Origin of the sequence: Pseudomonas alkylphenolica, assembly GCF_004025535.1 — a bacterium.
Classification (GTDB): Bacteria; Pseudomonadota; Gammaproteobacteria; order Pseudomonadales; family Pseudomonadaceae; genus Aquipseudomonas; species Aquipseudomonas alkylphenolica_A.
The window spans coordinates 1-115,343 of sequence record NZ_QJRG01000047.1; the positions used below are offsets into that span (position 1 = coordinate 1).

General features: G+C 60.7%; 99 protein-coding genes, 5 tRNA genes, 2 pseudogenes and 1 riboswitch (1 of these 107 running past the window's edge). Of the genes and pseudogenes, 75 read left to right on the forward strand and 31 right to left on the reverse strand.

All coding sequences use genetic code 11. The annotated features are described in order from the left end of the window. Window positions 1–6,479, forward strand: a 6,479-nt coding sequence (locus DM813_RS15350; RefSeq protein ID WP_206617395.1) for an Ig-like domain-containing protein, incomplete at its 5' end; no start/stop codon positions are given. 50 nt (window positions 6,480–6,529) lie between these two features. Here the strand turns inward: DM813_RS15350 and DM813_RS15355 are convergent. Both DM813_RS15355 and DM813_RS15360 read right to left on the reverse strand, forming a co-directional pair. Further along, window positions 6,530–6,934, reverse strand: a complete 405-nt coding sequence (locus DM813_RS15355; protein WP_164897272.1) for a YbaN family protein — start codon at window positions 6,932–6,934, stop codon at window positions 6,530–6,532. Next, complete coding sequence (locus tag DM813_RS15360) at window positions 6,906–7,499, reverse strand: YecA family protein (protein ID WP_128324251.1); 594 nt, start codon at window positions 7,497–7,499, stop codon at window positions 6,906–6,908. The genes DM813_RS15355 and DM813_RS15360 overlap by 29 nt, the downstream gene beginning before the upstream one ends. Window positions 7,500–7,745: 246 nt before the next feature. Between DM813_RS15360 and recQ the strand changes: the two genes are divergently transcribed. Continuing rightward, the gene (gene recQ / locus DM813_RS15365) at window positions 7,746–9,881 is read left to right on the forward strand and encodes a DNA helicase RecQ (RefSeq protein WP_128324252.1); all 2,136 of its coding nucleotides are present in this window, start codon (window positions 7,746–7,748) and stop codon (window positions 9,879–9,881) included. Between the two features lie 117 nt (window positions 9,882–9,998). Further along, entirely contained in the window at window positions 9,999–10,433 is a 435-nt protein-coding gene (locus DM813_RS15370) for a MarR family transcriptional regulator (RefSeq protein ID WP_128324253.1), read from the forward strand. 6 nt (window positions 10,434–10,439) lie between these two features. Here DM813_RS15370 and DM813_RS15375 read toward each other — a convergent pair whose 3' ends face one another. Next, window positions 10,440–12,629 (reverse strand): patatin-like phospholipase family protein, encoded by a 2,190-nt coding sequence (locus DM813_RS15375; protein ID WP_128324254.1) that lies wholly within the window; start codon window positions 12,627–12,629, stop codon window positions 10,440–10,442. A gap of 69 nt (window positions 12,630–12,698) precedes the next feature. Between DM813_RS15375 and DM813_RS15380 the strand changes: the two genes are divergently transcribed. After that, complete coding sequence (locus DM813_RS15380) at window positions 12,699–12,983, forward strand: SelT/SelW/SelH family protein (protein WP_128324255.1); 285 nt, start codon at window positions 12,699–12,701, stop codon at window positions 12,981–12,983. 3 nt (window positions 12,984–12,986) lie between these two features. Here DM813_RS15380 and DM813_RS15385 read toward each other — a convergent pair whose 3' ends face one another. The 4 genes from DM813_RS15385 to DM813_RS15400 form a co-directional block, all read right to left on the reverse strand. After that, window positions 12,987–13,871, reverse strand: coding sequence for a DMT family transporter (locus tag DM813_RS15385; protein WP_128324256.1), 885 nt, complete (start codon window positions 13,869–13,871; stop codon window positions 12,987–12,989). A gap of 77 nt (window positions 13,872–13,948) precedes the next feature. Next, a complete protein-coding gene (locus DM813_RS15390; RefSeq protein ID WP_128324257.1) occupies window positions 13,949–14,713 on the reverse strand; it encodes a helix-turn-helix transcriptional regulator in 765 nt (254 codons plus the stop codon). 109 nt (window positions 14,714–14,822) lie between these two features. Then, window positions 14,823–15,416, reverse strand: a complete 594-nt coding sequence (locus tag DM813_RS15395) for an HD domain-containing protein (protein WP_128324258.1) — start codon at window positions 15,414–15,416, stop codon at window positions 14,823–14,825. A 97-nt stretch (window positions 15,417–15,513) separates the two neighbouring features. Then, window positions 15,514–15,825 (reverse strand): DUF962 domain-containing protein, encoded by a 312-nt coding sequence (locus DM813_RS15400; RefSeq protein ID WP_128324259.1) that lies wholly within the window; start codon window positions 15,823–15,825, stop codon window positions 15,514–15,516. Window positions 15,826–15,987: 162 nt separating this feature from the next. On the opposite strand from DM813_RS15400, the gene DM813_RS15405 reads away from it, so the two are divergent. Beyond that, window positions 15,988–17,079: an AraC family transcriptional regulator gene (locus DM813_RS15405; RefSeq protein ID WP_128324260.1), complete on the forward strand. Its 1,092-nt coding sequence runs from the start codon at window positions 15,988–15,990 to the stop codon at window positions 17,077–17,079. Here DM813_RS15405 and DM813_RS15410 read toward each other — a convergent pair. Next, the gene (locus DM813_RS15410; RefSeq protein ID WP_128324261.1) at window positions 17,036–18,490 is read right to left on the reverse strand and encodes a TrkH family potassium uptake protein; all 1,455 of its coding nucleotides are present in this window, start codon (window positions 18,488–18,490) and stop codon (window positions 17,036–17,038) included. The genes DM813_RS15405 and DM813_RS15410 overlap by 44 nt on opposite strands. 100 nt (window positions 18,491–18,590) lie before the next feature. Here DM813_RS15410 and DM813_RS15415 point away from each other — a divergent pair, with 100 nt between their 5' ends. Continuing rightward, window positions 18,591–19,148 carry an NAD(P)H nitroreductase gene (locus DM813_RS15415; RefSeq protein ID WP_128324262.1) on the forward strand — a complete coding sequence of 186 codons (558 nt, stop codon included), beginning with the start codon at window positions 18,591–18,593 and terminating at the stop codon, window positions 19,146–19,148. 90 nt (window positions 19,149–19,238) lie between these two features. Here the strand turns inward: DM813_RS15415 and DM813_RS15420 are convergent, their stop codons facing one another. The 6 genes from DM813_RS15420 to DM813_RS15445 form a co-directional block, all read right to left on the reverse strand. Then, on the reverse strand, window positions 19,239–20,573 hold the full coding sequence (locus DM813_RS15420; protein WP_128324263.1) for a sensor histidine kinase: 1,335 nt from the start codon (window positions 20,571–20,573) through the stop codon (window positions 19,239–19,241). Window positions 20,574–20,639: 66 nt separating this feature from the next. Continuing rightward, window positions 20,640–21,053: a Spy/CpxP family protein refolding chaperone gene (locus tag DM813_RS15425; protein ID WP_128324264.1), complete on the reverse strand. Its 414-nt coding sequence runs from the start codon at window positions 21,051–21,053 to the stop codon at window positions 20,640–20,642. 119 nt (window positions 21,054–21,172) lie between these two features. After that, window positions 21,173–21,850 (reverse strand): response regulator transcription factor, encoded by a 678-nt coding sequence (locus DM813_RS15430; protein ID WP_128324265.1) that lies wholly within the window; start codon window positions 21,848–21,850, stop codon window positions 21,173–21,175. Window positions 21,851–21,857: 7 nt separating this feature from the next. Then, a complete protein-coding gene (locus DM813_RS15435; protein WP_128324266.1) occupies window positions 21,858–22,262 on the reverse strand; it encodes a translation initiation factor 2 in 405 nt (134 codons plus the stop codon). A gap of 118 nt (window positions 22,263–22,380) precedes the next feature. Further along, on the reverse strand, window positions 22,381–22,680 hold the full coding sequence (locus DM813_RS15440; RefSeq protein WP_128324267.1) for a YciI family protein: 300 nt from the start codon (window positions 22,678–22,680) through the stop codon (window positions 22,381–22,383). 1 nt (window position 22,681) lies between these two features. Then, on the reverse strand, window positions 22,682–23,290 hold the full coding sequence (locus DM813_RS15445) for a septation protein A (protein WP_206617396.1): 609 nt from the start codon (window positions 23,288–23,290) through the stop codon (window positions 22,682–22,684). A gap of 66 nt (window positions 23,291–23,356) precedes the next feature. Here DM813_RS15445 and DM813_RS15450 point away from each other — a divergent pair, with 66 nt between their 5' ends. From DM813_RS15450 to arfB, 7 genes and pseudogenes are all read left to right on the forward strand, one after another. Further along, window positions 23,357–24,220 (forward strand): PHP domain-containing protein, encoded by an 864-nt coding sequence (locus tag DM813_RS15450; protein WP_128324269.1) that lies wholly within the window; start codon window positions 23,357–23,359, stop codon window positions 24,218–24,220. A 13-nt stretch (window positions 24,221–24,233) separates the two neighbouring features. Then, window positions 24,234–24,863, forward strand: coding sequence for an L-threonylcarbamoyladenylate synthase (locus DM813_RS15455; RefSeq protein WP_128324270.1), 630 nt, complete (start codon window positions 24,234–24,236; stop codon window positions 24,861–24,863). A gap of 128 nt (window positions 24,864–24,991) precedes the next feature. Continuing rightward, the gene (locus DM813_RS15460; RefSeq protein ID WP_164897273.1) at window positions 24,992–25,690 is read left to right on the forward strand and encodes a segregation and condensation protein A; all 699 of its coding nucleotides are present in this window, start codon (window positions 24,992–24,994) and stop codon (window positions 25,688–25,690) included. A 14-nt stretch (window positions 25,691–25,704) separates the two neighbouring features. Beyond that, window positions 25,705–26,469, forward strand: a pseudogene (gene scpB / locus DM813_RS15465) (SMC-Scp complex subunit ScpB); the annotation flags it as partial. Between the two features lie 164 nt (window positions 26,470–26,633). Continuing rightward, window positions 26,634–27,642 (forward strand): annotated as a pseudogene (rluB, locus tag DM813_RS15470) (23S rRNA pseudouridine(2605) synthase RluB); the annotation flags it as partial. Window positions 27,643–28,444: 802 nt separating this feature from the next. Beyond that, a complete protein-coding gene (locus DM813_RS15475) occupies window positions 28,445–29,866 on the forward strand; it encodes an amino acid permease (RefSeq protein WP_128324273.1) in 1,422 nt (473 codons plus the stop codon). Between the two features lie 87 nt (window positions 29,867–29,953). Next, complete coding sequence (gene arfB, locus DM813_RS15480) at window positions 29,954–30,367, forward strand: alternative ribosome rescue aminoacyl-tRNA hydrolase ArfB (RefSeq protein WP_128324274.1); 414 nt, start codon at window positions 29,954–29,956, stop codon at window positions 30,365–30,367. Between the two features lie 2 nt (window positions 30,368–30,369). On the opposite strand, the gene DM813_RS15485 is transcribed toward arfB, so the two are convergent. The 5 genes from DM813_RS15485 to phhA form a co-directional block, all read right to left on the reverse strand. Beyond that, a complete protein-coding gene (locus tag DM813_RS15485) occupies window positions 30,370–31,563 on the reverse strand; it encodes an MFS transporter (protein WP_128324275.1) in 1,194 nt (397 codons plus the stop codon). A 99-nt stretch (window positions 31,564–31,662) separates the two neighbouring features. Next, the gene (locus DM813_RS28800) at window positions 31,663–31,791 is read right to left on the reverse strand and encodes a hypothetical protein (RefSeq protein WP_269670195.1); all 129 of its coding nucleotides are present in this window, start codon (window positions 31,789–31,791) and stop codon (window positions 31,663–31,665) included. Between the two features lie 164 nt (window positions 31,792–31,955). Next, window positions 31,956–33,149, reverse strand: a complete 1,194-nt coding sequence (locus DM813_RS15490) for an amino acid aminotransferase (RefSeq protein ID WP_128324276.1) — start codon at window positions 33,147–33,149, stop codon at window positions 31,956–31,958. Then, window positions 33,149–33,505, reverse strand: a complete 357-nt coding sequence (locus DM813_RS15495; RefSeq protein WP_036994257.1) for a 4a-hydroxytetrahydrobiopterin dehydratase — start codon at window positions 33,503–33,505, stop codon at window positions 33,149–33,151. The genes DM813_RS15490 and DM813_RS15495 overlap by 1 nt, the downstream gene beginning before the upstream one ends. Window positions 33,506–33,546: 41 nt before the next feature. Next, window positions 33,547–34,335 carry a phenylalanine 4-monooxygenase gene (gene phhA / locus DM813_RS15500; RefSeq protein WP_128324277.1) on the reverse strand — a complete coding sequence of 263 codons (789 nt, stop codon included), beginning with the start codon at window positions 34,333–34,335 and terminating at the stop codon, window positions 33,547–33,549. Between the two features lie 292 nt (window positions 34,336–34,627). Between phhA and DM813_RS15505 the strand changes: the two genes are divergently transcribed. Then, on the forward strand, window positions 34,628–36,187 hold the full coding sequence (locus DM813_RS15505) for a sigma-54-dependent transcriptional regulator (protein ID WP_128324278.1): 1,560 nt from the start codon (window positions 34,628–34,630) through the stop codon (window positions 36,185–36,187). Between the two features lie 112 nt (window positions 36,188–36,299). Here DM813_RS15505 and DM813_RS15510 read toward each other — a convergent pair whose 3' ends face one another. After that, a complete protein-coding gene (locus tag DM813_RS15510) occupies window positions 36,300–36,560 on the reverse strand; it encodes a DUF2790 domain-containing protein (protein ID WP_128324279.1) in 261 nt (86 codons plus the stop codon). A gap of 405 nt (window positions 36,561–36,965) precedes the next feature. Between DM813_RS15510 and acs the strand changes: the two genes are divergently transcribed. The 13 genes from acs to astE all read left to right on the forward strand — a co-directional run bounded on the left by acs (window position 36,966) and on the right by astE (window position 51,484). Beyond that, a complete protein-coding gene (acs, locus tag DM813_RS15515; RefSeq protein ID WP_128324280.1) occupies window positions 36,966–38,927 on the forward strand; it encodes an acetate--CoA ligase in 1,962 nt (653 codons plus the stop codon). Window positions 38,928–39,408: 481 nt separating this feature from the next. Then, window positions 39,409–40,194, forward strand: coding sequence for an ABC transporter substrate-binding protein (locus tag DM813_RS15520; protein WP_128324281.1), 786 nt, complete (start codon window positions 39,409–39,411; stop codon window positions 40,192–40,194). Between the two features lie 90 nt (window positions 40,195–40,284). Beyond that, window positions 40,285–40,974 (forward strand): ABC transporter permease, encoded by a 690-nt coding sequence (locus DM813_RS15525; protein WP_128324282.1) that lies wholly within the window; start codon window positions 40,285–40,287, stop codon window positions 40,972–40,974. Continuing rightward, window positions 40,971–41,669, forward strand: coding sequence for an ABC transporter permease (locus DM813_RS15530; RefSeq protein ID WP_128324283.1), 699 nt, complete (start codon window positions 40,971–40,973; stop codon window positions 41,667–41,669). The genes DM813_RS15525 and DM813_RS15530 overlap by 4 nt, the downstream gene beginning before the upstream one ends. A 66-nt stretch (window positions 41,670–41,735) precedes the next feature. Continuing rightward, window positions 41,736–42,500, forward strand: a complete 765-nt coding sequence (locus tag DM813_RS15535) for an ABC transporter ATP-binding protein (RefSeq protein WP_128324284.1) — start codon at window positions 41,736–41,738, stop codon at window positions 42,498–42,500. Between the two features lie 98 nt (window positions 42,501–42,598). Then, a complete protein-coding gene (gene argR / locus DM813_RS15540) occupies window positions 42,599–43,579 on the forward strand; it encodes a transcriptional regulator ArgR (RefSeq protein WP_128324285.1) in 981 nt (326 codons plus the stop codon). 270 nt (window positions 43,580–43,849) lie between these two features. Next, complete coding sequence (locus tag DM813_RS15545) at window positions 43,850–45,070, forward strand: aspartate aminotransferase family protein (protein ID WP_128324286.1); 1,221 nt, start codon at window positions 43,850–43,852, stop codon at window positions 45,068–45,070. A 133-nt stretch (window positions 45,071–45,203) separates the two neighbouring features. After that, on the forward strand, window positions 45,204–46,223 hold the full coding sequence (aruF, locus tag DM813_RS15550; protein WP_128324287.1) for an arginine/ornithine succinyltransferase subunit alpha: 1,020 nt from the start codon (window positions 45,204–45,206) through the stop codon (window positions 46,221–46,223). A 75-nt stretch (window positions 46,224–46,298) separates the two neighbouring features. Then, window positions 46,299–47,324, forward strand: a complete 1,026-nt coding sequence (astA, locus tag DM813_RS15555; protein ID WP_128324288.1) for an arginine N-succinyltransferase — start codon at window positions 46,299–46,301, stop codon at window positions 47,322–47,324. Continuing rightward, window positions 47,321–48,787, forward strand: a complete 1,467-nt coding sequence (gene astD / locus DM813_RS15560; protein ID WP_206617412.1) for a succinylglutamate-semialdehyde dehydrogenase — start codon at window positions 47,321–47,323, stop codon at window positions 48,785–48,787. Before astA ends, astD begins: the two co-directional genes overlap by 4 nt. A 24-nt stretch (window positions 48,788–48,811) precedes the next feature. Beyond that, window positions 48,812–50,161 (forward strand): N-succinylarginine dihydrolase, encoded by a 1,350-nt coding sequence (gene astB, locus DM813_RS15565; protein ID WP_128324290.1) that lies wholly within the window; start codon window positions 48,812–48,814, stop codon window positions 50,159–50,161. A 14-nt stretch (window positions 50,162–50,175) separates the two neighbouring features. Further along, window positions 50,176–50,466, forward strand: coding sequence for a topoisomerase II (locus DM813_RS15570; protein WP_028944689.1), 291 nt, complete (start codon window positions 50,176–50,178; stop codon window positions 50,464–50,466). A 10-nt stretch (window positions 50,467–50,476) separates the two neighbouring features. Further along, on the forward strand, window positions 50,477–51,484 hold the full coding sequence (astE, locus tag DM813_RS15575; RefSeq protein ID WP_128324291.1) for a succinylglutamate desuccinylase: 1,008 nt from the start codon (window positions 50,477–50,479) through the stop codon (window positions 51,482–51,484). A gap of 47 nt (window positions 51,485–51,531) precedes the next feature. Here the strand turns inward: astE and DM813_RS15580 are convergent, their stop codons facing one another. Beyond that, a complete protein-coding gene (locus tag DM813_RS15580; protein ID WP_128324292.1) occupies window positions 51,532–52,038 on the reverse strand; it encodes a 6,7-dimethyl-8-ribityllumazine synthase in 507 nt (168 codons plus the stop codon). Window positions 52,039–52,131: 93 nt separating this feature from the next. Further along, window positions 52,132–52,283: riboswitch (FMN riboswitch) on the reverse strand. A 294-nt stretch (window positions 52,284–52,577) separates the two neighbouring features. Here DM813_RS15580 and alaS point away from each other — a divergent pair. From alaS to mgtE, 8 genes are all read left to right on the forward strand, one after another. Next, window positions 52,578–55,196 carry an alanine--tRNA ligase gene (gene alaS / locus DM813_RS15585; protein WP_128324293.1) on the forward strand — a complete coding sequence of 873 codons (2,619 nt, stop codon included), beginning with the start codon at window positions 52,578–52,580 and terminating at the stop codon, window positions 55,194–55,196. Window positions 55,197–55,284: 88 nt separating this feature from the next. Next, window positions 55,285–56,520: an aspartate kinase gene (locus tag DM813_RS15590; RefSeq protein ID WP_128324294.1), complete on the forward strand. Its 1,236-nt coding sequence runs from the start codon at window positions 55,285–55,287 to the stop codon at window positions 56,518–56,520. Window positions 56,521–56,704: 184 nt separating this feature from the next. Next, complete coding sequence (gene csrA / locus DM813_RS15595) at window positions 56,705–56,893, forward strand: carbon storage regulator CsrA (protein ID WP_010226667.1); 189 nt, start codon at window positions 56,705–56,707, stop codon at window positions 56,891–56,893. 72 nt (window positions 56,894–56,965) lie between these two features. Then, window positions 56,966–57,056 (forward strand) — tRNA-Ser (locus DM813_RS15600). A 108-nt stretch (window positions 57,057–57,164) separates the two neighbouring features. Next, window positions 57,165–57,241: transfer RNA gene (locus tag DM813_RS15605), tRNA-Arg, on the forward strand. A 77-nt stretch (window positions 57,242–57,318) separates the two neighbouring features. Next, window positions 57,319–57,395 (forward strand) — tRNA-Arg (locus DM813_RS15610). Window positions 57,396–57,470: 75 nt separating this feature from the next. Then, window positions 57,471–57,547 (forward strand) — tRNA-Arg (locus DM813_RS15615). Window positions 57,548–57,878: 331 nt separating this feature from the next. Next, entirely contained in the window at window positions 57,879–59,321 is a 1,443-nt protein-coding gene (gene mgtE / locus DM813_RS15620; protein ID WP_128324295.1) for a magnesium transporter, read from the forward strand. Window positions 59,322–59,387: 66 nt separating this feature from the next. Here the strand turns inward: mgtE and DM813_RS15625 are convergent, their stop codons facing one another. Beyond that, window positions 59,388–59,714 (reverse strand): Arc family DNA-binding protein, encoded by a 327-nt coding sequence (locus DM813_RS15625; protein WP_128324296.1) that lies wholly within the window; start codon window positions 59,712–59,714, stop codon window positions 59,388–59,390. Window positions 59,715–60,056: 342 nt separating this feature from the next. Between DM813_RS15625 and phnN the strand changes: the two genes are divergently transcribed. Continuing rightward, a complete protein-coding gene (phnN, locus tag DM813_RS15635; protein ID WP_128324298.1) occupies window positions 60,057–60,653 on the forward strand; it encodes a phosphonate metabolism protein/1,5-bisphosphokinase (PRPP-forming) PhnN in 597 nt (198 codons plus the stop codon). Window positions 60,654–60,656: 3 nt separating this feature from the next. On the opposite strand, the gene DM813_RS15640 is transcribed toward phnN, so the two are convergent. Next, window positions 60,657–60,878 (reverse strand): hypothetical protein, encoded by a 222-nt coding sequence (locus DM813_RS15640; RefSeq protein ID WP_128324299.1) that lies wholly within the window; start codon window positions 60,876–60,878, stop codon window positions 60,657–60,659. A gap of 304 nt (window positions 60,879–61,182) precedes the next feature. On the opposite strand from DM813_RS15640, the gene DM813_RS15645 reads away from it, so the two are divergent. Both DM813_RS15645 and DM813_RS15650 read left to right on the forward strand, forming a co-directional pair. After that, window positions 61,183–61,259, forward strand: a tRNA-Arg gene (locus DM813_RS15645). Window positions 61,260–61,463: 204 nt separating this feature from the next. Next, window positions 61,464–62,477 carry a sensor domain-containing diguanylate cyclase gene (locus tag DM813_RS15650; RefSeq protein ID WP_128324300.1) on the forward strand — a complete coding sequence of 338 codons (1,014 nt, stop codon included), beginning with the start codon at window positions 61,464–61,466 and terminating at the stop codon, window positions 62,475–62,477. Between the two features lie 56 nt (window positions 62,478–62,533). On the opposite strand, the gene lpdA is transcribed toward DM813_RS15650, so the two are convergent. Genes lpdA through DM813_RS15670 form a run of 4 tightly spaced genes read right to left on the reverse strand, consistent with a single transcriptional unit; the run spans window position 62,534 to window position 67,525 of the window. Beyond that, window positions 62,534–63,919 (reverse strand): dihydrolipoyl dehydrogenase, encoded by a 1,386-nt coding sequence (gene lpdA, locus DM813_RS15655; RefSeq protein ID WP_128324301.1) that lies wholly within the window; start codon window positions 63,917–63,919, stop codon window positions 62,534–62,536. Between the two features lie 2 nt (window positions 63,920–63,921). Continuing rightward, window positions 63,922–65,232 (reverse strand): dihydrolipoamide acetyltransferase family protein, encoded by a 1,311-nt coding sequence (locus tag DM813_RS15660; RefSeq protein ID WP_128324302.1) that lies wholly within the window; start codon window positions 65,230–65,232, stop codon window positions 63,922–63,924. Then, window positions 65,233–66,291, reverse strand: a complete 1,059-nt coding sequence (locus DM813_RS15665; protein WP_128324303.1) for an alpha-ketoacid dehydrogenase subunit beta — start codon at window positions 66,289–66,291, stop codon at window positions 65,233–65,235. A 1-nt stretch (window position 66,292) separates the two neighbouring features. Beyond that, a complete protein-coding gene (locus tag DM813_RS15670) occupies window positions 66,293–67,525 on the reverse strand; it encodes a 3-methyl-2-oxobutanoate dehydrogenase (2-methylpropanoyl-transferring) subunit alpha (protein WP_128324304.1) in 1,233 nt (410 codons plus the stop codon). Between the two features lie 202 nt (window positions 67,526–67,727). On the opposite strand from DM813_RS15670, the gene bkdR reads away from it, so the two are divergent. From bkdR to DM813_RS15685, 3 genes are all read left to right on the forward strand, one after another. Continuing rightward, the gene (gene bkdR / locus DM813_RS15675) at window positions 67,728–68,213 is read left to right on the forward strand and encodes a Bkd operon transcriptional regulator BkdR (RefSeq protein WP_128324305.1); all 486 of its coding nucleotides are present in this window, start codon (window positions 67,728–67,730) and stop codon (window positions 68,211–68,213) included. 228 nt (window positions 68,214–68,441) lie between these two features. After that, window positions 68,442–69,683, forward strand: coding sequence for a glutamine synthetase family protein (locus tag DM813_RS15680; RefSeq protein WP_206617413.1), 1,242 nt, complete (start codon window positions 68,442–68,444; stop codon window positions 69,681–69,683). Between the two features lie 171 nt (window positions 69,684–69,854). After that, entirely contained in the window at window positions 69,855–71,207 is a 1,353-nt protein-coding gene (locus tag DM813_RS15685) for an MFS transporter (RefSeq protein WP_128324307.1), read from the forward strand. Between the two features lie 73 nt (window positions 71,208–71,280). On the opposite strand, the gene DM813_RS15690 is transcribed toward DM813_RS15685, so the two are convergent. The 4 genes from DM813_RS15690 to flgA form a co-directional block, all read right to left on the reverse strand. Beyond that, a complete protein-coding gene (locus DM813_RS15690; RefSeq protein ID WP_128324308.1) occupies window positions 71,281–72,024 on the reverse strand; it encodes a flagellar brake protein in 744 nt (247 codons plus the stop codon). Window positions 72,025–72,104: 80 nt separating this feature from the next. Next, complete coding sequence (locus tag DM813_RS15695; protein ID WP_128324309.1) at window positions 72,105–72,572, reverse strand: flagella synthesis protein FlgN; 468 nt, start codon at window positions 72,570–72,572, stop codon at window positions 72,105–72,107. 45 nt (window positions 72,573–72,617) lie between these two features. Beyond that, on the reverse strand, window positions 72,618–72,932 hold the full coding sequence (flgM, locus tag DM813_RS15700; protein WP_128324310.1) for a flagellar biosynthesis anti-sigma factor FlgM: 315 nt from the start codon (window positions 72,930–72,932) through the stop codon (window positions 72,618–72,620). A 167-nt stretch (window positions 72,933–73,099) separates the two neighbouring features. Further along, complete coding sequence (flgA, locus tag DM813_RS15705) at window positions 73,100–73,852, reverse strand: flagellar basal body P-ring formation chaperone FlgA (protein ID WP_128324311.1); 753 nt, start codon at window positions 73,850–73,852, stop codon at window positions 73,100–73,102. 69 nt (window positions 73,853–73,921) lie between these two features. On the opposite strand from flgA, the gene DM813_RS15710 reads away from it, so the two are divergent. From DM813_RS15710 to fliG, 34 genes are all read left to right on the forward strand, one after another. After that, a complete protein-coding gene (locus DM813_RS15710; RefSeq protein ID WP_128324312.1) occupies window positions 73,922–74,851 on the forward strand; it encodes a chemotaxis protein CheV in 930 nt (309 codons plus the stop codon). Between the two features lie 51 nt (window positions 74,852–74,902). Continuing rightward, complete coding sequence (cheR, locus tag DM813_RS15715; protein ID WP_128324313.1) at window positions 74,903–75,730, forward strand: protein-glutamate O-methyltransferase CheR; 828 nt, start codon at window positions 74,903–74,905, stop codon at window positions 75,728–75,730. 247 nt (window positions 75,731–75,977) lie between these two features. Further along, window positions 75,978–76,385: a flagellar basal body rod protein FlgB gene (flgB, locus tag DM813_RS15720; RefSeq protein ID WP_128324314.1), complete on the forward strand. Its 408-nt coding sequence runs from the start codon at window positions 75,978–75,980 to the stop codon at window positions 76,383–76,385. Window positions 76,386–76,388: 3 nt separating this feature from the next. Then, on the forward strand, window positions 76,389–76,832 hold the full coding sequence (gene flgC / locus DM813_RS15725) for a flagellar basal body rod protein FlgC (protein ID WP_128324315.1): 444 nt from the start codon (window positions 76,389–76,391) through the stop codon (window positions 76,830–76,832). 15 nt (window positions 76,833–76,847) lie between these two features. After that, entirely contained in the window at window positions 76,848–77,576 is a 729-nt protein-coding gene (gene flgD / locus DM813_RS15730) for a flagellar hook assembly protein FlgD (protein WP_128324316.1), read from the forward strand. Window positions 77,577–77,606: 30 nt separating this feature from the next. Beyond that, the gene (flgE, locus tag DM813_RS15735) at window positions 77,607–78,932 is read left to right on the forward strand and encodes a flagellar hook protein FlgE (RefSeq protein WP_128324317.1); all 1,326 of its coding nucleotides are present in this window, start codon (window positions 77,607–77,609) and stop codon (window positions 78,930–78,932) included. A gap of 72 nt (window positions 78,933–79,004) precedes the next feature. Then, window positions 79,005–79,193: a hypothetical protein gene (locus tag DM813_RS15740; RefSeq protein ID WP_128324318.1), complete on the forward strand. Its 189-nt coding sequence runs from the start codon at window positions 79,005–79,007 to the stop codon at window positions 79,191–79,193. Window positions 79,194–79,383: 190 nt separating this feature from the next. Further along, the gene (gene flgF, locus DM813_RS15745; RefSeq protein WP_128324319.1) at window positions 79,384–80,124 is read left to right on the forward strand and encodes a flagellar basal-body rod protein FlgF; all 741 of its coding nucleotides are present in this window, start codon (window positions 79,384–79,386) and stop codon (window positions 80,122–80,124) included. Between the two features lie 45 nt (window positions 80,125–80,169). After that, the gene (gene flgG / locus DM813_RS15750) at window positions 80,170–80,955 is read left to right on the forward strand and encodes a flagellar basal-body rod protein FlgG (protein ID WP_128324320.1); all 786 of its coding nucleotides are present in this window, start codon (window positions 80,170–80,172) and stop codon (window positions 80,953–80,955) included. Window positions 80,956–81,009: 54 nt separating this feature from the next. After that, the gene (gene flgH, locus DM813_RS15755; RefSeq protein ID WP_128324321.1) at window positions 81,010–81,705 is read left to right on the forward strand and encodes a flagellar basal body L-ring protein FlgH; all 696 of its coding nucleotides are present in this window, start codon (window positions 81,010–81,012) and stop codon (window positions 81,703–81,705) included. Window positions 81,706–81,717: 12 nt separating this feature from the next. Beyond that, window positions 81,718–82,827 carry a flagellar basal body P-ring protein FlgI gene (locus DM813_RS15760; protein WP_128324322.1) on the forward strand — a complete coding sequence of 370 codons (1,110 nt, stop codon included), beginning with the start codon at window positions 81,718–81,720 and terminating at the stop codon, window positions 82,825–82,827. A 10-nt stretch (window positions 82,828–82,837) separates the two neighbouring features. Further along, window positions 82,838–84,040, forward strand: coding sequence for a flagellar assembly peptidoglycan hydrolase FlgJ (gene flgJ / locus DM813_RS15765; RefSeq protein WP_128324323.1), 1,203 nt, complete (start codon window positions 82,838–82,840; stop codon window positions 84,038–84,040). Between the two features lie 10 nt (window positions 84,041–84,050). Next, the gene (gene flgK, locus DM813_RS15770) at window positions 84,051–86,096 is read left to right on the forward strand and encodes a flagellar hook-associated protein FlgK (protein ID WP_128324324.1); all 2,046 of its coding nucleotides are present in this window, start codon (window positions 84,051–84,053) and stop codon (window positions 86,094–86,096) included. A gap of 13 nt (window positions 86,097–86,109) precedes the next feature. After that, the gene (locus DM813_RS15775) at window positions 86,110–87,675 is read left to right on the forward strand and encodes a flagellar hook-associated protein 3 (RefSeq protein ID WP_128324325.1); all 1,566 of its coding nucleotides are present in this window, start codon (window positions 86,110–86,112) and stop codon (window positions 87,673–87,675) included. Between the two features lie 82 nt (window positions 87,676–87,757). Further along, window positions 87,758–91,324 (forward strand): glycosyltransferase, encoded by a 3,567-nt coding sequence (locus DM813_RS15780; protein WP_128324326.1) that lies wholly within the window; start codon window positions 87,758–87,760, stop codon window positions 91,322–91,324. A 54-nt stretch (window positions 91,325–91,378) separates the two neighbouring features. Next, on the forward strand, window positions 91,379–94,117 hold the full coding sequence (locus tag DM813_RS15785) for a glycosyltransferase family 2 protein (RefSeq protein ID WP_128324327.1): 2,739 nt from the start codon (window positions 91,379–91,381) through the stop codon (window positions 94,115–94,117). Between the two features lie 109 nt (window positions 94,118–94,226). Further along, on the forward strand, window positions 94,227–94,925 hold the full coding sequence (locus DM813_RS15790) for a WbqC family protein (protein ID WP_128324328.1): 699 nt from the start codon (window positions 94,227–94,229) through the stop codon (window positions 94,923–94,925). Continuing rightward, entirely contained in the window at window positions 94,922–95,557 is a 636-nt protein-coding gene (locus tag DM813_RS15795; protein ID WP_128324329.1) for a class I SAM-dependent methyltransferase, read from the forward strand. Before DM813_RS15790 ends, DM813_RS15795 begins: the two co-directional genes overlap by 4 nt. 36 nt (window positions 95,558–95,593) lie before the next feature. Beyond that, window positions 95,594–96,361, forward strand: a complete 768-nt coding sequence (locus DM813_RS15800) for a hypothetical protein (RefSeq protein ID WP_128324330.1) — start codon at window positions 95,594–95,596, stop codon at window positions 96,359–96,361. 10 nt (window positions 96,362–96,371) lie between these two features. Further along, the gene (locus tag DM813_RS15805) at window positions 96,372–97,751 is read left to right on the forward strand and encodes an NAD(P)/FAD-dependent oxidoreductase (protein WP_128324331.1); all 1,380 of its coding nucleotides are present in this window, start codon (window positions 96,372–96,374) and stop codon (window positions 97,749–97,751) included. A 24-nt stretch (window positions 97,752–97,775) separates the two neighbouring features. Next, the gene (gene rffA / locus DM813_RS15810; RefSeq protein WP_128324332.1) at window positions 97,776–98,930 is read left to right on the forward strand and encodes a dTDP-4-amino-4,6-dideoxygalactose transaminase; all 1,155 of its coding nucleotides are present in this window, start codon (window positions 97,776–97,778) and stop codon (window positions 98,928–98,930) included. 90 nt (window positions 98,931–99,020) lie between these two features. Then, window positions 99,021–102,521: a glycosyltransferase gene (locus DM813_RS15815; protein WP_206617397.1), complete on the forward strand. Its 3,501-nt coding sequence runs from the start codon at window positions 99,021–99,023 to the stop codon at window positions 102,519–102,521. A 349-nt stretch (window positions 102,522–102,870) separates the two neighbouring features. Then, window positions 102,871–103,806: a ketoacyl-ACP synthase III gene (locus tag DM813_RS15820; protein ID WP_128324334.1), complete on the forward strand. Its 936-nt coding sequence runs from the start codon at window positions 102,871–102,873 to the stop codon at window positions 103,804–103,806. 251 nt (window positions 103,807–104,057) lie between these two features. Continuing rightward, window positions 104,058–104,918 carry a flagellin domain-containing protein gene (locus DM813_RS15825; protein WP_128324335.1) on the forward strand — a complete coding sequence of 287 codons (861 nt, stop codon included), beginning with the start codon at window positions 104,058–104,060 and terminating at the stop codon, window positions 104,916–104,918. 72 nt (window positions 104,919–104,990) lie between these two features. After that, complete coding sequence (locus DM813_RS15830) at window positions 104,991–105,347, forward strand: flagellar protein FlaG (RefSeq protein WP_128324336.1); 357 nt, start codon at window positions 104,991–104,993, stop codon at window positions 105,345–105,347. Window positions 105,348–105,427: 80 nt separating this feature from the next. Next, window positions 105,428–106,831, forward strand: a complete 1,404-nt coding sequence (gene fliD, locus DM813_RS15835) for a flagellar filament capping protein FliD (protein ID WP_128324337.1) — start codon at window positions 105,428–105,430, stop codon at window positions 106,829–106,831. A gap of 129 nt (window positions 106,832–106,960) precedes the next feature. Then, the gene (fliS, locus tag DM813_RS15840; protein WP_128324338.1) at window positions 106,961–107,356 is read left to right on the forward strand and encodes a flagellar export chaperone FliS; all 396 of its coding nucleotides are present in this window, start codon (window positions 106,961–106,963) and stop codon (window positions 107,354–107,356) included. Between the two features lie 9 nt (window positions 107,357–107,365). Further along, complete coding sequence (locus DM813_RS15845) at window positions 107,366–107,662, forward strand: flagellar protein FliT (RefSeq protein ID WP_128324339.1); 297 nt, start codon at window positions 107,366–107,368, stop codon at window positions 107,660–107,662. A 170-nt stretch (window positions 107,663–107,832) separates the two neighbouring features. Continuing rightward, on the forward strand, window positions 107,833–109,308 hold the full coding sequence (gene fleQ, locus DM813_RS15850; RefSeq protein WP_128324340.1) for a transcriptional regulator FleQ: 1,476 nt from the start codon (window positions 107,833–107,835) through the stop codon (window positions 109,306–109,308). A 204-nt stretch (window positions 109,309–109,512) separates the two neighbouring features. Next, window positions 109,513–110,727, forward strand: a complete 1,215-nt coding sequence (locus tag DM813_RS15855; RefSeq protein ID WP_128324341.1) for a sensor histidine kinase — start codon at window positions 109,513–109,515, stop codon at window positions 110,725–110,727. Beyond that, a complete protein-coding gene (locus DM813_RS15860; protein ID WP_128324342.1) occupies window positions 110,724–112,094 on the forward strand; it encodes a sigma-54-dependent transcriptional regulator in 1,371 nt (456 codons plus the stop codon). Before DM813_RS15855 ends, DM813_RS15860 begins: the two co-directional genes overlap by 4 nt. A gap of 120 nt (window positions 112,095–112,214) precedes the next feature. Then, window positions 112,215–112,541, forward strand: coding sequence for a flagellar hook-basal body complex protein FliE (gene fliE, locus DM813_RS15865; protein WP_128324343.1), 327 nt, complete (start codon window positions 112,215–112,217; stop codon window positions 112,539–112,541). A gap of 15 nt (window positions 112,542–112,556) precedes the next feature. Next, window positions 112,557–114,338 (forward strand): flagellar basal-body MS-ring/collar protein FliF, encoded by a 1,782-nt coding sequence (gene fliF, locus DM813_RS15870; protein WP_128324344.1) that lies wholly within the window; start codon window positions 112,557–112,559, stop codon window positions 114,336–114,338. After that, a protein-coding gene (fliG, locus tag DM813_RS15875) for a flagellar motor switch protein FliG (protein WP_038613367.1) crosses the window boundary here: on the forward strand, window positions 114,331–115,343 show its 5' portion. The gene runs 7 nt beyond the window's last position; only the first 1,013 of its 1,020 coding nucleotides appear in the window; its start codon is at window positions 114,331–114,333; the stop codon falls past the right edge of the window. The genes fliF and fliG overlap by 8 nt, the downstream gene beginning before the upstream one ends.

Below are 115,343 nucleotides of genomic sequence, written 5' to 3' on the forward strand. Positions count from 1 at the left end.
GCAGTTTCACCGTTACGGCCCCGGATGGCCTGCAGACCCTGACCGTCGGCGGCATCACCGTGGTCAGTGGCGGCAGCGCGGTCGGCTTCCCGCAATCGGCCGTCACCCCGGAAGGCAACACCCTGACTATCACTGGCTACAACGCCAGCACCGGCGTGGTGAGTTACACCTACACGCTGGTGGATAACGAGGCGCACGCCAGCGGCGCAGGCGCCAACAGCCTGGGTGAGCAGTTCGCCGTGGTGGCGACCGACACCGACGGCAGCACGGCCAGTGGCAGCATTGACGTGAGCATCGTCGACGACCTGCCGACTGCCGTTAACGACACCAACCCGGTCACCGCCACGGAAGCGCAGCTGACCCTGACCGGCAACGTACTGACCAACGATGTCCAAGGCGCCGACCGCATTACCACGGGGCCCATCACCGCGGGCACCTTCACCGGTACCTACGGCACCCTGGTATTGGCCGCCGATGGCACCTACACCTACACACTGAACACCAGTGATCCGGACTTCATCAATCTGCACGGTGGCGGCAACGGCATAGAGGTCTTCACCTACACCCTCAACGATGCCGATGGCGATACCAGTACCGCCACCTTGAAATTCAATGTCACCAATATCAACGACCCTGTGGTGATCAAGGGACTGGACCTTTGTGGTGGTGAGTTGACGTTCTACGAGAAGAACCTCAGCGACGGCAGCAGCCCCAACGACGGGGCATTGACCTCGGGCGGCACATTCACTGTGGTAGCGCCGGATGGCCTGCAGTCATTGACCATTGGCGGCCTGAGTATTGTCAGCAACGGGGTCGCGAGTGGCTTCCCGCTCACCGCAACGACACCGATGGGCAATACCCTGACCATTCACAGTTACGACCCGATCACCGGCGTGGTGACTGGCAGTTACACCCTGGTGCATACCGAAACTCACCCGAACGCCAACGGCGCCAACACCCTGGTTGAAAGCCTTGAAGTCGTTGCGGTGGACACCGATGGCAGTACGGCCTCAGCCTCTCTGGACGTCAACATCGTTGACGATGTGCCGACTGCGGTTAATGACATCAACCCCATTACCGCGACCGAAGCGCACCTGGTGCTGACCGGCAACGTACTGACCAACGACATCCAGGGCGCCGACCGTATCGCCAGCGGCCCGATCACTGCGGGCACGTTCACTGGTACCTACGGCACCCTGGTGCTCGCCGCCGACGGCACCTACACCTACACGCTGAACACCAGCGACCCGGACTTCATCAACCTGCACGGCGGTGGCAACGGCGTCGAGGTGTTCACCTACACCCTCAACGATGCCGATGGCGACACCAGCACCGCCACGCTGAAGTTCAACGTCACCAATATCAACGACCCAGTGCTGATCAAGGGTCTGGACATTTGCGGCGGTGAGCTGACGTTCTACGAGAAAAACCTCAGCGATGGCAGCAGCCCGAACGAGGGGGCGCTAACCTCGGGCGGGACCTTCACCGTGGTGGCACCCGATGGCCTGCAATCGTTGACCATCGGTGGCATGACCATCGTCAGCAACGGTGTGGTCAGCGACTTCTCGACCCCCTGGACGACACCGTTTGGCAATTTGCTGACCATTCACAGTTTTGACCCGGTCACCGGCGTGGTCACGGCCAGCTACACCTTGCTGAACAACGAAACTCACCCGAACGCCAATGGCACCAACACCTTGGTGGAAAGCCTTGAAGTGGTAGCCGTCGACAAGGATGGCAGCACGGCCACGGCATCGGCGGACATCAACATCGTCGATGATGTGCCGACAGCGGTGAACGACATCAACCCCATTACCGCCACCGAAGCGCACCTGGTGCTGACCGGCAACGTACTGACCAACGACATCCAGGGCGCCGACCGTATCCCGAGCGGCCCGATCACCGCCGGTACGTTCACCGGCACCTACGGCACGCTGGTACTGGCTGCCGACGGCACCTACACCTACACACTGAACACCAGCGACCCGGACTTCATCAACCTGCACGGTGGCGGCAACGGCGTCGAGGTCTTCACCTACACCCTCAACGATGCCGACGGTGACACCAGCACCGCCACCCTGAAATTCAACGTCACCAATATCAACGACCCTGTGGTGATCAAGGGTCTGGATATTTGCGGCGGCGAACTGACGTTCTACGAGAAAAACCTCAGCGATGGCAGCAGCCCGAATGAGGGGGCGCTAACCTCGGGTGGGACCTTTACCGTGGTGGCGCCCGATGGCCTGCAGTCGTTGACCATCGGCGGCATGAGCATCGTCAGCAACGGTGTGGTCAGCGACTTCTCGACCCCCTGGACGACACCGTTTGGCAATTTGCTGACCATTCACAGTTTTGACCCGGTCACCGGTGTGGTCACGGCCAGCTACACCTTGCTGAACAACGAAACCCACCCGAACGCCAACGGCACCAACACCTTGGTGGAAAGCCTTGAAGTGGTAGCCATCGACAAGGACGGCAGCACGGCCACGGCATCGGCGGACATCAACATCGTCGATGATGTGCCGACAGCGGTGAACGACATCAACCCCATTACCGCCACCGAAGCGCACCTGGTGCTGACCGGCAATGTGTTGACTAACGATGTACAAGGTGCCGACCGCATCGCGAGCGGCCCGATCACTGCGGGCACCTTCACCGGCACCTACGGCACGCTGGTACTGGCTGCCGACGGCACCTACACCTACACACTGAACACCAGCGACCCGGACTTCATCAACCTGCACGGTGGCGGCAACGGCGTCGAGGTGTTCACCTACACCCTCAACGATGCCGACGGTGACACCAGCACCGCCACCCTGAAATTCAACGTCACCAATATCAACGACCCTGTGGTGATCAAGGGTCTGGATATTTGCGGCGGCGAACTGACGTTCTACGAGAAAAACCTCAGCGATGGCAGCAGCCCGAATGAGGGGGCGCTAACTTCGGGTGGGACCTTTACCGTGGTGGCGCCCGATGGCCTGCAGTCGTTGACCATCGGCGGCATGAGCATCGTCAGCAACGGTGTGGTCAGCGACTTCTCGACCCCCTGGACGACGCCGTTTGGCAACCTGCTGACCATCCACAGTTTCGACCCGGTCACCGGTGTGGTCACGGCCAGCTACACCTTGCTGAACAACGAAACCCACCCGAACGCCAATGGCACCAACACCTTGGTGGAAAGCCTTGAAGTGGTAGCCGTCGACAAGGACGGCAGCACGGCCACGGCGTCGGCGGACATCAACATTGTCGATGACGTGCCGACGGCGGTTAACGACATCAACCCCATTACCGCGACCGAAGCGCACCTGGTGCTGACCGGCAGCGTACTGACCAACGACATCCAGGGCGCCGACCGCATCGCGACTGGCCCTATCACAGCCGGCACCTTCACCGGTACCTACGGCACCTTGGTACTGGCTGCCGACGGCACCTACACCTACACGCTGAACACCAGCGACCCGGACTTCATCAACCTCCACGGTGGCGGCAACGGCGTCGAAACCTTCACCTACACCCTCAAGGACGCCGACGGTGATATCAGCAAGGCGACCCTGACGCTTAATGTCAGTAACCAGGACAGCCCCGTGACCATTGAGGGGCTCGATATCAAGGGTGGTGAGCTGACCGTCTACGAGAAGAACCTCAGTGACGGCAGCAGCCCGGATGACTCGGCACTGACCCGGTCGGGCAGCTTTACCGTGACGGCGCCTGATGGCCTGCAGACCCTGACGGTCGGCAGCATCACTCTGGTCAGTAACGGGGTGGCCAACGGTATCCCGCAAACGGGTGTGACGCCAATGGGCAACTCGCTGACCATCACCGGCTACAACCCCAGCACCGGTGTGGTCAGCTACACCTACACGCTGAAGGACAATGAAACCCATCCGGCGGGCAACAGTACCAACAGCCTCAACGAGCCGATCACTGTCACGGCAACCGATGTCGATGGCAGTACCAAAACAGCCACTATCGATGTGAACATCATCGACGACGTTCCGTCGGCGGTAGGTGCTGAACGGTCGGTCACACCAGGCCAGGTCGACTCGAATCTGCTGCTGACCATTGATGTATCCGGCAGCATGAACGACTCGTCCGGTGTCACCGGGTTGACCCGTTTGCAGCTCGCCAAGCAAGCGATCAGTGCGTTGCTCGACAAGTATGACGACATGGGCGATGTCAAAGTACAGATCGTCACCTTCAGCTCCGACTCCTCGGTGAAGGGAACCAGTTGGGTGTCGGTAGCCGATGCCAAGAACATCGTTGCCGGCCTCAGCGCGGGTGGCGGTACCAACTACGATGCCGCCGTGTCGGGCGCGCAATCGGCGTTCAATACCAGCGGCAAGCTGACCGGAGCGCAGAATGTCGGCTACTTCTTCTCGGACGGCGAGCCATCGACCACCGCTCAAGGGATTGATGCAACCGATGAAACCGCGTGGAAGGCATTCCTCGATGCCAACGGCATCAAGTCGTATGCAATCGGCCTGGGCACAGGTGTCAACGCCGAGAACCTGAACCCGCTGGCGTATGACGGCAGCACCCATACCAACACCAACGCCAACATTGTTACTGACCTCAACCAGCTCAATTCGGTGCTGACCGGCACCGTGCAAGGCGCGCCAGTCACCGGCAGTCTGATGAGTGGCGGCGAGTTTGGTGCCGATGGCGGCTTCATCAAGTCGCTGGTGATCGACGGCACTACCTACACCTTCGATCCGTTGGGCAAATCCGGTGCCGGCTCCTATGCCACCAGTGGCGCTGCGGACCGTGGCACCTTCGATACAGTCACCAACAGCATCACCGTGAAGACGGCGCTCGGTGGCAGTATCGTGGTCGACATGGACAGCGGCGAGTTCACCTACACACCGCCCAAGGACACCGCTAGCAGCAAGGTCGAGCAGATCGGCTTTGTGGTCAGTGACAACGACGGCGACACCGCAAGTGCGACACTGGTGGTGAACGTCTACGCCAACACCGACCCGCTGGCCGGTGCCGACCATGTCATCACCAACCTGCTGTCGAGCAAAATCACCGTGCCGGCCGAAGCGTTGCTGGCCAACGACAGTGATGCCAACAATGATCCGCTGAACGCTTCGCCGATCACCTTCAATACCGGCTGGGCCGCCCGTGGGGCCGATTTCACGGTGGGCAGTTCGACGCCGACCGTGACCTTCTCGGGTACCAACGCCAACAATGCGTCCAACCAGTTGCTGAACCTTTCGCGTAGTTCGTTCACGGTCACTTCGGCGTCAATGACGGCGGCGTTGATTGTCAGCGGTTACCTGGGGGCTGTGAGTAAAAACAACGTCAATGACGAGGACGTGATTACGGTCACCCTCAAGCAAGGCGAAAAGCTGACGCTCGATCACAACCGTTTGGCCTCTGACAATCTGTTGATGGAGTGGAAAGACGCCAGCGGCAACTATCAGGGCATTGCTGATGGTGGCAGCTTCACCGCCAGCCATGACGGGGTCTACACCATCCATCTGCAGAACCAGGCCAACGTCAATGGCGGTACTTCTGCCGAGTACTACCAGTTGAACATGAGCATCGACTACGCCGGTGCGCAGGACAGCACACCGCAGTACAACGGCAGCTACGGTGTGAACGATGGCCATGGCGGCAGCGGCACCGGTGCTGTGGATATCAGCTACCAGGCGGGCGATACACTGACCGGAACCAATCACGATGATGTTCTGGTGGCCGCCAATACGGCGACAACGCTTAATGGTGGCGAGGGCAATGATGTGTTGGTGGGCGGCAATGCCGATGATGTTCTGCACGGTGGTAACGGCAACGACCTGCTGATCGGTGGCCTGGGTAATGACCTGCTCGACGGCGGGGCAGGGATCGATACCGCCAGCTTTGCCAGTGCGCCAGGCGCGGTAACGGTCAACCTGAACCTGGCCGGGCCTCAGAACACCGGCGGTGCCGGAACCGATACGCTGAGCTCGATCGAAAACCTGATCGGCTCGGACTACAACGACACGTTGACGGGCGACAGCAACGCCAACCTGTTGATCGGCGGCAAGGGCAATGACACCTTGAATGGCGGTGGCGGCGATGACGTGCTGATCGGCGGGCCGGGCAACAACACCCTGACGGGTGGGGCGGGCGCTGATACATTCCTCTGGCAACAGGGCAATGCCGGGCATGACCGGGTGACTGACTTCACCCCGGGCACTGATCGACTGGATCTGTCGCAGTTGCTGCAAGGTGAGAACGCGACAACGGCGTCACTGGATGATTACCTGCACTTCAAAGTGACTGGCAGTGGCCCCGGCGTGGTCTCGACCATTGAGGTGAGTGCAGTGGCCGGCGCGGCGCCGACCCAGACCATCGACCTTGCCGGTGTCGATCTGGCTCAGCATTACGGTGTGACGGCGGGGGCGGGCGGGGTGATTGCGGCGGGGCAGGACACGGCGACGATCATCAATGGCATGCTCAATGATCATTCATTGAAGGTAGATACGGTGTAAGTCTCGGCATGGGTAGGAGCGGACTCTCAGGGCCGCTCCTACTGACCGCGTCAGGACGGCCGGCGCAAGGTTTTCTGGCGCAGGATGTAGATCGTCACCAGCACCGCGCTGGTCAGCATGAAGCCGCGCGCCCAGGGCAGGGGCACCAGGTAGCAGGAAAAACCGATGCTCAACCACATCAGCCCGATCGCATACACCTTGCCTTTGAGCGGAATGCCTTCGCCACTCAGGTAGTCGCGAATCCACGGCCCCAGCCTGGGATGGTAGACCAGCCAGTCGTGAAAGCGTGGGGAGCTACGGGCAAAGCAGGCCGCTGCCAGCAACAGGAACGGGGTGGTCGGCAGCACCGGTAGAAAGATGCCGATCACCCCGAGCGCGACGCTGAGCCAGCCGATGGCCAGCAGCAGGTAGCGCACCGCAGCAAACTCAGTGGTGGCGCGGTTTGAGCAGTGCAGGTGCAGGCTTTTCGTCTGGCGCGTGCTGCAACAGGTACAGCGCGGTCAGGGCCTCTGGAATCTGCACGATCATGTCGTCCATCAGGTTGGCATCGCTGGCGATGTCGGCGAATTCAGGCTGTTCGTCGAACAGGCCGGAACCGACCATGATCGGCAGCAGCATCTCGCTGACTTCTTCCTCGGCCGTTTCGAACCAGGCCTCTTCGCGCATGAACACGCCTTCCATGAAGCCGATGCACCAGCCGCGCAGGTCGGAGTCGTCCGGCTCGTCGCCCAGGTCCAGGTCGCAAGGCAGTTCGAATTCCTCGTCGCTGGCCAGCTGGCGGGCGATGTGCGCCTTGAGCTGGATCAGTGTGGCTTCGATCTCCTGACGCTGGGCGTCGTCCTTGTAATGAGGCTCTTCGGCGAACAGGGCTTCGATCCATTCGCGCTCGGGAACCGCCTCGGTACCAATCGACAAAGCGGTCAGGTAGCCGTGGGCGGCAACGTAGTCCAGCGCTTCTTCGTGCAGCTCGTCGGCGTCGAGGAAGGCTTGCAGGCGGTTCAATTGCTCGGCGAAGGACATTACAGGGCTACCTTGGGAATAAACGATGAGCGAATTCTAGCATCTTGCAGCCCTGGCGAGGCAAAGGATGACGCCTATCGCAGAGCGCCCTGTACGAGGCGGTGCTCGGGTATACTGCCCGGCTTTTGTACCTGGCCATGGGCAAACGCCCGGCCTGGTAAAAGCCGCTTACGCATTTTGGGGTGTAGCGGGGAAGGTTTTCATCCAGCCTGTGGCCAGGATGGTTCTGCGATTTATGGAGTTTTTATGCTCGAACAGGCTCAGCGCGTCCTCAAGGACATCTTCGGCTACGACAGCTTTCGGGGTCGCCAGGGGGCGATTATCGAATGCGTAGCCAAAGGTGGCGATGCGCTGGTGTTGATGCCCACCGGGGGCGGCAAGTCCCTGTGTTTCCAGGTACCGGCGCTGCTGCGCCCGGGCCTGGCGGTGGTGGTGTCACCGCTGATCGCGCTGATGGAAGACCAGGTGGCGACACTCGATGAGCTGGGGGTGGCTGCGGCGTCGTTGAACTCCACCTTGAGCGCCGAGCAGCAACGTGACCTGGCCGGGCGCATCCGTCGTGGCGAGGTCAAGATGCTCTACCTGGCACCGGAACGCCTGGTGCAGCCGCGCATGCTGGACTTCCTGCGCACGCTGGATATCGCCCTGTTCGCCATCGACGAAGCCCACTGCGTATCGCAATGGGGCCATGACTTCAGGCCCGAGTACCTGCAACTGGGGCAACTGGCCGAGCTGTTCCCCCAGGTCCCGCGCATCGCCCTGACCGCTACCGCGGACATGCGTACCCGCGAAGAGATCGTCACTCGTCTGCATTTGCAGAACGCCGAGCGTTTTTTGTCCAGTTTCGACCGGCCGAACATCTTCTACCGCATCGTGCCCAAGGAACAGCCACGCAAACAGTTGCTGGCGTTCCTCAGTGAGCGTCGCGGCAACGCCGGCATCGTCTACTGCCTGTCGCGCAAGAAAGTCGACGATGTTGCGGCCTACCTGTGTGAACAGGGGTACCCGGCGCTGCCTTATCACGCCGGCCTGCCCGCAGAGACCCGCGCCGCCAACCAGCGCCGCTTCCTCAACGAGGAAGGCCTGATCATGGTGGCCACGATTGCCTTCGGCATGGGTATCGACAAGCCCAACGTGCGCTTCGTCGCTCACCTTGACCTGCCCAAGTCGCTGGAAGCCTATTATCAGGAAACCGGTCGGGCGGGCCGCGATGGCCTGCCGGCCGACGCCTGGATGGCGTACGGCCTGCAGGACATGGTGATGCTCAAGCAGATGCTGCAAAACTCCGAAGGCGATGAGCGGCACAAGCGCGTCGAGCAGCACAAGCTCGATGCCATGCTCGCGCTGTGTGAAGAAACCCGCTGCCGTCGGCAGACATTGCTCAATTACTTCGATGAAGAATTGCCGCAACCCTGCGGGCACTGTGACAACTGTATCGATGGCGTACAGACCTGGGATGCCACCGAGCCTGCCCGTCAGGCGCTGTCGGCGGTGTACCGCACCGGTCAGCGCTATGGCGTCGGCCACCTGGTGGATGTGTTGCTCGGGCGCGACAACGAGAAAATTCGTAATTTCGGCCACGAAAAACTCGCCGTGTACGGTGTCGGCAAAGCCCGTTCCGAAGGCGACTGGCGTTCGTTGTTCCGTCAGCTGGTGGCGCGTGGCCTCGCCGATATCGACCTGGAAGGCTATGGCGGCCTGCGCCTGTCCGACACCTGTCGGCCGTTGTTGCGCGGCGAGGTGAGCCTGGAGTTGCGTCGTGACCTCAAGCCGCAGATCAGCAGCAAAAGCAGTGGCAGCGGTGGCAGCCCGGCCAGCCAGCTGGTGCGTGGCGACGAGCGCGAACAATGGGAAGCGCTGCGTGCGTTGCGGCGCAAACTGGCTGAGGAACACGGCGTACCACCCTACGTCATCTTCCCTGATTCGACGTTGCTGGAGATGCTGCGCAGTCAGCCGACCAGCCTCAGCGAAATGGCCCAGGTCAGTGGCGTTGGTGCGCGCAAGCTTGAACGCTACGGCGAAGCGTTCCTCGACGTGCTGGGCGGTGCGGCCGAGGCGCCGCCACAGGTCGCCGACCTGCGTCACGAGCTGACCAGCCTGGCCCGCGCCGGCATGACCCCGGCGCAAATCGCCGGGCAGTTGAACTGCAGCGAGAAGAACGTCTACAGCATGCTTGCCGAAGCCATCGGCCGTCAGCAACTGTCCCTGGAACAGGCGCTGGACTTGCCGGAAGACCTGCTCGGCGAGGTTCAGGATGCCTTCCTCGATGGTGAGGGCGAGCTACCGCCGGTGTCGGCGATTGCCGAGCAGTTCGGCAGCCGTGTGCTCGAAGGGGTGCTGTACTGCGTGCGGGCTGCGCTGGCCGCTGAATTCGGGATGTAAGCGGCCATCTGTCATCATTTATAACGATTGTCAGCCGGATCTGGTCCGGATGAGTCTTGCCTGATGCGCAGGAGCATGGTTAGCTGACTAATAATTAGTTCTGATGATGAGTTTTCTATGCCGTTGACCGATCAACACCGCTTCGGAATGCAGCTGGCCCATATGTCACGAGGCTGGCGCGCCGAACTGGACCGCCGCCTGGCCGGGCTCAACCTTTCCCAGGCTCGCTGGCTGGTGCTGCTGCACCTGGCACGTTTCGAGGAGGCACCCACCCAGCGTGAGCTGGCCCAGAGTGTGGGCGTCGAGGGTCCGACCCTGGCGCGTTTGCTCGACAGCCTTGAGTCTCAGGGGCTGGTACGTCGTCAGGCAGTGCTGGAAGACCGCAGGGCGAAGAAAATCCTCCTGTGCCCCCCGGCCAAGCCATTGATCGAGCAGATCGAAACCATTGCCAATGCCTTGCGCATCGAGCTCTTCGAAGGCGTCGACGAAGAAGAACTGCGCGTGTGCATGAAGGTCCATGCACGCATCCTGGCCAATCTTGAAAAGTCCTGAGCGACCTCAGAATGTGTTTCCGAGGTTCAGGTACAGTGCCTGCTGATGCTCGCTGTTGGTCCCGTAACTGAAGTTCAGCGGCCCCAGCGGCGTCTCGAAACCGATGAAGACGCTGGCTGCATTGATGTAGCCACTGTCGAACTCGTTGTCGTTGTTCCAGGCGCGCCCGCGCTCCAGTGATCCGCCCAGGTACAACGGGAAGTCCAGGGGCAGGTAGGCGCGCGGGGTCAGTCGACGGTAGTAGACCATGCGCATCAGGCTGACGTTCTGCCCGGACACCGAGTCCTGGCGGAAACCGGACAGTTGCCTGGCGCCCCCTAGCACGAAGCTTGAGGTGACCACCTCGGCGTCGTCCAGGGTGCGACCGTATTGCCCGCCCAGCACCCAGGTATTCGGGCCGCTGCTCAAGGCCTTGTCCAGCTTGAACGCCCATTGCCGGTAGCGTTGGTCGGAGCCCAGGCCTTCGTCGTACTGGCGCATGATCAGGTTGATGTCTTCACCGCTGTGGGGGAAGTAGACGTTATCCAGGGTGTCGAAGGAGTACTTGAGCTCATAGAAGCCTTCGTTGAAGCTGAAGCTTGGCAGGTCCTGGTCGCCGATGCGTACGTCTGCCTTGCCCCATGCCTGGCCCACCCCGAAGCGTACCTCACCGCTGGTGCCGATCTGGCGACCCAGGTTCAGGCCGAAACCGTAACGCTCAAGGCGGTACTCGGCGACCGGATCGTCTTCCAGCGTGGCCTCGACATTCTGTGAGCCCAGGTCCACATAGGGGGCGACAAAGTAGCGCGAACCGGCATCCAGGGGTTGGTAGAACTCGCTGTACAGCTCCTGTTGATCGCCAATCTGTGCCCGTGTCAGCCACTCGGCACCCAGCTCGTTGATGCCGTTCACGCGGTAACTGGCGCCAATGTTGAAGGCGCTGTCGCCTTGCAGGTCATCCGACAGGTTCAGCCCGAGGCGCAAGTAGTCGGTGCCGCCGCGGCGGCCACGGGCGTTGATGACCAGGGTGTTTTCCTTGCCCTTGTGCACCACCCGGTATTGCACCCGGTCGAAGTAGTCGAGGCCGTAAAGGGTGCCCATGTCGGTTTGCAGGCGCCCCAGCTCCAGGGGTTCGCCGATAGGCTGGCGAATGTAGTAGCGGATCACGTCGTCGCTGACTTTCGAGTCGTTCTCGATCCTGATCGCATTGATCACCGGCGTGCGCTGGCTTGGCGAGCGCGCAACATCCAGTTCGGCATCGGTGTTGTCGGGGCGTTTGAGAGCAGCCAGGCGCAGGTTCAGGGCCTGGGCTGCACGGTAACCTGCATCAATCATTTCCTCGGCGCGGCCGAAATCGGTGACGCCAAAGCTGGCCAGCGGCGGCTGGATCAGGATGTCGTCGCGATGCAATTGTGCCAATTGCTCTTCGGAGTTGCGCCGGGTCATCAGGGTGATCGACTGATTGAGGACATCGACCACGGTTGCCAGTTGCTTGCGGTTGCGCAGCGGCGAACCGATGTCGACCACGATGGCGACGTCGACGCCCATCTCGCGCGCGACGTCCAGCGGGATGTTGTCGACCATGCCGCCATCGACCAGCAGTCGGCCGTCGAGCTCGACGGGAGCGAATACCGCGGGAATCGACATGCTGGCGCGAATCACCTGAGGCAGGTGCCCACGACTGAATACGACTTTTTCGCCGCTGGCGATGTCGGTGGCCACGGCGCGGAAGGGGATTGCCAGCTTGTCGAAGTCGCGGGTATCGCTGGTATGCGCCAGCAAACTTTCGAGCAGCAGCGCCAGGTTCTGTCCCTGGATCACCCCCAACGGCAGGCCAAGGCTACCGTCATCGCGGAAGCTGAGTTTTTGTTTCACGAGGAAGTCGCGGTCGTCCTGTTTGCGCCGGAACGGCACATCCTTGCGCGGCGGTGCATCCGACAACGCCTGACGCCAGTCGATTTCCAGGGCGAGGCGCTCGAGTTCGTCGACCTTGTAGCCGGAGGCATACAGGCCACCGACCACGGCGCCCATGCTGGTGCCGGCAATCGCATCGATCTTGATACCTTGTTCTTCCAGGGCCTTGAGCACGCCGATATGGGCAAGGCCCCGGGCCGCACCGCCGGACAACACCAGGCCGATTTTCGGGCGTGGCGGCTCGGCAGCCAGCAAGGGCATGGCGATGACGGTCAATAACAAACTCAACAGCAAGCGGCGCATCATGGCTCTCGGAGCTAAGGCAAAAGACCGCTAGTATAAGCGCGCCCGTCCGTCAGGAGTCTGTTCCCCATGCATGTCCACAAAGCTGAAATTGTCATTACCTATTGCACCCAGTGCCAGTGGCTGCTGCGTGCCGCCTGGCTGGCCCAGGAGTTGCTCAGCACGTTCGGCGACGACCTGGCGCGGGTGGCGCTGGAGCCTGCCACTGGTGGCGCTTTTCGTATTACCTGCGACGGCGTGCAGATCTGGGAGCGCAAGGCCGATGGCGGTTTCCCCGAGGCCAAGGTGCTCAAGCAGCGGGTGCGTGACCAGATCGATCCTCAGCGCGACCTGGGGCACAACGACCGTTCCTGAGTTTCAGCTTTCGACTGCCACTGTCTTGGTTCCCTGATTGCCGGCCGCCATGCGGCTGGAAACAACGATGGCAAGAATGATCAGTACGCCGCCCAGAAGCATGCGCAGGGTCGGAGTCTCGGCAAAGATCAGCCAGGCCATGGCAATGCCGTAGACCGGCTCAAGGGCAAACACCACTGCAGCAGTACGCGCCTTGATCACGGCAAGGCTGGCAACGAACAGGCTATGGGCGACGCCCGTACAGAACACCCCCAGCAGGCCAATCCACAACCAGTCCATGGCCGCTACATCGGCCAGCGCCGGGGCGGCCGCCGGCAGCAGGCACAGGGCAACCACCGCGTTCTGGCACAGCGCCGCCTGAACTGCCGGAATGCGGCCGCTGGAGGCGCGGTTGGTCAGCGACAGCAACGAGAACAGCAAACCTGACAACAAAGCCCAGAGCAGGCCGCCAGTGGCCTGGCTGGCCAGGTCGAAATCCGGGGTGACCAGCACCAGGCCGATGCTGACCAACAGCACCAGGATGATTTCGTTGCTGCGGATCCGCTCGCGAAACAGCAGCCCTTCAAGGATCACGGTGAATGCCGGAAAGCTGGCAAAACCCAGGGTTGCAATGGCAACGCCGGCTACTTTCACCGCAATGAAAAAACTCACCCAGTGCCCGGCCAGCAGCCCGCCCCCCAGCAGCAGTCGACGCCAGTCCTGGCCTTGCAGCGCTTGCCAGCCTTTTTGCATCAGGCGTGCAAACAGGCCGAGCGCTAGCACCGCAAAGGCCGCGCGGCCAAAGACGATGACGGAGGGCGCCGCCTGGGCCAGTTTGCCGAAAACGCCGGTCAGGCCGAAGAACAGCGCGCCGATATGCAGGGCGCCGAGGGCAGTGCGGTGGTTCATGGTGATCCTTGTGGTAGGCAAGACAGCCCGGCCAGTGTACGAAGCCGTGCGGGTGGCTGTCTGTCGCGGTCCTTGCGTCAGTTGTCGCCAGACTCTTGGCGTAGCGTCCGGGGCGCACAACCAAAGGCCTTGAGCATGGCGGCGGAAAAAGCGCTTTGCGAGCTGTAGCCGACCCGGCTGGCGATTTCACCGATTGCAAGGTCGGTTTCGACCAGCAGTTTGCGCGCTTGCAGCAGCCGGCGGTGGCGGATGTAGTCCATGGGCGTCATTGCCGCTTCGGCGATAAACCGTGCATGCAGGCGGGCGCCGGACAACCCGGCCAGGCGCGCGAGGTCGGCCACCTGCAAGGGGTAGGCGGCGTTTTGTTCGATATGCGCATCGAAGCGCGCAAATGGCAGGCGCTTGGGCAGCGGAGCAGGCGCCGGGGCCGCGTTGAGGCTGGCCAGCAGCAAGACTGCGCCTTGCTGGGCAATCAGCGGGTCGTTTACCGGGCTTGTGGCCAGCCAGTCGACCAGTTGTTGCTGGCGGGCATCCAGGCTGAGCGGGCCGTGATGTTCGAGCAGCCGTCGGCTGGCCTGGGCATGCTCCCCCAGGCTGCTGTCGAGCCAGGTGTCGCCCGGTACATCAAGGACCAGGCAGTGGCTGCCCGAGGCACTGCCGCAGGTGTGGTGGGCGCCGGACGGTACGACCATCAGGCCTTGGCGTTCAACCCGGGCGCCACGGCCTTCCAGTTCGAAGTCCAGTTGCCCGCGCAGGCCGAACACCAGTTGTGGGTGTTCATGGCTATGGGCAATCAGGTCGTGGCGGTAGTGACGCAGGGAAAGTATCGAGCCGCTGCTCATTGCGGTGTCCTCCAAGCAGTGGCGGCAGTGTACAGGGTTGCTGGAGCACCTGGCATGTCATCGGATCGACGTTGATTCGTTATGTTCGGCGTCACTGAACGTCGCTGAATCAGGCCTCCTCTCTCATTGCTTGCAACGCTGCCTTATAGATCGACTGGCGCGGCTGGGCGAACAGTCGCTTGAGCATGGGCTCGAAAAAACTCAAGGGCAGGCTGTCATAGGCCGGGTCGAAGGCAGCGGCATCGTAGAGGGCACAGAATTCGATGGTCTGCTGGTATTGGGGATGGGATTGAAACTGCTCGCGCAGGTGCCGGTCCATGCCCAGGTGATGAAAGAAATAGTAGCCCTGAAAGATCCCGTGTTTTTCCACCATCCACAGGTTTTCCGGGCTGACGAACGGCTTGAGGATGGCGGCAGCGATGTCAGGGTGGTTGAAGCTGCCGAGGGTGTCGCCAATGTCGTGGAGCAGGGCGCAGACTACGTATTCCTCGTCACGTCCATCGCGCCAGGCGCGAGTGGCGGTTTGCAGGGAGTGGCTGAGCCGGTCGATGGGGAAACCGCCGAAGTCACCGTCGAGCAGTTGCAGATGCGCGAGGATCCGCTCCGCAAGCTGGCTGGCGTAGGCCCTGAAATCACTGGCGATGATCGCCCAGTCCTGCTGGGTGCCGTCTTGCATGTGCGTGAAGCGGGCCAGTTCATTCATCGGCATTCCAGAGGCAGGGACTTTCAGTTCACTCTACCCGGGCGGCCAATCGAGGCAGTGGCCGGTGAAGACGCGTTTCTGGCCTTGCGGGCCTAATTCAGAACGATACTTTGCCACGCAGCATGTCGCGGTACATGGCGAAATCACCGATGAGGCTGTAAAGCGGGTGTTTGAAGGTGGCGGGGCGGTTCTTCTCGAAAAAGAAATGGCCGATCCAGGCAAACCCGTAGCCAGCGAAGGGGATCGCCAGCAACAACAGCCATTTGCCGCTGCCGATGGTGAAGGCCAGCAAGGCGATTACCAGGCTGGTGCCGACAAAGTGCAGGCGCCGACAGGTGGGGTTGCTGTGTTCTTCCAGGTAATAAGGGTAAAACTCGGCAAAACTGCGAAAATGCTGAGTGTTGTTCACGATGTAGCTCCTTAAAGCTAACGATACAAGTGAAGATACACGGCGTGGATCCAAATCTGAGTCTAGAGTGAGTAAAAATCGCGGACAGTGACAATGGGCGCCATTTGAGTATCCTTTGAGTTCGCCGCAGGAGCGGTCAGTTCGAACAAAAAGAAGCCGGCCATGAGCGAAAGAACCACGTCAGCAAGCTGGGCATCAGGGATCGTCAAGGCACTCGAGCTGGAAGGGCTGGATTGCCGTGCAATGTTCAAACAGCTCGGCCTGGATTTCGCCGCGCTGGACGATCCGGATGCACGTTTTACCCAAGACTCCATGACCCGTCTGTGGCAACTGGCCGTGGACCTGTCCGGCAACCAGGCCATTGGCCTGAACATGGCGCGGGTGGTGCGTCCTGCGTCATTTCATGTGGTCGGTTACGCCTTGATGTCGAGCCGGACCCTGGCCGAAGGTTTCGAGCGGCTGGTACGGTACCAGCGAATCATCGCCGAAAGCTCTGACCTGAGCTTTCGTCTGGAACCTGACGGTTATGCGTTGATCCTGACCGTGCATGGCGACCATCTTCCTCCCACCCGGCATAGTGCCGAGGCCTCGCTGGCTTGCGCGCTGTCGTTGTGCAGCTGGCTGAGCGGGCGGCTGATACAGCCGCGGCGGGTGCTGATACAGGGGCCCCAACCGGCTGACCTGACGCCGTACAAGGTGGCGTTTCATGCGCCGCTGATATTTGGCGCCGCCCATGATGCACTGGTATTTGAGCACGCCGACATGGAGGCGCCGCTACCGACGGCCAATGAGGCCATGGCGACGCTGCATGACCGCTTCGCTGGTGAGTACCTGGCGCGTTTTTCCGAGAGCCGGGTGACCCATCGGGCGCGTCAGGTGCTCTGTCGTGTGTTGCCGCAGGGGGAGCCCAAGCGTGAAATGGTGGCGCAGGCCCTGCATATGTCCCAGCGCACGTTGCAGCGGCGTTTGCAGGAGGAGGGCACCAGCTTCCAGACCTTGCTCGACGACACCCGGCGCGAACTCGCCGAGCAATACCTGGCGCAGCCGACCATGACGCTGCTGGAGACCGCCTATCTGTTGGGTTTTGCCGATCCGAGCAACTTTTTTCGGGCATTTCGCCGCTGGTTCTCGGTCACGCCCGGTGAGTACCGGGCGCGTATGTGCAGCGGCGTCGTGGTGACAGAACCAGAAGAAGCCAGCAACGAGCCGGTCAGTGACGCCAGAACGCGGGCATACACAGCACCAACACCGTAATGATCTCCAGGCGTCCAAGCAGCATGCCGAAGGCCAGGATCCATTTGGCCGCATCCGGCAGCGTGGCGAAGTTTCCGGCCGGGCCGATGGTTTCACCCAGGCCCGGGCCAACCCCCGAGACTGTGCTGGCGGCGCCGGTCAGCGCGGTCATCCAGTCGACCCCGAGCAGCGACAGCAGCAGCGCGATCACGCAGATGGTGATGGCAAAGAAGAACGAGAAGGTCAGGATCGACCGGACAATTTCTTCATCCAGGCGGTGGCCATTGTATTTCTGCTTGATCACTGCCCGCGGGTGGATCAGTTGATTGAGGTTGGCCTTGAGCAGGATGTAGGCCACCTGGAAACGGAAAATCTTGATGCCGCCAGCCGTAGAACCCGAGCAGCCGCCGACGAAGCCCAGGTAGAAAAACAGCATCAGCGAGAAGTTGCCCCACAGGCTGTAGTCGCCCAGGGCAAAACCGGTGGTGGTGACGACGGAGGTGACGTTCAGTGCCACGTGACGCAATGCGTCGAGCCAGTGCAGGTCGGTGGTTGCCCAGTACCAGGTGCCCAGCACCAGCCAGGTGGCCACCAGCATTGCCAGCAACCCCTGGACCTGCTGGTCCTTGATCAGTGCCTTGCGGTTGCCGCGCAGGGTGGAAACGTACAGCGCAAACGGCAAGCTGCCGAGAATCATCACCACCACCGCCACCCAGTGCACGGCCGGTTGCTCCCACTTGGCCAGCGACTGGTCGGAGGTGGAAAAACCACCGGTGGAGATCGCCGACATGGCGTGGTTGATCGCATCGAACACGTTCATCCCCGCCAGCCAGAACGCCAGGCCGCCCAGGGCGGTGATGCCGACATACACCGCAACGATCGATTTGGCGACCATGTGCGAGCGCGGCATGACCTTCTCCGAGCGGTCTGACGACTCGGTCTGGAACAGGCGCATGCCACCAATGCGCAGCAGCGGCAGAATCGCAACGGCCATGGCGATGAAACCGATGCCGCCAAGCCAGTGCAGCAGCGAGCGCCACATCAGGATGCCGGGTGACATGGTGTCCAGGCCACTGAGGACGGTGGCGCCGGTAGCGGTGATGCCCGACATGCTCTCGAAGAAGGCATCGGTGTAGCTGATGTGCTGGGTCAGCAGAAACGGCAGGGCGGCGAAGATGCACACCACCAGCCAGCTGCTGACCGTCAGCAGGTACATGTCGCGTGGACGCAGGTGTACGTGCTCGGGGCGACCGGGAATGACCAGGGCGAGCCCGCCGACAAAGGTGATCATGCTGGCCCAGAGAAACGAGGGCAGATCGCTGGTGCGATCAAAGATCACCAGGGTGGCCATGGGCACGACCATGCTGATCGCCAGGGTGATCAGGAAGATGCCGATGATGAAACCAATGATCCTTAAGGTCGGCAACGCCATGTAATCTGCTCTGACTCGTAACGGAAGGGCGCCATTCTACCTATGGACCTTTTTAAGTAAACGCTAGAATAGCCGCACATTTCTTTTCAGGGGGTAGCCGATGGAGGCTCTCGACGCATTGCTCAACCGTGTTTCCGTACCACGCCTGGTGGAGCCCGCGCCCAATGATGCGCAGCGCGAGGCCCTGTTTCAGGCAGCCTTGCGTGCGCCGGACCACGGTCAACTGCGGCCGTGGCGCTTTCTGACGGTCGAAGGGGAGGGGCGCGAAAAGCTCGGCGCACTGCTGGCCGAAGCGGTGAAAATAGAAGGGGACGCCTCGGCGGCAGCCCTCGACAAGGCTCGCGCCATGCCGTTGCGTGCGCCGTTGCTGGTGGTGGTGATTGCGCGTCTGCAAGATCATTTCAAAGTGCCGGCCTCGGAGCAGCGCCTGGCAGCTGGTTGTGCTGCTCACGGCATCCTGCTGGCAGCTTATGCGCAGGGTATCGGGGCGGTCTGGCGCACCGGTGAGCTGTCGTACAGCAAGCATGTGGCCAAAGGCCTGGGGTTGGCTGACAACGAAGAGATCGTTGCCTTCCTGTACCTGGGGACTCCACTGAACGAGCCGCGTACGGCGCCGGTACTGGCCACGGCTGACTATGTCAGCGCCTGGGGACAGTAAACCGGGTTATACGGGGGCGCTACGCGCCCCATCGCAGGCTTCGCCAGCTCCTACAGGTAAGGTGTAGGTTTCAGCCATTGCAGTCCTCCTTCAGGCGCTACCGGGCGCGGCCAGCGGTAGCTCCAGGCTGGCAACAAACCCTCCCTGCGGGTGATTACCCAGGCTCAGGCTGCCGCCATGGCGCTCTGCGGCCTTGCGCGCAATGGCCAGGCCCAGGCCATGGCCCGCAGCGCTTTGCCCCGGGGCGCGAAAGAACGGCTCGCCCAGTTGCGCCAGGTGCTCTTCGGCGACACCCGGCCCGTGGTCGCGTACGCTCAAGGTAATTTTCTCGTTGTCGCGTACGGCGGTGATTTCGATCGGCTGCCCGGCGGGATTGAAGCGCAGGGCATTGCGCAGCAGGTTATCCAGCGCACGCTCAATCAGGGTCGGCCAGCCTTGCAGGGTCAGGCCGGTTTCCTGATGAAGCTGGATCTGTTGCTCCGGCGCACTCAACCGGGCGTCCTTGTGCACGGCCTGCAGGATCGCATCCACGTCCACCGGCTCGGCCCGGGTCTGTTCGGCATCAACCCGGGCCAGTACCAGAATTTCACTGATCAGCGCTTCCAGGCGATCACACTCACGTGTCAGCCGTGGCCACAAGGCCTGGCGTTGTTCCGGCTCGGCGCGCTCGGCCAACGCCAGGGCAATGCGCAAACGGGCAAGGGGCGAGCGCAATTCATGGGAGACATCGCGCAACAGCTGGCGCTGGCTGCCGATCAGACTTTGCAGGCGCGAGCCCATTCGGTTGAAGTCGTTGGCCAGTACGCCGAATTCGTCTCGCCGGTTGGCCAGCCGCGCCAGGCTGTTTTGCTGATAGGACGTCTGCCCCAGATCATGCACTGCACTGCGCAGCCGGCTCAGTGGACGGGTGATGGACAGCGTTACCAGCAGGCTGAACAAGGTCAATACCACCAGGGCGATGCCAAGTGCACTGAGGGGCCACATCAGGCTGTCGCGATGCCAGGCGTCCAGTTCCGGGTGCGGGATGCGGTAGATCAGCAGGTAGGTGTCACCGCTTTGCGCGCTGGTGTACTCCTCGGTCAGGCGGCGCCAGGGCAGGCGCCGGTCGTCGTTGTTGCGACGCGCCTCGAACGCTGCAGCACGACGCGGAAAGGTCCCGGGGACCACCGCCTCGCCACTGTCGTTAAGCACCTGCACATCGATGTTGTAACGGTGTTTGCGGTGTTCCAGAAAGTGCTGGGCGGCCTCCGGTCCTTGCTGTTCATAACGCTCGGTCCAGGTCTGCGCCAGGGTATTGAGGCCCGGATGGCGGCTGAGGATCCACGCGTCCTGGTTGAGCATGTGCCCGAGGAGAATCGACAGGCCGGCAACCAGGGCGATGGCTAGCCAGAAACTGGCCAGGATGCGCCAGAACAATGAACGCAAGGGAGGCTCCTTTTACGGCAAAAAGCCCGGCCTGCGCGAAGGCAGGCCGGGCGGTGGGCTGACAGCTTACTGGGCCTTGGCCGCTTTTTCAGCTTTCCAGGTCTTGAACTCGTTCCATTCGGCGCGCTGGGCGGCACGCTCTTTTTGCAGCTCGTCGAACTTCTTCTGCTGGTCAGGCTTGAGCAGGGCACGGATGTCGGCCTGGGTCTTGTCCTTCTTGGCCTGCAGTTCGTCTTTGAGTGCCTTCTGGTCGGCTGCCGGGAGTTTTTCCAGGTAGCGCTTGGTGATTTCCTGGCGGCCTTTCATCTGCTCGCCCATCAGCTTGCCGATTTGCTGACGTTGTTCACGGCTCAGGTCCAGCTGGGCGAAAGGCGCGTCACCGCGGTGGTGATCGCCGTGGCGAGGGCCGCCTTCTGGCATGGCCATGGCGACGGTCGGCAGTGCGGCAGCGAACATCAGGGCGATAAGGGTCTTGCGCATGGTGTCTCTCCTTTCTGAGGCCGGTGGTTACCGGATGTGCTCAGTTTAGGGAGATCAAGGTCAATGGCGGTCAGGCAAGGGTAAAGCTTCGGTAAAGATGCCCGGGCGCCGAACTGACATTACAGGCTGTAGTAATAGCCACGACTGCGCAGGGCGACGATGCGCGGTCGACCGTCGGGATGTGGCCCGATCTTTTTGCGCAGGTTGCTGATGTGCATGTCCAGGCTGCGGTCATACAGGGTGAGCTTGCGGCCCAGGGCGATTTGCGCCAGTTCCTGCTTGTCCAGCGGTTCACCCGGCTGGCGCAGCAGGGCTTCGAGCAAGCGGCTTTCCGAGAGGGTCAGGGTCAACTCGTGTTCGTCGATGCTGACAACGCCGCGTGCCGGACTGAAGCACAGGTCACCGACTTCCAGCTGGCTCGGTGTGGCGTTGGGGTGGCTGCGGCGCAGCACCGCGCGCAAGCGTGCGGTCAGTTCACGGGGGTCGCAAGGCTTGGCCAGGTAATCGTCGGCACCCAGCTCCAGGCCCAGGATGCGATCCAGGGGTTCACCACGGGCCGACAGCATGAGTACCGGCAGCTCGGCATGTTCACTGCGCAGTTGTTTGAGCAGCTCCAGGCCACTGCCATCGGGCAGCATCACATCCAGCACCACCGCAGCGGGCGGCTGCTCGCTCAAGGCCCGACGGGCGCTCTGGCCATCGTGGCAGGCGCGTACCACGAAACCTTCCTGGCTCAGCCAGCTGCCGAGCAGCTCGCAAAGTTCCTGGTCATCATCAATCAGTAACAGCTCGCTCATGACTCACTCAATTCAACCATTGCCGACGCTTTCTGTGTCCGCCACTGGCAAAGATACCGCAGACTGCAGCCAACAGGGCAACTGCGCCACCAATCAGGAACCATTGTTGCTGGTCGGTGATCAGGCGTTCAGGTGCGCTGGCCTGGAGTTCCTTGAGTGTCAGTTTCAGGCGCTGGTTCTCCTGACGCAGGCGGGTGAGCTGGGCGCTTTCCCGTTCGCTGTCGGCATTGTGCAGCTGTTGGGCCAGCGCTTCGCGCAGGCGCTCGCTTTCTTTCAGGCGTTGTTGCAGTTCGGTGATCTGGCTACCGGCACTGAGCGACAGCGGCGTGCTGGCGGCAGCGGGTTCTTCGGCCAGGGCGATCGGGCTCAGCAACAACAGGCACAGCAGCAGGGACAACGGACCTTGACGCATGGGGACTCCTGATTCTCGTCGATTCGGCAGGTTGTCGGCTGCAAGACGAGAATAATGAGCAATTACGTCAGTAAAAAGGGGGAAGGCAGTGCGCAGCTTGGCGCACTGCCTGAAGCCATTACGGCAGGACTTGCTTGAAAGGTTTGACCAGAACGTTGGCGTAAACGCCAGCGGCGATGTACGGGTCGGCATCGGCCCAGGCTTGCGCGGCGCTCAGGGAGTCGAACTCGGCAACGATCAGGCTGCCGCTGAAACCGGCAGCGCCCGGGTCATTGCTGTCGATGGCCGGGTGTGGGCCGGCCAGTACCACGCGGCCTTCGGCCTTGAGTTGCTGCAGGCGCTCCAGGTGAGCCGGGCGTGCGGCCAGGCGGGCGTCCAGGGAATTGGCAACGTCGGTGGCGATGATTGCGTAGAGCATGTCAGTCCTCGTGCTTCGGGGTGGAAGGCGGTGTTGTAGGATCGCTGTCGTGCAGGTGGCGTGACAGGTAGACACCCTGGCCCACCAGGAACAGTACGGTCATGCCCAGGCTGCCGAACACCTTGAAGTCGACCCAGAAGTCCTGGAAGGTGAACGCGACAAACAGGTTGGCGGCGCCGCAGAACAGGAAAAACACGATCCAGGCCAGGTTCAGGCGAGTCCACACGCCGTCCGGCAAGGCAATGGCATGGCCCATGATGCGCTTGATCAGCACCCGGTCACCGACGAAGTGGCTACCGGCAAAGGCCAGGGCAAACAGCCAGTTGACCACTGGCGCCTTCCATTTGAGGAAGGTTTCGCTGTGGAAGGCCAAGGTCAGGCCGCCGAACACCAGGCAGGCGACCAAGGTCAGCCATTGGCCTTTTTCCAGCTTGCGCTGGCGGATGAAAAGGGCACCGTAGACTACCAGCGAGCTGATGATCAGCATCGCCGTGGCACTGTAGATGCCGCCCAGCTCGAAACTGTGGCCGGCAACTTCGACAGGGCGAGGATCGAGTTTGTAGACGATGAAAAACAGGAGCAGCGGGATGAAATCGATGAATTGTTTCACAGTGGCAGCCAGAAGCAGGATGTGACGGCATAATAACAAACATCAATGACAGCGAAAGCGCCTCCTATGAATGTTGATCTGCACTGCCACAGTACGGCCTCCGACGGCGCACTCTCGCCGACGGTTCTGGTCGAGCGGGCCTTCGAGCACGGCGTGCGGATGCTCTCGCTGACCGACCATGACACCCTCGAAGGCCAGCTGGAAGCGCGCGCCGCCGCCCAGGCACTGGGCATGCAGTGGGTCAGCGGTATCGAGTTGTCGTGCACGTGGGGCGGCGCCACCATCCACATATTGGGTTACAACTTCGCCCTCGATGCCGCGCCTCTGCTTGAAGCGGTCGAGTCGCTGCACCGCGGACGCTGGTTGCGCGCCGAAGAAATCGACCGACGGTTGTCGCTCAAGGGCATGGCGGGGGCGCTTGACGGTGCGCGGGCCATTCAGCAGGAGCTGGGTGACAGCGGCAATGCACCGGCGCGGCCGCATTTTGCCGAGTACCTGGTGCGTGCAGGCCACGTAAAGGACCGCGCCGAAGCCTTTCGCAAGTGGCTGGGCGCCGGCAAGCTGGGGGACGTCAAACTGCACTGGCCGACCCTGGATGACACCGTACAGACGCTACGCAAATCGGGTGCCTGGGTCAGCCTGGCGCACCCTATGCATTACGATTTAACACGCAGCAAGCGCCGCCGGCTGATTGCCGACTATATTCAAGCAGGCGGGCAGGCACTGGAAGTGGTCAATGGAATGATGCCGGCCGAGCAGGTGGGGACGATGTCCATCCTGACCCGTGAGTTCGGTCTGCTGGCAAGTGCTGGCAGTGACTTCCATGGCCCTGGCACCTGGGGCGAGATCGGTGTCTACCGGCCATTGCCAGAGGATCTGCCACCCTTGTGGCGTCGATTCAACCATGAGCAGCCAATCGCGGCCGTCTGAACAGGAAGAGCACGTGAGTCAATTTTTCCAGATTCATGCGGAAAACCCGCAACCGCGCCTGATCAAACAGGCTGTGGAAATCATTCGCAAGGGCGGCGTGGTGGTCTATCCCACCGATTCCTCTTACGCCATGGGCTGTCAGATCGGCGACAAGAATGCCGTTGAGCGCGTTCGTCGTTTGCGCCAGCTGGATAAAACCCACAACTTCACGTTGATCTGCTGCGACCTTTCGCAAATGGGTTTGTTTGCCAAGATCGACACCGGGATCTTCCGCCTGCTCAAGGCCCACATTCCTGGGCCCTACACGTTCATTCTCAACGGTACCCGCGAGGTGCCGAGGCTGCTGCTGCACGAAAAGCGCCGCACGATTGGCCTGCGCGTGCCGCAGAACCCCATTTTGCTCGCATTGCTCGAAGAGCTGGGTGAGCCGCTGATGAGCGTCAGTCTGATCCTGCCGGGCGATGAAGAGCCCATGACCGACCCGTATGAAATCCGTGAGCGCCTGGAGAAGCAGGTCGACCTGATCATCGACGGTGGCTACGGCGACCTCAAGGCGTCTACCATCATCGACCTGAGTGGCGATGAACCCGAAGTGATCCGTGTCGGCTGCGGCGACCCGACCCCGTTCATGGTCGAAGCGTGAGTCAGACATCACCCACCGTGCCGGTTGTCGACCCGCAAGCCGGCGCCCAACAGGAACTGCCACTGGTACTGGTATATGGCGAGGCCATGACCGAAATGCCGGTGGACCTTTACATTCCGCCGGACGCGCTGGAGGTGTTCCTCGAAGCGTTCGAGGGTCCGCTAGACCTGTTGCTCTACCTGATCCGCAAGCAGAACGTCGACATTCTCGATATACCGGTGGCCGAGATCACCCGCCAGTACATGGGCTACGTCGAGTTGATGAAGACCGTGCGCCTGGAGCTTGCGGCCGAGTACCTGGTGATGGCGGCGATGCTCGCCGAGATCAAATCGCGCATGCTCCTGCCGCGCTCGACCGAGGTTGAGGAAGAAGAGGGTGACCCGCGCGCCGAACTGATCCGCCGCCTGCAGGAGTATGAACGCTTCAAGGCGGCGGCCGAAGGGATCGACGACCTTAGTCGGGTGGGCCGCGAGATCATCGTGCCGCGCCTGGATGCGCCGCAGGCCAAGGCCCGCAAACTGTTGCCGGACGTCAGCCTGGAAGAGCTACTGGTGTCGATGGCCGAAGTGCTGCGCCGGGGCGATCTGTTCGAGAGTCACCAGATCAGCCGTGAGGCATTGTCGACCCGCGAGCGCATGAGCGAAGTGCTGGAGCGCCTCAAGGGCGGCGGTTTTGTCCCCTTCGTCGAGCTGTTTACCGCCGAGGAAGGCAAGCTGGGTGTGGTGGTGACCTTTATGGCGATTCTTGAACTGGTGAAGGAATCCTTGATCGAACTGGTGCAAAATGAGCCTTTTGCGCCGATCCACGTCCGCGCCCGGGCCGAGTGACAACGAGCAACGCCATGAACCTGAATGATCCGCGCGACCTGGCGCCCCTGCTTGAAGCCTTTTTGCTGGCCAGTGGAAAACCGCAATCGCTGGAGCGTCTGTTCGAGCTTTTCGAAGAAGCCGAGCGACCCGAACCTGCCGTGTTCAAGAAAGCCCTTGAGGTGTTGCGCAAATCGTGCAACGGCCGGGCCTTCGAGCTCAAGGAAGTCGCCTCTGGCTATCGCCTGCAGATTCGCGAAGATTACGCCCCTTGGGTGGGGCGATTGTGGGAAGAACGGCCGCAGCGTTATTCGCGGGCGCTGCTCGAAACCATGGCCTTGATTGCTTATCGCCAGCCAATTACCCGTGGCGAGATCGAAGATGTCCGGGGCGTGGCGGTGAACAGCAACATCATCAAGACCTTGCTGGAACGCGAGTGGATTCGCATCGTCGGCTACCGCGAAGTGCCGGGTAAACCGGCGATGTTTGCGACCACCAAGGCCTTTCTCGATCACTTCAACCTGAAGAATCTCGATGATCTGCCGGCACTCGCCGACTTGCGCGAGATGGAGCCGGAGCCTGTACTGGAGCTCGATGATGCACCGGTGCCGGCTCACCTTCAGGCGCTTGCCGATGAAAGTGCCGAGCCTGCAGAGCCTCGGGAAGAAACCAGCTTCCGTACCTTACTGGTTGAGCTTGACTCCATGGAGGAAGGGCTCAAGACCGACTTTGACGACTTGCTCGACGCATCGCCTGCAACCGACGACGCCGAAGTGCCAGATGTTGAGCCCGAGCCTGAGTCGCCACATCAGTAACCAGTACCCTTCGGGCGGATTTACCCGGCAGTCACAAGAATTTCAGCTAGTCTCAGGTGCGCTTCAGGCGTGATCAGCGTATGATTCGCGACCTTTTTGGCGCAAGTTCGCCCAATCAGTATTCAATTCTTACACCGGGAGGTGCCCAGATGAGTGATAAAGACCTGCAAGAAACCCAACCATTGCCGCCATCAGGCGAGAAACTGCAAAAAGTTCTCGCGCGTATCGGCGTGGGCTCGCGTCGTGACGTTGAGGCCTGGATCAGCCAGGGCCGCATCAAGGTCAACGGTAAGGACGCTACCCTCGGCCAGCGTGTAGACCTGCATGACGCCATTTCGGTCGATGGCCGCCTGATCAAGCGTGAAGAGTCTGCCGAGACCGTGCGCCGGGTGATCATGTACAACAAACCCGACGGCGAGATCTGCACCCGTGACGACCCGGAAGGCCGTCCGACCGTGTTTGACCGCCTGCCACGGCCCAAAGAAGGCCGCTGGATCAACATCGGGCGCCTGGACATCAACACGACTGGCTTGCTGATGTTCACCACCGACGGTGAACTGGCCAACCGCCTGATGCACCCTTCCTACGAGATGGACCGCGAGTATGCGGTACGCGTACGTGGCGAAGTCGACGAAGACATGATTGCCCGCCTCAAGGCCGGTGTTGTGCTCGAAGACGGCCCGGCGCGTTTCACCGACATCCAGGAAGCGCCCGGCGGTGAAGGTTTCAACCACTGGTATCACTGCGTGGTGATGGAAGGTCGTAACCGTGAAGTACGTCGCCTGTGGGAATCCCAGGGCCTGGTGGTCAGCCGCCTGAAGCGCGTGCGTTTCGGTCCGGTGTTCCTGAACTCCGACTTGCCGATGGGCCGCTGGCGCGAAATGAGCCAGCAGGAAGTCGATATCCTGGCGGCCGAAGTCGGTTTGACTCCGGTGGCAATGCCGACCCTGAACCACAAGTCCAAGGACAAGCTGGAGCGTTTGCAGCGCAAGTCCACCCGTCCTATGGGCCGTGGCGAGCGCGTGCGCACTCTGCGTCCGGCGCAGGACGCTGCTGCGGCGGGCGAGCGTCCGGCACGTCAGCCACGCGGTGGTGAAGCCGAACGTCCGGCGCGTCAGCCACGTGGTGGCGAAACCGAGCGTCCAGCGCGTCAACCGCGTGGTGGTGAAGCCGAGCGTCCAGCGCGCCAGCCGCGTGGCGAAGCGCCGCGCAAGGATGCCGGGCGTGGTCGTAGCACCGTCGCCGAGCGTCCGAGCGAGATGAACAAGCGTGACAAGCCAGCGCCCAAGCGTCCAGGCAGCACCCGCAACAAGCCTCGCCCGTAAGCGTTTCTTCGGGCCGGTGAAAAAAGCCAACCTTCGGGTTGGCTTTTTTTTTCGTGAAAAAACATTGTCTTACGAACGGTAGCGCGCACCGTGGAAAGTTTTCAGACCGCTTTGTAAATAAATCGTTACAAAGATGCCCCTTCTGTATTGGGGTTTACGCTGGCCGCCGCCACTGTAAACAGAACTTGCCGCAAAACCTGCGGCGCCAGCATTTACGCGCACGTCAAGTGCTTGCTCGCAGGTCCCGGGGGCGGTGATATGTGCGCATTGCCGTGTGCAAAGCCGGGCCGGAGAGCCGGGCATTCAATAAGAACAAATGGAGGCGCCATGTACGCCGATTACCTCCCCAGGCTTCATTCTTTCCTCAGGAACGCTGCGTTTTGTCGTCGGACATTTACGCAACGTGTTGACCCCTGCGCGTCAGCAGGGGTATACAATGCGCCGCGTTTTACCTGTGACCCCAATGCGTACCGCGCACTCTTGCTGACACCCGGCTGATTTCCCCACGGCTTTTGCCCTGGAAGGGCAGCAGTTGTCCAAGATCCTCAAGGTAACCACCTTGTTAATTCCGCTGCGCCACGAGCGCGGTGGGTCCGATCCCGTCACAGATAAAAACAATGCAGGTGACTTCGTTCATGAGTGGACAAAACACGCATTCAGGCGAGCTGAAACGCGGCCTGAAAAATCGCCATATCCAGTTGATTGCCCTGGGCGGTGCAATTGGTACCGGCCTGTTCCTGGGCTCCGCCGGCGTGATGAAATCGGCGGGCCCGTCGATGATTCTCGGTTATGCGATCTGTGGTTTCATCGCCTTCATGATCATGCGCCAGCTGGGCGAAATGATCGTCGAAGAGCCGGTGGCCGGTTCGTTCAGTCACTTTGCCCACAAATACTGGGGCGGTTTCGCGGGTTTCCTGTCCGGCTGGAACTGCTGGGTGCTGTACATCCTGGTGGGCATGTCGGAGCTGACGGCCGTTGGCAAGTACGTGCACTACTGGTGGCCGGAGATTCCGACCTGGGCGTCGGCTGCGGCCTTCTTCATCCTGATCAACGCGATCAACCTGGCCAACGTCAAGGTGTTCGGCGAGGCTGAGTTCTGGTTCGCGATCATCAAGGTGCTGGCCATCGTCGGCATGATTGCCCTGGGCAGCTACCTGCTGGTCAGTGGTAGCGGTGGCCCGGAGGCTTCGGTCAGCAACCTGTGGGAGCATGGTGGCTTCTTCCCGAACGGGGTGAGCGGCCTGGTCATGGCGCTGGCGATCATCATGTTCTCCTTTGGCGGCCTGGAAATGCTCGGTTTCACCGCAGCTGAAGCAGACAAGCCGAAGACAGTGATCCCGAAAGCGATCAACCAGGTGATCTACCGTATCCTGATTTTCTACATCGGCGCCCTGGTCGTACTGCTGTCGCTGACTCCGTGGGACAGCCTGGTGAGCAGCCTCGACGCCTCGGGTGGCACCTATGGCGCAAGCCCGTTCGTTCAGGTGTTCTCGCTGCTGGGTAGCGATGTGGCGGCGCATATCCTCAACTTCGTGGTGCTGACCGCGGCGCTGTCGGTGTACAACAGCGGCACCTACTGCAACGCCCGTATGCTCTACGGCATGGCCGAGCAAGGTGATGCGCCGGCTGGCCTGGCGAAGATCGACAAGCGCGGTGTGCCGGTCCGTTCGATTCTGGCCTCGGCGGCGGTGACCCTGGTAGCGGTGCTGCTCAATTACTTCATGCCGCATCATGCGCTGGAACTGCTGATGTCGCTGGTGGTTGCGGCGCTGGTTATCAACTGGGCGATGATCAGCTACTCGCACCTGAAGTTCCGTCAGCACATGGACAAGACCGGCCAGAAGCCGCTGTTCAAGGCGCTGTGGTATCCCTACGGCAACTACATTTGCCTGGCGTTCGTGGTGCTGATCCTGGGCATCATGCTGATGATCCCGGGCATCCAGATGTCGGTGTACGCGATTCCGGTGTGGCTGCTGGTGATGTTTGCCTGCTACGGCCTCAAGGGCAATCGCCAAGCCCGAAGCATCAAAAAGCCAGAGGCTGCGGCAACCAAGTAACGCGTAGCCTGTAACCAGAAAGCCCGGCCCGTGCGCCGGGCTTTTTGTTTTTGCGGTATCCTCAAGGCCTTATCAGGCCCGTGACCCATGTTGATCATTTCCAATACCGTGCAGATCCCCGACCATGAGATCGAGCTGAATGCCATCCGCGCCCAGGGGGCTGGCGGGCAGAACGTCAACAAGGTCTCCAGCGCCATGCACCTGCGTTTTGACAGCCAGGCCTCCTCGTTGCCACCGTTCTACAAAGAGCGCTTGCTGGCCCTGCGCGACAGCCGCATCACCCGTGATGGTGTGATCGTCATCAAGGCCCAGCAATACCGTACACAGGAGCAGAACCGCGCGGATGCCCTGGAGCGTCTGCGTGAGCTGATTGTGTCGGCAGTCAAGGTGGAGAAGGCGCGCCGCCCGACGCGCCCAACCCTGGGCTCGAAAACCCGGCGCCTGGACACCAAGAGCAAGCGCGGGGCGATCAAGGCCGGGCGTGGCAAGATCGAGTACTAGGGTTACTCGCGCGGCCGCGGGTGCAGTCGTGCCTGGCGATAGAGGTACAGGCTCAGCAGCAGGCCGCACAAGGCTGCAATCGCGGCAAACAGAAAAATCGAGCCGAAGCCGAAGCCGGCGGCAATCGCGCCCGCCAGTGGTCCGGTGATCCCCAGCGACAGGTCGATAAACAACGAGTAAGCCCCTACGGCGGCGCCACGGTTGGAGGCGGGCACCAGGTTCACCGCCTCTACGCCCAGGGCTGGAAACACCAAGGAGAATCCGAAGCCACTGAGTGCGGCCCCTGCCAGCGCCAGTTCGGCAGAGGGTGCCAACCAGAGCAGCAGCAAACCGGCGGTCTCCACGGAGAGGCAGGCGATGGCGACGCGATAACCGCCGATACGGTTGATCAGGTTGCCGAACAGCAGGCGTGCGCCGATAAAGCAGGCACCGAACAGGCTCAGGCACAGTGCCGCGTTGTTCCAGGCATGGCTGGCGTAGTACAGGGTAATGAACGTGGCGATGGTGCCGAAGCCGATCGAGCCCAGCGCCAGGCCGGCGCCGTGACCGAATACCCGTCCGAGCACGTGGATGAACGGCAAGCGTTCGCCGGCGACGACGGGCGCGGCCGTTTTCGGCCAGGCCAGCGCCAGGCCCAGCAGGCACAGTGCGACAATGCTTGCACCCATGCTCCATAAGCCGAACTGTTGCACCAGCACTACGCCCAGCGGCGCGCCAATTGCCAGCGCGCCGTAGCTGGCAATGCCGTTCCATGAGATCACCTTGGCGGTGTGCTGCGCACCCACTCGGCCAATGCCCCAGCCAATCGATCCGGAACCTACCAGGCTTTCGGCGCTGCCGAGGATCAGGCGACCGACCAGCAGGCTGCCCAGGCACAGCCAGGGCGCCTGCTCAAGCCAGGCTGACAGCAGCATGAATACGCCGCTCAACCCGCAACCCGCCAGACCGTACAGCACGGCGCGCTTGCTGCCGAGGTTGTCGATGATGCGGCTGGCGTAAGGCCGGCTGAGCAGGGTGGCCAGGTACTGCACGCTGATCACCAGGCCGGCGACCACGGCGCCAAAGCCAAGATTGTTATGCACGTAACCGGGCAGAACGGCCAGGGGGATGCCGATGTTCAGGTAGCCGATGAAGGTGAAAAGGACGATGGAGACGACTTGCAGGGTGACCGCAAGGGGACGCGGTGAGTCGGGCATGAGGGGCTTTCGTCGCTGAGGGCTTCTTGACAGTGTGAAAACGTATTGGCGGGGGAGTCCCGGCATCAAGCGTTTTCACACAGTCTGATCGGTGCGCGGTTATTCCTGGTCGGCGCTGGGAGTTTCGTCGCCGTCGTGATCAGCCTGGGCTGGTTCGGCGCTGTGGGTGGCAGTTGACTGCTCTTCTGGAGTCAGGCTTGGGAAGGGAAAGTTCGGGATTTCATGCATCTCGTCGTTCCTCGCAAGTGTGTGGAAAGGCTGCGCAAGGCGCGCAATGGCTCATAAAAAGCCTGTGCAGGATACAGGAGTCTGGATGACAGTATGAATTTTCCTGCTTAATGGCCATCATCCGGCCGATCCGCACCTGAAATGCGGCCGGCCGGGTGAGGGTTTCAGCGGCAGACGTCGGCGATGGCGGCAGCCAGTGCGCCCAGGCGTGCAGCATCTGCACCGGCGATGTTGGCCCGGCCTGTGCCGACCATGTACACGCTGTGGCGCTCACGCAATTGCCCGACCTGCTCCGGCGAAAGTCCGGTGTAGGAAAACATGCCGCGTTGCGCGGCGATGTGGGCAAAACGTTGGTTCAGGCCGTGCGGGGCCAATGCCTCGACCAGGCCCACGCGCAGCTCGGCAATGCGCTGGCGCATGGCCTCGACTTCTTCGCTCCACAGCTTTTTCAGCATTGCATCACCGAGAATCTCGGCAACCACCGCAGCACCATGATCCGGTGGCGTCGACCACAGGTTACGCGCCAGCAACGCCAGTTGGCTGCGCACGTCCAGCAGCTTTTCGGCGTCATGAGTGCACACCAGCAGGGCGCCGGTGCGATCTCGGTAGAGGCCGAAGTTCTTCGAGCAGGAACTGGTGATGAGCAGCTCGGGGAGTTCGCTGGCGAACAACCGCACGGCCCAGGCGTCTTCCTCCAGGCCGTCACCGAAGCCCTGGTAGGCGAAGTCGATCAGCGGCAGCAACTGCCGGCGACGCACCACCTCCAGTACTGCGTGCCAGTCGTCCCGCGACAGGTCGAACCCGGTCGGGTTGTGGCAGCAGGCGTGCAATAGCACCACATCACCCACAGGTGCCACCTCCAGCGCCGCCAGCATGCCGGCGACGTTCAGGCGGTTGTCTTTGCCCACGTAGGGGTAGTGGCTGACCTTGAGGCCTGCGGTGGCGAAAATGGTCTCGTGGATCGGCCAGGTCGGGTCGCTCAACCAGATGCCGCAGCCCGGCAGGCAGTGCGCGATGAACTCGGCTGCCAGGCGCAACGCTCCGGTGCCACCCGGTGTCTGGGTGGCGCCGGCACGTTTGTCGGCCAGCAGTGGTGAGCCTGTGCCCAGCACCAGCTCGCTGATCAGGCGGCCGAACGCGGCGTCGCCATGACCACCGACGTAGCTCTTGCTGGTTTGCCGATCGAGCAGGCGCTGTTCCGCATGTTTGACTGCTGCAGGAATCGGCGTCAGGCCCTGTTCATCCTTGAACACGCCCACACCCAGGTCGAATTTCTGGGGGTTGCTGTCTTTGGCATAAGCCTCCATCAACCCCAGAATCGGATCGCCAGGTACGCGCCCGATTGCGCCGAAGTGCATTACTTGCGGCCTTCGGCGGTGCTGGCAACCTCGTCGGTGCGTGCGGCCATGATGAAGTCGTTGCGGTGCAGGCCCTTGATCGAGTGGCTCCACCAGGTCACGGTGACCTTGCCCCACTCGGTCAGCAGGCCAGGGTGATGGCCTTCAGCTTCGGAGATTTCGCCGACGGCGTTGGTAAAGGCCAGGGCATGCTTGAAGTTTTTGAACAGGAAGACTTTTTCCAGCTGCATGATGCCGTCACGGACTTCGATGTTCCAATCCGGGATCTGCTTGATCAGTACCGGCAGTTCTTCGTCGCTGACCTGGGGGGCGTCGGCGCGGCAGGCTTCGCAGTGAGCTTGGTTCAAGGCGTTCATAAGGTTTTCCGCAAGTGGTTTGTTATTGGTTTGAAGGTTGCTCAGGCAGCAACCTTAGGTGGGAATTTCGGCGCGTGCAGGCCCATTTTCATCGCGGTGTGGACCATGCCCATGATGTCTTCGTGGGCCAGGTCGAACAGGCGCTTGAGGTTCGGCAGAGCGAAGTACAGTGGCTGCAGGATGTCGATGCGATACGGCGTACGCATGGCTTCCAGCGGGTCGAAGGCCTGGTGCTCAGGTTCATCGGACAGGCTGTAGACGGTTTCTTTGGGTGAGGACAGGATGCCGCCACCGTAGATCTTGCGGCCCTGCGGGGTATCGACCAGGCCGAACTCGATGGTCATCCAGTACAGGCGGGCCAGGTACACGCGCTCTTCTTTGGTGGCCTTGAGACCGAGCTTGCCGTAGGTGTGGGTGAACTCGGCGAACCAGGGGTTGGTCAGCAGCGGGCAGTGGCCGAAGATTTCGTGGAAGATGTCCGGCTCTTGCAGGTAGTCGAGCTCTTCTTCGGTGCGAATGAACGTCGCTACCGGAAAGCGCTTGCTGGCCAGCAGTTCAAAGAAGGTCTGGAACGGAATCAGCGCCGGTACCCGGGCGACTTGCCAGCCGGTGGTGGCGCCCAGCACTTTGTTGATCTCGCCCAGCTGCGGGATGCGGTCGTGCGGCAGGCCCAGTTGTTCGATGCCGTCCAGGTATTCCTGGCACGCACGGCCCTCGATCACTTTCAGTTGGCGGGTAATCAGGGTATTCCACACCGCGTGTTCCTGCTGCGGGTAGTCGATAAAACCCTGCGCATCGGGCTCGCGAGCCACGTATTGCGTCTGTTTCATACTGCTCTCCTGCTGAGGGCCGTTCTTGTTATGAGTACAAGCGATTGCCCTAAGAAATAGCGCGCGCCGCGGGGCTTTGCATCGCTTGGTGGGTTGGCTGGTAGGGTTTGGTCAGGCTTTTTCGTAACGAATACTTTACGAATTCAGCAAGGGTCCGAAAAGCCGAGGGGTATCGGCGCTCGATTTTCGGCTTTTTGTCACGTAATCTTTACAAATAATCTATCGGGTCGGTAAATAAATGCCGGCCTGACCGCTGTCAGTGCTCGTTCCAGACCTATTTGTAGGACATTTCATGCGTATCAAAGTGCATTGCCAGAACCGCATCGGCATTCTGCGCGACATCCTCAATTTACTGGTTGAGTACGGCATCAACGTCGCCCGCGGCGAGGTGGGTGGCGAACACGGCAATGCCATCTATCTGCACTGCCCGAACCTGATCAACCTGCAGTTTCAGGCCTTGCGGCCCAAGTTCGAGTCGATTGCCGGGGTGTTCGGGGTCAAGCGCGTTGGCCTGATGCCCAGCGAACGCAGGCACATGGAGCTCAATGCTTTGCTCGGCGCGCTGGATTTTCCGGTGCTGTCGATCGACATGGGCGGCTCCATCGTCGCGGCCAACCGGGCGGCGGCGCAGTTGCTCGGGGTGCGGGTGGACGAGGTGCCGGGCATTCCGCTGTCGCGTTATGCCGAAGATTTTGACCTGCCCGAGCTGGTGCGGGCCAACAAGTCGCGGATCAACGGCCTGCGGGTAAAGGTCAAGGGCGATGTGTTTCTCGCGGATATCGCCCCTCTGCAATCAGAGCATGACGACAGTGAAGCGCTGGCTGGCGCGGTACTGACCCTGCACCGGGCCGACCGCATTGGTGAACGCATCTATAACGTGCGCAAGCAAGAGCTGCGCGGTTTCGACAGCATTTTCCAGAGTTCGCGGGTGATGGCTGCAGTGGTTCGCGAGGCGCGCCGCATGGCGCCGCTGGATGCGCCGCTGCTCATTGAAGGTGAAACGGGAACGGGCAAAGAGCTGTTGGCCCGCGCCTGTCACTTGGCCAGCCCGCGTGGGCAGGCACCGTTGATGGCGCTCAACTGCGCCGGCCTGCCGGAGTCCATGGCGGAAACCGAACTGTTTGGTTATGGCCCGGGGGCATTCGAAGGGGCGCGGGCCGAAGGCAAGCTTGGTTTGCTCGAGCTGACCGCAGGCGGCACCCTGTTTCTCGATGGGGTAGGGGAAATGAGCCCGCGGCTGCAGGTCAAGTTGCTGCGCTTTTTGCAGGACGGTTGCTTTCGCCGGGTGGGCAGTGACGAGGAGGTGTACCTGGATGTGCGGGTCATCTGTGCCACCCAGGTCGACTTGTCGGAGCTTTGCGCGCGGGGCGAGTTTCGCCAGGACCTTTACCATCGCCTGAACGTGCTGTCGCTGCATATCCCCCCGCTGCGGGAGTGCCTGGATGGCCTGTCGCCGCTGGTTGAGCATTTTCTCGATCAGGCCAGCCGCCAGATCGGTTGCCCATTGCCGCGCCTGGCGCCGGCTGCCATGGAGCGACTGAGTCAGTACCACTGGCCGGGTAATGTGCGGCAACTGGAAAACGTTTTGTTCCAGGCGGTTTCGCTGTGTGATGGCGGGGTGGTCAAGAGTGAGCACATACGTTTGCCGGACTATGGCGCGCGTCAGCCGTTGGGTGAATTCTCCCTGGACGGCGATCTGAGCGATATTGTCGGGCGCTTTGAAAAAGCGGTGCTGGAACAATTGATGAGCGAATTCCCCAGCAGTCGGGCACTTGGAAAGCGACTGGGTGTTTCGCATACCACGATCGCCAACAAGTTGCGCGAACATGGGGTGGGAAAGTCGGCTGAATAACTGCGCTTAGTTGCAGTATTTACGTCGCGGGATATTTACAGCGCAAGTAGAAATGTTGAACCGCGCGCCTCGGTCCTGAATGATCGAGGCGCGGCGAGCGGTAATCTGCAGATTAGCCGTTGGAGCAACCGTTACCCATCACACGGTACTCGAGAATGTGGCGCTGGCCCTGCGAGTCCTCGTAGGTCATGCGGGCGGGGACGACTTCACAGACGTTCGGAACTTCGCTCATGGAAATGACTTTGGCGATGTCCAGATGCTGCGAGTAACTGTACTGTTCAACCGGAATTTGCTCGGCGCCACCGTTTGCAACTTCGTCGGCCATCGCCACGCTGCAAACACTGCCAAGTACCAATACCAGTAAAGCTTTCATTTTTCGTTTACCTGTCTAAGGTCGTAAGGGGGCACGTAGCGCTTGTGGCGCCACGTGTACAACTCAAGTTCAACTATCACAGTTATCGCGGGATTAACGGCCTTCGTGGGGGCTGTAACAAGAAGTTAATCGCGTTGCCGTTGCTGGCGGAGTGAATTTTAGGGGTGGCCACGTGCCTTAAACAGATGACCTTTTGATAAACACTGTTGGCAAAAACTGTAACAATCGATTTTTTTCCCGTTCGCGAAATTATTTTTCCGGCGCCAATGCCCGGTCTTGAGCCTGCGGTCAAGTGCATGGGTGCAAATGGGGGCGGCGTTACTACCAACGTCGAATGGCCCATGAGGTCTGGTACAGTTACAACGAGGTCATACAAAAACAACTATTACACCGAGGTAGATAAAGATGAGTGCGGCTCCCCTGTACCCCGTTCGTCCCGAGGTTGCGGCCACTACGCTGACTGATGAGGCGACCTACAAGGCCATGTACCAGCAGTCGGTTATCAACCCGGACGGTTTCTGGCGTGAGCAGGCGCAGCGCCTGGACTGGATCAAGCCCTTTACCAAGGTCAAGCAGACCTCCTTCGACGACCACCATGTCGATATCAAATGGTTTGCCGACGGCACTCTGAACGTCTCCTACAACTGCCTTGACCGTCACCTCGCTGAGCGTGGCGATCAGGTCGCAATCATCTGGGAGGGCGACGACCCTTCCGAACACCGCAACATCACCTACCGCGAACTGCACGAAGAAGTGTGCAAATTCGCCAACGCCCTGCGCGGCCAGGACGTGCACCGTGGCGATGTGGTGACCATCTATATGCCGATGATCCCCGAGGCCGTGGTGGCGATGCTGGCTTGTGCCCGCATTGGTGCCATCCACTCGGTGGTCTTCGGTGGCTTCTCGCCCGAGGCCCTGGCCGGGCGCATCATCGACTGCAAATCGAAAGTGGTGATCACCGCCGACGAAGGTCTGCGTGGTGGTCGTCGCACGCCGCTCAAGGCCAACGTTGATCTGGCGCTGACCAACCCGGAAACCGCCAGCGTGCAGAAGATCATCGTGTGCAAGCGCACCGGTGGCGATATTGCCTGGCACCAGCACCGTGACATCTGGTACGAAGACCTGATGAAGGTTGCTTCAAGCCACTGCGCACCGAAAGAAATGGGCGCCGAAGAAGCCCTGTTCATCCTCTACACCTCCGGTTCCACCGGCAAGCCCAAGGGCGTGCTGCACACCACCGGCGGCTACATGGTTTACGCCGCGCTGACCCACGAGCGGGTGTTCGACTACCGTCCGGGTGAAGTCTACTGGTGCACCGCCGACGTCGGCTGGGTCACCGGTCACAGCTACATTGTCTATGGCCCGCTTGCCAACGGCGCGACCACCGTGCTGTTTGAAGGGGTGCCTAACTACCCGGACATCACCCGCGTGTCGAAGATCATCGACAAGCACAAGGTCAACATCCTCTACACCGCGCCGACTGCCATCCGCGCGATGATGGCCGAAGGTCAGGCCGCTGTAGCCGGTGCCGATGGCTCCAGCCTGCGCCTGCTCGGTTCGGTGGGCGAGCCGATCAACCCTGAAGCCTGGAACTGGTACTACCAGACCGTAGGCAAAGAGCGTTGCCCGATTGTCGATACCTGGTGGCAGACCGAGACCGGTGGCGTGCTGATCAGCCCGTTGCCAGGCGCCACTGCACTCAAGCCGGGTTCGGCGACGCGTCCGTTCTTCGGTGTGGTGCCAGCGCTGGTCGATAACCTGGGCAACCTGATCGACGGCCCGGCCGAAGGCAACCTGGTGATCCTGGATTCGTGGCCGGGTCAGTCGCGTTCGCTGTACGGCGATCACGATCGCTTCGTCGACACCTACTTCAAGACTTTCCGTGGCATGTACTTCACCGGTGATGGCGCGCGTCGCGATGAAGACGGCTACTACTGGATCACCGGCCGCGTCGACGACGTGCTCAACGTGTCCGGGCACCGTATGGGTACCGCTGAAATCGAAAGTGCCATGGTTGCCCACCCGAAAGTGGCCGAGGCTGCGGTTGTTGGTGTGCCGCATGACATCAAGGGGCAGGGTATCTATGTCTACGTCACCCTCAATGGTGGCGAGGAGCCGAGCGAGGCGCTGCGTCTGGAATTGAAAAACTGGGTGCGTAAAGAGATCGGCCCGATTGCTTCGCCGGATGTCATCCAGTGGGCGCCAGGCCTGCCCAAGACACGTTCGGGCAAGATCATGCGGCGTATCCTGCGCAAGATTGCCACGGCCGAGTACGATGCCCTGGGTGATATCTCGACCCTGGCCGACCCAAGCGTGGTTCAGCACCTGATCGATACGCACAAATCGATGAATCTCGCTTCAGCCTGAGGTTAGTCGTTCCCCCAAAAGCCCCGACTGGTCCGCCAGCGGGGCTTTTTATTGCCTGTTACGCCAATAACCATCGGTAACCCTTGTGTCACCGCGCGAGCGCAAAAACGGGGCGAAGGGGAACGAATTTGCCTGTTGTTGAGGTATTTTCCGTTCTGTCGTTGGCTTCGGGCACGCTACACTTGCCGGATTAGAAGGCTTTGCCAATAATAGGCCCGTTTATTGCTTCGTTGATTGGTTATTTGTCTTTTGCTTTTGCATATCTTGTGAAAGCTGTCAATATCTCCGCCCCCGCGTTCCTGCGCTTCTATAACTAGTTGTCGCATTGAGGAAATATCGGCTTCGGAGCTGTCGCTAAAATGCCGATCACTCGCTCGTGGCGTTCGACCTTCGTCGACCCTGCGCAGCTCGCGTTGTACCCATTCGCATTTCAGGCTGTTTACGCGCTGCCTGCTATTGCCCTTTACCGATGGAGTTCCAGATGAAGAAACTCGCACTGCTTGGCGCATTGGCGCTATCTGTGTTTTCCCTGGCGGCGCTGGCTGATGAGAAACCGTTGAAAATCGGTATCGAGGCCGCCTACCCACCGTTCGCCTCGAAAGCACCGGATGGCAGCATTGTTGGCTTTGACTACGACATCGGTAACGCCCTGTGCGAAGAGATGAAGGTCAAGTGCACCTGGGTCGAACAAGAGTTCGACGGCCTGATCCCGGCACTGAAAGTGCGCAAGATCGACGCCATTCTCTCGTCCATGTCGATCACCGAAGACCGCAAGAAGTCTGTCGACTTCACCGGCAAGTACTACCTGACCCCAGCGCGCCTGGTGATGAAGGACGGCACTACCGTCAGCGACAGCCTGGTTGAACTCAAGGGCAAGAAAATCGGCGTACAGCGCGGCTCTATCCATGACCGCTTTGCCAAGGAAGTCCTGGCTCCACAAGGCGCGACCATCGTTCCTTACGGCACCCAGAACGAAATCTACCTGGACGTCGCTGCCGGTCGCCTGGATGGCACCGTTGCCGATGCTACGCTGCTCGAAGACGGCTTCCTGAAAACTGACGCCGGTAAAGGCTACGCCTTCGTCGGCCCGGCCTTCACTGACGCCAAGTACTTCGGTGACGGCATCGGTATTGCTGTGCGCAAAGGTGACAAGGCCAACCTCGATCGTCTGAACGCTGCCATCGCGGCCATCCGCGCCAATGGCAAGTACAAGCAGATCCAGGACAAGTACTTCAACTTCGACATCTACGGCCCTGAAGCCAAGTAAATCGTCGACGTTTCACCTGTGTAATGGTGCAAGCAGCAGAGGCTCTGAGGTTTGCACCATTTTTTCATCCCTAAGGTCGAGGACCTCATCATGTTGAAAGGCTACGGGGCAGTTATCCTCGACGGCGTGTGGCTTACGCTGCAGCTTGCCTTGTCGTCCATGGCCCTGGCCATTGTACTCGGCCTTATCGGTGTGGCCCTGCGCCTGTCGCCCGTGCGCTGGCTGGCATGGCTGGGCGACCTGTATTCCACGGTGATCCGCGGGATCCCCGATCTGGTACTGATCCTGCTGATTTTCTACGGCGGTCAGGACCTGCTTAACCGCGTCGCACCGCTGCTCGGTTACGACGACTACATCGACCTCAATCCGCTGATGGCGGGTATTGGTACCCTGGGCTTCATTTTTGGCGCCTATCTCTCGGAAACCTTTCGTGGTGCCTTCATGGCCATTCCCAAAGGGCAGGCCGAGGCCGGCGTGGCCTATGGCATGAGCAACCTGCAGGTGTTCTTCCGGGTCATGGTGCCGCAGATGATTCGCCTGGCAATTCCCGGTTTCACCAACAACTGGCTGGTCCTGACCAAGGCGACTGCACTGATCTCGGTGGTCGGCCTGCAGGACATGATGTTCAAGGCCAAGCAGGCGGCCGATGCCACCCGCGAGCCTTTCACCTTCTTCCTGGCGGTTGCGGCGCTGTACCTGGTGATCACCAGTGTCTCGCTGCTGGCCCTGCGTTACCTTGAGAAGCGCTACTCGGTTGGCGTAAAGGCGGCTGATCTATGATTTTTGACTACAACGTCATCTTGGAAGCGCTGCCCCTGTACCTCGGCGGGCTGCTGACGACCCTCAAGCTGTTGGCGCTGTCGCTGTTTTTCGGCCTGCTGACGGCAATCCCGCTGGGCCTGATGCGGGTCTCCAAGCAGCCACTGGTCAACCTGATCGCCTGGCTCTACACCTACGTGATCCGCGGTACGCCGATGCTGGTGCAACTGTTTCTGATCTACTACGGTCTGGCTCAGTTCGAAGCAGTGCGCGAGAGCTTCCTGTGGCCGTGGCTGTCGAGCGCGACCTTCTGTGCGTGCCTGGCTTTCGCCATCAATACCAGCGCCTACACCGCAGAAATCATTGCCGGTAGCCTCAAGGCCACGCCCCATGGCGAGATTGAAGCGGCCAAGGCCATGGGCATGTCGCGGGTCAAGATGTACCGTCGCATTCTGCTGCCTTCGGCCCTTCGTCGGGCGCTGCCGCAGTACAGCAACGAAGTGATCATGATGCTGCAGACCACCAGCCTGGCGTCGATCGTTACCCTGATCGACATCACCGGTGCAGCGCGGACGGTCAACGCCCAGTATTACCTGCCGTTCGAAGCCTACATCACCGCCGGCGTGTTCTACCTGTGCCTGACATTCATTCTGGTGCGCCTGTTCAAGCTGGCCGAGCGCCGCTGGCTCGGTTACCTGGCGCCGCGCAAGCACTGAGGCCTGCGCCAACTTTTTCGCCCTGGGCGTTAGCTCAAGACTGACTGCTTTGTGAGAATCGACAGCATGTACAAACTCGAAATCCAAGATCTGCATAAACGCTACGGCAGTCACGAAGTGCTCAAGGGTGTATCCCTGGCCGCCAAGGCGGGCGATGTGATCAGCATCATCGGCTCCAGTGGTTCGGGCAAAAGTACCTTCCTGCGCTGCATCAACCTGCTTGAGCAGCCGCATGCGGGCAAGATCCTGCTCAACAATGAAGAGCTCAAGCTGGTTGCCAACAAGGATGGCGCGCTCAAGGCCGCCGATCCCAAGCAGTTGCAGCGCATGCGCTCGCGCCTGTCGATGGTGTTTCAGCACTTCAACCTGTGGTCGCACATGACGGCACTGGAAAACATCATCGAAGCGCCGGTGCATGTGCTGGGCATGTCGAAGAAGGATGCCCTGGAAAAAGCCGAGCACTACCTGGCGAAAGTCGGTGTGTCCCATCGCAAGGATGCCTACCCCGGGCATATGTCCGGCGGTGAGCAGCAGCGTGTGGCGATTGCCCGTGCGCTGGCGATGGAGCCGGAAGTGATGCTGTTCGACGAGCCGACTTCGGCACTCGACCCCGAATTGGTCGGTGACGTGCTCAAGGTCATGCAGTCGCTGGCCCAGGAAGGCCGGACCATGGTGGTGGTGACCCACGAAATGGGCTTTGCCCGTGAGGTGTCGAACCAGCTGGTATTCCTGCACAAAGGCCTGGTGGAGGAGAGCGGCAACCCGCGCGAGGTGCTGGTCAATCCGCAATCGGAGCGTCTGCAGCAGTTCCTTTCGGGCAGCTTGAAGTAAGATTGCCCCGTCGCACCAAAGTGGGTCATGCTGCAAATCTAGCGCAGCATGACCCGGCTTCCCTCTCTTGACCTCACACAGGTTTCGGACCGCACTCAATGACCACCCAGCGAATCGGTTTTCTCATCTGGCCCAGCACCAAAGCCCTGACTCTGGCGCTGGCTGAAGAGGTTTTGCGGGTCGCGCAAAAGGTTCATCCGGAGGTGGTCTACGACCTGGCGTTTCTTCAGGCCGAGCCTGCGGCCGAGGGCGCCTGGCGCTTGCCTGGCGAGCCTTGGGCGGGGCGTCTGGAAGGCTGCCAGAAATTGTTCCTGCTGGCGGACGAGCCGCCGCAGTCGGTCGCTTCGGGGCTGGGCGCGGCGCTCAAGCAACTGGCACGCGCCGGTTGTGTGGTTGGTGGACTGTCGGCCGGGGTTTATCCGCTGGCACAACTGGGCTTGCTCGATGGTTATCGCGCTGCCGTGCATTGGCGCTGGCAGGATGACTTTGGCGAGCGTTTCCCCAAGGTCATCGCGACCAGCCATCTGTTTGACTGGGACCGTGATCGCCTGACCGCGTGCGGCGGCATGTCGGTGATCGATTTACTGCTGGCGGTACTGTCCCGCGATCATGGTGCCGAGCTTGCCGGTGCTGTCTCGGAAGAGCTGGTGGTCGAGCGGATCCGCGAGGGTGGCGAGCGTCAGCGCATTCCGCTGCAGAACCGCCTGGGGTCGAGCCATCCGAAGCTGACCCAGGCGGTGCTGTTGATGGAAGCCAACATCGAAGAGCCGCTGACCACCGATGAAATCGCCCAGCATGTGTGTGTCTCGCGACGCCAGCTGGAGCGCATTTTCAAGCAGTACCTCAATCGTGTGCCGAGTCAGTATTACCTGGAGTTGCGCTTGAACAAGGCGCGGCAGATGCTGATGCAAACCAGCAAGTCGATCATTCAGATCGGCCTGTCGTGCGGTTTTTCCTCCGGACCGCATTTTTCCAGCGCATACCGCAACTTCTTCGGTGCAACGCCGCGGGAAGACCGTAACCAGCGCCGCAGCAGCAGCCCGTTCGAGCTCTCTTCGGCACCTGCCGAACGCGGCTGATTGTTGATCACGCTGTAGGAGATTCACCGGTGACGCGCCCCGGTGAATCCGCTCCTGCGCGCTTGTCGAAACAGAATCTCCCACCCATTCCCCGCACCGTTTAAACTGCGCCTTTGCGACCCTATTTGTCGCATTGCCGAAAGCCTTGGTAAAACAGGGTTGAGCGCTATAAGAAGTTGTCGCTTGGCGGCAATGTCGGGCGCCAATCTGTCCTTACAATCCCCCCATCGCTCGCCAGTTCCAGGCAGGCGTTCCTCTTAGGAGACTCCGATGTCCGCTCCGCAAGCTCCGGTGCAACGCGCCGATTTCGACCAGGTAATGGTCCCCAATTACGCACCGGCGGCTTTTATCCCCGTTCGTGGTGCGGGCTCCCGCGTCTGGGATCAGTCGGGCCGCGAGCTTATCGACTTCGCGGGCGGGATTGCCGTGAACGTTCTGGGGCATGCTCATCCGGCGCTGGTCAGCGCTTTGACCGAGCAAGCCAACAAGCTGTGGCACGTGTCCAACGTCTTCACCAACGAGCCGGCGCTGCGCCTGGCCCACAAGCTGGTCGACGCCACCTTCGCCGAGCGGGCGTTCTTCTGTAACTCCGGCGCTGAAGCCAACGAGGCCGCGTTCAAGCTGGCCCGTCGTGTTGCCCATGACCGCTTCGGTCCGGAAAAGCACGAAATCATCGCCACCGTTAACAGCTTCCACGGTCGCACCCTGTTCACCGTGAGCGTCGGCGGGCAGCCCAAGTACTCCGATGGTTTCGGCCCGAAAATCACTGGCATCAGCCACGTGCCGTACAACGATCTGGAAGCGCTGAAAGCACAGATTTCCGACAAGACCTGCGCAGTGGTCATCGAGCCGATCCAGGGCGAGAGTGGCGTGGTCCCTGCCGATGTTGCGTACCTGCAAGGTGCTCGCGAGCTGTGCAACCAGCACAACGCACTGCTGATCTTCGACGAAGTGCAGACCGGCGTCGGCCGTACCGGTGAGCTGTTCGCCTACCAGCACTACGGTGTAACCCCGGACATCCTGTCCAGCGCCAAGAGCCTGGGCGGCGGTTTCCCGATCGGCGCGATGCTGACCACCGAAGCACTGGCCAAGCACCTGGCCGTCGGTACCCATGGCACCACCTATGGCGGTAACCCGCTGGCCTGTGCGGTGGCCAATGCGGTGCTGGATGTGGTCAACACCCCTGAAGTGCTGGCGGGCGTCAAGGCCAAGCACCAGAAGTTCAAGGCCCGTCTGGAACAGATCGGCGAGAAGTACGGCTTGTTCACTCAAGTGCGTGGCGTTGGCCTGCTGATCGGTTGTGTGCTGAGCGATGCCTGGAAAGGCAAGGCCAAGGACGTCTTCAACGCGGCCGAGAAAGAAGGCCTGATGGTGCTTCAGGCCGGTCCGGATGTGGTGCGTTTCGCCCCGAGTCTGGTGGTTGAAGATGCCGACATCGACGAAGGCCTCGACCGTTTCGAGCGTGCCGCTGCAACCCTGACCCAGGCCTGATTGGCGCCTGCGGTCCTTTCGCCGGCCCTTCGGGGCCGGTGAATCCGAATTCCATAGCCGGTGCCAACAGGGCGCTTGCTGTTTTTTTCTGTGCCGGCAGTGGCCGGCCTGTTTTCCCGAAAGGAGTGACACCATGCTGGTGATGCGCCCCGCGCAAATGGCTGATCTGGGCGAAGTACAGCGTCTGGCAGCGGACAGCCCCATTGGTGTCACGTCCTTGCCGGATGATGCCGGTCGCCTGAGCGACAAAATTGCCGCTTCGGAGACTTCCTTCGCTGCCGAAGTAAGTTTCAACGGCGAAGAAAGCTACTTCTTCGTGCTTGAAGACAGCAGCACCGGCAAGTTGGTGGGGTGCTCGGCCATTGTCGCTTCCGCCGGTTACTCCGAGCCGTTCTACAGCTTTCGTAACGAGACGTTTGTGCACGCTTCGCGCGAGCTGAAAATTCACAACAAGATTCACGTGCTTTCGCAGTGCCACGACCTCACCGGCAACAGCCTGCTGACCAGCTTCTACGTGCTGCCGGAACTGGTCGGCACCGGTTGGTCGGAGCTCAACTCCCGTGGGCGCCTGTTGTTCATGGCCGCTCACCCGGAGCGTTTCGCGGAGTCGGTGGTGACCGAAATCGTCGGTTACAGCGACGAGAACGGTGATTCGCCGTTCTGGGATGCCATCGGGCGCAACTTCTTCGACCTCAACTACGCCGAGGCCGAGCGCCTGTGCGGCCTGAAGAGCCGGACCTTCCTCGCCGAGCTGATGCCGCATTACCCGATCTACGTGCCGTTGCTACCCGATGCAGCGCAAGAATCCATGGGCCAGGTGCATCCGCGGGCGCAAATCACCTTCGACATCCTGATGCGCGAAGGCTTCGAAACCGATCACTACATCGACATTTTCGACGGCGGCCCGACGCTGCACGCACGCGTCTCGAGCATCCGCTCGATCGCCCAGAGCCGTGTTGTGCCGGTCAAACTGGACAGCACGGTGGTCAAGGGCGGGCGTCCCTACCTGGTCTGCAATGGCCAGTTGCAGGATTACCGCGCTGTGCTGCTGGAACTCGACTGGGTGCCAGGCAAGCCGGTCACCTTGAGTCTTGAAGCCGCCGAAGCCCTGGTCGTCGGCGATGGCGCCAGTGTGCGCCTGGTCGCGGTTTGATCCCTGCGGTTCGATAACCGCGCACCCCAGGTCGAGTTTTGCGGCAGGCCAAAGGCCGCCGCCCGAGGAGATAGCATGATCGTTCGTCCCGTACGCAGCAGCGATTTACCGGCGCTGATCGAGTTGGCGCGCAGTACTGGCACCGGCCTGACCACCTTGCCGGCCAACGAAGAGCGCCTGTCGCATCGCGTCGGTTGGGCCGAGAAAACCTTCCGTGGCGAAGCGGAGCGCGCTGACGCCGACTACCTGTTCGTGCTGGAAAACGATGACGGCGTCGTCGTCGGAATTTCTGCCATCGCCGGTGCCGTCGGCTTGCGTGAGCCCTGGTACAACTACCGTGTCGGCCTTACCGTCAGCGCCTCCCAGGAGCTGAACATCTACCGGGAAATCCCGACGCTGTTCCTGGCCAACGACCTCACCGGCAACTCGGAACTGTGCTCGTTGTTCCTGCGCAGCGATTCCCGTACTGGCCTCAATGGCCGCCTGCTGGCCAAGGCACGCATGCTGTTCATCGCCGAATTCCCGGAGCTGTTTGGCAACAAGATCATTGCCGAGATGCGCGGCATGTCCGATGAGCAGGGTCGTTCGCCGTTCTGGGAGAGCCTGGGTCGACACTTTTTCAAGATGGAATTCAGTCAGGCCGACTACCTGACCGGCGTCGGCAACAAGGCCTTTATCGCCGAACTGATGCCGAAGTTCCCGCTGTACACCTGTTTCCTGTCCGAAGCGGCCCGTGGCGTGATCGGTCGGGTGCACACCGATACCGAGCCGGCCCTGGCCATGCTCAAGAGCGAAGGCTTCAGCTATCAGGGCTATGTCGACATTTTCGACGCAGGTCCTGCGGTGGAGTGCGAAACCTCCAAGATCCGTGCGGTGCATGACAGCCAGCCGCTGGTGCTGGCCGTGGGTACGCCGGGCGACGATGCCACCCCTTTCCTCATTCATAACCGTAAGCGTGAAGACTGCCGTATTACCGCGGCACCAGCGCGCCTGGCGGCCGGTACCCTGGTGGTCGATCCGTTGACTGCAAAACGCCTGCGCCTGTCGGCTGGCGATCAGGTGCGTGCCGTACCGCTGTCTGCTGCCCGGGAGGCCAAATAATGACGACTCACTTTATCGCAGGTGTTTGGCAGGCAGGGCAGGGCGAGGCGCTGCAGTCGCTGGATCCGGTCAGCCAGAAGGTCATCTGGCAAGGCCAGGGCGCCGTCGCCGGGCAGGTTGACGAAGCGGTCAGGGCCGCACGCCAGGCATTTCCTGCCTGGGCGTTGCAGTCGCTGGAGGCGCGCATCAGCGTGCTTGAAGCCTTTGCAGCGTCGCTGAAAGCCAATGCCGAAGCGCTGGCCCATTGCATCGGTGAAGAAACCGGCAAGCCGCTGTGGGAGTCCGCCACCGAAGTGACCAGCATGGTCAACAAGGTCGCCATTTCGGTTCAGAGCTACCGTGAGCGTACCGGGGAGAAAAGCGGCCCGCTGGCAGATGCCACTGCCGTGTTGCGACACAAGCCCCATGGCGTGGTGGCCGTGTTCGGCCCCTACAACTTCCCGGGCCACCTGCCCAACGGCCACATCGTACCGGCGCTGCTGGCGGGCAACACCGTGGTGTTCAAGCCCAGTGAGCTAACCCCCAAGGTGGCCGAGCTGACGGTTAAATGCTGGATCGAAGCCGGGCTGCCGGCAGGTGTGTTGAACCTGGTTCAGGGGGCGCGTGAAACCGGCGTGGCGCTGGCCGCCAACCCGGGTATCGATGGCCTGTTCTTTACCGGCTCCAGCCGTACCGGCAACCTGTTGCACCAGCAGTTCGCCGGTCGCCCGGACAAAATCCTGGCACTGGAAATGGGGGGTAACAACCCCCTGGTGGTCGATGAAGTCAAAGACCTCGACGCCGCGGTCTACACCATCATTCAGTCGGCGTTCATTTCCGCCGGCCAGCGCTGCACCTGTGCACGTCGCCTGTTGGTACCGCAAGGCGCCTGGGGTGATTCGCTGCTCGCGCGCCTGGTCGAAGTGTGCCAAACCATTACTGTCGGCGCTTTCGATCAACAGCCGGCACCGTTCATGGGGTCGGTCATTTCCCTGGATGCGGCCAAGGCACTGCTGAATGCTCAGGCGCAGTTGCTGAGCAACGGTGGCGTGTCGCTGCTGGGCATGACCCAGCTGCAAGCGTCGGCTGCCCTGCTGACCCCGGGTATTGTCGATGTGACGGCAGTCGCCAATCGCCCCGATGAAGAGTTCTTCGGTCCGCTGCTGCAGGTCATTCGCTACAGCGATTTCGACGCGGCGATTGCCGAGGCGAACAACACCCAGTACGGCCTTGCTGCCGGTCTGCTGTCTGATTCGCGCGCGCGCTACCAGTACTTCTGGCTGCAAAGCCGTGCGGGCATCGTCAACTGGAACAAACAGCTGACCGGCGCCGCCAGCAGTGCACCGTTCGGCGGTGTGGGTGCCAGCGGCAACCACCGCGCCAGTGCCTACTATGCGGCCGACTATTGCGCTTACCCGGTAGCCTCGCTGGAGACCGCCAGCCTGACTCTGCCTGCCACGCTGACGCCAGGCGTCTCCCTATAACAAAAGGTCTACGGAGCCTTGCCGATGAAATCGTTTGAAGTGAATTTTGATGGTCTGGTGGGACCGACGCACAACTACGGCGGGCTGTCCTACGGCAACGTGGCCTCGCAGAGCAACAGCCAGCAGGCTTCCAGTCCGCGTGAAGCCGCGCGCCAGGGCCTGGCGAAGATGAAGGCGCTGATGGAAATGGGCTTCCAGCAGGGCGTACTGGCCCCGCAGGAGCGCCCGGATGTTGCCGCGCTGCGCCGCCTGGGGTTTGCCGGTACCGACGCGCAAGTGATCGAGCGTGCCGCCAAAGAGGCCATGCCGTTGCTGGTCGCCAGTTGCTCGGCGTCGAGCATGTGGGTGGCCAATGCCGCCACGGTCAGCCCGAGTGCGGACACGGCCGACGGTCGGGTGCATTTCACTGCTGCCAACCTCAACTGCAAGTACCACCGCAGCATCGAGCACCCCACTACCAGCCGTGTACTCGGAGCGATGTTCGCTGACAGCAAGCACTTCGCGCACCACGCCGCCTTGCCGGCAGTCGCGCAGTTCGGCGACGAAGGTGCGGCCAACCACACGCGTTTCTGCCGTAGCTATGGCGAGGCCGGCGTGGAGTTCTTCGTGTATGGCCGCAGCGCGTTTGACACGCGCTATCCGGCACCGCAGAAGTACCCGGCGCGGCAAACCCTCGAGGCCTCCCAGGCGGTGGCCCGTCTGCATGGCCTGAGCGACGAGGGCGTGGTCTACGCCCAGCAGAATCCGGCAGTGATCGATCAGGGCGTGTTTCACAATGACGTGATCGCGGTGGGTAACGGCGAAGTCCTGTTCTATCACGAAGACGCCTTCCTCGAGACCGAGGCGATGCTTGGCCAACTGCAGGCTAAACTGGCTAAACGGGTTGGCAATTTCAAAGCGATCTGTGTCCCGCGCTCGGCGGTTACGGTAGAGGATGCAGTGCGTTCCTACCTGTTCAACAGCCAGTTGCTGTCCCGTGGCGACGGTTCGATGCTGCTGATCGTGCCGGAAGAGTGTCGCAACAACGAGCGGGTATGGGCCTATCTGTCGGCCTTGACCCAGCAGGGAGGCCCGGTTGCCGAGGTCAAGGTGTTTGACCTCAAGCAAAGCATGCAGAACGGCGGCGGCCCGGCGTGCCTGCGTTTGCGCGTGGCGCTCAACGAAACGGAGCTGGCGGCGGTCAATCCAGGGGTTATCATGACGGCACCGCTGTACGACACCCTGACCCAATGGGTCGACAAGCACTACCGCGACCGTTTGAGCGAATCTGATCTGGCGGATCCGCAGCTGTTGCTGGAATGCCGTACGGCACTGGATGAACTGACCCAGATCCTGAAGCTGGGTTCGGTCTATCCGTTCCAACTCCAACCTTGAGAGAGAATTCGACTATGTCCGACGCCCTGCAGCTGATCCTTGAAGATGACGATGGTACCCAGCTGGAAACTTCCTGCACCCGTTTCGCCGTGGTCTGGCAAGGCAAGGAGGTATGGATTCAGCAGGATGGCCGTGGTCAGCTGCTGATCGGCGTCGATGTCGAAGAAGACGACGCCGAGTATGCCAACCTGTTGCTGCGTCCGTTGGCCACCAACCTGGTCAGCCTGCAGCTGGAAATGGAACCGGCTGATGCCGGCGACGATGATGATCACGTTCATGGTCCTGATTGCGGCCACCATCACTAAGGAATAGCCCATGCTCGCCCTCGGCAAACTGCTTGAACTGACCCTCGCCGGTCGTGAACCGGCGGAGAAGACTCAGCTGACTGTCGAAGGCGTGCGCATGCGCTGGCTGGGTGAGGGGGCACTTGAAGTGCGCCCGCCCGAGGCGCGTGACAATGGCATGGACCTGCTGCTGTCAGCAGGCATCCATGGCAACGAAACCGCGCCGATCGAGTTGCTCGACGAGCTGCTCCATGGCATTGCCCGCGGCGAGATCAAGCCACGGGCGCGGATTCTGTTCCTGTTCGGCAATCCCGAAGCCATCCGCAAAGGCGAGCGTTACCTGGAACAGGACGTCAATCGCCTGTTCAACGGCCGTCATGAGCTGTCCAGCGGTTCCGAGGCGCTACGTGCCTGTGAGCTGGAACGCCTGGCTACCACCTTTTTCAGTGTGCCCGGACGTACCCGGTTGCACTACGACCTGCACACCGCCATTCGTGGGTCGAAAATCGAGCAGTTCGCGCTGTACCCCTACAAAGAGGGGCGCCAGCATTCCCGGCGGGAACTGGCGCGCTTGAGGGCGGCAGGCATGGAGGCGGTGCTGCTGCAAAGCAAACCGTCGATAACTTTCACCGCCTTTACCTACGAAACCCTCGACGCGGAAGCCTTGACCCTGGAGCTGGGCAAGGCGCGTCCTTTCGGGCAGAACGAAGGGGTCAACCTTGGGCCTCTGGAAACCCGTCTGAAGCAGATCATTGAAGGCAACGAGCCGGGCGAGCCGGAGGCGCTGGACGGGCTGAAGCTGTTCAGTGTGGCGCGCGAGATCATCAAGCACAGCGACAGTTTCCACCTGCACCTGCCGGCGGATATCGAAAACTTTTCGGAGTTGTCCAAGGGCTATCTGCTAGCCGAGGACTTGAGCAGCACGCGCTGGATCGTTGAAGAAGAGGGGGCGCGCATCATTTTTCCCAACCCCAAGGTCAAGAATGGCTTGCGTGCCGGAATTCTGATTGTGCCGACCACGCCGGATCAATTGGCGTAGGAGCGGATTTACCGGCACGCCGGTAAGTCCGCTCCTATAGGGCTGGATCAGCCTACGCGTTTCTGCGGCATTTCATTGCGGCGCAGGGCGCGCAACTTCTGCAGCGTATCGGCACAGGTCTTCGCCGCCTCGGCACCCTTGACCAGGAAATGCTCGAAGTAGAAATTCTGGTGCTCATCACCGGCGTGGAAGTGGTGCGGGGTCAGCACCGCCGAGAACACCGGCACTTCAGTTTCCAGTTGCACCTGCATCAGGCCGCTGATAACCGACTGGGCAACGAACTCGTGGCGGTACAAGCCGCCATCGACCACCAGGCCGGCGGCAACGATGCCGGCATAACGGCCGGTTTTCGCCAGGAGCTTGGCGTGCAGAGGAATTTCGAAGGCGCCACCGACTTCAAAGAAGTCGATATCGCTTGCCTGATAGCCCTGGCGGCCCATTTCCTCGACGAAGGCCTTGCGCGCCTGATCGACAATATCCTTGTGCCAGCAAGCCTGGATAAAAGCGATGCGTTCGTGAGTAGGGTTTTTGCTATCGATTGCGGTGGGTTGCATTGAAACGGACTCCTGTTTGTATGAGAAACAGGGCATCTGGATCGAAAGGGATTTCGCCACGCAAATGCGCAACGACAGACACAGCTGTGCCGATCCCGTTCTCTCTTTATCCGGACTATGACCGTCGGCCCCGGAATCACACCGGGTCTGCTGACCTTGCAGGCAAGCCTGCAAGCGCTCGCGGGCTATGCGCAGTACGCGCAATTACCGCCGGTGGGGAATCGCACCCCGCCCTGAGAACGTTGCCACCGAGTGCCGGCGGCGGAGAATTATTAGCACATATGTGAAGCGAACGTATAGGCTGCTAACGATTTTTTCGCAGGTGAACGGCATTTCATCCGGGAAACCTTGCCAATTTTACATTCGAACCCCAGTAATACTGCATCGGCCGACTATCGAAGACCGTCCAATTGACGGTTTCTATAGCATAAACACACTGCATCCAAGCCTAAGGCCCGATATAATGCGGCCCTTTGCCGTCGTTTCGTCAATTTGACGCAAGCATTTGCCTTAAGGCCGCCGTTTCCGTGGAAGAACCTATGAAAAGCGCAGAAATCCGTGAAGCCTTCCTTCGCTTCTTCGAAGAGCAGGGACACACCCGAGTTGCCTCCAGCTCCTTGATTCCGGGCAACGACCCGACCCTGCTGTTCACCAACGCGGGGATGAACCAGTTCAAGGACTGCTTCCTTGGCCAGGAAAAGCGCGCCTACACCCGCGCGACCAGCAGCCAGAAGTGCGTGCGCGCCGGCGGCAAGAACAGCGACCTGGAAAACGTCGGTTATACCGCCCGTCACCATACGTTCTTCGAAATGCTGGGTAACTTCAGCTTTGGCGACTATTTCAAGAAAGACGCCATCACCTATGCCTGGACCTTCCTGACCAAGGTGCTGAACCTGCCGGAAGAAAAACTCTGGGTGACCGTCTATGCCAGCGACGACGAGGCATACGATATCTGGACCCGGGAAATCGGCGTCCCGGCCGAGCGCATGGTGCGCATCGGCGACAACAAGGGCGCGCCTTACGCCTCCGACAACTTCTGGACCATGGGCGACACTGGCCCCTGCGGTCCTTGCACTGAGATCTTCTACGATCACGGTCCTGATATCTGGGGCGGCCCACCCGGCTCGCCGGAAGAAGACGGCGACCGTTACATCGAGATCTGGAACAACGTGTTCATGCAGTTCAACCGTACTGCCGATGGCGTACTGCACCCGCTGCCAGCGCCGTCGGTGGATACCGGCATGGGCCTGGAGCGTATCAGTGCGGTCATGCAGCACGTGCACTCGAACTATGAGATCGACCTGTTCCGCAGCCTGCTCGACGCGTCGGCCGCCGCCATCGGCTGCAAGAACGAAGAGCAGTCGTCGCTCAAGGTGGTTTCCGACCACATCCGCTCTTGCGGCTTCCTGATTGCCGACGGCGTGCTGCCTTCCAACGAAGGCCGCGGTTATGTGCTGCGTCGCATCATTCGTCGCGCCTGCCGTCACGGTAACAAGCTCGGCGCTACCGGTAGCTTCTTCTATAAGATCGTCGCGGCGCTGGTTGCCGAAATGGGCGAAGCCTTCCCTGAACTGACCCAGCAGCAGGCCAACATCGAGCGCGTGCTCAAGGCTGAAGAAGAGCAGTTCGCCAAGACCCTGGAGCAGGGCCTGAAGATCCTCGAGCAGGACCTCGCCGAGCTCAAGGGCAGCGTGGTTCCGGGTGACGTAGTATTCAAACTCTACGACACCTACGGCTTCCCGATGGACCTCACCGCCGACATCGCCCGTGAGCGTGAGCTGACCATTGACGAAGAAGGCTTCGAGCGTGAAATGGAAGCGCAGCGTGAGCGCGCGCGTTCCGCCAGCGCCTTCGGCCTGGACTACAACACCCTGGTCAAAGTCGATGTAGCCACCGAGTTCACCGGCTACACCAGTACCGAAGGCGAAGCGAACATCGTTGCTCTATATAAGGACGGCAAAGTCGTCGAGCAACTGAGCGAAGGCGAGCAGGGCGTGGTCATCCTCGATCGCACGCCGTTCTACGCCGAATCCGGTGGCCAGGTGGGCGACACCGGTTACCTGCAGGCAGCCAGCGTTCGCTTCGATGTGCGTGACACCACCAAGACCGGCGGCGCGTTCCTGCACCACGGTGTGGTTGCCAGCGGCACACTGGTGGTCGGCTCCAAGGTTCACGCCAAGGTTGACGCCGACGTGCAGCACGCCACGTCGTTGAACCACTCCGCGACGCACTTGCTGCACGCCGCACTGCGCCAGGTACTCGGCGAGCACGTACAGCAGAAAGGCTCGCTGGTCGATAGCCAGCGCCTGCGTTTTGACTTCAGTCACTTCGAAGCGGTCAAGCCAGAGCAGCTCAAGGCGCTGGAAGACATCGTCAACCGCGAAGTGCGCAAGAACTCCGAGGTGCAAACCGAAGAGACCGATATCGAGACCGCCAAGCAGAAGGGCGCCATGGCGCTGTTCGGCGAGAAGTACGGCGACAATGTGCGTGTACTGAGCATGGGCGGTGATTTCTCCGTCGAGTTGTGCGGTGGTATCCACGCCAAGCGTACCGGCGATATCGGCCTGCTCAAGATCATCAGCGAAGGTGGTGTGGCTTCTGGCGTGCGCCGTATCGAAGCGGTCACCGGCGAAGCGGCACTGGCCTACCTCAATGCAGCCGAAGAGCAACTCAAGGAAGCCGCGCAGCTGGTCAAGGGCAGTCGTGACAACCTGATCGACAAGCTCTCGGCCGTGCTGGAGCGCAACCGTCAGCTGGAAAAACAGCTGGAGCAACTGCAGGCCAAGGCCGCCAGTGCTGCGGGCGAGGATCTGTCCAATTCGGCGGTCGAGGTCAAGGGCGTCAAGGTCCTGGCTGCGCGTCTGGATGGTCAGGACGGCAAGGCGCTGCTGGCGCTGGTCGATCAATTGAAGAACAAACTCGGCCGCGCAGTGATCCTGCTCGGCAGTGTCCATGAGGAAAAGGTCGTACTGGTTGCCGGTGTGACCAAAGACCTGACTGGCCAACTCAAAGCCGGTGATTTGATGAAGCAAGCCGCTGCCGCAGTGGGCGGCAAGGGCGGCGGTCGTCCAGATATGGCGCAAGGCGGTGGCGTTGACACCGCGGCGCTGGACAACGCGCTGGCCCTGACCGTTCCATTCGTGGAGCAGGGCGTTTAAGGCACCATCCGGCCCGTCGTCTAGTGGCGGGCCCTGGTGTCGTTTGAATGTTTATTGGGTGCCCTTCATGGGCTGAGGCGGCTTTGAAATGGCGTTGATCGTACAGAAATTTGGCGGCACTTCGGTCGGCACGGTCGAGCGAATCGAGCAGGTTGCCGACAAGGTCAAGAAGTTCCGCGAGGCCGGCGATGACCTAGTGGTTGTGCTGTCGGCGATGAGTGGCGAGACCAATCGCCTGATCGACCTGGCAAAGCAGATCAGTGATCAGCCGGTTCCACGTGAACTGGATGTGATTGTGTCCACCGGCGAGCAGGTCACCATCGCCTTGCTGGCCATGGCGCTGATGAAGCGGGGTGTTCCTGCGGTGTCCTACACCGGCAACCAGGTGCGTATCCTGACCGACAGTGCGCACAACAAGGCGCGTATCCTGCAGATCGACGACCAGAAAATCCGTGGCGACCTCAAGGCCGGCCGCGTGGTTGTGGTTGCAGGTTTCCAGGGTGTCGACGAGCACGGCAACATCACCACCCTCGGGCGTGGTGGTTCGGACACTACCGGTGTTGCCCTGGCGGCAGCCCTCAAGGCTGATGAGTGCCAGATCTACACCGACGTCGATGGTGTCTACACCACCGATCCGCGTGTAGTGTCCCAAGCTCAGCGCCTGGACAAGATTACCTTCGAAGAGATGCTGGAAATGGCCAGCCTCGGTTCCAAGGTTCTGCAGATCCGTGCCGTCGAGTTCGCCGGCAAGTACAACGTTCCGCTGCGCGTGCTGCACAGCTTTCAAGAGGGTCCGGGTACCCTCATTACTATTGATGAAGAGGAATCCATGGAACAGCCGATCATTTCCGGCATCGCCTTCAACCGCGATGAAGCCAAGCTGACCATTCGTGGCGTTCCGGATACCCCGGGCGTTGCTTTCAAGATCCTCGGCCCGATCAGTGCCGCCAACATTGAAGTCGACATGATCGTGCAGAACGTTTCGCACGATAACACCACCGACTTCACCTTCACCGTGCACCGCAACGACTACGACAAGGCCCACAAGGTCCTGGACAAGACTGCCGAAGAGCTCAACGCTCGCGAAGTGGTCGGTGATACCAAGATCGCCAAGGTCTCGATCGTCGGCGTTGGTATGCGCTCTCACGCCGGTGTTGCCAGCCGTATGTTCGAAGCCCTGGCCAAGGAGACCATCAACATCCAGATGATCTCCACTTCCGAGATCAAGGTCTCGGTGGTCATCGAAGAGAAATACCTGGAGCTGGCTGTGCGTGCCCTGCACACCGCTTTTGAACTGGACGCGCCAGCCCGACAGGGCGAGTAAGGCGTTGCCCAAAGGGGCGCGGCTAAGCCGCGCCCTTCGCGTTTCTGGCAGGTGCGGCAAAGCTATCGTTTTGTTCGTGCTGGTCAATACTAAGGCATGGGTCGGTAACCGTTAACGGTTGCAGGCCCAAGCCCTTTTTTTTGCAGACTGTTATCCCTGAACTGAATTTCGTGAGGAGAAAGGTATGTTGATTCTGACTCGTCGGTGCGCCGAGAGCCTGATCATTGGCGACGGCGAGATCACCGTGACGGTGCTCGGCGTCAAAGGAAACCAGGTGCGAATCGGCGTGAATGCCCCTAAAGAAGTGGCCGTTCACCGCGAAGAAATCTACCTGCGGATCAAGAAAGAGAAGGACGAAGAACCAACCCATTAATTTTTATCGAGTTTTTTTCAAAAAAGAGTTTGCAAACGGGGAAGGCTCTGGTTATTATACGCCCCGTGTTGCGGAGAGGTGGCCGAGTGGCCGAAGGCGCTCCCCTGCTAAGGGAGTATACCTCACAAGGGTATCGGGGGTTCGAATCCCCCCTTCTCCGCCATTATTCATGTAGGACGCTGTAATCTGCCTGAATCGCGTAAGTCGTTGAAATTAAACGAAAAAGTGGTTGGCAAAAAGATTTAGCGGTCTATAATGCGCGGCAACAAATGCACTCATAGCTCAGCTGGATAGAGTACTCGGCTACGAACCGAGCGGTCGGAGGTTCGAATCCTCCTGAGTGCACCATACGACGAAGCAGTTTTCATCTTGAAAGTTGCTTCAGCTTCAACCAGAGGTGATCTGGTCCATCAAGCGCCAACCCTGCACTCATAGCTCAGCTGGATAGAGTACTCGGCTACGAACCGAGCGGTCGGAGGTTCGAATCCTCCTGAGTGCACCATATATGAAGCGGTTTTCTTCGTGAAAATTGTTTCAGCTTCAACCAGAGGTGATCTGGTCTACCAAGCGCCAACCTGCACTCATAGCTCAGCTGGATAGAGTACTCGGCTACGAACCGAGCGGTCGGAGGTTCGAATCCTCCTGAGTGCACCATACAACAGAAAGCCCGCCTTACAAGGCGGGCTTTTTGCTTTTCTGCGTTTGCGATTTTTCTGTCAGACATGTGTTTTTTTTATTCTGGCCACCGTCGCACTGATAGTTGCATAGACTGTCATAGCTAAAGCTCGCAAACGATTGTTCTAGCCGCGATTTTTTAAGCGCCCTTACCGCTCAAGCGGTGTATGATGCGCCCGTCAGCCCCGCCGGGGCTTGTGGAAAACCACCATGGACTTACCCAGTAGTTACTCAATAGCAAGTTTTGCCAATCAAGATCTGACTGATTGAATCTCCCGGCGTGCTCCGCTGCTGGGAGTGGAGTTCGCCTATGACTGAAAACGAAGCAAAAAAGACGCAAGAGAGCTTGCAGGACCGCCTTGCCCAAGTGGTCGAGCTGCTGCAGCGTCAGCGTGTGGTTGAAGACCTGACCCACCGTCAGGAAGGTCATCACCATGACCTGGTAGAAAACCTCGTTCACCGCCAGAACCTGGTCGAGCTGCAGCGCAAGCTCGACGACCTGCACTCTGCAGACGTTGCCTACATTCTCGAAGCCTTGCCCCTGGATGATCGTCTGACGGTCTGGCAGCTGGTCAAGGCCGAGCGTGACGGCGACATCCTCCTGGAAGTATCCGACTCGGTTCGTGAAACCCTGATCGCCGACATGGACGATCACGAGTTGCTTGCTGCCGCCAAGGAAATGGACGCCGACGAACTGGCCGACCTGGCGCCCGAGCTGCCCCGTGACGTTGTTCATGAACTCATGGAGACCCTCGATGCCCAGCAGCGTGAGCGTGTTCGCTCCGCGTTGAGTTATGACGAGGAGCAGGTCGGTGCGCTGATGGACTTCGAGATGGTGACCATCCGCGAAGACGTCAGCCTTGAAGTGGTTCTGCGTTACCTGCGCCGCCTCAAGGAGCTGCCCGGGCACACCGACAAACTGTTCGTGGTTGATTACGACGGCATCCTCAAGGGCGTGCTGCCGATCAAGCGCCTGCTGGTCAACGACCCCGAGAAGAAAGTGGCCGAGGTCATGGCCGACGACCCGGTGGTGTTCCAGCCGGAGGAAGACGCCTACGACGCGGCCCAGGCGTTCGAACGGTATGACCTGGTATCGGCACCGGTAGTCGACAAGAACGGCCGCCTGATCGGCCGTCTGACCATCGACGAGATGGTCGACCTGATTCGTGAGGAAAGCGAAACCGAAGTGTTGAACATGGCCGGTCTGCGCGAAGAAGAAGACATCTTCGCCTCGGTCTGGCGATCGCTGCGCAACCGTTGGGCGTGGCTGGCAATCAACCTGATCACCGCGTTCGTCGCCTCCCGTGTCATCGGTTTGTTCGAAGGCTCCATCGAGAAGCTGGTGGCGCTGGCGGCCTTGATGCCGATCGTGGCGGGTATTGGCGGCAACTCCGGCAACCAGACGATTACCATGATCGTGCGGGCAATGGCGCTCGATCAGGTCAGCCCGGGTAATACCTCGCGCCTGATGCGCAAGGAATTGGCGGTAGCGTTGATCAACGGCCTGGTCTGGGGTGGGGTGATCGGTGTGGTGGCCTACCTGCTGTATGGTAGCTGGTCGCTGGGTGTGGTGATGACGGCGGCAATGACCCTCAACTTGCTGTTGGCGGCGCTGATGGGGGTGCTGATTCCGATGACCCTGGCGCGCCTGGGGCGTGACCCGGCGATGGGCGCCAGTGTGATGATCACCGCCATGACCGATAGCGGCGGCTTCTTTATCTTCCTTGGCCTGGCGACGATTTTCCTGCTCTAGGCCTGAACAGTAGCGCAGACACAAAAAAGCCAGCTTTCGCTGGCTTTTTCAATTGCAGGTCGGACTTCAGGACGCGTCGGCGGCCATTTCAACGTCGTGGGCAATCAGCGCCACCAGGGCGTTTTGCTGGCGGTGAGACAGTTGACGGAAGCGTTGCAGCAATTCACGTTCGTGCAGCGACAGCTCCGGGCTGTCAAGGCGCATGCTGAGCTCGTCACCCAGTGCACCTTCCTGAATCAGGCTCTGTTCCAGGCGGGCGATGATTTCCGAGTTCATGCTGCGGTGATGGTGGCGCGCTACTTCGGCAATGCGCTCACGCATCCCGTCTGGCAGGCGGACGACGAACTTGTCAGCGGTACGGCTTGAGTAAACAGCCTGTTTCAATGGGCGCATATAATTGACCGGTTTTAGTTCAGGGGAAGCGGTTCTCGAAATTGGCCGCAGGATGAAACTACGACCATCACGGCGACAAAATGTTCAACCTGAATTGTGAATGAGGCGTGAATCATGCCTCATTGTCGCCGGTTCCTTGGCGTCAATTCTGTGACAAATATTGAACCGGGTAAAGGCGATTTGCCAGTACCAATTATCAGAAATGAGCACTGGTTTGAAAAGTTTTCATTTCGTCGTTTGGTACTCACGCAGAACCTCCGCCATCCACAATGGGTAGCAGGCGAAAACACCTGGGAAAGTGTCTAGAATGCGCAGGCTTTCCTTCAACTGAGCATAGTGGCTATGCAGCATGACGCAAGCGTCGCGCCCGATTCCAGCACCCCTGGGCGATTGATCTATTTGATGGGGCCTTCCGGTTCCGGCAAGGACTCATTGATAGACGCTGCCCGGGCCACGCTCGAGCAGCACCACGTCATGGTGGCCCGACGCGTTATCACCCGTTCGGCCGAAGCCAAGGGCGAAGATGCCCTGGGTGTTTCAGCCGAGCGCTTCGAGCAACTGTGTGCCGAGGGCGCCTTTGCCCTGCACTGGCGGGCTAACGGCCTGGCGTATGGCATTCCGGTGCAGATCGATACGTGGTTAAGACAGGGCAGGGCGGTGCTGGTCAACGGCTCGCGTGCGCATTTGCCTGAGGCGCGCAAGTCCTATCCGGACCTGCTGCCGGTGTTGTTGGCTGTCGAGCCGCAGGTGCTGCGTCAGCGTTTGCTGGCGCGTGGCCGCGAGAGCCTGGAGGATATCGAGCGGCGTCTGGCGCGTAGCCAGCAGCTGTCGGTGGCAGATGATGGCGTGCACGTACTGGATAACTCCAGCCAGCTCGACGACGCCGTGGCGCGGTTACTCGACCTGCTGCGCGAGCAGGGCGTGCTGGGCAACCGGTAATCTTCAGAACACCAGCCGACCTTGTGGGGCCGAGGGCAGCCGCTGGGTTGGCAACGTTGCGGCAGTCGCCTTTCTGCTTGTAGCGTCGAGCACGGTCAGTTGTGCGTGGGGGGCGTTGATCCTCACTGCTTGTGGAGTGCTTGGCGTCGAGCCTTGCGGCTGGAAGATCAGGCCTATCAAGGCGGTCAGTGCCAAAGCATTGAGCAAGAGCAGCGTGCGGTTCATCTGGCGTACTCCACAGGCGTAGGGGCGGTAGCCGGGCGCTTTTTAGAGAATGGAGTGCATGCTGCGTGCCAGTCGTGCTGGCTGATTTTCTCTATTTAAATCAGATGTTTATGGTCAGAAAGGGTGTGTGGGGCCGTGCACTCTGCAATGATGGCTCACTGCCTTGTTGCAAAATGCACGATTGCCATCGGCGAGTAGGAAAAAGCCACAGACAAAAAGCCCCACGGATGACATGACAAATGCCGACGTGCTGGTTAACATGCACGCCGTCCTCCGTCGTGCAGCGCCCGCTGCCGGCACCTGTGTCTCAGTAGCTCAATTGGATAGAGCATCCCCCTCCTAAGGGGAAGGTTGGCAGTTCGAACCTGCCCTGGGACACCATATTCCTCGTCTCGTGCGCCTTTCAAACGTTATCAATGACTTTCGCTCGTGCACCGTGTGCGCTTGGCGCGTGTTTTCGCGTCCGCTGGTCAACTACTCATTTGGCTCTACTATTTAGGCAATGCGAAGGAACGCTGACGGCCCCTGACGTACCCGTACAGCGCCAAGGTTGGGACGAGGCATCCAGGACAAGGGAGAGCGTCCATGATTCAAGCACCGCAATCGACAGAAGCGAAAAACCCCTCCATCGTGCTCGATCAGGCGCAATTGCAGACCCTGCTCGAGCTGATCAGCGACGGCATCTGGGACTGGAACGCCAACACCGGTTATGTCTACCGCAACCGTGGCTGGTACTCGATGCTCGGTTACGCCAGCCACTCGCTGGACAATTCGGTGTTCACCTGGGAAAGCGTCATTCATCCCGAGGACTACCCGCGGGTGATGGCGCATTTCGAGGCCTATGTCACCGGGCAGACCGCCCAGTACAGGGTTGAATACCGCTGTCGCTGCCAGGATGGCAGTTACCTGTGGATTGAAGACAGCGGCCACATCATCGCACGCAACCCGGATGGCTCGGTGGCGCGGATGCTGGGCGCCCATCGCAACATCGAGGCCAGCAAGCGTCTGCTGCTACAACTGGAAAAGCACAACCATACGCTAGAGGCAAAAATTGCCGAGCGTACCCGTGAGCTGTCATGGGTCAACGAACAACTGCAACGCCAGCTGGACGAGAACCGGGACCTGGCCGAGCGCGATGCGCTGACCCTGATCGCCAACCGCTATCGCCTGGAAAAGGTCCTGCTTCAGGAGTGTGAGTGGGCCCGGCGCTTTCGCCACCCGCTGTCGCTTGTAGTCATGGACATCGACGACTTCAAACCGGTCAATGATCGCTACGGGCATGCCCGTGGGGATGCCGCGCTGATCGATGTGGTTGAGCGCATCAAGGGCTGTCTGGGCGCAGGCGAACTGTTGGCGCGGTGGGGCGGTGATGAATTTGTCGTGGTGATGCCGCAGGCGCCGCTGACACAGGCGCGGGCCCTGGCTGAACGGATCGGTGTGGCGATGCAGCAGGCGCTACCGGTTGGCGAGACTCGCCTGACCTTGAGCATCGGCATCGTGCAACTGGCAGAGGGTGAAGCGCAGGCAGGGTTGTTGGCGCGTGCAGATCAAGCCTTGTACCGGGCCAAGGCCGCGGGCAAACAGTTCATCAGCGAGTAAAAAGGACCCGCTGCGCCGTGCAGCGGGTCAAAATCGGCCGCAGCCGCTTCAGTGTTCTACAGGTGCAGGGCGTGACCCAGTGCCCGCAGTGCCGCTTCCTGGACCGCTTCGCCCAGGGTCGGGTGAGCATGGATGGTGCCCGCCACATCTTCCAGGCGCGCGCCCATTTCCAGCGATTGGGCAAATGCCGTCGACAGCTCCGAGACGCCGACCCCCACCGCCTGCCAGCCAAGGATCAAGTGGTTGTCGCGACGGGCAACCACGCGGACAAAGCCGCTTTTCGATTCCAGGGTCATGGCGCGTCCGTTGGCAGCAAAGGGGAACTGCGACACGATGCAGTCCAGGCCTTCCTGTTCGACGTTGTCCGGCGTTTTGCCCACCACCACCAGCTCCGGGTCGGTGAAGCACACTGCGGCAATCGCGGTGGGTTCGAAGCGGCGGGTTTTGCCGGCGATGAGTTCCGCGACCATTTCGCCCTGGGCCATGGCCCGGTGAGCGAGCATCGGTTCACCACTGAGGTCGCCGATGGCCCAGACGTTACGCATGCTGGTCTGGCACCGCTCATCGATGGCGATGGCCGCACCGTTCATCTTCAGTGCCAGGCTTTCCAGGTTGAAGCCCTGGGTGCGTGGTTTGCGGCCTACGGCGACCAGCACCTGGTCAGTCTCAAGCTGCAGCAACGCGCCCGCCGGGTCTCGCACCTGGAGGCGCTGCGTGTCGGCATCGAAGCCTTCGACGCTGTGCTGCAGGTACAGCGTTACGCCGAGCTTCTTGATCGACTCGGCCACCGGTGCGGTCAGCTCGCTGTCGTAGGTGGGCAGGATCCGTTCACGGGCCTCGACCACGCTGACTGCGACGCCGAGCTTGCGGTAGGCGATGCCCAGCTCCAGGCCGATGTAGCCACCGCCAACCACCGTCAGGTGCTTGGGCAATGCTTTGGGCGCCAGGGCTTCGGTGGACGAGATGATCGCGCCACCGAGCGGCAGCATCGGCAATGCGACGCTGCTGGAACCGGTGGCCAGCAACAGGTGTTCGCACTGGATGCGCTGGCCATCGACGTCAACGCTCTTGCCGTCGAGAATCTTCGCCCAGCCATGAATCACCTTGACCCCGTGCTTTTTCAGCAGGGCGGCGACGCCGCTGGTCAGCCGGTCAACGATGCCGTCTTTCCATGCCACGCTCTGGCTGATGTCGAGGCTGGGCGGCGAAACCTTGATGCCCAGGTTTGACTGCTGGCTGTGCTGTTGGGTCTGGTGGAACTGCTCGGCGACATGGATCAGTGCCTTGGACGGAATGCAGCCGATGTTCAGGCAGGTACCGCCAAGGGCCTGGCCTTCGACGAGAATGGTCGGGATGCCCAGTTGCCCGGCACGAATCGCCGCGACGTAACCGCCAGGGCCGCCACCAATGATCAGCAGGGTGGTGTTAAGCGTCTGTTGCATGGTCACTCCACAAACAGGCTGGCAGGTTGTTCGAGCAGGCCGCGGATGGCCTGGATGAAGAGCGCTGCGTCCATACCGTCGACCACACGGTGATCGAACGAGCTGGACAGGTTCATCATCTTGCGGATGACAATCTGGCCGTTGATCACCATCGGTCGTTCGACCATGCGGTTGACACCGACTATGGCGACTTCCGGTGTATTCACCACCGGTGTCGACACGATCCCGCCCAAGGCGCCGAGGCTGGTCAGTGTGATGGTCGAGCCGGAGAGCTCTTCACGGCTGGCCTTGTTGCCGCGCGCGGCATTGGCCAGGCGCACGATTTCGCCGGCGTTGCTCCACAGGCTGCCGGCTTCGGCATGGCGCAGCACCGGAACCATCAGGCCATTGTCGCCCTGGGTGGCGATGCCGACATGCACCGCGCCGTGGCGGGTAATTACCTGGGCTTCATCGTCGTAGGTGGCGTTGATCTGGGGAAACTCGCGCAAGGCCACGACCATGGCGCGCACCAGGAATGGCAGCAGGGTCAGCTTGCCGCGGCTGTCACCCCACTTCTTGTTCAGGTGCAGGCGCAGCTCTTCCAGGGCGGTGACGTCGATCTCTTCGACGTAGCTGAAGTGCGCGACGCGGCGTTTGGCATCCTGCATGCGCTGCGCGATCTTGCGGCGCAGGCCGATGACCGGGACCTGCTCGCTGTCGGTGCGTTTGCCGTAACCGCCCGGCGCGCTCTGGGTGCTCAGGGTCGGCTGGGTGAGGAACGCATCCAGGTCTTCATGCAGGATGCGTCCGGCCGGCCCGCTGCCGTGTACGTAACGCAGTTCGATGCCGGCATCCAGGGCGCGTTTGCGCACGGCCGGGGAGGCCAGTGGGCGCTCGTTGGCTTCACGCGGGACGATTGGAGCGGCCTGGTGTGCCGAGGGTGCTGGCGCAGCGGGGGCTTCTACAGGTGCAGCTGGCCTGGTTACCGGTGCAGGTGCCGGTGCCGGTGTATCGACAGCGCGGGCCTCTTCGCGGGGCAAGCCCGCACCCGCAGTGGCAGGGGGGCTGGCACTGGCCTGCAAGTTGCCGGCACCTTCGACTTCGATGCGAATCAGCTCGCTGCCCACCGCCATGACTTCGCCAGGCTGACCACCCAAGGCCAATACCTTGCCGCTGACGGGGGAAGGAATTTCCACCGTAGCCTTGTCAGTCATGACATCGGCCACGACCTGGTCTTCGGTGACGGTATCGCCGACTTTGACGAACCATTCCACCAGTTCAACTTGTGCGATGCCTTCACCGATATCCGGCATCTTGATGACGTGCGTGCCCATTCAGACCTCCATGACCCGTTTCAAAGCCGCGCCCACGCGTGAGGGGCCGGGGAAGTACGCCCATTCCTGCGCATGCGGGTAGGGAGTGTCCCAGCCGGTAACGCGCTCGATCGGGGCTTCGAGGTGATGGAAGCAGTGTTCTTGCACCAGCGACACCAGTTCGGCGCCAAAGCCGCAGGTGCGGGTGGCTTCGTGGACCACCACGCAACGACCGGTCTTCTTCACCGAGGCGACAATGGTTTCCAGGTCTAGCGGCCACAGGCTGCGCAGGTCGATGACTTCGGCATCGACACCGGTTTCTTCGGCGGCGACTTGCGAGACGTAGACGGTGGTGCCATAGGTGAGCACGGTCACGTCATTGCCAGGGCGGGTAATGGCGGCTTTGTCCAGCGGCACGGTGTAGTAGCCGTCAGGCACGGCACTGGCCGGGTGCTTCGACCACGGCGTTACCGGGCGGTCGTGGTGGCCGTCGAACGGCCCGTTGTACAGACGCTTGGGCTCAAGGAAGATGACCGGGTCGTCGTTTTCGATCGAGGCGATCAGCAGGCCTTTGGCGTCATACGGGTTTGATGGCATCACCGTGCGCAGGCCGCACACCTGGGTGAACATCGCCTCGGGGCTCTGGCTGTGGGTCTGGCCGCCATAGATGCCGCCACCGCAAGGCATGCGCAGGGTTAGCGGGGCAACGAACTCGCCGGCGGAACGGTAGCGCAGGCGCGCCATTTCAGAGACGATCTGGTCGGAGGCTGGGTAGAAGTAGTCGGCGAACTGAATCTCCACCACCGGCCGCAGGCCGTAGGCACCCATGCCGACGGCGGTACCGACGATGCCGCTTTCGGAGATCGGTGCATCGAACACCCGCGACTTGCCGTATTTGGCCTGCAGGCCTTCGGTGCAGCGGAATACGCCGCCGAAGTAGCCTACGTCCTGGCCGTACACGACCACGTTGTCATCGCGCTCAAGCATGATGTCCATGGCCGAGCGCAGGGCCTGGATCATGGTCATCGTGGTCGTCGCCATGGCAGTTTCCAGCTGGATAGAAGTGTTGTGATCGTTCATCTCAGACCCCCAGTTCCTGGCGCTGGCGGCGCAGGTGCTCAGGCATTTCCTTGTAGACATCCTCGAACATCGAGGCTGGGCTTGGCATCTGGCCGCCGGCGAGGGTGCCGTACTGTTCGGCTTCTTTTTGCGCCTTGATGATCTCGGCCTCGAGCTCGGCAGTAACCGCCTGATGCTCTTCCTCGGACCAGTGACCGATGGCAATCAGGTGCTGTTTGAGCCGTGCGATCGGGTCGCCCAGCGGGAAGTGGCTCCAGTCGTCGGCCGGGCGGTACTTGGACGGGTCGTCCGACGTCGAGTGCGGGCCGGCACGGTAGGTCACCCATTCGATCAGGCTTGGGCCAAGGCCACGGCGGGCGCGCTCGGCAGCCCAGCGCGAGGCGGCGTAGACGGCGATGAAGTCGTTGCCGTCAACACGCAGCGAAGCGATACCGCAACCGACACCGCGACCGGCGAAGGTCGTCGACTCGCCACCGGCGATGGCCTGGAAGGTGGAGATGGCCCACTGGTTGTTAACCACGTTGAGGATCACCGGGGCGCGGTAGACGTGGGCGAAGGTCAGGGCGGTATGGAAGTCGGATTCGGCGGTGGCACCGTCACCGATCCATGCCGAGGCGATCTTGGTATCGCCCTTGATCGCCGAGGCCATGGCCCAGCCGACCGCCTGGACGAACTGGGTCGCGAGGTTGCCGCTGATGGTGAAGAAACCGGCTTCGCGTACCGAGTACATGATCGGCAGCTGACGACCCTTGAGCGGATCACGCTCGTTGGACAGCAACTGGCAGATCATCTCCACCAGCGAGACGTCGCGGGCCATCAGGATGCTTTGCTGGCGGTAGGTGGGGAAGCACATGTCGGTGCGGTTCAGGGCCATCGCCTGACCACTGCCAATGGCTTCTTCGCCCAGGCTCTGCATGTAGAAGGACATCTTTTTCTGGCGCTGGGCGACGACCATGCGGCTGTCGAACAGGCGGGTCTTGAGCATGGTGCGCATGCCCTGGCGAAGGACATCAGGGCCGATGTCTTCAGCCCACGGGCCCAAGGCATTGCCTTTGTCGTCCAGCACCCGGATCAGGCTGTAGGCGATATCGGCCGTATCGGCGGCATCTACATCAACGGGAGGTTTACGGACCTTGCCGGCATCGTTCAGCCGCAGGTAGGAAAAGTCGGTCTGGCAGCCTGGCCGGCCGGTAGGCTCGGGCACATGCAAACGCAGGGGGGCGTACTCGTTCATGCTTTTTTACGCTCGCTCTGTCTTGTGTTTTTGTTGAGCTTTGAAGCGGTCGCTACTGAAACCCCGGCTTGTGACCAGAGAGTCAGTCTTGTCCTACATAATATTCGGGCGCCTGAAGAATATTTATCTCAAGTTCATTGCCTTTGCTCGGGCTTGCGGATAAACATTCTTTATAAAGACAAAAAACAGGTGAAATTTTCTCATGCGTAAACTGGATCGCACTGACATTGGCATTCTCAATAGCCTTCAAGAAAATGCGCGAATTACCAACGCCGAGCTCGCGCGTTCGGTCAATCTGTCGCCGACGCCCTGTTTCAACCGGGTCAAAGCCATGGAAGAGCTGGGCGTGATTCGCCAGCAGGTGACTTTGCTGGCGCCGGAAGTGCTGGGGCTGGACGTCAATGTGTTCATTCATGTCAGCCTCGAAAAGCAGGTGGAGCAATCCCTGCACCGTTTCGAGGAAGAGATCGCCGAGCGCCCGGAGGTCATGGAGTGCTACCTGATGACCGGGGACCCGGATTACCTGTTGCGGGTACTGCTGCCAAGCATCCAGGCGCTGGAGCGCTTTCTCGACTACCTCACGCGTCTCCCGGGTGTGGCCAACATCCGCTCGAGCTTTGCCTTGAAGCAGGTGCGCTACAAGACCGCGCTGCCGCTGCCGGCCAATGGCCTGACCTTGCCGGCCTGAGTGAGGATGCATCGCGTGTAGATAATTACGATCACCAGGGCTTTGGGTGCTTGAAATTTCGAACAGCCAATGCCTATGTTGTAGGTGTCGCCGATACCGGCATGCGAAAACAATAAGGATAGCGTCATGACGACCAGTGGCCACCGCTCTCTCGCCGAGCGATTGACGGGCATCGATGAGATCGAGTGCGTAACGCCAGACCTCAATGGCGTACCGCGCGGCAAGGTAATGACCGCTGCGGGATTTCTCGAAGGCCGCCGTTTGCAGATGGCGCGAGGCGTGCTGCTGCAATGCATCATGGGCGGTTACCCCGCTGCGCGTTTCTACGGCAGCGATGATGGCGACCTGGCCCTGGTGGCGGATGCGCAACATATTTATCGCCTGCCCTGGAGCGACGAGCCGCGTGCGCTGGCGATCTGTGATGCGGTCGAACTGAGCGGTATCAGTTCCGGGCTTTCCACCCGTGGTTTGCTCAAGGCAGTGATTGCCCGTTATGCGGCGCGGGGGCTGGCGCCGGTGGTGGCGACCGAGCTCGAGTTCTTTGTCTTTGCCCCCAACACCGACCCCACCCAGCCGTTCCTGCCGCCCGTGGGCAAGGATGGTCGCCGCGAAGAGGGCCACTCGGCGTTCAGTGTCAGCTCCAACAACGGTCTGCGCCCCTTCTTCAATGAAGTCTATCGCTGCATGGAAGCCCTGGGCTTGCCGCGTGACACCTTCATGCATGAAATGGGTGTGAGCCAGTTCGAGATCAACCTGCTGCATGGCGATCCGCTGTTGCTGGCCGACCAGACCCTGCTGTTCAAGCACCTGCTCAAAGAAGTGGCGCTCAAGCATGGCCTCACCGTGGTGTGCATGGCCAAGCCGCTGGCCCACACACCAGGCAGCTCGATGCACATCCATCAAAGCGTGGTGGAGATCGGCAGCGGGCGTAATGTGTTCAGTGATGACGAAGGCAAACCTACACCAGCCTTCTACCATTTCATCGGCGGCCAGCAGGCCTGCATGGCCGACTTCACGGCTCTGTTCGCCCCCAACGTGAACTCCTACCAGCGGCTGTGCCATCCCTACGCCTCGCCCAACAATGCCTGCTGGTCCGAAGACAATCGTGCGGCGGGCCTGCGAATCCCGGCCAGTGCGCCGGTGGCACGCCGGGTGGAAAACCGCCTGCCGGGCGCCGATACCAACCCCTACCTGGCCATTGCCGCCAGCCTGGCGGCAGGCCTGCACGGCATCGAGCAGCAGCTTGAACCGACAGCGTCAATCCAGGGCGAGTTCGAAGTGCCCGATCATTTGAGCCTGCCGTGTACCTTGCATGCGGCCCTCGAGCGTCTGAAGCGCAGTGAGCTGGCGCGCGAACTGTTCGGTAAGGAATTCATCGACGGCTACATCGCTACCAAAACCATGGAGCTGACCAGCTTCTTTGACGAAATCACCCCATGGGAACGTCGCGTTTTGGCAACTCAAGCGTAGTTTTGGCAACGCAGCGATCACTGCGATGGGAGATGATTGAGGCAGGCAGCAGACATTTTTCAATGAAGGTCTGCTGCCTGTTTTTTATGCCTGGCGCCTGCAGCGCCGCTATTTTCACTTATGCTTTCAAGCAGTTTTTCCCACCTGTTCAAGGAGCCGTTAGGGACGCTGATGCGACAGATCTGGAAGTCTTTTCGCGCGCTGTATTTTGCCGCGCTGATGATGTTGATCGGCTCTGGCCTGTTGAGTACCTACCTGGCCTTGCGCCTGACGGCCGACCATGTCGATAGCCTGTGGGTAGGTGCGCTGATGGCGGCCAACTATTTTGGTCTGGCCCTGGGTGGCAAGATCGGTCACCGGCTGATTGCCCGGGTCGGCCATATTCGCGCCTACGCCACCTGTGCCGGCATTGTCGGCGCGGCGGTGCTTGGCCATGGTCTGGTCAGCTGGCTGCCGGCGTGGGTGGTGCTGCGGGTGATCGTCGGCCTGGGGATGATGTGCCAGTACATGGTCATCGAAAGCTGGCTCAACGAGCAAGCCGACGCCAAGCAGCGCGGGATGGTGTTCAGCGGCTACATGATCGCGTCCTACCTGGGGCTGGTGCTCGGTCAGCTGATTCTGGTCGCGCACCCGCAACTGGGGCCTGAGCTGTTGATGCTGGTGGCGATGTGTTTTGCCCTGTGCCTGGTGCCGGTGGCAATGACCCGGCGTATTCACCCGGCACCGCTGCGACCGGCCCCCATGGAGCCGCGCTTCTTTATCAAACGTGTGCCGCAGTCGCTGAGTACAGTGCTCGGCTCGGGGCTGATTGTTGGCTCCTTCTATGGCTTGGCGCCGCTGTATGCGGCCAAGCAGGGCTTGAGCACCGAGTACGTCGGTTTGTTCATGGGCTGCTGCATTTTTGCCGGCCTGGTGGTGCAGTGGCCGCTGGGCTGGCTGTCGGACCGCTATGACCGGGCGCTGCTGATTCGCAGTGTGGCGGTGGGCCTGGCGCTGGCGGCATTGCCGCTGGCGATCATGCCGACGGTGCCGCTGGTTGTGTTGTTTGTTGCCGGGTTTGTGGTGTCGTTGCTGCAGTTCTGCCTGTACCCCTTGGCGGTGGCGTTTTCCAACGACCATGTTGAAAGTGAGCGACGGGTGTCGCTTACCGCCATGTTGCTGGTGACCTACGGTGTCGGCGCCAGTATCGGGCCCTTGGCGGCGGGGGTGCTGATGAAAATGCTGGGCACCCAGATGCTGTATGCCTTCTTCGTGTTCTTTGCCCTGGTGCTGGTCTGGCGGATTCGTCCGAAAGCCGTTACCGGTCTGCATCAGGTTGACGATGCGCCGCTCAATCACGTGGCCATGCCGGCGGCCGGTTCACCGTTGTCGGCAGCGCTCGACCCGCGGGTTGATGAGCAGGTCGTACAGGATCAGATGCAGGCGCCAGTGGCGGCTGAAGACACCGAAGATGACGAGGAAGACGCTGTACCGAAGGAGGAGGGCACCGCTGGCGAGCCGGAGGAGAAGCCGACGCCGGTGTGAGACGCCGCTGGCCCGGCTATGCCGGGCTTCGCGGATAAATCCGCTCCTACAGGTGTGGGAGCAGGCTGTTGGCTCAGTAGTCGTCTTTATCGAAGCGGCGTGCTTCGCGCTGCAGTTGATAGACGAAGGTTTCAATCTTGCGCTGCATCTGCCCGTTCAGGTTGTGAAAGCGCACGCCGGCGAAGGTGGTGTTGAAGCGCTCTTCAAAGTGCAGGTGGCGTAGCTCCACTTCAACCTGGGACAAGCCAAGCGGTGTGCCGGTGGCGAACTTTTCGTACACCTGGCCCAGTTGCAGGCGCTCAGTCACATCGCCTTCGAAGCGCAGCTTGCAGCCGGTGGCCGAGATGTCCAGCAACTTGCCGCGCAGATCGCCATTGCCTTTGAGCTTGTCGCCGTCGAGCTTGATATCAACCAGCTGTGACAACTTCAGTGCGGCGCGAAAGGCGTTGCGACGCTGATGGTAGGCCACTTCGCTCGGCAGGGCGCCGCGATAGCAGCGATGGCCATCGACTTCGCTGATGGTCAGCGACGTGTTGCATTCCCACGCAATACGTACGCCATCATGAAAGCCCTCGACGCGAAACGGCTCGCCATTTTCCAGGAAGCGTTCACCGTCACGGGGGATCATTTCATCGAGCGCCAGGCGATTGCTTTCGCGGTCGACTTCGACCACATAGCTCTGGAAACGCTGGCTGCGTTCATGGAAAGTGATGATCAGCGGGTCATGGCTCTCTTGCAGCGACCGCAAGTTGGCGGCAATTTCCAGAGGCGTGGTAAGCACCTTCGGCGGCTGCGGAGCTTCTGCTTCATTGAACACGGTTAATCAATCTCCAGGCAAAAACGACACACGCAAGTAACGGCATTTTGCCAGTATGTTCTGCGCCTTGATACAGGGAATCAAGCCTGGCTGAGTGCACGCGGCTTGGAAAGGGGGGAGGTCGACCCACGGCTGTCGTAGAGCGAAGGTGCTTCTCCGCCCATGAGGATTCTGATCTGGTTGGCGGTGGTGCTTTGCTGCAGTGTGATGGCGCGGCCATTGCGCTCATTGATTGCCTGGCAATCGGCGAGCATTTTGCCCAGGGTATCGAGTTGCTGCATCAGCAGCTCGCCCAGCGATGACTGGCTGGCCAGTTGTTGTGCACCTTCGCGGTCCGGGCTCAGGCCAAGACCTGCCAGTAACTCACTGCGCCGCCGGCCTTGCTGATCGAGGAGGAGCACCAGCGACTGCTTACGCGCAAGAATGTCTTCAAGCAGCGGCATGTCACGACCGTGCAGGGCAGTTGATTCGGCCTGCAGCAAGTCGAGCAGTTGTTGCGCTGGAGCAAAATCGTCTTCGATCAATTGCAGCAAGGTAGTGTCGTGCATGGCTGGCTCTTTGGTTCAAGCGTCCTGAAGTCAGCGCGCCAGGGGCTAGCGCTGGGCTTCGAAATTTAGCAGTTTGCTGGCGACGCGGTTGCTGTCGACCTGATAGCTGCCGTCGGCGATAGCCTGTTTCAACTCGGCCACACGGGCGCTGTTGACAATCGGCTGGTCGCGCAGCTTATCGCTGACCTTTTGCAACTGCTGTGCCTCTTGGCTGAGGTGTACGGTTTCTCCGCTGGCGCTGCCCTGGGCGACGCTGTCGGCCTTGGTGGCTACGGTGCTGGCAGTGTTTTCCTGGCTGTTGCCAGTACGCACGCCAGTCACTGACGGAGAATTATTCAAACGACTGATGTCGATGACCATGATCAGAAAACCTCTGGGTATATGGACGCTTGCCTTGTTTTCGGCCAACCCGAAAGAAACTTTAGGCGCAATTGCATTGCAGCCGTGAGCGGCACGTCTGGGCTCCCAATGGGACACAGTTTAGGAAAAGCAGTTCCTGATCGCCAGAGTTCTTGCTGATTTAGCGTTTACATGGCCACTTCCACCTGGCCCGGCCCGGTTACCCTGGCCTTGACCACCCGTTTTGAATTGAGGTTGCGCACCCGGATCTGTTCGCTCAGGCCGCCTTTGGCCAGGGCTTCGCCGGGCATGCGCACGCTCAGGCTGCCGCTGCGCGCGGTGATCACCACCTGATCGCCCTTGCGGATCACCTCGGCCTGCTCCAGGTGTTGAGGCGTCAGCACCTGGTCCATGACCGTCGGTCGGATAAGTTTGAGCCCGATCGCCTGGTCCAGGCTGCTCAGGAATCCCTGGTTGAGCGTGCCTACGTCGCGCTCGCGCAGGGCGACGTCCTGCTCACCGACAATGCTTTCGCGCTTGAGCGGGCGGGTAACGGTCACGACATTGCGAAACAGACGTACCTGGGCGGGCACAAACACCGTCCAAGGACCGCTGCCTGCGCAACGCACCCTGACGGTAACCCGGCCCAGAGGCTGCGCAGGGCTTTCCAGGCTGGCGTCCAGTTGGCGGTCACACAGGGGCATGCGCAGGCGCGGGTCAAGGGTGTTGACCTGGATTTCATAACGTCCTTCGGTCTGGCTGCTGGCCAGGTAATCTTCGACGGTGAATTCAAGAAACCCTTGGGTGACACCGATAAGCTGTTCAGGCAAGGTGAAAGAATCAGCCAAGGGGCGGGTGCCTGGCATCAACAGGCACAGCGCAGCAAGGAAGCCAGGCAGAAGGCAGGTCAGGCGTCGGAAAAATGTCGTTTTCGTGTTCATACGATTAAAAAAAGCAAAGCGCGTGCCGACTGGGTACGTAGCCTGTAGCGTTTGGTGAAGGAGTCTGGCATGGCTGGTGTAATGGATTCGGTTAACCAGCGCACGCAATTGGTTGGACAGAATCGCCTGGAGTTGCTGTTGTTTCGCCTCAATGGTGATCAGCTCTACGGGATCAACGTGTTCAAGGTGCGGGAAGTGCTGCAATGCCCACCCCTGACCGTGTTGCCAAAGTCCAACCCGGTAGTGCGCGGTGTGGCGAATATTCGTGGGGCAACCATCCCGATCCTGGATCTTGCGATGGCGACCGGGATGCCCGGTCTGCGTGAAGAAACAAGCAACAGTTTCGTGATCATCACCGAGTACAACACCAAGACCCAGGGTTTTCTGGTGCACTCGGTGGAACGCATCGTCAACATGAACTGGGAAGAGATCCATCCGCCACCCAAGGGGACCGGTCGCGATCACTACCTGACGGCGGTGACGCGCGTCGACAACAAGATGGTCGAGATCATCGACGTGGAGAAGATCCTCGCCGAAGTCGCGCCGACCTCCGAGTCCATCTCGGCCGGTGTGGTGGATGCCGAGGTGCAGGACAAGGCAGTGTTGCTGCGGGTGCTGACCGTCGACGATTCGTCGGTGGCGCGCAAGCAGGTCAGCCGTTGCCTGCAAACCGTCGGGGTCGAAGTGGTGGCGCTCAATGATGGCCGTCAGGCGCTCGATTACCTGCGCAAGCTGGTGGATGAGGGCAAGCGTCCGGAAGACGAGTTCCTGATGATGATCTCCGATATCGAGATGCCGGAGATGGATGGCTACACCCTGACCGCCGAGATTCGCAACGACCCGCGCATGCAAAAGCTGCATATCATCCTGCATACTTCGCTTTCCGGAGTGTTCAACCAGGCGATGGTCAAGAAGGTCGGGGCAGATGACTTCCTGGCCAAATTCAAGCCAGACGACCTCGCCCAGCGCGTTGTCGATCGCATCAAGGCTACGCACTAACGGCCAGGGGTCCAGCCCCTGGCGGTTCACACGATTTAAGAGGCGGCATCATTGTCTACGGGTAATTTGGATTTCGAACAGTTCCGGGTCTTCCTGGAAAAAGCCTGTGGCATCCTGCTGGGCGAAAATAAGCAGTACCTGGTCTCCAGCCGTCTCAACAAGCTGATGGAGCAGCAGGGTATCAAGTCCCTGACAGAGCTGGTGCAGCGCATTCAGAGCCAGCCGCGCAGTGGCTTGCGTGAGCAGGTGGTGGATGCCATGACCACCAACGAGACACTCTGGTTTCGCGATACCTATCCCTTCGAAGTGCTGAAGAACAAGGTGTTGCCCGAGCAGATCAAGGCCAACCCCGGGCAGCGCCTGCGTATCTGGTCGGCGGCCTGTTCCTCGGGGCAGGAGCCGTACTCGATCTCCATGGCAATTGATGAATTCGAGCGCAGCAATATTGGCCAGTTGAAGATGGGGGCACAGATTGTTGCCACCGATTTGTCCGGGTCCATGCTCACCAACTGCAAGAGTGGCGAATACGACAGCCTGGCGATTGCCCGTGGTTTGTCCCAGGAGCGCCTGCAGCGTTATTTTGACGTGAAGGCGCCAGGGCGTTGGGCGGTCAAGGCACCGATTCGCAGCCGTGTGGAGTTTCGCTCGTTCAACCTGCTCGACAGCTACGCAAGCCTGGGCAAGTTCGACATCGTGTTCTGCCGCAACGTGCTGATCTACTTCTCGGCGCAGGTCAAGAAAGACATCCTGCTGCGCATTCACAGCACGCTCAAGCCGGGTGGCTACCTGTTCCTCGGGGCATCAGAGGCGCTCAATGGTCTGCCTGATCATTACCAGATGGTTCAGTGCAGCCCGGGAATCATCTATCAGGCCAAATAAGCGGCAAGCAGCCTGCTGAAAGCGGCAACTTACACGCTGATCGCGGTGGGCTTTTCTTGCCGCTTGCAGCGTCTGACTTGCCGCTTTTTTTTGCCACTTTGCTGGCGGCAGCGGAAATCCTTTGCCGCTTTTCTGGCATTGCCGCCAGTGGCAAATCCTTCAGGGCCCCGTATTTGCGGGGTTTTGTTTTTTGGCATGGCTCTTGCTCTAGCTCAGTCAACGAAAAACCTTCGAAGGTTTCCCCGACATGAGCATCAGCTTCGACAAAGCGCTCGGCATTCACGAAAAGGCACTGGGCTTCCGCGCTCAGCGTGCTGAAGTGCTGGCCAACAACATCGCCAACGCCGACACGCCCAACTACAAGGCGCGCGACATGGATTTCGCTTCGGTGCTGGCTGCCGAGAGCGAAAAAACCAAGACCGGCCGCTTTGCGCTGGATCGCACCAACACCCGGCATATCGATGCCGAGGGGCTGGCCATGGCCGACGACACCTTGCAGTACCGCACGCCGATGCAGCCGTCGATCGACCAGAACACCGTCGATGCCCAGCTCGAGCAATCGAGCTATGCGGAAAACGCCGTGGGTTTCCAGGCCAGCTTTACGCTGCTCAACAGTAAATTCAAAGGGCTGGTATCGGCCCTGCGCGGAGAGTAAGTCATGTCCCTCGCCAGTGTCTTCAACATTGCCGGTAGCGGCATGAGTGCGCAAACCACGCGCCTGAATACCGTCGCTTCGAACATTGCCAACGCCGAGACCGTGTCGTCGAGCATCGATCAAACCTACCGTGCCCGTCATCCGGTGTTTGCCACGACGTTCCAGAACGCCCAGGCCGGTGTCAGCCAGTCGCTGTTCCAGGACCAGGATGCCGCCGGACAGGGTGTGCAAGTGCTGGGTGTGGTGGAGGACCAGAGCAATCTGGAGGCGCGCTACGAGCCGAATCATCCGGCGGCGAACAAGGACGGCTACGTCTACTACCCGAACGTCAATGTGGTCGAGGAGATGGCGGACATGATTTCTGCCAGCCGCTCGTTCCAGACCAATGCCGAGTTGATGAACACGGCCAAGACCATGATGCAGAAGGTCCTGACCCTGGGTCAGTGATAAAGGACGAAGCCAATGGCAAGCGTTAACGACACCACCGCCGGGGTCAACCTGAACGACGTCCTCAAGGCGTCGGCCAAGACCTCTACGACCGGCACCTCCACCGGGGTTGCCTCGGCAACCAACAGTGCCACGGGCAACCAGACCCTGGGCAAGGATGCGTTCCTGCAGTTGCTGGTTACCCAGATGCGTAACCAGAATCCGCTCGATCCGCAGGACAACAGTGAGTTCGTGGCCCAGCTGGCGCAGTTCAGCAGCCTGGAAGGAATTACCTCGCTGAACGAGTCGGTGACGGCAATTTCCGGCAACTACAAATCGTCGCAAGCGCTGCAGGCGTCTTCGCTGGTCGGTCGCTCGGTGATTGCCCAGACGGACAAGGCGGTGGTCGATACCACCAAGAGCTTCAACGGTTCGGTGGTTGTGCCGCAATCGCTGAGCAACGCCACCGTCACCATCACCGACAAGGATGGCAAGGTGGTCAAGACCATCGAGCTGGGTGAGCAGGCAGCCGGCAACGCGGCCTTCGTCTGGGACGGCACCAACGATGCAGGCGAGAAGGTTGATCCGGGTACCTACACCTTCGGCGCCAAAACCACCATCGATGGCAAGCAGCTGGACATGTACACCATGCTGCCTGCCACGGTCAGCAGCGTAACGATCAGTCAGACCGGCGGCGAGATGATGCTCAATCTTGCCGGCCTGGGCAGCATCGCCCTGTCCAAAGTCCAAACCATCGGTATATAGAGCCGGCTAACGCGGCACAAGGAGTGAAAGATGTCATTCAATATCGGCCTTAGCGGTCTCTATGCAGCCAACAAACAACTGGACGTGACCGGCAACAACATCGCCAACGTTGCGACCACCGGCTTCAAATCGTCGCGCGCGGAATTCGCCGACGTCTATTCGGCCAACAAACTGGGTGTCGGCTCGCAGAGCGTCGGCAACGGCGTGCGCCTGGCCTCGGTTTCCCAGCAGTTCACCAACGGTGAAATCACCAACACCGGCAACGTGCTGGACATGGGTATCCAGGGGCAGGGCTTTTTTGTCCTGAGCGACAACGGCTCGCTCAGCTACACCCGCGCCGGTGCCTTCCAGACCAACAAGGACAACTACGTAGTGACGGCCGATGGCCTGCGTCTGCGTGGTTACGGTGTGGATGAAAACGGCAAGATCGTCAACGGCGTGTTGACCGACCTGAAGATCGATACCTCGGCGCTGGCGCCGAAGTCCACGACTTCGATCGATCAGGGCATCAACCTGAACTCGTCGGACAAGGTCATTGCGGGTACGGTGACATTCGACCCAAGCGATGACTCCACCTGGAACAAGACCTTCGCCACCAAGATCTATGACAGCCAGGGTAACGAGCACGTCATGGATCAGTACTACGTGAAGACCGACACCAACGAGTGGAAGTCCTACACCCTGATCGATGGTCGCAATCCGCTCGATCCGACCCAGGAGCCACCGCAGGCACTGGAAGGTACCATTACCTTCAAGCCTGACGGCAGCGTCGACACTATGACTGCCGGCGCGGCAGGTTCTGGCTACGAGGTAGTGAACAAGGTCTTCAAGCTGACCGGCTGGATCCCGGCTACCGTCACTGATGCCACTACCACACCGCCAACCTGGGGTAACAACGGTTCCGAGGCCAACGCTGGCGGCATCGCCATCGACATGACTGCGACCACCTCGTACAACACCCCGACCACGCGCCTGTCGCAAAGCCAGGACGGTTATGCCACCGGTATCCTGTCGAGCCTGAGCATCGACTCCAGCGGTGTGATGTTCGCCAGCTTCAGCAACCAGCAGTCTCGCGCCATTGGCCAGGTGGCCGTTGCCTCGTTCGCCAACGAGCAGGGTCTGCAGCCAATGGGCGGTACCCGCTGGACCGAAACCTACGCCTCGGGCATTCCGGGTATCGACGCGCCGAAAACCGGGACCCTGGGCTCGATCGCTTCCAACTCGCTGGAAGCATCCAACGTCAACCTGACCAACGAACTGGTCGAGTTGATCAAGGCGCAGAGCAACTACCAGGCAAACGCCAAAACCATCTCGACCCAGAGCACTATCATGCAGACCATCATTCAGATGACCTGATGCGGTTGTGATGCGTTAGCAGTGGACGGACCCCTTTCTCGAAAGGGGTCTTTCATTTCAGAGGGACTGATCATGTGGCGACGATGGTTGTTGGGCGTGTGTGCCGCACTGCTGGTAACCGCGGTGAGGGCGGACGCTGCCGCCTGGTATCGCTGGGAGAGCCAGGCTGACGGGCGTCTGGTGTGCGCACAGTTTTCGCCGGGCGAAGGCTGGAAACGTTTTGCCGGTCCCTTCAACAATGCGGCATGCCGCGCCTATTGAGTGTTGCCGCTAGCGGCAAGCTGGCGCCGTAATTTCGACGGCGCTTCTTTTCTTCTTGTCCTTGCATGGCGCTCGGGCCCTTGTGTGGCGGGACTTTGCGCTGCTGGCGCAAAGTTGGTTTGAAACTTGCTTAAAGCACTGCAAAGCAGCGGCGAACGGCAAGTGTTCGCCAGCGCAGGGGAGGAATACTGTGGACAAGATGCTGTACGTGGCCATGACCGGGGCCAGCCAGAACGCGCTGGCGCAAAAGGCACATGCCAACAACCTGGCAAACATTTCCACCACCGGCTTTCAGCGCGACCTGGAGCAGGCGCGTTCGATGCCTGTGTTCGGTGACAGCTTTCCGGCGCGTGCCTATGCCATGACCGAGCGCCCGGCGACGGACTTCTCGCCAGGCTCGATGCAGGAAACCGGTCGTGATCTGGACGTGGCCATTGGTGGCGACGGTTTTATCGCCGTGCAGGCGCCGGATGGCAGTGAAGCCTACGTGCGCACCGCAAGCATGAACATTGACGCCCTGGGTGTGCTGCGTGCCGGCAACGGCATGCCGGTGATGGGCAATGGCGGACCGATTGCGGTGCCGCCGGAGCAGAAGATCGAGGTCGGTGAAGACGGCACGATCAGCATCCGTGCCATGGGCGAGGGGCCGCGGGTGATGGCTGAAGTCGACCGCATCAAGATGGTCAACCCAGACCTGAAAACCATGACCAAAGGCCTTGATGGCCTGATCCACACCACCAATGGTCAACCGGCTGCGGCCGATGCCGACGTCAAGCTGGTGTCGGGTTTTCTGGAAACCAGCAACGTCAATGCGGTCGAGGAAATGACCTCGGTACTGGCACTGTCCCGTCAATTCGAACTGCACATCAAAATGATGACCACGGCCAAGGAAGGCGATGAAGCCATGGCTCGGGTTTTGCAAATCGGCTAATTACACAGACGTAGCGCCGTAAAACAGGCGCGCGAGGAGAACAGCATGCTTCCGGCTCTTTGGGTCAGTAAAACAGGCTTGTCCGCCCAGGACATGAACCTGACCACCATTTCCAACAACCTGGCCAACGTTTCGACCACCGGCTTCAAACGTGATCGTGCCGAGTTCCAGGACCTGCTGTACCAGACCCGTCGCCAGGCAGGCGCCCAGTCGACCCAGGACAGCGAGCTGCCTTCGGGCCTGCAGCTGGGTACCGGTGTACGCATTGTCGGCACCCAGAAAAGCTTCACCGCCGGTAGTCTGCAGACCACCGAGAACCCGCTGGACATGGCCCTCGATGGCCGCGGTTTCTTCCAGATCCTGCAGCCGGATGGCACGGTCTCCTACACCCGTGACGGTACCTTTCACCTGAACTCCGACGGTCAGATCGTCACCGCCAGCGGCTTTGCCCTGGAGCCGGCGATTGTGGTGCCGCCGGAGGCGCAAACCTTCACTGTCGGCCGTGACGGCACCGTGTCGATCACCACCGCTGGCAACCCGGCATCGCAGGTCATCGGCAACATCCAGACCGCAGACTTCATCAACCCGGCCGGCCTGCAGGCCGTGGGTGGCAACCTGTTCCTGGAAACCGCCGCCAGTGGCGCGCCGCAAGTCGGTACCCCGGGGCTGAACGGCTTTGGTGTGGTGCAGCAGCAGACCCTGGAAAACTCTAACGTCAGCACCGTGGAAGAACTGGTCAACATGATCACCACCCAGCGTGCCTACGAAATGAACTCCAAGGTCATTTCCACCGCCGACCAGATGCTCTCGTTCGTTACCCAGAACCTGTAAGTGAAGTCTTCGAGGTCGCTTTAACAGCGCCTGTTACACCGTGAGGTCAGAGTCATGAGTCGTCTGTTTTCCGTACTTGCCCTGAGTGGGATCGCTGTGCTGGCCGGCTGCGTTGCGCCGACACCCAAGCCCAACGATCCGTACTACGCGCCGGTATTGCCGCGTACACCACTGCCGGCCGCGGCCAACAACGGTTCGATCTACCAGGCGGGTTTCGATCAGAACCTGTACAGCGACCGCAAGGCATTCCGGGTCGGTGACATCATCACCATCACCCTGAATGAGAGGACCTCGGCGAGCAAGAACGCCAACTCGCAGATCGACAAGAACAGCACCGCCGATATCGGCTTGAGCTCGTTGTTTGGCTCGTCCGCCACCACCAACAACCCGTTTGGCAGTGGCGACCTGAGCCTGAGTGCCGGCTACAGCGGCGACCGCTCGACCAAGGGTGACAGCAAGGCTGCGCAGGGCAACACGTTGACCGGTTCAATTACCGTGACCGTTGCCGATGTGCTGCCCAACGGCATCATCGCCGTGCGTGGCGAGAAGTGGCTGACCCTCAACACCGGTGACGAACTGGTGCGTATCGCCGGCATGATCCGCGCCGACGACATTGCAACGGACAATACCGTACCGTCGACCCGGGTCGCCGATGCACGCATCACTTATTCGGGAACCGGCTCGTTTGCCGATGCCAGCCAGCCGGGTTGGCTCGACCGTTTCTTCCTCAGCCCGCTTTGGCCTTTCTAGGTTCGGATGACCATGTTCAACTACAAGCAGCTGATCGCCGCCGCGCTTCTGATGTCTGCCGCCTTCGCCGCACAGGCTGAGCGCCTGAAGGACATCGCCAGCATTTCCGGCGTGCGCAGTAACCAGCTGATCGGCTACGGCCTGGTGGTGGGGCTCAACGGTACGGGTGACCAGACCACCCAGACCCCGTTCACCCTGCAGACCTTCAACAACATGCTGTCGCAGTTCGGCATCAAGGTGCCGGCGGGTTCGGGCAACGTGCAGCTAAAGAACGTCGCGGCGGTGTCGGTGCATGCCGATCTGCCTGCGTTCGCCAAGCCGGGGCAGGTGGTGGATATCACCGTGTCGTCGATCGGTAACTCCAAGAGCCTGCGCGGTGGCAGCCTGTTGATGACGCCGCTCAAGGGTATCGACGGCAATGTCTATGCAATCGCCCAGGGTAACCTGGTGGTCGGCGGTTTTGACGCTGAAGGGCGCGATGGCTCGAAGATCACCGTCAACGTCCCCTCGGCCGGTCGCATCCCGGGTGGTGCGTCGGTAGAGCGTGCCGTGCCCAGCGGTTTCAACCAGGGCAACAGCCTGACCCTGAACCTCAATCGTCCGGACTTCACCACCGCCAAGCGTATCGTCGACAAGGTCAACGAACTGCTCGGCCCGGGTGTGGCGCAAGCGGTGGATGGTGGCTCGGTGCGGGTGACAGCGCCGCTTGATCCAAGCCAGCGCGTCGACTACCTGTCGATCCTCGAGAACCTCGAGATCGATCCTGGTCAGGCAGTGGCCAAGGTCATCATCAACTCGCGTACCGGCACCATCGTCATCGGCCAGAACGTCAAGGTTTCGCCTGCTGCCGTCACTCACGGCAGCCTGACCGTGACCATCACCGAAGACCCGATCGTCAGCCAGCCGGGGCCGTTCTCCAATGGCCAGACCGCTGTGGTGCCACGCTCGCGGGTCAACGCCGAGCAGGAAGCCAAACCGATGTTCAAGTTTGGCCCGGGCACCACCCTGGATGAAATCGTCCGTGCGGTGAATCAGGTGGGTGCAGCGCCCAGTGACCTGATGGCGATTCTCGAAGCCCTGAAACAGGCCGGTGCCCTGCAAGCCGACCTGATCGTGATCTGAGGCCTGACCAATGGATATGCCCAAGCATGCAGTTGCCTCCGCGGCTGACAGCGGTGCCTACACCGACCTCAACCGCCTCAGCTCGCTGAAGGTCGGTGATCGCGACAGCGAAGCCAACCTGCGCAAGGTGGCCCAGGAATTCGAGTCGCTGTTTCTCAACGAGATGCTCAAGTCGATGCGCTCGGCCAGCGATGTGCTGGCCAAGGACAACCCGCTCAATACCGAGACCACCAAGCAGTACCAGCAGATGTATGACCAGCAGTTGGCGGTGAGCATGTCGCGCGAGGGCGGTGGTATCGGTTTGCAGGACGTGCTGATGCGTCAGCTGTCCAAGCAGAAGGCCGCCCCGGCAGGCAATACCAGCCCGTTCCCGCGCTTCGATGTGCAGGCGCGTCCCTTGGGTGCCGTGGCAGTCGGGGTGGCCGAGCGACCACAGGAAACCGCGGTCACGCGCAATGATGTGGCGGCGCTCAATTCGCGTCGCCTGGCATTGCCTGGCAAGCTTACCGATCGCTTGCTGGCGGGCCTGGTGCCTGCCGCAGGCGGTGTGGCGGCAACCACCAATACCGCGCCGATTCCCGGGCGCTCGACCCAGGTCGGCGATGCCGTGGTCAAGGGCGACTGGCAGCCGGCTCAGGCCTTTGCCGCACCTGGCAGTCTACGCATCTACGGTCGCGCCATGGCCCAGCCACCGCTGGCGCCGGCCAAGCGTGCCTTCGCGTCTTCAGATGACTTTGTCGCCACCATGCTGCCGATGGCCGAGCAGGCCGCCAAGCGCATCGGTATCGATCCGCGTTACCTGGTGGCCCAGGCCGCCCTCGAAACCGGTTGGGGCAAGTCGGTCATGCGCCAGGCCGATGGCCGCAGCAGCCACAACCTGTTCGGCATCAAGGCTACGGGTAACTGGCAAGGCGAAGAGGCGCGGGCGATCACCAGCGAGTACCGCGATGGCCAGTTCGTCAAAGAGACGGCGGCGTTCCGTTCCTACGACTCCTACCAGGACAGCTTCCACGACCTGGTGAGCCTGTTGCAAAACAACGCGCGCTATAAAGATGCGGTCAAGGCTGCCGATAAACCGGAACAGTTTGTACGCGAGCTGCAGCGGGCCGGTTACGCAACCGACCCGGATTACGCGAGCAAGATCTCGCAGATCGCCAAGCAGATGAAGTCCTACGAAAGCTACGCAGCGATTGGCACCACTACGCAACTATAAGGTTTGAACCATGGCGAGTTTGATCAACATCGGGATGTCGGGCCTCAACGCCAGTCAGTCGGGCCTGCACACCACCGGTAACAACATTACCAACGCCGATGTCGCTGGTTATTCGCGCCAGCAGAACGTGCAGCGGGCCAACGGCTCGCAGCAGTACGGCAATGTATTCATCGGCACCGGCACGACCTTGTCCGATGTGCGCCGGGTGTACAACGCCTACCTGGAAAACCAGTTGCGTACCACCACCTCGCTGAGCAGCGACGCGTCGGCCTACCTCAATCAGGTTGCGCCCATCGACAGCATGCTGTCCGATGCCGATACGGGCATCACTGCGGCCCTGAAAAGCTTCTTCACCGCCATGCAGAGTGCGGCAGCCAAGCCCAACGAAGACGCGTCGCGCCAGTTGCTGCTGACCAGTGCGCAATCGCTGAGCAAGCGCTTCAACACCATCGCCAACCAGCTCAACGAGCAGAACACCAACATCAACGGCAACCTGGCGTCGATGGCCGACCAGGTCAACAAGCTGTCGGCGACCATTGCCCAGTACAACGATCAGATCTCCCAGATTTCGGCAGTGCAAGGCACGCCGAATGACCTGCTCGATCAGCGCAACGAAGCCGTGCGTCAATTGTCCGAGCTGGTTGGTACCCAGGTGGTCGAGCGTGAAGGCAACCTGGATATCTACCTGGAGAACGGCCAGCCGCTGGTGATGGGTAAAACCATCAACACCCTGGAGGCGGTGCCGAGCAAAACAGACCCGACCCGCTCCAGCATTCAGCTCAACCGTGGCACCACGGTCATGGACGTCACCTCCAGCCTCAATGGCGGCGAGATCGGTGGCCTGCTGCGTTATCGCAGCGAAGTGCTGGACCCGTCGCTGAACGAGCTGGGGCGTGTGGCCCTGGTCATGGCCGACCAGATCAACAAACAGCTGGCCCAGGGCATCGACAAGAACGGCGAGTTTGGCGCCGCGCTGTTCAACAGCATCAACAGTGCCGAGCAGATCAGCCAGCGCAGCACTGCCCGGTCCGGCAACACCGGTAACGGCATGCTCGATGTGACCATCAAGGACACCGGCAAGCTGAGCACCAGCGACTACCAGGTGACCTTCACCAGCGCCACCGGCTACAGCGTCAAGAAGCTGCCGGAAGGCACCGACCTGGGCAGCTTCGACATTACCGATGATCCGGCACCGGTCATCGATGGCTTCTCGCTCAGCCTGAACAGCGGCACCAACAAGCCTGGCGACAGCTTCAAGATTACTCCGACCCGCAACGCTGCGAGCAACCTGGATACCGTCCTCACCGACCCCAAGCGCATTGCACTGGCCTCGCCGTTGACCGCTACCAGTGGCTCGGGCAACCAGGGCACCGGGATCATCGGCCAGCCGAACCTGACCTCCAGCCTCGACATCTATGACGCCACCCAGCGTCTCGACCTGCAGAATGGCCTGAAGTATTCGACGCCGGTGAAGCTGGTGTTCGGTGATGACACTGCGTCGCCGCAAACCTACAAATTGCTTGATGCCCAAGGTGGCACCCTGGGCACCGGCACCATCATTCCCGGGCAGGCCAACAAGCTGCAGTTTTCGGTACCGATGGTCGACTCCACCGGCGCACCGATCAACGACGCCAGCGGCACGCAGAAGTCCTTCACCTTCGAGATGGAAGTGTCCGGCTCGCCCAAGCAGGGTGACAGCTACACCGTTGCGCTTACCGGTGCAGGTTCGGACAACAATCGCAACGGCCAGTCTGTGATCGACCTGCAGACCAAGGGTACGGTTGAAGTCGGTGCCAACGGCAAGGGTATCAGCCTTACCGATGCGTACGGCAAGCTGGTGGAAAACGTCGGTGGCAAAACGGCGCAGGCGCAGATGGACGTGGACTCGACCACGGCACTGCACACTTCGGCCAAGGCCTCGCGTGATTCGTTGTCGGGTGTTCAGCTCGATGAAGAAGCCGGCAACCTGATCAAGTACCAGCAGTACTACACGGCCTCGTCGCAGATCATCAAAGCGGCGCAGGAAATCTTCTCCACGCTGATCAATGCCCTTTAAGGAGTGGTAGACCGTGCGTATTTCTACTTCCCAGTTTTACGAAGCCAGTGCCTCCAGCTATTCGCGCAACCTTGCCAACGTGGTGAAGACTGGCGAGCAGGCCACTGACAACATTCGTGTACGTACTGCTGCCGATGATCCGGTGGGGGCCGCGCGGTTGCTGCAATTGCAGCAGCAGAGCAACCTGCTTGGGCAGTACAACGGCAACATCACCAGCGTGCGCAACAGCCTCAGCACGGCCGAGTCGACGCTCAACGGCATCACCAACGTACTGGCCCGGGTCAAGGAGTTGGCAATCGGCGCGGGTAACGGCAGCTTTACCGATGCCGACCGCAAGGCGAACGCGCAGGAGCTGAGCCAGCTTGAAGAGCAGCTGTACAGCCTGATGAACAGCCGCGATGAGAACGGCAAGTACCTGTTCTCCGGCTCGCGTGGCGATACCCAGCCGTATGTACGCAACGCCGATGGCACCTACACCTATCAAGGTGACCAGAGCACCCTGAACCTGCAGGTGGGTGACATGCTCAGCATGGCGACCAACGAAAGCGGTTACACCGCATTCGAACAGGCGCTCAACACCAGCCGCAGCCAGACCTCGCTCACCTCGCCAGCAGCGGCCGACTCACGTGTGAGCCTGTCCGATGGTCAGGTCTCCGGCAGCAGCACCTACAACGAACGCTTTCGCAGTGGCGAACCGTACGTCATCACCTTCATCAACAGCACGCAGTACAAGATCACCGATTCCACCGGCACCATCGACTACACCCTGGAAGCTTCGGGCGGCGGTACCTACGACTCGTCAGAGACCGATACCATCACCTTCCGTGGTGTCGACATGCGGGTTGATGTCAATTTCCGCGACGGCGACAACGGCACCATCGCACCGCATGCATTCACCCTGGCCTCCAAGCCGGATGCCATTGCCGGTTCGCGCAGCCCGGGCAACCCGTCGTCGTCGCAAATTACCGGGGCCAATATCAGTGACAAAGGGCTGTACCAGGACGCGTTTCCGGGCGGCGGTGCTCTGATCAAGTTCACCAGCGACACCGACTATGAAGTCTATGCCCAGCCGGTGGGGCCTGATGCGCGTCCCGTTGCCACGGGTAGCCTGACGGGCAGCAATGCCAGCATTGCCGGTGTCGACTTCACGTTCAGCACGCCTCCGGACGAGCCAAAGTCGGGCGATCAGTACTCGGTGAAGGTCAATACGCACCAGACCCAGAACATCCTCGACACCATCTCGCAGTTGCGCTCGGCGCTTGAGATGCCGGTGGACAACGACCTTGATGCGAAGCAGAAGTACCAGGCTGCCCTGGACTCGGCTATCGGTAACCTGGAAAGCGGCGCGAACAAGATCGCCGAGTCGATCAGTTCGATCGGTGCCCGTGGTGCCGCGCTGGACGTGCAGGCTGAGACCAATGAAAGCCTGCAGATTGCCAACACCAAGACGCAAAGCTCGATTCGTGATGCCGATCCTGCTGAAGTGCTGATCCGTCTGAACCTGCAGCAGACCATGCTGCAGGCCTCGCAGCTGGCGTTTACCAAGATCTCCTCGCTTAGCCTGTTCAATCAGCTCTGATCTCTATCCTCCGCGTTAACGGTCTATGCGCCTGCCTGTTCAGGTAGCGCAGGTGCATAGACCTTCTTCAAGGTTTCCCACGGTGAACGAACAGCCTCTCGTCAGCATCGCCATCCCCGCATTCAACACTGAATTCTTTCGCAGTACGTTGGCCAGCGCGATTGCCCAGGACTATCCGAATCTGGAAGTCGTGGTATGTGACGACAGTTCCGGTGCAGAGATCGAAGCTATCTGCGAGGCGCTCCGGAGTGACTCGGCGGTGCCGGTGCGCTATGTGCGCAACCCTGAACGCTTGGGGTTTGCCCGTAACCTGCTGGCGTGCCTGGCGCAGTCGTCCGGCGAGCTGATCAAGTTCCTGTGTGATGACGATGTGTTGTTCAGCACCTGCATCAGCCAACAGGCCGGTGTCTTGCGTGACTGGCCGCAGGTGAGCATGGTCAACTGCCAGCGCTTGCTCTGCGCGGCCGATGATGTGCTGCTGCCCTCGCGTTCGCTGAATTTCGTTATGTCGATGCACAGTGCCGTGCTGCGTGGTACGGACCTGCTGGACAGCATTGCCGACCGCGCACCGAACCTGTTCGGTGGGCTCAGCCATGCCCTGTTTCGCCGGGCGCAGGTAGAGGAATACCTGGCAACCCTGGTGCAGGACGGGCAGGGCTTTGTTGCACGCCTGGACCTGGCCTTGTACACCTGCCTGTTGCGCCGGGGTCATCTGTGCAACCTGGATCAGGTGCTGAGCCTTGAGCGCGTATATCCTGGCAGACTGAGCCACCAGAGCAGCATGACCGAGGCCTACAAGGTCGAGTCCGAATGGTTGCTGCAAATGCTCGCAGCACGCAGCGGTGAGGCCGCGCCGGCTGAAGGCTGGGTGCGTTACCAGTCGCTGGCAAGTTACGACGACAGCGCGGATGCGCACTGGGAAGAGCTGGATATGCGGCGCTTCTTTTCCGGGCAGATGGCCAACTTCAACCAGCAGGTTGGTAGCAACAGTCTGAGCTTTTCCGAGCTGTACGCCGAGTGGCTGAAATACCGCAGCCTCTCGGCGGGCCAGTTGCGCCTGCTGCCCAAGCGCATCGAGCAATGGCCCAGCCAGCCGCGTATCGTGCCGGTGATTTTCTGCGGGGACGACGAGGCCGGGTTGCGTGTGACCCTCGACAGCCTGGCAGAGCAATCCTATCCCGCCCGGCGCATTCTGGTGATGGGGCCGGCGTCGCTGCAGTCTGTGGCCGGTGACGAGGTTCAGTACCGGGTGTGCGCCGACAATGACTTTGCCGAGCTCAATCAGTGGCTGTTCAGCGACGAGTCGGCTGACTGGTTCTTCCTCCTGCGCGCTGGCGACCGTTTGCATCCGCACGCGCTGGTGATCATGGCTGAGCGTATGGCCCTGCGCGCTGACAGCCTGTGCCTGTACACCGATGAAGGCGCCAACGACAACCTTGAGCCGTCGAGCCCGATCTTCAAACCGGACTTCAACCTTGACCTGATGCGCAGCCTGCCCTATGTCGGGCGCCTGCTGGCCTTCAATGGTGCGGCAGTCCGTGGGCTGGGGGGCTTTGATCAGCGCTTCGATAGCCTGGCACCCCAGGACCTGCTCTGGCGTCTGGTTGAAGCCCATGGCTTGCCGGTGGTGGAGCACATTGCCGAAGTGCTGGTGCAGTGCCGGTACACCTATGCCCAGTGGTTGGCTGAGGCCGGTGCCCAGGTCCAGGCATCACGTGTGGTGGAGGCGCACTTGCAGCGCTTGGGCGTTAGCGCCCAGGTGGCTGGCATTGACGGTGGCCTGATGACCCGCGTGACCTATCAGCATGAGTGGGCGGCGAAGGTGTCGATTCTGATCCTTGCCGGTACCGACCTGACGGCGTTGATGCGTTGCGTTGAATCCTTGCTTGAGAACACCGCCTACAGTCAGTTTGAATTGCTGCTGGTGGTCAACGACGAGGCGCCTGCTGAAGTCCGTGACTGGCTCGCGGCAATGGCCAATCTGGGCAGCGATCAGTTACGCGTCGTTGCCGTCTCTGCCAGCGGTCAGGCCGCCAGCCTGAACCAGGCGAGCCTGCAGGCGACCGGCGACTACCTGCTCTTGCTTGATCCGGCCTGCGTACTGTTCGACAAGCAGTGGCTGTGCGAGTTGATGCACCTGGCGCAGCGCCCGGAAGTCGGTGTGGTCGGTCCAAAATTGCTCGACCGCAATGGCGCGGTGATTTCGGCCGGCCTGGTACTGGGCATGAATGGCCTCGCTGGCAGCCCCGTACTGGGCTGTGCGGCAAACGCCGACAGCTACATGAACCGCCTGCAACTGGTGCAGAACTGGAGCGCCTTGAGTCTGGACTGCATGCTGGTGCGCAGCGAGCTGTTCCAGTCACTTGAAGGGCTCGATACTGGCAGTTTGCAAAGTAACTTGCTGGACGCCGATTTTTGCCTGCGGGCGCGCAAACTCGGCTACCTGTCGGTGTGGACGCCGTTTTCAAAAGTGGCCCGGTTGACGGTGGCTGACGACCACGGCACCGCGCACGTCGAGGCCGACCAGGCCGCGTTCTACCAACGCTGGCTGTCCTGGGTGGCCTTCGATCCAGCCTATAACCGCAACCTCAGCCTCAAGCTGGCGAACTTCAACTTCGAGCCCGGCCTGCGCAGTGGTTGGGACCCGTTCATCGCACGGGCCATGCCATCGGTACTGGCGTTGCCAAGCAATACATCGGCGATCGGACATTATCGGGTGGTTCAGCCTTTTACGGAGCTGGAACGTGCCGGCTGGATTCAGGGCCGCATCGACTACAGCTCGCCGGGCCTGATCGAGCTGGAGCGGGAAAAGCCCGACGTGGTAATCCTGCAGTGCCGCTACACGCCGGGCAACATCAAGGACATGGGCAGGTACAAGCAGCTTTCCAATGCCCGGCGTATTTACGAGCTAGACGATTACATCATCGAGCCGCCGAAAAAGAACGATCACGCGCGCAACATGCCAAGCAACATGCGCGAACTGGTTGGCCAGGCCATCAGCCTGTGCGACCGCGTAGTGGTGTCCACCGAGCCGCTGGCCGATGCGCTGTCGAGCATGCACCACGACATTCGTGTGGTTCCCAACATGCTGGCCGCGCCCCTATGGAGCGGACTTGTCAGTGAACGTCAGACCAGTGCGCGGCCTCGCGTGGGCTGGGCCGGCGGTACCAGTCATCGCGGTGACCTGGAACTGCTGCTGGAGGTGATCAAGACCCTGGCCGGCGAAGTCGACTGGGTGTTTTTCGGCATGTGCCCTGACGTGCTGCGGCCGTACGTGAAGGAGTTCTACGAAGGCATTTCATTCGCCCAGTACCCGCGCAAACTGGCCAGCCTCAACCTCGACCTGGCCTTGGCACCGCTCGAGCAGAACCTCTTCAACGACTGCAAGAGCAACTTGCGCTTGCTGGAATATGGCGCCTGTGGGTTTCCGGTGATCTGCACCGATACCAAGGCCTATGCCGGTTATCTGCCTTGCACGCGAGTGCGCGAAAACACCACCGAACAGTGGCTGGAGGCAATCCGCATGCACCTTGGCGATCCATTGGCCAGCTATCGCCAGGGCGATGCCCTGCGTGAGGCGGTGTTGCGCGACTACGTACTGAATGAACACCATCTGCAGCATTGGGCCAATGCCTGGCTGGCGGACTGAACCCTGGCGTCCGGCGGGGCCGGATGCCGAATCGATAACTGGAACAGGTGCACTATGATCGAAATCGCAACTGGGAAGCGCAGCGATGTAACCGTTGTCCTGCTCGGGCATGATCAGGCGGACCATCGTGCCCGCGCGCTTCACTACTACCGCGAGGCCGGTGTGCCTTGCCTGGCCCTGCAACCGTTGTCTGCGAACGCTAGCGGCGCACAGTTCTGCGAGCGCCTGAGCCAGGCATTGGCGCAGGTAACGACGCCGTTCGTAACCTTGGCCCAGGATGCCGATTTCGTTCTGGCCACGGCGTTGGACAACGCCGCAGCGCACCTGCATGAGCAACCACAACTGGCGGCCGTGCAGGGTTATGCGCTGGCCTATGCCGCCGGCAATGCTGAAGTGGCTTACCACAAGTCTGGCGTTTCCTTTGCGCCAGCAGCCGGGGAGGGTGCGATTGCCCGCCTCAAGCAGTATGCCCAGGCGGGCCAGCAAGCCTGGCGTGCGGTATCGCGCGTTGCAGTCTTGCAGGCGGCGTTGGCCGAGGTGCCACAGGCACTGGATGTTGCTGGTGTGCGTACGGCTTTGTCGTGTGTGCTGCTAGCCGATGGCGCCATTGCACAGCTCGAGCAGACTGACGTGATTTGCGAGTACGCGCCCTGCGCGTTGACACCGGTCGTTCGTGAAGAGCGGGTTAACCAGACGGTGCGCACGCTGCGTCAGTGGGATGCCGATCGCCAGCGTCTGTACGCCGACGACGCCGGGTTCGCGGTGCTCAATGGTTTTGTGCGCAGCAGCCATGAGCAGGGTGAAGAACCATTGCTGTTTACCTCGGGATGGAAAAGCGTCATTGATGACCCGGAGCGTGTGTTCGAGCCGCGGCAGTATGTAGAGCTGCCGTACTACAATCGCGCGCTGTTCGAGCAGTTGACCGCGCTGGAGTTTCTTTGCCACGCCTGGCCAACGGGCCAGCGCCAGCAGCAGGCGCTGGAAGGCATCTGGGTGCGCCAGCGCGATCTCATGCAAGTGCATCCCAATGACACCCCGGAGAGTTTGCAGGCGCGCTATTGGCAAGCCATGGCGCTGGGCCTGTTCAACCTGAGCCTGTGCCAGCAGCTGATGCCGATGTTGAGCGATGGCGAGGAGGGTGAGCGCGTTCGTGAGTTGAACAACTGGCTGCAGCGTCTGCAACAGGTACCGGGTATCGAAATGCACGAGCGGCTGCGTGCTACGCCGTCAGGAAAGGTGCTGGAGGCAATCGCCGCCGCCACGCCTGACGAGCAGGGGCGCCAGCGCGTACTGGCGCACCTGGCCAGCCATCCGGCCGGGCAAATCGCCTTTGTGGTGCTGGATCTCAATGACGACGACCTGGCCCTGCAAGCCACTTTCGACAGCCTGTTGGCTTCGGGCGTACGCAACTTCAAGCTTGTAGTGCTCAAGGCCGGCAACTTGCCGACGATTACCACGCCACGCGATACCCTGCACTTCATCCAGGTGACCGAGAGCAATTGGGCCACTCACCTCAATCATGTTGTGAAGCAACTGCCAAGTGAATGGCTGCTGCTGTTGCAGGCGGGCGACGTATTGCTGGCCGGCGGCCTGCTGCGCTTGATGGTGGAGCTTGGCGAGGCACCGGCGTGCCAGGCCATTGCTGCCAACGAAGTGCAGCGTGACCAGCAGGGGCGTTTGCTCAGTGTGGTGCGACCGGGTGCCAACCTGGACCTGCTGCGCAGCCAGCCGGGCCTGATGTCCCGCCATTGGCTGGTGCGTCGCCAGGCGGTACTGGACCTGGGCGGTTTCAGCGAGACCTCGCGCCAGGCACTGGAACTCGACCTGTTGCTGCGTCTTGTGGAGACCCAGGGGCTAGGCAGCCTGGCGCATATGGACGAGTACCTGGTAATCGGCCAGCAAGCTTCGCCCGCACTGGTTACCGAAGCGCAGGCAATCCTCAACCGTCACCTGACGCAACTGGGGTATCGCAGCCAGGTCAGCGATCAGGGTGCAGCCGGCTTGCTCATCGATTTCCGTCATTCGGCCACGCCGCTGGTCAGCATTCTGCTGGCGCATGAAGGCGATAACGCACAGCTGCAGGCGTGCCTGACGTCTGTGCTCCAGCGTACCCGTTACCCGCGTTATGAAGTGCTGGTGGCCTGTGTTGGTGATCACGTCGAAATCGACGCAGCGGCATTCCAGGCCTTTGCCGGCCGTGTCCGGCTGTTGGCGGGCGAGCCAGGTGCATCGCAGGGCGAGCTGCTGAACCTGGCTGCCAGCGAGGCACGTGGCGACTACCTGGTGCTGCTGTCGGAGCACGCTCAAGTCGTCACGCCAGCCTGGATCGAAGGCCTGCTCAACGAAGCGCAGCGTCCGGAGGTCGGTGTGGTGGGGGCGCGTCTTCAGACGGCTGACGGAACCTTGGCCCATGCCGGATATGAGTTGCTGGCCGGACCTTCGGTGCACGCCCCCTGGGCGGGAGCTGCGTTTGAACAGGACGCTGTCAACTTCTGGCCGCTGTCGGTACGCAGCTGCACCGCCGTGTCCGAAGGTTGCCTGATGGTACGCAAGCAGGTGTTCGAACACGTTGGCGGTCTGGTCTCGGCACCCGGCGCCGATGTCGAGTTGTGCCTGGCGGCTGCCCAGGCCGGTCTGGCAGTGGTGTGGACCCCACGCGCGCAGTTGTTCGTCAGTGAGCTGAGCGCGGTTGATGAAAGCGTCAGTCGTGCGCTGGCTGAGCGCTGGCCGACAGCGTTCACCGGTCGGGCGCCGTTCAGCGTGAGCCTGGAGTGGCTTGCTCAGTTGGCATAGCTGGCGTGGGAATTGCAAAAGCCGGGTATAGACCCGGCTTTTTCATTTCTGGTGGCGATTTATTGACAGGTGAGAGGCCCAGGTGTCCGTTGTGAACATGAGGCTCAGGATGCAGAAGAAAGTGGCTGTGGTGCAGTCGAACTACATACCTTGGAAAGGCTACTTCGATCTGATTCGTAGCGTCGACGCATTTGTCTTGTATGACGATGTTCAGTACACCCGGCGTGACTGGCGTAATCGCAACAAGATCAAGACTGCCCAGGGAGAGCATTGGTTGAGTGTCCCGGTGAAGAACCGTGGCCGTTATGAGCAGTTGATCAATGAAGTGCAGGTCAGTGAGCCGGACTGGGCAGCCAAACACTGGAAGACCATCGAGATGAATTATCGGCGAGCGGCTTGCTTTGCCCAGATGGAGGCACCGGTTCGTGCCCTCTACGAGCAGGCTGCCAGCCTCGAGAACCTTTCCTGCATCAACGCGATGTTCATCCGCGGTCTGTGCGCGCTGCTCGACATTCATACACCGCTGTATCGCTCCGAGGATCTGGGCCACAGCGAAGGCAAGAATGAACGGCTGATCCAGCTATGCCAGGCACTTGATGCCACCGAGTATCTCTCGGGGCCAGCGGCCAGTTGCTATCTGGACGAAACGGCCTTTGCCAATGCCGGGCTCGAGGTGTCGTACATGAATTATGCGGGCTATCCCGAGTACCCACAGTTGTTCGGCGAGTTTGAGCATGCCGTCAGCGTCGTTGACCTGTTGTTCAACACGGGCAGCGATGCGTCAACTTTTCTGGAGCGACGTCCATGAGCACGGACATCTTGCAAGACGTGGCGCACTATTACTCATCGCGAGTCCGTGCACATGGTGCCACCCCTGAGGGGGTCGACTGGAACGGCAGTGCATCGCAGCAACTGCGGTTTGCCCAGTTGCTCAAACTGGTGCCTGCCAATGAGCAGCAGGAAGGGTTCAGCCTGATCGATGTTGGTTGTGGTTATGGTGCGCTGCTGACGTGGATGCGTGAGCGTGGCCTGGCGGTCGACTACCATGGCTACGACCTCTCGGACCAGATGATCGCGGCAGCCCGTCAACAGCATCCGGCCAACGATGCGGTGCGCTTCGAGGTGGCCGAACGTGCCTCATGCACAGCGGATTATGCGGTGGCCAGCGGCATCTTCAATGTCTGTCAGGATACCCCGCGTGAAGCCTGGGAGGCTTATATCGGCGACGTGCTGCGCAGCATGGATGCCTGCAGTCGCAAAGGCTTTGCGTTCAATTGCCTGACCTCTTATTCAGACCCTCCTTTCATGCGTGATTACCTCTATTACGGTGATCCGTGCTTCTACTTTGATCTGTGCAAAAGGAACTACTCCAGAGAGGTGGCACTCTTGCACGATTATGGTTTGTACGAGTTCACCTTGCTTGTGCGCAAGGCGTCCTGACGAACTGTCCGATCACTCTGTCTCCTGGAAAACACTATGCTCAAAAGCGGTTCCACCTCCGTCACACAGTCCAGCGATGGCCAGCTCGAAGCCCGTGAGCAGCTCTGGCTGGCTTTCCATAATGCGCCTCTGGATGATGCCGAAAAAGAGCGCAACCTCGGTTTGTTCATCCGCTCCGCCTCATTGGCGCGGATGCTGGCGGTTTCCGATCTTTATCGTGAAATTGTCCGGTTGCCTGGTTCGGTACTGGACTTCGGTACGTGGCGCGGGCAGAACGCCGTGCTCTGTGAGAACCTTCGGGCGATCTTTGAACCCTTCAACAAGCAGCGCCGGATCGCGGCGTTCGACACCTTTGCCGGCTACAAATCCCATACCGGCGACGGGCAGATTGCCAACGCGCATTTTCAGGACGGGTGCTATGACACCGGCAATGGCTATGCGGATTACCTGCGTCACCTGCTGGCCCTTCATGAAGGTATCAATGCCTTGCCGCAAGTATCAGGCGGGCATCAGGTGGTGGAAGGCGATATCAAGGACACCTTGCCACAGTTCATCGAGCTGCAACGCAACTTGCTGGTGGCCCTCGCTTTCTTTGACATGAACCTGGAGGGGCCGACCCGCTTTGCCCTGGAGCAGATTCTGCCACGCTGCGTGCCTGGCTCGCTGCTGGTGTTCTTCCAGTTGCAGCGCGACTTCCTGCCGGGCGAGGGCTATGCCTACGTCGCGGAGATACTGGGGAAAGTGCGTCACGAGATCAAACGCTCGGAAACCTACCCGTCACTGTGCATCGTCAAGCTGCTGTAAGGAGCTCTCCATGTTTCTGATCGTTGGCAATGGCATGGTCGCCCTGGCTATCGCCGCCGGCCTCTCGCGTAGTGTGCCGGGTGAGCGCATCCAGGTGGTGGGTCCGGCTGCGCGCCCTAACAGCGCTTCCATGGCCGCTGCGGCCATGCTCAACTCCTTTGCCGAGCTTGAGCCGGGCGCACTCGATCAACCGCGTGACCGTCTGAAATTCGAGTTGAGCCAGGCATCAGCCCGTCTGTGGGAGAACTTTGTCGAAGAGTTCGATATTCCCGCCGAGTACTATCGCCTGGGTACCGTGCTGGTGAACAACAACGCCTCCAACAGCTTCGAGGATGCTGCGTTCGATGCGATCGCCGGATACCTTGACGAATTCGCCGAGCCGTACGAGCGTGTCGACCCACACCTTGAACCTGCCTATGTGCCAGGCGCGAGCTATCGTACCCGTCAGGCGCTGTTCCTGCCGCGCGAGGGCGTGCTGAATCCGGATGGTGTGATCCGTGCGCTGCAGGCAACGCTGGAAAAACGCGGTGTGCGTTTTGTCGATGGCGTGGTGAAAGCGTTGGACAAGGTCAACGGTCGCACCCGTGGCGTGACCCTGGAAGACGGGCGCGTGCTGGGTGCGGAGCGTGTCGTGCTGGCCAACGGCAGTATGGCCACGCGCTTGTGGGACGAAGAAGGCTGCATCCGGATAATCAATGGCGTCGGCGCGACTGTGGTGTTGAAGAACCCCGGTATCAAGGGCCGCTATGTTTTGCGTACTCCCAACCGTGGCGGCGCCTGTGGCATCTACCATGCTCCCTATCAGGACGATCAGTTCGTCGTCGGGGCCACCAACCTGGTGACCACCGCCGATGAGCAGTTCCCGCGTGCAGAATCGGTGGCGGCGCTGATTAACGGTGCGATCAACCAGGTCAACCACCTGCACCGCACCAGTGGGTTCATCCGCTACAACTTCGGCTATCGTCCGCTCAGCCTTGATGGCTATCCGGTTATCGGCCAGCTCAACGACAACACCTTCATTGCTTCCGGCACCCGCAGGGATGGCTACCATTTTGCGCCTTGGCTGGCGGACAACCTGGCGGCATTGCTGCTCGACCAGTCGATCTCGACACAAGCCAGGGAGTACTTCCACTTCACTCGACCACAACGCAGTGCATGGCTGGACCAGTCGGTGGAGGCGTGCTGTCGCAAGTATGCGGCGGTCAAATGTTCGGCGTTGTCGCAGCACGGCTTCGATGCCGGACACACCGATGCCGACCAGGCGCTGGAGAATTACTACTACCAGCGTGCGCGTGCCTTTTTCGACAAGCACGGGCTCGAGCAGAGCGTTCAGGTGGATTTCCTGGACGCGCTGCTGGGTGGTTACCTTTCACTGTCGGATTTTGCCTGAAGCCCGAGCGCCGGAGTCACGAAAGTGAGCAATCAGATCATTCCTTTCAATAAGCCTTTTGTCGTCGGCAAAGAACTGTTCTATATCGCGCAGGCGGTGATGAATGGCGGTATCGCCGGTGATGGGCAATTCACGCGCTTATGCCAGGAATGGCTGGAGGACAACCTGGGGTGCCCCAGGGCTTTGCTGACGCATTCGTGTACGGCGGCCCTCGAGATGGCCGCGATCCTGGCGGACATCGGGCCGGGCGATGAAGTCATCATGCCGTCGTTTACCTTCGTATCCACGGCAAACGCCTTTGTCTTGCGTGGCGCGGTTCCGGTGTTTGTAGATGTACGCAAGGATACGCTGAACTTGGACGAGCGCCTGGTGGAGGCGGCAATCACCGAGAAGACCAAGGCGATCGTCGCGGTGCATTACGCAGGCCAGCCTTGTGACATGGATGCCCTGCTACGCCTGTGCGACAAGCACGGGCTGATTCTTATCGAGGACGCCGCCCAGGCGATCCTCGCCAGGGAGAAAACCCGTGCGCTGGGGACCATAGGGCATCTCGGTTGCCTGAGTTTTCACGAAACGAAAAACGTGATCAGCGGTGAGGGTGGGGCGCTGCTCATCAATGATCCCAAGCTGATCGAGCGGGCCGAGATCATCTGGCAGAAAGGCACCAACCGCAAAGCCTTTTCCCGCGGGGAAGTGAGCAAGTACACCTGGGTCGACGTGGGCTCTTCATTCTTGCCTAGCGAGCTGACGGCTGCTTTCCTGTATGCCCAGCTGGAGCAGGGAGAGAGCATCAATACACACCGCCGCTCGTTGTACGAGTCCTATTACCATCAGTTGGCGACGCTTGAAGCAGATGGTTGTTTCACCCTGCCTCGGGCCCAGGGCGGCAAGCCGGCCAATGCGCATATCTTCTATCTGCTGATGCGCAGTAACAAAGAGCGCGGCGAGCTGATCGAGCATCTTCGCGAGCGGGGCATTTATGCCGTGTTCCATTACGTCCCCTTGCATGATTCGCCTGCCGGATTGCGTTACTCACGCAGCGTCGGTGACTTGCCTGTCACGCAGGAGGTTTCTGCATGCCTGGTGCGCCTGCCGCTTTATTCCGACATGAGCCTGCGCCAGGTCGCTCAGGTGTGTGCAGCCATCTTCCAATTCTTCGCAGGTGCCCGGGAGGCTTGAGTGCCTTGGGCTCGGCGATTGTTCAGCTGATTTCTGGAGTTTCACCCCATGTTGAATTCTGTACAGGCTGGCGCGGGCCTGGAGCAGGCCATGAAGCGTCTCCGACTGATGTATGCCCGGCCGGAGCACCCTTACTACATCATGGCGCCGGGTTACCGGGAGACTTCATCGGGGGTCGCCTCGCTCCATTACCTTTGCCACCTGCTCAACCTGAATGGACGAGAGGCCTACATCTGTGGCGGCAAGGTGGTGAACCCGGAGTTGAAGACACCGTTGCTTGACGACGAAGCCCGCCAGCGTCACAAGCAGGCGGGTCGGGTGCCGATTGCGGTCTATCCGGAAGTCACCACGGGCAATCCGTACAACTGTTCAGTGGTGGCGCGTTTCCTGTTGAACTTCGAAGGGTTCATCACTGGCCGGGGTATGGAGGCTGCTCCCAGCGATCTGCTGTTCTACTCGGGCAAATTGATCGCCGAAGATCATGGTCACCCGGACGGTGATTTGCTGTGCCTGCCCACCATCGATGTTGATCTGTTCTGTAGCGGACAACCGTCGGGTCGGCGTGAAGGCCGTTACCTCTACCAGAATCGCTTTCCTCTCGACGCCATAGATTATTCGATACTGCCGGCGGATGTTCGCTTGCTGAGCATGGCCAATGCCCTGACGTTGCCAGAGCTGGCGCAGCTGCTTCAACAGGCAGAGGTGATGTACACCCATGAGTGGTCGATGACCTGCGTAATCGCGGTGCTCTGCGGTTGCCCGGTCATCTTCATTCCCGGGCATGGCATTGATCAGGCATTTCTCGATGCCAGCTTTGTCGGCAGCAGTGGCTTTGCCATGCTGGATCGCGAGGATGCGCTGGCTCATGCCCAGGCCGGCCTAGAAGGTGCGTTGCAACGCTACGTCGAGCGAACCGCACCATTCTGGAGTCAACTGGACGTTTTCATCGCCAAGACCCAGGCATCTGCCTGTCGTGAGGTTGTGGGCAACCGGCTGGGGGTGCGGGATTGGCTGCGGCAGCGTTATCCACAGCCGCAACAGATGCGGGTTATCGAGCATCAACTGGCAAATGCCCCGGCTGCGCGTTTTTCTGTGCTGGTGGTCGATCACGGTGACCCCGCAGCGCTGGCAATCACCCTGGACAGCCTGAAGCGTGGCCTGTGTCCGGATGTCAAGGTTTGCGTGCTGGGTCGGGATAACCCGGGGCTGAGCACCGTTCAATGGTTGCAGTGCAATCCTGAGCAGGTGGTTCTTGCGATCGAAGCCTGTCTGCGTGGGGGCGATAGTGATTGGTTCATGTTGGTAAATGCCGGCAGCGAATTTACCGCCAGCGGCTTGTTGCTGACAGCGCTGGAGTTGACCAGGCTGCCCGTGGATTGTCTGGCTGTCTATGCGGATGAAGCGTTGTGCCAGGCGCAGGGCGTCGTTGATACCGCATTGCGACCGGACTTGAATCTGGACCTGCTGTTGGCCTTCCCGGGCTACCTGTCGCGACATTGGTTGTACCGATGCGATACCTGGCGCCAGCTTGGTGGCTTCAGCGAGGCGGGTGGCCGAGCGTTCGAGCTCGACTTCCAGCTGCGTTTGATCAGTGAGCGTGGGCTGGGATGTGTCGGTCATGTCAGCGAGCCGTTGCTGATCGGTAATACCCTGCGGTTGCAGGCCTGTGCCGACGAATGCGCGGTCATCGAAGCGCATCTGCAAGGCCGTGGATATTCTGATGCCCGAGCGCTACCGTTGGCCGCGGCGCCGGGGCGATACCGTATCGACTACGGGCTCCAGCAGCAGGCGTTGGTCAGTATCGTCATCTTCCTCGAAGGGCAGTTGCTGGACTTCCAGCGTTGCCTGGAGAGCTTGCTGGCGCAGACGACCCATGGCCACTACGAGGTGTTGCTGGTTGAGCCGGGCGGTGATGATCCTTTGCTGCTGGACTGGCTTGCAATGGTCGGGCAAATGGGGGGAGGGCGCTTCAATATCCTGCGCTTTGAACCCGGTCACACACGGGCCGCGATGTGCAACGCGGCAGCGCAGGAGGCGCGGGGCGACTATCTGCTGTGGCTGGATGCCGGCAGCGCCGTGCTCGATGGTGACTGGCTGCAGGTGTTGCTCAATCATGCACAGCGTCCGGAGGTGGGCGCCGTTGGTTGCAAACTGGTGAGCCGGGACAGTACGGTTCGCCAGGCTGCTCTGGTACTGGGGCTGGGGGGCGGGGTGGGACGTGCCTTCGAGGGGCGGTCCACGCAGGATGCCGGGTACATGGGGCGCCTTGGGCTGGAGCAGGACTGCTCGGCGGTCGGGGGCGAATGCCTCATGGTGCGCCGCTCGCTGTTCATCGAGTTCGGTGGCTTCGACATTGCCCCGCTGTTTTCTCGCTGGGTGGCTGTGGACTTGTGCCTCAAGCTGCTTCAGGCCGGTTACCTGAACGTGTGGACGCCCCATGCCCGGCTTTTGCTGGAAACCTCTCAGGACGCGCCGGTCAGCGCCGACCAAGAGGACGCATTGTATGCGCGCTGGTTACCGCAGCTGGCGCGTGACCCCGCGTACAACGTCAACTTCTCGCTGCGTGCTGGCGAGGAGTTTGCCGTTCAGGGGGGGGACATGAGCTGGCGGCCACTGCGGGGGTTGGTACCTACCGTACTTGCCTGCGCTGACGATCAGAGTGGAGCGGTAAGTTCGCGTCTGCTGGGGCCTATGGCAGCTTTGCGTGGCGCAGGGAGTATCGATGGCGCGGTGATCGCCGGGACGTTGTCGCCGGTGGAGATAGAACGCTTCAATCCTTCAAGCATCGTACTGCAGCGTCCACTGGAAGACTCCGGGCTACTGGCACTGCGTCGCCTGCGGGCGTTTTCGCAAGCATTCAAAGTCTACGATCTGGACCGTTATGTGCTCGATATCGACGATGGGCAGGTGCGTTCTGCCGAGGATCTTGAGCAGCGCATCCGCTTTGGGGTAATGCAGGCTGACCGGGTCTTGGTTGCAACTGCAGCGTTGGCGGAGATGGTGCGGGCCCAGCACGATGAAGTACAGGTTCTGGAGAACGCGCTGCACCCCTCGTGGGGGCGCCTGCAAGGGGCTCGACGGTTGGGGGAGAAGCCGCGTGTGGGGTGGCTGGGCTGCGCTGATGCGTACTTGCTTGCCGAGGTTGTGCCGATGCTGGCGGGCGAAGTCGAGTGGGTGGTCCTGGGCGATTGCCCTGTCGCCTTGAGGCCCTACCTGAAGGAACATCACACAACCGTGGATCCGCATTACATGGGGGTCGATCTGGCTGCCCTGAATCTGGACATTGCCCTGGTCCCGATGGCTGAAACCCTCGTCAACGGGTGCTCCGGCGATATACGGGTGCTCCAGCATGCCGCATGCGGTCAATCGGTCATCTGTAGCCGGGTGGCGGGATTTGCCGGTGGCGACTCGTTGCCGTTGTCGCGGGTGAACAATCAGGCCGCTGATTGGGTCCGGGCTATCCGCCAGCATCTGGAGGACCTTGATGCTTCTGCGGCCCTGGGCAACGCCCAGCAGACAATCGTGCGTAGCGACTGGCTGCTGCAAGGGCAAAGGCTGGAAGATTGGCGGCTCGCCTGGCTGGCCAATTGATCGCCAGTGCGAGGCAGGCAGGTAGTCGACATCACAGGCGCTATGAATAGCGCCTGATTTTTGCGTGCGGCGGTAGCGGGAGAAACCGGAGGAGGCGCCCGAATGGGATGCAGGCTTGTCCGTAAGCAAAATATGCGCCTAAACCCGGTGGTGCCGGTGGCCTGTAGCGAATCGACAAAAAGCGCGTGACTCGAGAGTCAGAACGCGCATCTTCACTGTATATTGTCGAAACCGGGAACTGCTGCGTCGCGCCTGGAGAAACGGTCAGAGAAGGGGGTGCCCCGTTCGTCTGGCTGCTTGTCGTTGTAGTCGCAGTGGGTATTTCGCTGTTATTGAATTGGGAAGCCATATGATTGGCATTAAAAGCATCGCCAGTTACGTGCCTACTGAAGGGATAGACAACTATGCCCAGGGCGCGAAATTCGGCAAGGACCAGGATTTCATCTTCGGCAAGATCGGTTCTACCTTCTTGCCGCGCAAGGACGCTAGCCAGGAAACCTCCGACCTGTGTGTCGAAGCGGTCCGCAATCTGTTCGCTGCCAATCCGTCGCTGGACCCGGCCTCTATACAGGCCGTGATCGTCGTCACCCAGAACGGCGATGCCGAAGGGTTGCCGCACACCGCCGCGATTGTTCAGGACAAGCTTGGCTTGCCCACCCATATTGCTGCCTTTGACATCTCTCTGGGCTGCTCGGGCTATGTGTATGGCCTCTATGCCTTGAAAGGCTTCATGGAGGCAGCGGGCCTGAAGAATGGCTTGCTGATCACCGCTGATCCTTATTCGAAGATTGTCGATCCCGAAGACCGCAACACCACCATGTTGTTCGGTGACGCGGCAACCGCGACCTGGATGGGCGAAGATGCAGCCTGGCAGCTTGGCAAATCACTGTTTGGCAGTGATGGCGCCGGTGCCGAGCATTTGCGTACCACCGATGGCAAGTTCTTCATGAACGGTCGCCAGGTCTACAACTTTGCCCTGGTCAAGGTGCCAGCTCACCTGCATCTGTTGCTTGAAGCCAGCCAGTTGCAGGCCGAAGACATCGATCTGTACTGCCTGCACCAAGGCAGCGCGGCGATTGTCGATGCGGTGTCGGCGCGTTTCGATGAGGGCGAGCACAAGGCGAAGTTCGTGAAGGACATGGTCGAGACTGGTAATACCGTGTCGTCGAGCATTCCTTTGCTTCTGGAAAAGCACGTGCTCGGTTCCCAGTGCAAGCGCGTCGCGCTCAGTGGTTTTGGCGTGGGGCTGTCCTGGGGTTCGGCGATCATCGAGCGTCGCGACTGAAGCCTACGCGTCAAACCGAAAACGCCGCCCCTCCCGGGCGGCGTTTTTGTTTCCGGCTGCTGTATGGCCTGCCTGATAATTGGCGTCAACGCCTTGATTTCATTGGGCTGGCAGGTGGCCAGTAATTTTTTTTGAAAACTCCCTAAAGCAACCCGCCCTGACGACGATAACTATTACGAAGGTTCTCTGTGCCACACCCGGCGAATTGCCAAGGCCGGAAGCCGTAGTACCCATCCAACGAGGAATTCGTCATGGCTTTGACTGTAAACACTAACACTACCTCCCTGGGCGTTCAGAAGAACCTGAACCGTGCTACCGACGCTCTGAGCACTTCGATGACTCGTCTGTCTTCGGGCCTGAAAATCAACAGCGCCAAAGACGACGCCGCCGGCCTGCAGATCGCTACCCGCATGACCTCGCAGATCCGTGGTCAAACCATGGCAATCAAAAACGCCAACGACGGTATCTCCATCGCCCAGACCGCTGAAGGCGCGATGCAAGAGCAGACCAACATTCTGCAGCGTATGCGTGAACTGGCCGTTCAGTCCCGAAACGACTCCAACAGCCAGACCGACCGTGACGCCCTGGACAAAGAATTCCAGTCGATGCTGAAAGAGATCGACCGTATTGCTGACAGCACCCAGCTGAACGGCAAGAACCTGCTGGACGGTACTGCTGGCGCCATGACCTTCCAGGTCGGCTCCAACTCCGGCACCAGCAACCAGATCACCATCAGCCTCAGCGCTGCCATGAAAACCACCGGTACTGGCGCAGCCCTGACCGGCCTGGCTGGCAAGAGCATCACCGGTGCCAACACCACCGCCGCTGAACAGACCTTCACCGCTGCTGTCAGCGCTATCGACGACGCGCTGGCCGCAATCAACGCCTCGCGTGCTGACCTGGGTGCCAACCAGAACCGTCTGACCAGCACCATCAACAACCTGCAAAACATCAACGAGAACGCCGAAGCCGCTCGTGGCCGTGTACAGGACACCGACTTCGCTGCTGAAACTGCTCAGCTGACCAAGCAGCAGACTCTGCAGCAAGCATCGACTTCGGTTCTGGCTCAAGCCAACCAGCTGCCATCGGCAGTTCTGAAACTGCTGGGCTAATCTGCCTGATGGTTTTCGGCGGGGGAGTGCACTTGAGGCACTTCCCCGCCTTTTCATTCTGAGGTGGTGGACATGGACATGAGTGTCAAAATGAACCTGTCTTACCCGGCTGCGCGTGCGGCCGAACAGGTTGCGGATAAGCCGGTTAACCGGTTGGCCGAGGCGTCCGGTGACAACGACAAGCCTGGCTTGCAGTCGAGCGGGGACGTCGATAAGGTCAAGAGTGCCGTCTCGGAAATCGAAAAATTCCTGAATGCGACGCGACGGAATCTGGAATTCTCCACCGATGAAGATTCCGGCAAAATCGTCGTCAGGGTTCTCGCCAGCGATACCGGCGAGCTGATTCGCCAGATTCCCTCGGAAGAGGCACTGCGAATCGCCAACAGTTTGAGCGATGTAAACAGTATTCTTTTCGACGCCAAGGTCTGACCGGGCGGCGAACAGTTTTGTGGTGTTTGATGTCGGGCTTGCAGGATAGGGCCTGACGCAACGATGAGAGGGACAACAGCATGGCAAGCCCGATTACTTCCTCCACTGGCCTGGGTTCCGGTCTCGATATTTCCGGGATCGTCAAGGCGCTGGTCCAGTCTGATACCGCCGCCAAGCAGGCGCAGATCACCCGCCAGACCAGTAACAACAGTGCGATGATCTCCGGGATTGGTGCGCTGCGCAGTGCCCTCACGGCGTATCAAGACGCCATGAAAAAACTCAACGACAAAGATGCGCCGTCGTTCAACGCCTTTGCGGCGAAGTCTGCCAACGATGCAGTGATCAAGGTCACCTCCGGCAACACTGCCGTCGCAGGTGAGTACGACATCAAGGTCAACCAGCTGGCAACCAGCTCGAAAGTGGCCAGCCAGGCTTATACCGAGGGTGCAGCCAAGTCGATCACTGCGGGTGAGCTGACCATCGGTCAGGGCACCAAAAGTTACAAGCTCACCATCGGTGATGGCGCCACGCTGCAAAGCGTGCGTGATCAGATCAACAAAGAGATGGGCGCCAACGGCATCAGTGCCAACATTGTTACCGGTAAGGATGGTACCCGTCTGGTGCTGTCGTCCACCACCACAGGTGCGAACACGGACCTCAAGCTGACGGGCATTCCCGAGCTTGAAATCGATGGCACCAAATCCATGGCAACTGAAGGTGCCGGTTACATCACGGCCAAGACTCAGGATGCCGAACTGACCATCGACGGGTTGGTGGTCAATAGCGCGAGCAACACCATCAGCAACGCGATCAGCGGCCTGACCTTCGACCTGGTCTCCGCTACCCCTGCCGGTGGTGCGGGCACCAAGGTCAGTGTGACGGCCAACAACGACGGCCTGAAAACCTCGATCCAGAGCTTCGTCGATGCCTATAACACGCTGCAAAAAGCGATCACCACGCTGACGGCCACCAGCCGTGACGAGAACGACAACCTGGTGCTGGGGTCGCTGACCAACGACCCGACCACCCGCTCACTGCTGGGTGATGTGCGCAAGGTGCTGACCGAAGTGGGTGCCGGCGACCAGCTGACCACGTTGAGCCAGCTGGGTATCAACACCCAGAAGGACGGTACGCTGGAGTTCAACAGTACCAAGTTCGATGCTGCGATGAACGACAAAAAGCTCGGTCCTGAAGTTCAGGAGCTGTTCACCGGGACCAACGGTATTTTCGAGCGCATGAACAAGGCGATCGACCCTTACAACGCCACCGATGGCAGCCTGGCCTCGCGCAAGACCAACCTGGACAAGACCGCCAAGGCGTTGAGCGATCAGCAAGAGGCGCTGGATCGTCGTACCGAGTCGCTGACCGAATCGCTGACCAGGAAGTACGTAGCGCTGGATACGGCGCTGGGCAAAATGAAGGCTCAAGCGGATCAGATCACCTCGTTCTTCGACGCGATCAACGCGCAGGCCAAAAAGTCCTGACCGCGTAGTACGCCAAAAGCCCGGCAGCGTCTCTCTGATGCGCCGGGCTTTTTCTTTTGCCTTAAAGTTTTTTGACGCGCAGGCGATATAAGCGGTATACGAAACCTTTTAGTTGTGACGAGGTAGAACATGAACCCTATGTTGGCCCTTCGGCAGTACCAGAAAGTCAATGGCGTGGCCCAGACCTCTGAGGCCAGCCCCCATCGTCTGGTGCAAATGCTGATGCAGGGCGGCCTTGACCGCATTGCCCAGGCTAAGGGCGCCATGGCGCGTAACGACATTGCCCAGCGCGGCATTTTGATCGGCAAGGCCATTGGCATTGTTGGTGGCCTGCGTGAGGGGCTGGATCTGGACAACCATGCAGACACGCTGACCGATCTGGACAATCTGTACGCCTACATGAGCAAGCGCCTGGTCGAGGCGAATGTGCAGAATGACCCGGAGATCCTCAATGAGGTCGCCCGGTTGCTGATTACTGTCAAGGAAGGCTGGGACGCAATTGGCGATCAACCCGCCGATATCTAGGAGGTTGTGATGAGTGTCGTGCTCGAGCGTATCGAACAAACCCGCGCAGCATTGCTGGGTGCCCTGGCCAGTCGCGACTGGGAGGCGATCAGCGAGCTCGATACCAGCATCAGGTTGTGTGTCGACGATGTATTGGGGGAAGCGTCGGTCAACGAAGCGGTGCTGCGTAGCAGCCTTGAGGAGTTGCTCGGCGTCTATCGACAATTAATTGCGGTTGCAAGTGACGAGCGTCAAACAATAGTCAACGAGATGACGCAGTTCCGACAAGCGAAAAACGCGGCAAAGGTATACCATTTGTTCAGCTGACGCTGGGCGAAACCAGAAACAGAGCGCCATAAATTTGACTCTGTGCGGTTTTTTGACTTAACTAGTGGCTGTTTTCACAATTCAGACGTCCGAACACTGATCGTTCAGTCGGAATGATGTCGAGCAAGCCCTTTACGGGGCGCCGAGATGACTAGGGAAGTTGCTATTGCATGTGGCGTGAAACCAAAATTTTGCTGATCGATGACGATAGCGTTCGCCGCCGCGACCTGGCGGTGGTACTCAATTTTCTCGGCGAAGAAAATCTTACCTGCTCAAGCCAAGACTGGCAGCAGGCTGTCGAATCGTTGTCATCCAGTCGTGAAGTACTGTGTGTCCTGATCGGGACCGTAAATGCTCCGGCAAGTCTGTTGAGCGTGCTTAAGACAGTGGCTGCGTGGGATGAGTTCCTTCCAGTTTTGCTTTTAGGTGAAATTTCTTCAGCCGAGCTTCCGGAAGAGCTACGTCGCCGCGTACTGTCCAACCTCGAAATGCCGCCGAGCTACAGCAAGTTGCTCGATTCGCTGCATCGCGCCCAGGTCTATCGCGAGATGTACGACCAGGCTCGCGAGCGCGGTCGCCAGCGCGAACCGAACCTGTTCCGCAGCCTGGTCGGCACCAGCCGTGCCATTCAGCACGTGCGGCAGATGATGCAGCAAGTGGCCGATACCGACGCCAGCGTATTGATCCTTGGCGAGTCCGGTACCGGCAAGGAAGTAGTGGCGCGTAACCTGCACTATCACTCCAAGCGTCGCGAAGCGCCGTTCGTGCCGGTCAACTGCGGCGCGATCCCGGCCGAGTTGCTGGAAAGCGAACTATTCGGTCACGAAAAAGGTGCCTTCACCGGTGCAATCACCAGCCGTGCCGGGCGCTTCGAGCTGGCCAACGGCGGCACGCTGTTCCTCGACGAAATCGGCGACATGCCCCTGCCGATGCAGGTCAAGCTGTTGCGTGTGCTGCAGGAGCGGACGTTCGAGCGGGTCGGCAGCAACAAGACCCAGGGCATCGACGTACGCATCATCGCCGCGACCCACAAGAACCTCGAGAGCATGATCGAGGCGGGTACCTTCCGCGAAGACCTTTACTACCGCCTTAACGTCTTCCCGATCGAGATGGCTCCGCTGCGCGAGCGTGTCGAGGATATCCCGCTGCTGATGAACGAACTGATTTCGCGCATGGAGCACGAAAAGCGCGGGTCGATCCGTTTCAACTCGGCGGCGATCATGTCGCTGTGCCGCCATGGGTGGCCGGGCAACGTCCGTGAGCTGGCCAACCTCGTGGAGCGCATGGCGATCATGCATCCGTATGGGGTGATCGGGGTGTCGGAACTGCCGAAAAAATTTCGCTACGTCGATGACGAAGACGAACATCTGGTCGACAGCCTGCGTTCGGACCTGGAAGAGCGTGTGGCCATCAATGGCAGCTCGCCGGGTTTTGCCACGCACGCCATGCTTCCACCTGAGGGGCTGGACCTCAAGGACTACCTCGGTGGCCTTGAGCAAGGGCTTATCCAGCAGGCGCTGGATGATGCCAACGGTATCGTCGCCCGCGCAGCCGAGCGTTTGCGTATCCGCCGCACGACGCTGGTGGAGAAAATGCGCAAGTACGGCATGAGCCGTCGTGATGGAGACGAACAGGCGGAGGATTGACGCCTGTCTCACCGTGACGGAGCGCAGGGATGCTCCCGTCATGGAAATACCCCTATCTTTTCAAGGGCTGTAACGCCCGCCCCATCGGTGTTTGCCGTTACTCTGCGGTACCCGACACTACCCGCCTCGCACTATTCGGCACGGCTATTGCTACTACGCAGACACCATACCGTTTTATGACGGTCAGTCACGCGAGAGAGCACGATGCCCCAGGCCGCCCCCATCTCCTGTGTCCCTGATTCGAAGGGGCAGAACGCCGCCGAACAGGAAAGCCGTCTCGGGTTGGAGCAGGCCTTTGCCATGTTCGACCAGGTTTCCAATCAGCTGAGCGAATCCTACAGCCTGCTTGAGGCGCGGGTCACCGAGCTCAAGGGTGAACTGGCGGTGGTCAGCGCCCAGCGTATGGCTGAACTGGCCGAGAAGGAGCGTTTGGCCAATCGTCTGCAAAACCTGCTCGACCTGTTGCCCGGTGGCGTCATCGTCATTGATGGCAGTGGCCGTGTGCGCGAGGCGAATCCTGCCGCCTGTGAGCTGTTGGGGGAGCCGCTGGTAGGCGAGTTGTGGCGTCAGGTGATTGCCCGCAGTTTTGCTCCGCGTGAAGACGATGGTCACGAAGTGTCACTGCGCGACGGGCGTCGCCTGTCGATCGCCACGCGTTCGCTGGATGCCGAACCGGGGCAGCTGGTGCTGCTCAATGACCTTACCGAAACCCGTCGTCTGCAGGGTCAATTGGCCCGCCATGAACGCTTGTCGTCGCTGGGCCGGATGGTTGCTTCGCTGGCGCATCAGATTCGCACGCCGTTGTCGGCGGCACTGTTGTACGCCAGCCATCTGGCCGAGCAGAGCCTGCCGCTGGAAACTCAGCAGCGCTTCGCCGGCAACCTCAAGGAGCGCCTGCACGAACTGGAGCATCAGGTGCGCGACATGCTGGTGTTTGCCCGCGGTGAGTTGCCGTTGACCGACCGGATCACGCCCAAGGCGCTGTTTCAGTCGCTGCAACAGGCGGCTCAGGTTCATGTTCAGGGGCACGCGGTGCGTTGGCAGTGCGACAGCCATCTGGGCGAGCTGCTGTGCAACCGTGACACCCTGGTCGGTGCTTTGCTGAATCTGGTGGAAAACGCGTTGCAGGCCAGCAGCGAGCCGGTTCGCCTGAAGGTGCACCTGTACCGCCGTGGTCAGGTCCTGCGCCTGTGCATCAGTGATGCCGGTGCCGGTATCGACAGTGCGTTGCTGGCGCGGCTCGGGGAACCCTTCCTGACCACCAAGCCGACCGGCACCGGCCTCGGGCTGGCGGTGGTCAATGCGGTGGCGCGGGCCCATCAGGGTGCCTTGCAATTACGATCACGGCCGGGCCGTGGTACGTGTGCGTTGGTCACGTTGCCGTTGATCGACGTAATGAAAATGGAGAGTGAGCAATGAAGGCAATCAAAGTGCTGCTGGTCGAGGACGATCGGGCACTGCGTCAAGCCTTGGGTGACACCCTCGAGCTGGGCGGCTTTGACTATCAGGCGGTGGGGTCGGCTGAAGAGGCATTGCAGGCCGTTGCTGCGCAAGCGTTCAGCCTGGTCGTAAGCGACGTCAATATGCCCGGCATGGACGGGCATCAACTGTTGGCGTTATTGCGTGCGCGGCAGCCGCAACTGCCGGTGCTGCTGATGACCGCACATGCTGCCGTTGAGCGTGCAGTTGAAGCGATGCGCCAAGGGGCGGTGGATTATCTGGTCAAACCGTTCGAGCCCCGGGCCTTGCTGGATCTGGTTGCGCGTCATGCCTTTGGGTTGGTGGCCGCCGCAGCGGATGAGGGGCCTGTGGCCTGTGAGCCGGCCAGCGCGCAATTGCTGGAGCTGGCCGCGCGGGTAGCGCGCAGCGATTCCACGGTGCTGATTTCGGGTGAGTCGGGCACCGGTAAAGAGGTGCTGGCGCGCTACATTCATCAGCAGTCCACGCGTGCCAGTCAGCCCTTCGTGGCCATCAACTGTGCGGCGATTCCGGACAACATGCTGGAGGCGACGCTGTTCGGGCATGAGAAGGGCTCGTTCACGGGTGCTATCGCCGCTCAGGCGGGCAAGTTCGAGCAAGCCGATGGTGGCACGCTGTTGCTCGATGAAATCTCCGAAATGCCCCTGGGCTTGCAGGCCAAACTGCTGCGCGTGTTGCAGGAGCGGGAGGTGGAGCGGGTAGGTGGGCGCAAACCGATTGCCCTGGATATTCGCGTGGTGGCGACCACCAACCGTGACCTGGCCGCCGACGTGGCGGCAGGGCGTTTTCGTGAAGACCTGTTCTATCGCCTGTCGGTGTTTCCGCTGGCGTGGAAGCCGTTGCGTGAGCGCAGCGCCGACATTCTGCCGCTGGCCGAGCGTTTGCTGGCGCGTCACGTCAATAAAATGAAGCACGCCGCGGTTCGTTTGTCGCCCGAGGCCCGGGCCTGCCTGCAGGGCTATGCCTGGCCGGGCAATGTGCGCGAGCTGGACAACGCCGTGCAGCGCGCGCTGATCCTGCAGCAGGGTGGCGTGATCGAGGCGGCGGATTTTTGTCTGGCCGGTGCGATGCCGACCTTTGCCGCCCCGATTGTTCAGTCGACGCCAGCGCAGCCCGAGGCCAGCGGCCTGGGTGGCGATATGCGGCGTCACGAGTTCCAGATGATCATCGATACCCTGCGATCCGAGCGAGGCCGGCGCAAGGAAGCCGCCGAGCGCCTGGGTATCAGCCCGCGCACCCTGCGTTACAAACTGGCGCAAATGCGCGACGCCGGCATGGATGTCGAGGCCAGCCTCTACGCCAGTTGATGGGGACGAATATTCGCGCTTTTGTCGGTGTGATGGGTAGAGCTGGCACTTTTGTTGCTAAGTCCTGCCTATCCGCTGCGTGAGTGTCAAAAAAATGCGGGCCGTCGGAGAGAGAAGTCCATGAGCCAAGGTGTTGAGTTTAATCGATTGATGTTGGACATGCGGGCCATGCAAATGGACGCCATGTCGATGCCGAAAACGGCAGCCGCGCCCGAGCTCGGTTCGAGCAACTTTGCCGACATGCTGGGCCAGGCCATCAACAAGGTCAGCGACACCCAGCAGGCTTCCACGCAGTTGGCCAATGCATTCGAGATCGGCAAAAGCGGTGTCGATCTGACCGACGTGATGATTGCCTCGCAGAAGGCCTCCGTCTCCTTTCAAGCCTTGACCCAGGTGCGTAACAAGCTGGTTCAGGCGTATCAAGACATCATGCAGATGCCGGTATAAGGGCGAGATTGAGTCATGGCCGAAGCAGTCGTCGATAACGTGCCCGCCAAAGGCAGCGCAACAGCGCCCAAGCCGCCGTTGTTCGGCATGTCGTTCCTGGAGAACATCTCGCAGATGCCCATGCTGCGCCAGGTGGGCCTGCTGGTGGGCCTTGCCGCGAGCGTGGCGATTGGTTTTGCCGTGGTGCTCTGGTCGCAACAACCTGACTACCGGCCGCTGTATGGCAGCCTGGCGGGGATGGACACCAAGCAGGTCATGGATACCCTGGCGGCTGCCGATATCCCTTACAACGTCGAACCCAATTCCGGCGCCTTGCTGGTCAAGGCCGACGATCTGTCGCGTGCGCGCCTGAAACTGGCGGCTGCCGGTGTGGCCCCCAGCGACGGCAATGTCGGCTTCGAGATTCTCGACAAGGACCAGGGCCTGGGCACCAGTCAGTTCATGGAGGCAACCCGTTATCGTCGTGGCCTTGAGGGTGAGCTGGCACGGACCATCTCCAGCCTGAACAACGTCAAGGGTGCACGCGTGCACCTGGCGATCCCGAAAAGCTCGGTGTTCGTGCGTGACGAGCGCCGGCCCAGTGCTTCGGTTCTGGTCGAGCTGTATCCGGGCCGTGCTTTGGAAGCCGGTCAGGTCATGGCGATCGTCAATCTGGTGGCAACCAGTGTGCCGGAGCTGGACAAGTCGCAGGTCACCGTGGTCGATCAGAAGGGCAGCCTGCTGTCCGACCAGGTTGGCAACTCCGAGCTGACCATGGCCGGCAAGCAGTTCGATTACAGTCGGCGCATGGAAGGCATGCTCACCCAGCGTGTGCACAACATCCTGCAACCTGTGCTGGGCAACGACCGCTACAAGGCCGAAGTGTCGGCGGACGTCGACTTCAGTGCAGTCGAGTCGACCTCCGAACAGTTCAACCCGGATCAACCGGCGCTGCGTAGCGAACAGTCGGTGAACGAACAGCGTTCCAGCAGCATGGGCCCTCAAGGCGTGCCGGGTGCCCTCAGCAACCAGCCACCAGGCCCGGCCTCTGCGCCACAGACCACGGGTGGCGCGCAGCCAGCCACCGCCGCCATCCAGCCTGGACAGCCGCTGCTCGATGCCAACGGTCAGCAGATCATGGACCCGGCCACGGGGCAGCCGATGCTCGCGCCGTATCCTGCCGACAAGCGTTCGCAGTCGACCAAGAACTTCGAGCTGGACCGCTCCATCAGCCATACCCGTCAGCAGCAGGGCCGCCTGAGTCGTTTGTCGGTCGCTGTGGTGGTCGATGACCAGGTCAAGGTCGATCCGGCGACGGGTGAAAGCAGCCGTGCCCCGTGGGGTGCCGAAGATCTGGCGCGCTTTACCCGCCTGGTGCAGGATGCAGTGGGCTTCGATGCCAGCCGTGGTGACAGTGTCAGCGTCATCAACGTGCCGTTCGCCGCTGACCGTGGCGAAGTGATCACCGAGATTCCGTTCTACTCGCAGCCCTGGTTCTGGGACATCATCAAGCAGGTCATGGGTGTGCTGTTCATCCTGGTGCTGGTGTTCGGTGTGCTGCGTCCGGTACTTAACAACATCACCGGCAATGGCAAGCAGGGCGCCGGTGCCGATGGCGACATGGAACTGGGCGGTATGCTCGGTCTGGATGGCGAACTGGCCAACGACCGCGTGAGCCTGGGTGGTCCGCAAAGCATTCTGCTGCCAAGCCCGAGCGAGGGTTACGACGCGCAGCTCAATGCAATCAAGAGCCTGGTGGCCGAAGACCCGGGTCGTGTGGCCCAGGTCGTGAAAGAGTGGATCAACGCCGATGAGTGATAACCGAGCCCTTACCGCGAAACTGACCCGGGTCGACAAGGCAGCAATCCTGCTCCTGTCCCTGGGGGAAACCGATGCTGCGCAGGTGCTGCGCCACATGGGGCCCAAGGAAGTGCAGCGCGTCGGTGTGGCCATGGCGCAGATGGGCAACGTCCATCGCGAGCAGGTCGAACAGGTGATGAGCGAGTTCGTCGAGATTGTCGGCGACCAGACCAGCCTGGGCGTTGGCTCCGACGGCTACATCCGCAAGATGCTTACCCAGGCGCTGGGTGAGGACAAGGCCAACGGCCTGATCGACCGTATCCTGCTCGGTGGCAACACCAGCGGCCTGGACAGCCTCAAGTGGATGGAGCCGCGTGCCGTGGCTGATGTCATTCGCTACGAGCACCCGCAGATCCAGGCGATTGTGGTTGCCTATCTGGACCCTGACCAGGCCGGTGAAGTACTGGGTAACTTCGACCACAAGGTGCGCCTGGACATCATCCTGCGGGTTTCCTCGCTCAATACCGTACAGCCGGCGGCACTCAAGGAACTCAACCAGATCCTCGAGAAACAGTTCTCCGGCAACTCCAATGCGGCGCGTACCACCCTCGGTGGTATCAAGCGTGCGGCAGACATCATGAACTTCCTCGACAGCTCCGTGGAAGGTCAGCTGATGGATGCGATCCGTGATATTGATGGCGACCTGTCCGAGCAGATCGAAGACCTGATGTTCGTCTTCAACAACCTCGCCGATGTCGATGACCGCGGCATCCAGGCGCTGTTGCGCGAAGTCTCTTCCGATGTGCTGGTGGTGTCGCTCAAGGGGGCGGACGAGAAGGTCAAGGACAAAATCTTCAAGAACATGTCCAAGCGTGCCTCCGAGCTGCTGCGCGACGACCTGGAGGCCAAGGGCCCGGTACGGGTCAGCGACGTCGAGACGGCGCAGAAAGAAATCCTCACCATCGCCCGCCGTATGGCCGAAGCCGGAGAAATCGTGCTCGGTGGCAAGGGCGGCGAAGAGAT

Bases quoted from the DNA above. Each gene is read 5' to 3' on its own strand.
- DM813_RS15665 (WP_128324303.1), bottom strand. From the start codon at position 66,291: ATGAACGATCACAACACTTCTATCCAGCTGGAAACTGCCATGGCGACG.
- DM813_RS15815 (WP_206617397.1), top strand. From the start codon at position 99,021: ATGAAGCGTCTCCGACTGATGTATGCCCGGCCGGAGCACCCTTACTAC.
- flgA (WP_128324311.1), bottom strand. From the start codon at position 73,852: ATGAACACGAAAACGACATTTTTCCGACGCCTGACCTGCCTTCTGCCT.
- flgG (WP_128324320.1), top strand. From the start codon at position 80,170: ATGCTTCCGGCTCTTTGGGTCAGTAAAACAGGCTTGTCCGCCCAGGAC.
- DM813_RS15760 (WP_128324322.1), top strand. From the start codon at position 81,718: ATGTTCAACTACAAGCAGCTGATCGCCGCCGCGCTTCTGATGTCTGCC.
- DM813_RS15440 (WP_128324267.1), bottom strand. From the start codon at position 22,680: ATGCTCTACGCAATCATCGCCACCGACGTTGCCAATTCCCTGGACGCC.
- DM813_RS28800 (WP_269670195.1), bottom strand. From the start codon at position 31,791: ATGCATGAAATCCCGAACTTTCCCTTCCCAAGCCTGACTCCAGAAGAG.
- DM813_RS15360 (WP_128324251.1), bottom strand. From the start codon at position 7,499: ATGTCCTTCGCCGAGCAATTGAACCGCCTGCAAGCCTTCCTCGACGCC.
- DM813_RS15425 (WP_128324264.1), bottom strand. From the start codon at position 21,053: ATGCGCAAGACCCTTATCGCCCTGATGTTCGCTGCCGCACTGCCGACC.
- DM813_RS15410 (WP_128324261.1), bottom strand. From the start codon at position 18,490: ATGGCGTTGCCGACCTTAAGGATCATTGGTTTCATCATCGGCATCTTC.
- DM813_RS15405 (WP_128324260.1), top strand. From the start codon at position 15,988: ATGAGCGAAAGAACCACGTCAGCAAGCTGGGCATCAGGGATCGTCAAG.
- DM813_RS15695 (WP_128324309.1), bottom strand. From the start codon at position 72,572: ATGCACGACACTACCTTGCTGCAATTGATCGAAGACGATTTTGCTCCA.
- flgC (WP_128324315.1), top strand. From the start codon at position 76,389: ATGTCCCTCGCCAGTGTCTTCAACATTGCCGGTAGCGGCATGAGTGCG.
- fliF (WP_128324344.1), top strand. From the start codon at position 112,557: ATGGCCGAAGCAGTCGTCGATAACGTGCCCGCCAAAGGCAGCGCAACA.
- DM813_RS15590 (WP_128324294.1), top strand. From the start codon at position 55,285: ATGGCGTTGATCGTACAGAAATTTGGCGGCACTTCGGTCGGCACGGTC.
- flgE (WP_128324317.1), top strand. From the start codon at position 77,607: ATGTCATTCAATATCGGCCTTAGCGGTCTCTATGCAGCCAACAAACAA.
- DM813_RS15435 (WP_128324266.1), bottom strand. From the start codon at position 22,262: ATGCGTCAAGGTCCGTTGTCCCTGCTGCTGTGCCTGTTGTTGCTGAGC.
- DM813_RS15430 (WP_128324265.1), bottom strand. From the start codon at position 21,850: ATGAGCGAGCTGTTACTGATTGATGATGACCAGGAACTTTGCGAGCTG.
- DM813_RS15385 (WP_128324256.1), bottom strand. From the start codon at position 13,871: ATGAACCACCGCACTGCCCTCGGCGCCCTGCATATCGGCGCGCTGTTC.
- DM813_RS15505 (WP_128324278.1), top strand. From the start codon at position 34,628: ATGCGTATCAAAGTGCATTGCCAGAACCGCATCGGCATTCTGCGCGAC.
- DM813_RS15795 (WP_128324329.1), top strand. From the start codon at position 94,922: ATGAGCACGGACATCTTGCAAGACGTGGCGCACTATTACTCATCGCGA.
- flgM (WP_128324310.1), bottom strand. From the start codon at position 72,932: ATGGTCATCGACATCAGTCGTTTGAATAATTCTCCGTCAGTGACTGGC.
- DM813_RS15820 (WP_128324334.1), top strand. From the start codon at position 102,871: ATGATTGGCATTAAAAGCATCGCCAGTTACGTGCCTACTGAAGGGATA.
- DM813_RS15825 (WP_128324335.1), top strand. From the start codon at position 104,058: ATGGCTTTGACTGTAAACACTAACACTACCTCCCTGGGCGTTCAGAAG.
- alaS (WP_128324293.1), top strand. From the start codon at position 52,578: ATGAAAAGCGCAGAAATCCGTGAAGCCTTCCTTCGCTTCTTCGAAGAG.
- phhA (WP_128324277.1), bottom strand. From the start codon at position 34,335: ATGAAACAGACGCAATACGTGGCTCGCGAGCCCGATGCGCAGGGTTTT.
- DM813_RS15785 (WP_128324327.1), top strand. From the start codon at position 91,379: ATGATCGAAATCGCAACTGGGAAGCGCAGCGATGTAACCGTTGTCCTG.
- DM813_RS15450 (WP_128324269.1), top strand. From the start codon at position 23,357: ATGAATGTTGATCTGCACTGCCACAGTACGGCCTCCGACGGCGCACTC.
- DM813_RS15685 (WP_128324307.1), top strand. From the start codon at position 69,855: ATGCGACAGATCTGGAAGTCTTTTCGCGCGCTGTATTTTGCCGCGCTG.
- DM813_RS15495 (WP_036994257.1), bottom strand. From the start codon at position 33,505: ATGAACGCCTTGAACCAAGCTCACTGCGAAGCCTGCCGCGCCGACGCC.
- DM813_RS15650 (WP_128324300.1), top strand. From the start codon at position 61,464: ATGATTCAAGCACCGCAATCGACAGAAGCGAAAAACCCCTCCATCGTG.
- DM813_RS15390 (WP_128324257.1), bottom strand. From the start codon at position 14,713: ATGAGCAGCGGCTCGATACTTTCCCTGCGTCACTACCGCCACGACCTG.
- flgK (WP_128324324.1), top strand. From the start codon at position 84,051: ATGGCGAGTTTGATCAACATCGGGATGTCGGGCCTCAACGCCAGTCAG.
- argR (WP_128324285.1), top strand. From the start codon at position 42,599: ATGACCACCCAGCGAATCGGTTTTCTCATCTGGCCCAGCACCAAAGCC.
- DM813_RS15520 (WP_128324281.1), top strand. From the start codon at position 39,409: ATGAAGAAACTCGCACTGCTTGGCGCATTGGCGCTATCTGTGTTTTCC.
- DM813_RS15490 (WP_128324276.1), bottom strand. From the start codon at position 33,149: ATGCACTTCGGCGCAATCGGGCGCGTACCTGGCGATCCGATTCTGGGG.
- DM813_RS15710 (WP_128324312.1), top strand. From the start codon at position 73,922: ATGGCTGGTGTAATGGATTCGGTTAACCAGCGCACGCAATTGGTTGGA.
- DM813_RS15805 (WP_128324331.1), top strand. From the start codon at position 96,372: ATGTTTCTGATCGTTGGCAATGGCATGGTCGCCCTGGCTATCGCCGCC.
- phnN (WP_128324298.1), top strand. From the start codon at position 60,057: ATGCAGCATGACGCAAGCGTCGCGCCCGATTCCAGCACCCCTGGGCGA.
- DM813_RS15640 (WP_128324299.1), bottom strand. From the start codon at position 60,878: ATGAACCGCACGCTGCTCTTGCTCAATGCTTTGGCACTGACCGCCTTG.
- DM813_RS15625 (WP_128324296.1), bottom strand. From the start codon at position 59,714: ATGCGCCCATTGAAACAGGCTGTTTACTCAAGCCGTACCGCTGACAAG.
- fliE (WP_128324343.1), top strand. From the start codon at position 112,215: ATGAGCCAAGGTGTTGAGTTTAATCGATTGATGTTGGACATGCGGGCC.
- flgJ (WP_128324323.1), top strand. From the start codon at position 82,838: ATGGATATGCCCAAGCATGCAGTTGCCTCCGCGGCTGACAGCGGTGCC.
- DM813_RS15660 (WP_128324302.1), bottom strand. From the start codon at position 65,232: ATGGGCACGCACGTCATCAAGATGCCGGATATCGGTGAAGGCATCGCA.
- lpdA (WP_128324301.1), bottom strand. From the start codon at position 63,919: ATGCAACAGACGCTTAACACCACCCTGCTGATCATTGGTGGCGGCCCT.
- fliD (WP_128324337.1), top strand. From the start codon at position 105,428: ATGGCAAGCCCGATTACTTCCTCCACTGGCCTGGGTTCCGGTCTCGAT.
- DM813_RS15370 (WP_128324253.1), top strand. From the start codon at position 9,999: ATGCCGTTGACCGATCAACACCGCTTCGGAATGCAGCTGGCCCATATG.
- astA (WP_128324288.1), top strand. From the start codon at position 46,299: ATGATCGTTCGTCCCGTACGCAGCAGCGATTTACCGGCGCTGATCGAG.
- DM813_RS15510 (WP_128324279.1), bottom strand. From the start codon at position 36,560: ATGAAAGCTTTACTGGTATTGGTACTTGGCAGTGTTTGCAGCGTGGCG.
- arfB (WP_128324274.1), top strand. From the start codon at position 29,954: ATGTTGATCATTTCCAATACCGTGCAGATCCCCGACCATGAGATCGAG.
- DM813_RS15485 (WP_128324275.1), bottom strand. From the start codon at position 31,563: ATGCCCGACTCACCGCGTCCCCTTGCGGTCACCCTGCAAGTCGTCTCC.
- DM813_RS15670 (WP_128324304.1), bottom strand. From the start codon at position 67,525: ATGAACGAGTACGCCCCCCTGCGTTTGCATGTGCCCGAGCCTACCGGC.
- mgtE (WP_128324295.1), top strand. From the start codon at position 57,879: ATGACTGAAAACGAAGCAAAAAAGACGCAAGAGAGCTTGCAGGACCGC.
- DM813_RS15380 (WP_128324255.1), top strand. From the start codon at position 12,699: ATGCATGTCCACAAAGCTGAAATTGTCATTACCTATTGCACCCAGTGC.
- DM813_RS15830 (WP_128324336.1), top strand. From the start codon at position 104,991: ATGGACATGAGTGTCAAAATGAACCTGTCTTACCCGGCTGCGCGTGCG.
- recQ (WP_128324252.1), top strand. From the start codon at position 7,746: ATGCTCGAACAGGCTCAGCGCGTCCTCAAGGACATCTTCGGCTACGAC.
- flgB (WP_128324314.1), top strand. From the start codon at position 75,978: ATGAGCATCAGCTTCGACAAAGCGCTCGGCATTCACGAAAAGGCACTG.
- DM813_RS15680 (WP_206617413.1), top strand. From the start codon at position 68,442: ATGACCGCTGCGGGATTTCTCGAAGGCCGCCGTTTGCAGATGGCGCGA.
- DM813_RS15415 (WP_128324262.1), top strand. From the start codon at position 18,591: ATGGAGGCTCTCGACGCATTGCTCAACCGTGTTTCCGTACCACGCCTG.
- DM813_RS15845 (WP_128324339.1), top strand. From the start codon at position 107,366: ATGAGTGTCGTGCTCGAGCGTATCGAACAAACCCGCGCAGCATTGCTG.
- aruF (WP_128324287.1), top strand. From the start codon at position 45,204: ATGCTGGTGATGCGCCCCGCGCAAATGGCTGATCTGGGCGAAGTACAG.
- DM813_RS15395 (WP_128324258.1), bottom strand. From the start codon at position 15,416: ATGAATGAACTGGCCCGCTTCACGCACATGCAAGACGGCACCCAGCAG.
- DM813_RS15375 (WP_128324254.1), bottom strand. From the start codon at position 12,629: ATGCGCCGCTTGCTGTTGAGTTTGTTATTGACCGTCATCGCCATGCCC.
- fleQ (WP_128324340.1), top strand. From the start codon at position 107,833: ATGTGGCGTGAAACCAAAATTTTGCTGATCGATGACGATAGCGTTCGC.
- astE (WP_128324291.1), top strand. From the start codon at position 50,477: ATGCTCGCCCTCGGCAAACTGCTTGAACTGACCCTCGCCGGTCGTGAA.
- astB (WP_128324290.1), top strand. From the start codon at position 48,812: ATGAAATCGTTTGAAGTGAATTTTGATGGTCTGGTGGGACCGACGCAC.
- DM813_RS15570 (WP_028944689.1), top strand. From the start codon at position 50,176: ATGTCCGACGCCCTGCAGCTGATCCTTGAAGATGACGATGGTACCCAG.
- flgH (WP_128324321.1), top strand. From the start codon at position 81,010: ATGAGTCGTCTGTTTTCCGTACTTGCCCTGAGTGGGATCGCTGTGCTG.
- csrA (WP_010226667.1), top strand. From the start codon at position 56,705: ATGTTGATTCTGACTCGTCGGTGCGCCGAGAGCCTGATCATTGGCGAC.
- fliS (WP_128324338.1), top strand. From the start codon at position 106,961: ATGAACCCTATGTTGGCCCTTCGGCAGTACCAGAAAGTCAATGGCGTG.
- DM813_RS15545 (WP_128324286.1), top strand. From the start codon at position 43,850: ATGTCCGCTCCGCAAGCTCCGGTGCAACGCGCCGATTTCGACCAGGTA.
- flgD (WP_128324316.1), top strand. From the start codon at position 76,848: ATGGCAAGCGTTAACGACACCACCGCCGGGGTCAACCTGAACGACGTC.
- DM813_RS15855 (WP_128324341.1), top strand. From the start codon at position 109,513: ATGCCCCAGGCCGCCCCCATCTCCTGTGTCCCTGATTCGAAGGGGCAG.
- DM813_RS15525 (WP_128324282.1), top strand. From the start codon at position 40,285: ATGTTGAAAGGCTACGGGGCAGTTATCCTCGACGGCGTGTGGCTTACG.
- DM813_RS15535 (WP_128324284.1), top strand. From the start codon at position 41,736: ATGTACAAACTCGAAATCCAAGATCTGCATAAACGCTACGGCAGTCAC.
- acs (WP_128324280.1), top strand. From the start codon at position 36,966: ATGAGTGCGGCTCCCCTGTACCCCGTTCGTCCCGAGGTTGCGGCCACT.
- DM813_RS15860 (WP_128324342.1), top strand. From the start codon at position 110,724: ATGAAGGCAATCAAAGTGCTGCTGGTCGAGGACGATCGGGCACTGCGT.
- DM813_RS15740 (WP_128324318.1), top strand. From the start codon at position 79,005: ATGTGGCGACGATGGTTGTTGGGCGTGTGTGCCGCACTGCTGGTAACC.
- bkdR (WP_128324305.1), top strand. From the start codon at position 67,728: ATGCGTAAACTGGATCGCACTGACATTGGCATTCTCAATAGCCTTCAA.
- DM813_RS15530 (WP_128324283.1), top strand. From the start codon at position 40,971: ATGATTTTTGACTACAACGTCATCTTGGAAGCGCTGCCCCTGTACCTC.
- DM813_RS15580 (WP_128324292.1), bottom strand. From the start codon at position 52,038: ATGCAACCCACCGCAATCGATAGCAAAAACCCTACTCACGAACGCATC.
- DM813_RS15475 (WP_128324273.1), top strand. From the start codon at position 28,445: ATGAGTGGACAAAACACGCATTCAGGCGAGCTGAAACGCGGCCTGAAA.
- DM813_RS15800 (WP_128324330.1), top strand. From the start codon at position 95,594: ATGCTCAAAAGCGGTTCCACCTCCGTCACACAGTCCAGCGATGGCCAG.
- DM813_RS15790 (WP_128324328.1), top strand. From the start codon at position 94,227: ATGCAGAAGAAAGTGGCTGTGGTGCAGTCGAACTACATACCTTGGAAA.